Source organism: Pseudomonas sp. URIL14HWK12:I5, assembly GCF_900176445.1.
GTDB classification, from domain to species: domain Bacteria; phylum Pseudomonadota; class Gammaproteobacteria; order Pseudomonadales; family Pseudomonadaceae; genus Aquipseudomonas; species Aquipseudomonas monteilii.
In genome coordinates, this window is record NZ_FWXQ01000002.1 from 338,921 (window position 1) to 453,166 (window position 114,246).

Below are 114,246 nucleotides of genomic sequence, written 5' to 3' on the forward strand. Positions count from 1 at the left end.
GGGGCGCGAAGCGCTTACCTTCGAAAGTTTTTGATTTTTCTCAAAAAAAAGCTTTACAGGTGTGTATTCGATCACTAATATGCGCACCACACGACAGGCACATAGCTCAGTTGGTTAGAGCACCACCTTGACATGGTGGGGGTCGTTGGTTCGAGTCCAATTGTGCCTACCAAATCCGAAAAGGGCGATCAGAAATGATCGCCCTTTTTGCATGTGCGCGTGAAGCAGCGTGTAACGTTTGGTCGCGGTTCGGGACAGAGGTCGGCGTGCTAGAATCCGCCCCTTCGAATCTGGAGGTACACGCGTGCGCAAACTGGCTGTGGTAATGGCAGTGCTCGCCCTGGCGGGCTGTGAGAACGAGGTCGAAGGCGTGCACAAGCAGGTGGCCGAACACCTGCACAACCCCAAAACCGCCAAGTTCGGCAACGTACGGATCGACACCCAGGGCACCATCTGCGGCCAGGTCCGTGGCAAGGATGATGCCGGGCAGTACGAAGCCTACCGCAGCTACGTGGCGATCAAGCGCGATGGCCAGTACGACATCATCGTCGACGACACCGGCAACAACCTGCGCATCCGCGAGATGTGCGGTGGTGCCGACCTGCAGCGCCGTGCCGAGGCGCTGGCAGACCAACCGGCACCCGAGGGCTGGGATGTAGAGGTGGTTCAGGGCGCCAACATGGGCGCGCTGAGCGACATGACCGCACGGCTTATCGAAAAGGGCATCCCGTCTTCGGTGGAATACCGCGACGGCAAGCCAGTGGTGCTGATGGGGCCGTTCCCTACCCGCGAAGAAGCACAAGCGCGCAGGGATGAAGTGATGGCCAAGCTGGGCACCGATTCGGTGGTTATCCAGCACGGGGCCACACGCTAACCGCTCCTGTCAGCCCCGCAAGGCACAGTTAACCGTGCGCTAGACAATGTTCACACAAGTTTGGCTATGCTTGGAGTGACGATGCCGAACGGGGAGGGGCCTCATGTCTACACTGGAGCGGGCCATTGCCGTGGCCGCCAGGGCGCATGAAGGGCAATACGACAAGGGTGGGGCGGCTTATATCCTCCACCCGCTACGCGTGATGATGCGGGTGTCCACACCCGAACAACGGATTGTCGCAGTACTTCACGATGTGATCGAGGACACCCCGCTGACCCTGTCCGACCTGGCGCGCGAGGGTTTCGCGCTTAAAATCCTTGCAGCCTTGTTGGCGCTCAGTCGCCGCGAGGGTGAGGCTTATCAGGACTTCGTGGTGCGTCTGGGCGATGACCCGCTGGCGCGAACCGTCAAACTGGCCGATCTGGCCGATAACAGTGACATTTCGCGCATCCCTTGCCCTGGCCCCGCCGACCTGGCGCGGTTGGCCCGCTACCGGGAAGCCAGCGCCTATTTGCAGGCGTTGGCCTGAGGTTCAGCCGCAGGCCTTGAGGTTGACCGGCCCGACGAACTCATTACCCCGGCCCATCACGCAAGCCACCTGCTGGTTGCGTTGCCGCTCCCATGCCTGCGGCGGATAGGTCTTGTTCCAGGCCTCGAACAACTGGCGGTCCTGCCGGGACAAGCGCAGGTTGTACTGTTTGCTCATGTAGAAGTAGGTGCGGGCGATCATGCCGCGTATCGAGGGGCGTGGCATGACCTTCCTGGCTTTGAAGTCGACCTGGGTCAGGCAGCTGCCATACTGGCCGCGTTGCTCCGGCAGCCAGCCAAAACTGAAGTTGCTGCGGTCGCCATTGACCTCGCCGATGCTCGGTACAAGGTTGTGCAGGTCAGCCTCGGCACGTTTGTACACCTCGTCATGCTGCGAGCACTGCTTGCGCCCGCCGTCCTGCCAGCACTGGCGCTGATGGCCGATCTGCCAGGCGGGCACGATGTGCTCCCACTCGATACGTGACGCGCGCTGGGCGTTCTTGCGCGGGGCATAGCCGCAGGACGCCAGGTCGACCTTGTTGCCTTTGTATTTGCAGCCGCAATAAAACTCGGTCGATTGCGGCGCATACAGCTTCCAGGCGACCTTCTTGGCCTCCTGAAAGGTGCGTGGGGCATCGGCTTGGGCTAGTGAAGCGGTCAGTAACAGGCAGGCTGCGGCAAAAAACGAAACTCTCATGCGGGGTCAGTCTTCCTTCGGTACGGTCCAGAAAACCTGTACGCCGCCATCGTCGCGGTGAGCGAGGGTTACGTTGTCGTTTTCTGCGATCTCCTCCAGCAAGGTTTCCCAGTCTTCCGGGCTTTCCTGTTCCAGGCGGAAGATCAGCGCCGCTCGGCTGCGCTGGGCGGTAGGGCTGTTGATGATCTTTTGGATGCGTACACCCAGCTGTTCATAGCTGTTTGGGGTGGCGGAGGCGGTGCTGGACACAGGCATTTCCTTGTTTTGCTGTATGCACATACAGTATTTCACTGTAAGTAAATTCGCAACAGCTTGTCGGGGGGAAATCCTTTCTTGGCCAGTCATGGCTATGACGTCAGGTAAAGCGTTCGAAACGGTAAGGCGCTGGGTCTATCAGTGGAGTTGCCTGGGACACCAGGTCTGCTGCCAGCTGGCCGGCCGCAGGCGAGGTGCCGAAGCCATGCCCGGAAAAACCGGTGGCCAGGGTCAGGCCCGGAAGACTGGCCACCGGGCCGATCACCGGGTTGGAGTCGGGGGTGACGTCGATGGTCCCGGCCCAGGCGCTGGCGATACGTGCCTGTTCGAACACGGGCCAGGCCGCCTTGAGGTTGCGCATGGCTTCCTCGTTGAGTGCCGGGTTGGCGAGCGGGTCTTGCACCCGTACGCGCTCGAAGGGGCTGACATCGGTGGCTTTCCAGCGCCGGGCCAGGGCCAGATCCTTGAAGAAGTGCTTGCCAAAGCTGATGCGCAGGAAGTCCCGCTGGGCACGCAACTGGGGCAGGTAACGCTTGCCCAGCAGCAAGTGGTCCAGGGTCAGGAAGGCATCCAGCGCGCCGCGCTGGGTGATGATGTAGCCGCCGTCTTTGTGCTTGCGGAAAGAAAAGTCCGGTGCACCGACGGCGATGTCGGTGGGCCCGTCCATGGGCTCGGTGCGCAGCACGGAGCAGGTCAGCGGCAAGGTTGGCAGGTTGATGCCAAGGTTGCCGAGGAACTTGCGTGACCACAGACCGCCGGCCAGCAACACCTGATCGCAGCGAATCTCGCCCTGCTCGGTGACCACGCCGCTGACTCGGCCAGCAGCGGTGACCAGGGTGCGCACTGCGCAGTTCTCTACCACCACCGCGCCCTTGGCCATTGCCGCACGGGCAATGGCGCTGGCGGCCAGGGTGGGTTCGGCGCGTGCGTCCGACGGGGTAAAGATGCCGCCCGCCCAGTCTGCCCGGCCACCCGGCACCATCTGGGCTATTTCATGCGCGCTCAGCAAGCGCGAGTCCAGGCCCAGTGCTTCGACGCTTTTCAGCCAGCCTTCATGCATGCCCATCTGCGTGTCGTTGCGGCCGATGAACATGATACCGGCCTGGCGATAGCCGACGTCGCTGCCCACACGTGCCGGCATTTCGGCCCACAACTGGTCGGCCGCCAGCGCCAGGGGGATGTCGTGGGCGTGGCGGTTGGTCTTGCGTACCCAGCCCAGATTGCGGGACGACTGTTCGCCAGCGATGCGCCCCTTTTCCAGCACCACCACCGGGATGTTGCGTTCGGCAAGGGTCAATGCGGCGGTGAGGCCGATGATGCCGCCGCCGATGATGACCACGGTGGTGGCGTCGGGATGACGGGCGCTGGTTTGCACAGGGGCGATCGTGGGATACATGGCTTTACTCGATGCAGGTCAGACAGGGGAAGTGCTCAGGGGCAGTCAGAGCCTTTACTGGCCAAGGCGGATCATGGTCACGTGTGCTTGCCCTGCGCCGCGATAGGCCGTGACTTCCAGTTCGACCTTGTACACGGTCGAGCCGAGAGGCGGGCAGGTGACCGTGGTGGCCGGGTCGATACCTCGGAACTTCTCACCGATCACGTCCATTACCCGTGGCACATCGGCAGGGTCCTGGATGAACACGCGTGAGTTGATGACGTCGGCCAGGCTGGCGTCGACCGCCGCCAGGGCGGTTTCGATGTTGGCGAACACCTGGTGGGTCTGCTCGATCACATCCTCCGGGATGACCTGGGTCTGCGGGTTGCGCCCGGCGGTGTTGGAGACGTGAATCCAGTTGTCTACCGCCACCAAGCGGGAGTAGCTGGCCATGTCTTCGAACCTGGAGCCGGTTTTCAGTTTGGTGATCTGTGTCATGGGCTTTGCCTTGTTATCGGGTAGTGGGGGGATCAGCTGAGAACGGGGGTTTCCCAGAGGTTGAGCTTTACGCCAATGCCTTGTTCGAGCGCCTTGCGGTACACCACGGTGCCCCAGGCCACGTCCTCGACGGGCATGCCGCCCACCGACATCAGGATGATTTCGTCGTCGTGCAGGCGCCCTGGCGCATCGCCGCAGATGATCTTGCCGATGTCCTCCACTTGCTCGGCGGCCAGCTTGCCTTCGGCAATCATGTCCATGAAGCGCACGCCAACCAGCGGTACGTGGTTGTGTGCGGGCTTGGGCAACTCGGCGAACCAAGCTTCGTACAGGCCGGTGTTGTCCACCACCTTGCGCACGTCGTCCTGCTCCATGCCGGCGTCGATGCTGCACGGCGCCGGCATGGCCAGGAACGCGCCGGGCTTGACCCACTCGCGGCGTACCAGCGGGTACTGGCTGGGGTCACCGACTTCGCCCGAACTGCAGTAGCTGACTAGGTCAGAGCCGCGTACCACGTCTTCCAGGGTTTCAACCACCTGGATCGTCGTGATTTGCGGGAAAGTGGCCTTGACCCAGCCAACGAACGCATCCAGGTTCTTCTGGCCGCGCCCCTTGAGCTTGAGGGTGTCGATCAGCGGGCACACTGCCATGAACGCGGCGACCGTGGTCTTGCCCATCACGCCCGGGCCGGCCAGGCCGATGACCTTGGCGTCCTTGCGTGCCAGGTGGCGAGCGCCCACGCCCGGGATGGCACCGGTGCGGTAGGCCGACAGCAGGTTGGCCGACATGTGCGCCAGCGGAGCGCCGGTGTCGGCATCGTTGAGGGTGAACATCAGGATTGAGCGCGGCAGGCCCTTTTCGCGGTTGGCGATGTTCGAGCCGTACCACTTGGCACCTGCGGTCTGGAAGTTGCCGCCCAGGTACGCTGGCATCGCCATCATGCGGCGGTCGGCGGTGGGCTTGGGCATGGTGGGGAACGGCGAGTGCTCGGGGAAAGTGATCATTGCGCCGTGCGAGTCGCTGTTCGGGCCGGCCATGCGGTAGTCGCCCTGGTACAGCAGGCCGAACATTTCTTCCATGGTGTCGACGCAGGCGGGCATGTCAGTGACGCCGGCGCGGATCATGTCCTGTTCGGACAGGTAGATGAAATCAATTCTGGTATCGGGGGTCATGGCGGGTCTCGCGGGGCTGGCTGCCGTCGGATTTGTTGTTGGTGACGTGGCAGCCAGTTTCGCTAACGACTGGTAGGTCGTCTTGTGCCTGCCTGCCAGCCGAGTTGACCGTCAGTGCCAAGGCCTCAATGGCCAGCGAGCGAGAAGCTGGCGGGGGTGTCGCGCAAGCTGAGGGCCGTCAGCAGGCACACCACCAGGGTGCACAGGGCGAGCAGCGCGGCCCACGCGGTGGGGCCGTGGCCGAGTACCACGGCGGCCAGCGGGGCAGCGCTGGCGGACACCGACAACTGGATGGCGCCCAGCAGCGCTGCGGTGGAGCCCAAAGCCTTGTCTTGCGAGGCCATGACCAATGACATCAGCGTCGACTCGGCGATGCCTAAACCGAACAGCGCCACCACCATGCCGCCAGCCACACCCGGTAGCCCCAGACCGGTGAGCGCACCGAGCAGGCTGATGCAGGCGCCGCCAGCCATGCACAGCACGCCCAGGCGGGTGAGGTTGTTCAGGCCCAGAAGGCCGATCAGGCGGCTTGCGGCCATGGCGCCGAACAGGATCGACACTCCGGTAGCCCCGAACAGCAGGCCGAAGGCCTGGGCGCTCAGGCCGTAGTGTGCCTGGTACACCAGTGTGGCGCCGCCGATGTAGGCGAACAGGAAGAAGAACACGGCAGCCATGGCCAGGGTCGGGCGCAGGAAGCGGCGGTCGGCGAGGATGGCCAGATAGGTACGGCAGGCGTGGCCGAGGTGCAGGGGGGCACGTTTGTTGACGGGCAGGGTTTCCGGCAGGTTCAGCAAGCTGTTGACCAGCACTGCCAGGCCCATGCCGGCGAGTACCAGCATCACTGCCCGCCAGCCGAAGTGCGCATCGATCACGCCGCCCAAGGCAGGTGCCAGGATCGGTGCCACGCCTTCGATGGTCATCAGCAGGGCGAACAGCTTGGTCGCGGCAACGCCTTGGCTCACGTCACGGACCATGCTCATGATCACCACCAGGGTCAGTGCGCTGCCCAGGCCCTGGAAGAAGCGCAGTGCAATCAGGGTATCGAGGCTGGGGGCTGCGGCTGCGCCGAGCGAACAGAGGATGAACAGCAGCAGGCCGGCCAGCAGCGGCTTTCGCCGGCCATAGGCGTCGACGATGGGGCCGAAGATCAACTGGCCGGCGCCCATGGCCAGCAGGAAGAAGGTGAGCGTCAGCTGCACACGGGTGAAGCTTGCCTGATAGTGGCTGGCGATTTCCGGCAGGCTCGACAGGTACATGTCGACAGCGGAAGGGCCGAGGGCACCGACCAGGCCGAGGCCCAGCGCGAAGCTGAAGCGTATTGGGGGGGAAGGATCTGCTTGCATGGTTTTCTCTGGCTGATTTTTCGCCTACCGGTCGGTAGGTTGGCGAATGGTATTCGCCAGGGCAGGCAAGGTCAAACCCCTCCGTGGGCCAGGCACCCCGCTCCCACAGGGATCCTGCCGGTTTCAAAGGTGGCTTCAGAACGGCACGGCCACGGTCAACTGGCTGTACACATTGGTGCCATTTCCTCCCACCTGGTTGCCACCGTTACTCTCGTCCTTGCGCGGTTGGTACAGGCCCACCAGCGGGCTGATGATCAGGTGTTCGGTGACCGCCCATTCAATGTACAGGTCCAGTTCGCGGGCATCGAGGTTGAGGCTGTCGCGGGTGCGCACCGTGTCGAAGTCGAAGTACAGGGCGCCGACCGTGAGGTTTTCCAGCGGCGTCGCCTTCACGCCCACATGGTGGATGCCGGTGTTGCTGTTGAACGGGCCTGCATAATTGGCCGCGACTTCACCCTGAAACCAGGTGCCGTAACCGTTGGACAAGCCGCTGAACAGCGAGTCCCAGCCGGCCGAGTAGCGGGTATAGCGGTAGGTGATCGAGGGGGCCCAGGGCAGGTCGGCGAAGGTGTAGCCGGTCTGCAGGTACCAGGCTTGTTCTGGGCCGTCGGTCTTGTCCTGCCAGGCGTATTCGAAGGCGAAACTGGCATTGTCGATGCCGGCACTGCCTTCGCCGCGCACGCTGTACACGTCCATGCCTTCGCGGGCCTTCTGGAAGTCGCTGGCCCACTGGTCGGCGACGTCGATGCCGTGGATCCAGGTCAACCCCACGGTGCCCAGTGCATGGGTGTAGTCCAGTGTGCCGGCGGCCAGTTCGGTTTCGGCCTGGGCGCGGTTGTCGGATTTCAGCCACAGCAGGCTGCCGTGCAAACCTTCGCTGCCACCCAGGCGCAGCATCGCAGTGCGGTCGAAGGCGTGCCGGGCGGCCAGGTAGTAGGCGCCACCACGGTCCAGCGCACCCTCTGCCACGCCATTGCCCAGGTTCGGGCCGTCATCGTTGATCAGGAAGCCGCTGCCCAGGCGAATGGTCTGGCGGCCGGCGGAAATGTCCACGCCGTCCTTGCCCAGCACGGGGAACAGGTCGGCCGAGCGCCAGCCGAGGAAGGCGTCCTCGATCTTGGTGGTGCGTTCGGAACCGTCGGTGTTGCCGGCTGCATCGCCATCGCCCCAGGTGGCCGAGCTTACCCAGTTCAGGCTGCCATACAGTGTGCCGTTGCCAGCCAGGCCTTGGTCACCGCTGAGGCCATACTTGATGAAGCCCTCGCGCCAGGTTGATCCCCCCGGGGTGCCGTCGTAGTTCTTGCGGCTGTTGAACATGCCCCATACCGCCAGCATGTCGGCGTTCAGGTGGCTGTCGTCGTCTGCGTACAACTCAACAGCCTGCACGGCCTGGCTGGCCAGCAAGGTGACGAGTGCCAGGGTGGACAGCGTTTGCGGTTTGACCATTACACATCCCTCGATTGTTCTCGGCCCGCTTCACAGGGGGCCTTTGTTGTTCGGGGGCACCCTCGGCTTGGCGAGGGGCCATCGCGGTTGGCGGCGATGGCCTATTAGGGCGTGTGCGGTGGGGCGGGGTCTTGTTCGTGGCTGCCAAGGCGCTTGCACGCCTTGGCCAAGGGATGGGTCAGTAGCGGATCATCACCGATTTGAGTTCGGTGAAGTCATCGATGAACGCCGAGCCGAACTCGCGGCCGATGCCGGATGCCTTGATGCCGCCAAACGGTACCGCCGGGTCGAGCAGGGTGTGCATGTTCACCCACAGGGTACCGGCCTGGATTTCCGGGATCATGCGCATGGCTTTGCCCAGGTCGTTGGTCCACAGGCTGGCGCTGAGGCCGTAGGGCGAGGCGTTCATCAGGTGCAGCAGTTCGTCTTCGTCGTCATAGGGCAAGAAGGTGGCTACCGGGCCGAAGGTTTCCTGGTTGAGCAGGGTGTCGCTGGCCGACCTGGCGAGGATCACCGTGGGGGCGACGAAGCAGCCGGGGCCGTCGCCCAGCTTGCCGCCATGGATAATCTGGCTACCCTCGGCGCGTGCGATGGCGAACAGTTCGGCCAGCTTCTGCTGGTGCGGTTTGTTGGCCACCGGGCCGAACTGGGTGGCTTCGTCCAGCGGCGAGCCGATTGTCAATTGGCCCAGGCGCTGGGACAGGGCGTCCAGCAGCGGGTCGATGCGCGAGCGGTGCACGTAGAAGCGCTCACCCGCAGCGCAGATTTGCCCCGAATGCAGGAAGCCGGCTTCGATGATGCCGTTCACAGCCTTGTCGGTTGCTACATCGGGCAAGAAGGCCACCGCGTTCTTGCCGCCCAGCTCCAGCGTCGCGCGGGTCAGCTTGGCGCCCATGGCGGCCTGGCCGACGGCGATACCAGTGGGCACGGAGCCGGTGAACGAGACCTTGTCGGTGCCCGCGTGCTCGATCAGCGCCTTGCCCACCAGGCCGCCACCGGTCAGCACGTTCAGCGCCCCGGCCGGCAGGCCAGCTTCTGTGGCCAGTTCGGCAATACGCAGCAACGTCAGCGGGGTGAACTCGCTGGGTTTGAGGATGATGCTGCAGCCGGTGGTGAGCGCCGAGGCCAGCTTCCAGATGGCGATCATGGTGGCGAAGTTCCACGGCACGATGCCCACCACCACGCCGATCGGTTCACGCAGGGTAAAGGCGCTGTAGCGTTCACCCGCAAACGAGGGCAGCGACGGGGTAATGGTTTGCCCGGTGATCTTGGTGGCCCAGCCGGCGTAGTAGCGCAGGAAGTGTGCAGCCTGCTCTACTTCGAAGGCGCGGGAGATGCCGATGAGCTTGCCGGACTGCAAGGTTTCCAGCTGCGCCAGTTCTTCGCGGTTGGCTTCCAACAGGTCGGCCAGTTTGAACAGTACGGCGGCGCGGGCGGCGGGGCTGGTGCGCGACCACGTTGTGAAGCCTTGGCGCGACGAGCTGACGGCGTGGTCGACATCGGCCTGGTTGGCGTCGGCGATGTGGGCGATGGTCTGGCCGTTGGCCGGGTTGACCACGGCAACTTGCGCGGACGACTGGCTGGCGAGGTGCTGACCGTGAATGAACACGCCATGCTCGCGGGCCAGGAATGCCGTGACGGCAGGAAGGAGGGTAATGTCGCTCATGCAAACTCCGGGGGCAGGAAGCCAAAGCCTGCAGCTTAGTGAGTAGGCGAGGGCGGTTCTTGTGCCAGCGTGACAGCGGCATGTCTGTGGCTGCCAGGGGCTGGCAGGCAGCAACAAACCCGGCGGCAGCCATTGGCAAGACGCCATGCCACCCGCAGCGCAGAGTAATCACTCGTTCAACGCCACAAAAACAAGCCGGGGCACAACGATGTCACTCAATAACAAGCTCACCGAGCACCTCAACCGCGGTACGGTCGGTTTCCCCACCGCACTGGCCAGCACTGTCGGGCTGATCATGGCCAGCCCGGTGATCCTCACCGCGACCATGGGCTTTGGCATCGGCGGCAGCGCCTTTGCCGTGGCCATGGTCATTGCCGCGCTGATGATGCTGGCGCAGTCCACCACCTTCGCCGAGGCCGCGTCGATCTTGCCGACTACTGGCTCGGTGTACGACTACATCAACTGCGGCCTGGGCCGCTTCTTCGCCATCACCGGCACGCTGTCGGCCTACCTGATCGTGCATGTGTTTGCCGGCACCGCCGAAACCATCCTCTCGGGCGTGATGGCGCTGGTGAACTTCGAACACCTCAACACCCTGGCAGAATCTGCCGGCGGATCGTGGCTGCTGGGGGTGTGCTTCGTGCTGGCGTTCGCGGTGCTCAATGCCTTTGGCGTCAGCGCCTTCAGCCGTGCAGAAGTGATCCTCACCTTCGGTATGTGGACCACCTTGATGGCGTTCGGTGTGCTGGGCCTGATCGTAGCACCGGCAGTGGAGCTGGACGGCCCGTTCGGCGTATCGCTGGTGGGCACCGACCTGATGACCATCCTGTCGCTGATCGGCATGGCCATGTTCATGTTCGTTGGCTGCGAGTTCGTCACGCCTCTGGCGCCCGAGCTGCGTCGTTCGGCCTGGGTGCTGCCGCGTGCAATGGCACTGGGGCTGTTCGGCGTGGCCAGCTGTATGTTCATCTACGGTGCGGCGATGAAGCGCCAGGTGGAAAACGTGCTGCTCGATGCCGCCAGCGGCGTCCATCTGCTGGACACGCCCATGGCCATCCCGCGCTTTGCCGAGCAGGTGATGGGTGATATCGGCCCGGTGTGGCTGGGCATTGGTTTCCTGTTTGCTGGCGCTGCGACCATCAACACGCTGATGGCCGGTGTGCCGCGCATTCTCTATGGCATGGCGGTTGACGGCGCGCTGCCCAAGGTATTCACCTACCTGCACCCGCGCTTCAAGACGCCGCTGCTGTGCATCCTGGTGGTGGCGCTGATCCCTTGCCTGCACGCATGGTACCTGGGCGGCAACCCGGACAACATCCTGCACCTGGTGCTGGCCGCCGTGTGTGCGTGGAGCACTGCCTACCTGTTGGTGACGCTGTCGGTGGTGATCCTGCGCATCCGTCGCCCGGACCTGCCGCGTGCCTACCGCTCGCCGCTGTTCCCGCTGCCGCAAATCGTCTCCAGCACGGGCATTCTGATCGGCATGGCGTTCATCACACCGCCAGGCATGAACCCCGCCGATGTCTATGTGCCGTTCGCCATCATGCTGGGTGCGACTGCGGCCTACGCATTGTTCTGGACGCTGTGCGTGCAGAAGGTCAACCCGTTCAAGCCGGCGCGGGTGGAGGATGTGCTTGAGAAGGAGTTCGCCGCCGAGCCTGGCCATGCCGTGGAGCACGTGGTGCATGATCAAAAGTTTGCGTAAGCAGCTGTTGGCGCCTCGGGCGCCTTCCGGCTACTGCCCAGGGGCGACGTTGGTGTGTCTGGCGCGCAACCTGGGGCAGCAGGGCATCGCGTCGGCCGGGGTGTTTCAAGACCCGGCTCAAGGCTGGCGGGCCGAGGTGCATGAACGTGTCGAGGCGCACTTGCTGATGCACATCGTCACTTGCGAGTTCCAGTTGCAGGTTGCTGCCCAGCAAGGGGGCGACGTGAGCCTTGAAGTGCGCCATGCCGGTGCGTTGCGGCGCACGGGCCTCACCTGTGTATACCGCAAGGGCGACCAGGCGCGCTTCACCCGGCTACGTGATGGCCTGCAACAGCATGAAGCATTGCTGGCGGCACTGATGCCGCTGGACTTCAAGCGCCTGACCCTGGCCTGCCACGAGGCCCAGTGGTTGCTGACGCTGGAGCACATGGGGGGTAGCGAAGTGGTCAACCGCATGCCTGCGTTTCGCCGCTATATTTCGATCAGCCCGCAGCAACGGGCGCATCTGATGGCCAGCCTGGCCAATTTCAGCACCTTGCTCCCTGCTCTTTGACGCCGCTTGGCATACGCCTTGCTGTGTCTACCGACAAATGATGACAGTTGTGCGCACATAGATAACATGTTAACAATGTGCGCATAACAACAAATCCTGCGTCGAGGGCAGCCATGCATACTCAACAATCCAACCGTCAGGGGCTGGAACGCTGGACCACGGCCATGCAGCAGATCTGCGGCCGCTTCGAGACGGAGCTTGCGTCCAATCACTCGCTGTTCATTGGCGAGGTTTCCACCTTTTCCCGCGCCGGCTTGCCGCTGGCCAACCTGCGCACCAACGCCGGCAACATCCGCCGGCTGGGCGAAAACCCCACCCTCGACGATGACCAGCATTGCTTTCTGGTGAGCCAGCGTGCGGGCCATTCGACCGTGTCCCAAGGCGGCATGCAGGTCAGCCTGGCGCCGGGCGAGTTGCTGCTGATGGATTCGGTCGGGCGTTGCGAGATCACCCCCAGCGGTTTGATCGAGCACGTCTCGTTGGCGCTGTCACGCGAGCAGGTGCGCAAGTACGTGCAGGGCAGTGGCCCGATGTTCGGCAAGATTTCCTCGACCAACGCCTGCGGGCGCATGTTGCATGTGTTGATGGACCAGCTGTGCAAGGACGGCAATGTGAGCGGTGATGGCGCCCAGGGTGACGCGCTGCAGACCGCCTTTGTCGCCCTGCTGGAGCCAGGCTTCGAGCGCCATGGCGAAACGCCGGGTAATCTTGGGGCCTTGAGCGGTGCCAACTTGCGCGGCTACGTGCAGCAGGTAATCGACGAGTCGCTGTCACAGCCTGGGCTTACTCCATCCAGCCTGGCCGGGCGCCTGAACATTTCGGTTCGCCACCTGTACCGGCTGTTCGAGGAGGAGGGCGATAGCGTATGCCGCTACATTCAGCGGGCACGGCTGAAGCGCAGCGCCGATGACCTGGCCAACCCGTTCTTCAAGGGCGAGTCGATTACCTCGATCGCCTACAAGTGGGGATTTACCGACTCGGCGCATTTCAGCCGTTCGTTCAAGAAGCAGTTCGAGCGCTCGCCCAAGGACTACCGGGCTCAGGTCACCGCCAGGTAATGCTTGACGAACGCCTCGCTGTTAAAAGGTTCAGCGACGGCCGTTGAAGTAGCCCGACAGCTGGTGCACGGTCTTGCCGGCGGTGAGCAGCAGCGGGCGGAAATGGTCCTTGCCGAAGATGCGCGCATGCTTGACCGAGCTGACCAGGTCATAGCGTTTCGATCCTTCCTGCATGCCCTCGGCGAGGACTTTGCAAATGATGTGGCTGGGCGTGACGCCAAAGCCCGAATAGCCTTGCACATAGAAGGCATTGGGCCGGTTGCTGAGGGTGCCGATCTGTGGGAACAGGTTGGCACTGGTGGCCATCGGGCCACCCCAGGCCAGGTCGATGCGCACGTCTTTCAGGTAGGGGAAAATCTTCAGCATCAGGGCGCGGTTCCAGGCCTTCAGGTCCCGCGGGAAGTGCTCGATAAAGGGCGTGGCGGCGCCAAACAGCAGCCGGTTTTCGCGGGTGACCCGGTAGTAGTCGATCACCGTGCGAATATCGCTGTAGGCTCCGCGAATTGGGCTGATGCGCTCGATCAGCTCGTCCGCCAATGGCTCGGTCATCATCTGGAAGGCATAGGTGTTGATGGTGCGTGCGTGCAGTTCTGGCTCCAGCTTGTTGAGGAAGCTGTCGCAGGCCCACAGCAGCTTGCTGGCGCGTACCGAGCCGCGGCCAGTGCGCACCTTGATACGCTCGCCGTAGGTCACTTCCAGAGCGGGGCTGTGTTCGAAGATGCGCGCACCATGGCCGACCAGTGCCTGTGCCTCGCCCAGCAGCAGGTTGAGTGAATGTACGTGGCCACCGCCCATATGCAGCAGGGCGCTGCTGTAGGCATTGCTGCCGATGATCTGGCGCACTTCACTGCCGCCAAGAAACCGGATGTCGTCGTGTGTGTTGATCGCCTTGAATGCCTTTTCCCATTGGCGCAGGGTCTGTTCCTGGCGGCGGTTGAAACCCATGTACCCGTAGCCGTGGCAGAAGTCGGCGTCGATGGCGTAGCGGGCGATGCGCGCCTTGATGATGCCGGCGCCCAGTTCGCTGATCTCGAAAATGTCTCTCACACCCTGGTCGCCGACACTGCTGCGGATCTTCTCCAGGTCGTGGCCTATGCCTGCCATGATCTGTCCGCCGTTGCGCCCGGTACCACCATAACCCAGGTAGCGGGCTTCGAGCACGACGACATTGGTCACGCCTTTTTCTGCCAGCTCCAGTGCGGTATTGATGCCAGAGAAGCCGCCACCGATCACCACGACATCGGCCTCGATGTCGCTTTCCAGCGTGGGGAAGCTCAGGTTGTACTTCTTGGTCGCCGAGTAGTAGGTGGGGCTTTCGAGGGTGATCATGTCGCAGCCTGCTGAATTGAAAGGGTGATAAGGCCGTTTCGAGAGGCGCCCGGGCGTTGCTGCAACGAAATGGGTAGAAACCATTCTATTAATGTATTAATGATTCTGCACTGGCATACTCGCCGGTTTGCTATTCTCAGCCCCACGAGCCCGCATGACCACACCAAGACCCTCCCTGACCCTGACCTTGCTGCAGGCGCGCGAAGCCACCATGGCGTTCTTCCGCCCGGCGTTGAATGCCCATGACCTGACCGAGCAGCAATGGCGGGTAATCCGTATCCTGCGCCAGCAAGGTGAGCTGGAAAGCCATCAGCTGGCCGAACTGGCGTGTATCCTCAAACCCAGCATGAGCGGGGTGCTCAAGCGTCTGGAGCGCGACGGCATCGTGGGGCGGCGCAAGTCGCCGGAAGATCAGCGCCGGGTGTTCATCAGCCTGACGGACGTTGGCCAGCAGGCATTCTTGGCGATGAGCGAGGAAATGGCGCGCAACTACGACAAGATCATCGCCCAGTTCGGCGAGGACAAGCTGCAGCAGTTGATGCAGCTGCTGGATGAAATGAGAAAGATAAAACCCTGACGCACCCGGCGTCAGGGGTTGAGCGACAGCGAATCTTCCAGCACTTTCAGCAGCGCTGCCGCGCGCCGTTCATAGGCGCCGGGGCCTGCGTACATCAGTTCCACATACAGGCTGTCGATGATGCCTTGGTAGGCATCGGCATACAGTGCCAGCCGGCTTTCTGCCCAGCCGTGGCGAACTTGCAGGGCCTGGCAGAACCCCGCACGTATGCCGTCCAGGTAGTGCTCGAAGCCCGATGTGACAACCGGCTTGATGCTTGCCGGGGGCAGGAACGCCGTGCGCAGCACAAAGCGCAGTTCGGCCGAGTCGCGATAACGGTCTGCCAGGTGCAAGGCCAGCCAGTGACCGGGTGCCAGGCCGTCGCGGGTTTCCTGGGCAAAGGCGTGCTCGACAAAGGCCGTTTCCTGCACCAGCGCCCGCTGGAACACTTCCAAGAACAAGGCATCCTTGTTGGCGAAGTGGGCATACAGGGAGGCCTTGCGCATGCCGGCCAGCTGGGCGATTTCGTTCAGCGAAGAGGCGTCGTAGCCGTACTCGGCAAAATGGCCGACGGCGGCATCGCACACACGCACCGCAGAAGGGGAAAGGTCTTTCAACTGCATCGCTCCGTCAGGGGCGCGGTGGCCCGCGCGCGTCTCGAGGGGGATTGTGGTGATCGAAAATGCACGGGTCAATGCTTGTCGCAGGGCAATTTGACAGCGCCATGGAAAGTGCAATGTTCCCCTCGGAACGTGCATTCCGCCGCCCAATCACGGCTCACATACTGATCGCGTCTTCGAATCCAATAAGAAAGAGACCGTTCATGAAAAAGCCAAACCCGCTGCTGGAAGACCTGAAGTCCATCCTGCCGACCATTGCCGCCAACGCCATGCGCGCAGAACAGGACCGCAGTGTGCCGGCAGAGAACATTGCCTTGCTGAAAAGCATCGGCATGCACCGCGCTTTCTTGCCCAAACTTTACGGTGGTATGGAAATCACCCTGCCGGAATTCGCCCAGTGCATCGCGTTGCTGGCCGGTGCGTGTGCCAGCACCGCCTGGGCCATGAGCCTGCTGTGCACCCACAGCCACCAGATGGCGATGTTCTCGCCCAAGCTGCAGCAAGAAGTGTGGGGCGCCGACCCAGATGCCACCGCCAGCAGCAGTATCGCGCCGTTCGGCCGTACCGAAGAGGTCGAGGGTGGGGTTTTGTTCAGCGGCGAGATGGGCTGGAGCTCCGGTTGCGATCACGCCGAATGGGCGATCCTCGGTTTCCGCCGCAAGAATGCCGAAGGCAGCCAGGACTACTGCTTCGCCATCCTGCCACGCAGCGACTATGAAATCCGTGATGACTGGTATGCCGTTGGCATGCGCGGCAGTGGCAGCAAGACCCTGATCGTGCGCGATGCCTTCGTGCCCGAGCATCGCATCCAGAAGGCCAAGGACATGATGGAGGGCAAGTCGGCAGGCTTTGGCTTGTACCCCGACAGCAAGATTTTCTTCGCCCCGTACCGCCCGTATTTCGCCAGTGGCTTCTCCACCGTCAGCCTGGGTGTTGCCGAGCGCATGCTGGAGGTGTTCCGCGAGAAAACCCGTAACCGCGTGCGGGCCTACACCGGTGCAGCGGTGGGCGCCGCCACCCCGGCGCTGATGCGCCTGGCCGAATCCACCCACCAGGTGGCCGCCGCCCGCGCGCTGCTGGAAAAGAGCTGGGACGAGATTGCCGAGTACAGCGCCCGCCATGAATACCCCACGCGGGGCACGCTGGCGTTCTGGCGCACCAACCAGGGCTATGCGGTGAAGATGTGCATCCAGGCTGTCGACCGGCTGATGGAAGCGGCGGGCGGTGGCGCCTGGTTCGAGAGCAACGAACTGCAGCGGCTGTTCCGCGATTCGCACATGACCGGCGCCCATGCCTACACCGACTACGACGTGTGTTCGCAAATCCTCGGCCGTGAGCTGATGGGCCTGGAGCCCGACCCGGCCATGGTCTGAGCCGCCAGCTTTTTAACCATCCCCATAAGCACAACAACAATCAGGGCAGGCTGCCAAGCCTGCCCGGGAGCTTTGCATGTCCAACGAAACCTTCGATTCACGTGCCTTCCGCCGCGCCCTGGGCAACTTCGCCACGGGCGTGACCGTGGTGACCGCCGCTGGCCCCAGTGGCCGCAAGGCCGGCGTCACTGCCAACAGTTTCAACTCGGTGTCGCTGGACCCGGCGCTGATCCTGTGGAGCATCGACAAGCGCTCGACCAGCCATGAGGTGTTCGAAGAAGCCTCGCACTTTGCCGTGAACATTCTGGCGGCTGACCAGATCGACCTTTCCAACAACTTCGCCCGGCCGAAGGAAGACCGCTTTGCCGGTATCGACTACGAAACGGGCGCAGGTGGTGCGCCGCTGTTTGCCGACTGTGCGGCACGCTTCGAGTGCGAAAAGTACCAGCAGCTGGACGGTGGCGATCACTGGATTCTGGTAGGCAAGGTGGTGGCCTTCGACGATTTCGGCCGCTCGCCGTTGCTGTACCACCAGGGCGCCTATTCCATGGTACTGCCGCATACCCGCATGACCCAGCGCGCAGAGGGGCAGGCACCGAGCAGCCACTTCCAGGGCCGCTTGCAGCACAACCTTTACTACCTGATGACCCAGGCATTGCGGGCGTACCAGGCTGACTATCAGCCACGCCAACTGTGCACCGGGCTGCGGACCAGTGAGGCGCGCATGTTGATGGTGCTGGAGAACGATGCGGGGCTGAGCCTGAACGACCTGCAACGGGAAGTGGCGATGCCGGCGCGGGAGATCGAGGAGGCGGTGGCCAACCTCAAGCGCAAAGGGCTGATTGCCGATGACGACGGGCGGGTACGGTTGTCAGTGAAGGGGGTGGACGAGACCGAGGCCTTGTGGACCATTGCCCGGGAGCAGCAGGACAAGGTGTTCGGACAGTTCAGTGAAGACCAGCTGGATACCTTCAAGACCGTGCTCAAGGCCCTCATCAATATCTGAACATCGTTGGGGATGGCACCGGCTGCGCCGGTGCCATCCTCCAGAGGGTCTTAGTAGACACCACCCCCAGTACTACCAGCCAGTGGCGTACCTTTGAACTTCCCCGCCAACTCGCGCAGCCCGCGCATCAGCACCGTGGTATCCACCCCCACCGCCACAAACGCCGCGCCCAGCTCGATGTAACGCCGTGCCAGCTTCTCGTCGGCACTTAGAATGCCTCCAGCCTTGCCCGCCTTGCCAATACGCACGATGGCGTCTTCGATCGCTGCCTGCACCTCAGGGTGCCCAGGATTGCCCCGGTGCCCCATGGCCGCACTCAGGTCCGCAGGCCCGATAAACACGCCATCCACACCTTCCACCGCAACGATCTCGTCCAGGTTGGCCAGGCCTTCCTTGTTCTCGATCTGCACCAGCAGGCACATCTGCTCGTCTGCCTGGTCCAGGTAACCGGGGATGCTGTTCCAGCGCGAAGCCCGCGCCAGTGCGCTACCCACCCCGCGAACGCCCTTGGGTGGGTAATGCATGGCCTTCACCAGTTGCTGCGCCTGCTCAGCGCTTTCCACCATCGGCACCAGCAAGGTCTGCGCGCCTATATCCAGCACTTGTTTGATCAGCGCGGTATCACCGATCACCGGGCGGATCACCGCTTGGCTGGGGTAGGGCGCCACCGCCTGCAACTGCGCCAGCATGCCGCGCAGGTCGTTGGGCGCGTGCTCGCCGTCGATCAGCAGCCAGTCGAAACCGGCATTGGCGGCCAGCTCGGCACAGTAGGCATCGGCCAGACCCAGCCACAGGCCGATCTGCGGCTCGCCGCTGCGCAGGCGTTGCTTGAAGTGATTGATGGGCATGTCCATGGGCAGGTCCTCAAACGAAGCGGCAGGCGATGGAGCCAAGCATGTCGTAGTCGACGTGGAAGGTGTCGCCAGGGCGTGCAGCGACCGGGCGGGTGAACGAGCCGCCCAGGATGATCTGGCCAGGTTGCAGGGTGACGTCGTACGCGGCCAGTTTGTTGGCCAGCCAGGCCACGCCCTTGGCCGGGTGATTGAGCACGGCGGCGCTGACCCCGGACTCCTCGATTACGCCGTTACGGTAAAGCACGGCTGGCACCTTGCGCAGGTCGATCTCGGTAGGGCGCACGGCGCGGCCCCCCATGACCACACCCGCGTTGGCCGCGTTGTCGGAAATGGTGTCGAACACCTTACGCGTGGCCTGGGTTTGCGGGTCGACCTGCTGGATGCGCGCGTCGATGATTTCCAGTGCCGGGATTACCCACTCGGTGGCATCCAGCACGTCGAACACGGTGACGTTGGGGCCTTTGAGTGGCTTGCCGAGGATGAACGCCAACTCCACCTCGACGCGCGGCACGATGAAGCGCTCGAAGGGGATGTCGCTGCCTTCGTCGAACAGCATGTCATCGAGCAGGGCACCGTAGTCGGGCTCGGTGATGTTCGACGACACCTGCATGGCGCGGGAGGTCAGGCCGATCTTGTGGCCTACCAGCTTGCGGCCGGCGGCGATCTTTTTCGCCACCCAGGCGCGCTGGATGGCGTACGCGTCTTCGATGGTAATGGCCGGTTGATCCAGCGAGAACTGGCGCACTTGCTCGCGGCTGCGTTCGGCCCGGTCGAGGCGTTCGGCGGCGTGCTGGATAAAAGCGTTGTCTAGCATGGGGGAGGTCTCTTGATTCAAGGGTTGACGATGGCGGCCCGGGTGCGCAGCACCAGCAGGCCACCCAGGGCGATGAACATGGCCAGTACGTACAGGGCCAGGCTGGCGCTGTGGGTGGTGTCACGTACCCAGCCGATGAAGTAAGGCGTGAAGAACGAGGCAATGCTGCCCAGCGAGCTGATCAGGGCAATGCCGGCAGCCTGGGTGCGTGAATTGAGAAATGCCGGTGGCAGTTGCCAGAACATCGGCAGTGCGGCGCTGGCGCCCATGCCGGCCAGCACCAGGCCGGCCATCACCGGCAGCGCCTGCTCGGGGGCAATCGCAGCAATGGCGATACCCGTGGCTGCCATCAGCAGCGGTACACACAGGTGCCAGCGGCGTTCACGCAGGCGGTCGCTGGAGCGGCCGCAGGCCAGCATGAACACGCAGCCGGCCAGGTATGGCACGGCGCTGAGCAGGCCGACGTTGGCATCGCTGCCCACCCCGGCACTGTGAATCAGGCTGGGCATCCAGAACGCCAGGGTGTTGACCGCCAGCATCACCGCGCAATACACCGCCACCAGCAGCCACAGGGCCCGGCTGGCGAAAATGGCGCTGAACGAGGTGACCGGCTTGCGGTGTTCTTCCTCGCCAAACTGAGCGCGCAGCGTGGCTTTCTGCTGATCGTTCAGCCAGCGTACTTTTTCGAAATGCTCCGGTAGCACAGCCAGCACCACCAGGCCCAGCAGTACCACCGGCGCGCCTTCGAGCAGGAACATCCATTGCCAGCCACGCAGGCCGGCGGTGTCATGCATGAAGGCCAGGATAGCCCCGGACACCGGCCCGCCAACCACCCCGGCCAAAGGCACGGCAATGGCGAACAGCGCGGTTATCTGGGCACGGCGCCCGGCCGGGTACCAGCGGTTGAGGTACACCAGAATGCCTGGGAAGAACCCGGCCTCGGCCGCGCCCAATGCAAAGCGCAGCATGTAGAACGCTCTGCTGCTCTCGATCAGCAGCATGCTGGTGGACAACAGCCCCCATACCACCATCAGGCAGGCGATCCAGCGGCGCGGGCCGACGCGGTCCAGCATCAGGTTGCTGGGTACGCCGAACAGCGCATAGGCAATGAAGAACAGCCCGGCGCCCAGGCCGTAGACCGTGTCGGACAAGTGCAGGTCCTGGCTCATCTGCATCTTGGCGAAGCCGATGTTGATGCGGTCCAGGTGGGCGAACAGGTAACACACCAGCAGCAACGGCATCAGCCGCCAGGTGACTGCCCGATGGGTACTCTCGGCCCGTTCAACGTGTGCCTCGCGCGGCGAGGCGTGTTCGAGTGTGCTCATGTTTTTGTACTTGTTCTGTAATGAGTCAGGGAGGGCGTGGTTTTGAACCGGCGCGCTAGCGGTTGAACAGTGGGTGCAAGGTGCTGTGCTTGGCGTCGTAGACCTGGGCGGTGCTGTGGTCGATCTGCACGGTGATGCCGATCGGGCGCTGTTGCAGCAGTGGGTCCAGGCGGGCTTTCAACACCGCCAGCAGGTTGTCGCCTACTGCCTTGTGCACCTCGGTGCTGCGGCCGGTGGCCATGCGCAGGTTGGCGTACAGGAACCCGTAATCGCCCTTGCCGTCAGCCACCGCGCAATGGGTGGCGGGGTAGGCCAGCACGCGGGTGCCGCCGGTGGGGAACACCGCTTTGCCCTCGGCATCGCGCTGTTCCAGCATGGTGTCGGCCAGGGCACGGCACAGGCCGGGGATGTCGGCGTCGGTTTCCAGGTCGGGGGTGTAGAGCAGAACCAGGTGTGGCATGGGCGCTTCCTCGGTGAGGCGCGGCTGGCCATCCGTGGGCGGCCAGCCACAGACAGGTGAGTTACAAGCGGCTGGTCGACACCACCGCAGCCGGGTTGGCAGCCTGCGCCGCCGGGATGGACTTTCCATCCTGCGGGGTGACCGGGAAAATCGCGTTGATCTGCCCGGTGCCGGACGAGCCGAAGTAGGGCGTCACCACTTCGGCCTTGCCGTCGTAGTTGGACCAGCCCAGCGCACCCAGCAGCATGGCCGTATCGTGCATGAAACCTTCGCCGTGGCCCTTGGCGGCATACTCCGGCAGCATCCCGCAGAAGGCATCCCACTCGCCGTCCTGCCACATTTGCACCACGCGGTGGTCGAGGGTTTCCAGGAACGGGCTCCACACCTTGGTGGCGAAGTCCGGCGCCTGGCCGTTCTGCGCGAAGCGGTGCGACAGCGAACCGCTGGCCAGGAACGCCACGGTGCCGTCGTAATGGTCTTCTACTGCCTTGCGCATGGCCCAGCCCAGGCGGGCGCTGTCGGCCAGGTAGTGCGAGGTGCACAGTGCCGAAACCGAAACCACCTTGAAGTGCTGGTCCTGGTTCATGTAGCGCATCGGCACCAAGGTGCCGTATTCCGGGGCGAGGGTGGTGGCGTGGTGGGCCATGGTCTCGACATTGAAGCGGTTGCATTCCTCGGCCAGCAATTTGCCCAGCTCGGGGTTGCCGGGAAAGGCGTAGGGCATGTTGCTGATGAAGTGCGGCAGTTCGTTGCTGGTGTACACGCCCTCGAAGTGCGGGCCGCAAAGCACGTGGTAGTTGGCGTTGACCAGCCAGTGGGTGTCGAACACGACGATGGTGTCCACGCCTAGCTCGCGGCAGCGGCGGCTGATTTCGTAATGCCCGTCGATGGCTGCCTGGCGAAAGCCCTGGCGTGGGCCTGGCAGTTCGGACATGTACATGGAGGGGACATGTGTAATCTTGGCGGCGAGTGCCAGCTTGCCCATGGTTTGACTCCTTATTCTTGTGAGGCCGCCGGGCCGCAGGCTGGCCCGGTGGCAAGTGGGTCACACGCCCCAGCGCGGGATGTGGTGGCTACCCATGGAAATACACACGTTCTTTATCTCTGCAAAGACCTCGAAACTGTACTGCCCACCTTCGCGCCCGGTACCGGAGCCTTTCACGCCGCCGAACGGCTGGCGCAGGTCGCGCACGTTCTGGCTGTTGATGAACACCATGCCGGCTTCGATGCCGCGTGCCAGGCGGTGGGCCTTGCCGATGTCCTGGGTCCAGATGTACGAGGCCAGGCCGTACTCGGTGTCGTTGGCCAAGTGCAGCGCTTCGGCTTCGTCCTTGAACGGGATCAGGCACACCACCGGGCCAAAGATTTCTTCCTGGGCAATGCGCATCTTGTTGTTCACGTCGGCGAACACGGTGGGCTGGATGAACTGCCCTTTGGCCAGGTGCGCCGGCAGGTTGGCCGGGCGCTCCAGGCCACCGGCGACAAGGCGTGCACCTTCTTCGATGCCGATGCGAATGTAGCCGGTGACCTTGTCGTAATGCTGCTGGGTAATCATCGAGCCGACCTGGGTTTTCGGGTCGGTCGGGTCACCCACGATCAGGCGCTTGGCGCGGGCGGCGAACTCGGCAACGAACTGCGGGTACACGCTTTCCTGGATGAAGATACGGCTGCCGGCGGTGCAGCGTTCGCCGTTCAGCGAGAAGATGGTGAACAGTGCGGCGTCCAGTGCGCGTTCCAGGTCGGCGTCTTCGAAAATCAGCACCGGTGACTTGCCGCCCAGTTCCATCGAGTACTTTTTAAGGCCAGCGGTCTGCATGATCTTGCGACCGGTAGCGGTGCCGCCAGTGAAGGAAATGGCGCGCACATCCGGGTGGCGGACCAGCGCGTCGCCGGCGGTAGCGCCATAACCCTGGATCACGTTCAACACGCCGTTGGGGATGCCGGCTTCAACCGCCAGGCGGCCCAGTTCGTTGGCGGTCAGCGGCGACAGTTCGCTCATCTTCAATACCGCCGTGTTGCCCAGTGCCAGGCACGGCGCGGTCTTCCAGGTGGCGGTCATGAACGGCACGTTCCACGGGCTCACCAGGCCACACACACCCACTGGCTGGTACAGCGTGTAGTTGAGCATCTGGTCGTCGACCGGGTAGGTGTGGCCGTCCATGCGTGTGCACACTTCGGCAAAGAAGTCGAAGTTGTGCGAAGCACGCGGGATCAGCACATTCTTGGTCTGGTGGATCGGCAGGCCGGTGTCGAGGGTTTCCAGCTCGGCCAGTTTCGGCACGTTCTGGTCGATCAGCTCACCCAGCTTGCGCATCAGGCGCGCACGTTCCTTCGCCGGGGTGTTGGCCCACTTGGGGAAGGCTTCCTTGGCTGCAGCCACCGCTTGGGCCACTTCTTCGGCGCCGCCGCTGGCAACTTCGCCAATGGCATCGCCGGTGGCCGGGTTGTAGTTGACGAAGGTGTCTTTGCTCTCGACCTCACGGCCGTTGATCCAGTGCTTGATCATGCTGCTCATGCCTTGTTGTTCTTGAAGAAGTCAGCTTCGCTGACGATACGGTTGACCAGGCGACCGACGCCTTCCACTTCCACCACCACTTCGTCTCCCGGCACCACGTCGGCCAGGCCTTCCGGCGTGCCGGTGGCGATCATGTCGCCCGGTTGCAGGGTCATGAAGCTGGAGAAGTATTCGATGAGGTGCGGGATGTCGAAGATCATGTCTGCGGTGGTGCCTTCCTGCTTCAGCTCACCATTGATCCAGGTGCGCAGCTTCAGGTTGCTCACGTCCGGCACATCGGCGGCATCGACGATCCACGGGCCGACTGGGGTGGTGGCGTCGCGGTTCTTCACCCGCAGGTTGGGGCGGTAGTAGTTTTCCAGGTAGTCGCGGATGGCGTAGTCGTTGCACACGGTGTAACCGGCTACGTAGTCCAGGGCGTTATCACGCTTGACGTTTTTCGCCGCCTTGCCAATGACCGCGACCAGCTCGCACTCGTAGTGCATGTACTCGACATTGTCCGGGCGCCAGGTGACCTGGTTGTGGCCGGTGTAGGTGCCCGGCGACTTGATGAAGGCCAGGGGTTCGGTGGGCGGAGCGAAGGCCAGCTCCTTGGCGTGGTCGGCGTAGTTCAGGCCCAGGGCGAACATGCTGCCGGTGGCGGGCGGCAGCCAGGTGACCTGGTCTTGATGGACCAGGCGGCCGTCGGTCAGGCGCAGGTGATCGCCTTCGACAGTAACGTCATGAACCTGGCCGTCGAACTGGATACGGGCGTGTTTCACAGGTAATTCCTCACTCGGCGACGATGTAGTTGGTCAGCTTGCCCAGGCCGTCGATCTCGATATCGACGCGGTCGCCTGGCTGTACATCGACGCGGCCCTCGGGGGTACCGGTGATCAGGATGTCGCCGGCGTGCAGGGTCATGAACTCGCTGATTTCGGCAATCAGCTGGGCCACCGTGCGCACGCAGTTGGCGGTGTTGTTGTGCTGGCGCAGTTCACCATTCACAAACAGGCGCAGGCCCAGGGCATCGGGGTTGGCCACCTGGCTGGCCGGTACCAGTTTGGGGCCGAAGGGGCAGAAGCCGTCCCGGCACTTGGCCTTGACGGCCGGGCGGTAGTAGCTGTCTTCGGGCAGGCTGACTTCGTTGACGATGGTGTAGCCCGCCACATGTTTCAGGGCATCGGCCACGCTGAGGCGGCTGGCGTCCTTGCCAATCACCACGCCCAGCGCCGGGCCAGGTTGCAGGCGCTGCACGCCGGCCGGGAATACGACCTGGCCTTCGTGCTGGTTGCGGGTGTTCGGGGTTTTCACGAACAGCACCGGCTTGACCGGCAACTGCTTGTACGGTGCTTCGACGAACGCCGCGTGGTGCTGCTGCAGCAAACCCTGGTAGTTCAGCGCGACGCCGAACAGAGTGCCGCTGGCAACGTCATGCAGGGCATGGCTCATGCTCTTCTCCTGGCAGTGCAGGGCGGTGGCCGTCCTGCGGATTTTGTTAATGTGTTAATGTTATAGTTAATATGTTAACGATGGTCAAGGGGTGGCCAGTGGCGCCTGCCGACAAGGCGGTGCACCATGGGCCATCGTCAACAGGGTCAAGCGATTTGCGAGCAAGCAGCCATGAGCGACCGGCATCCGATACCGAATATCAACATCGGCCAGGTCTACGACCAGCGCTACAGCGATAGCGAGGTGCATTACGACCGGCTGGGCAACCTGGCGGGCTTTTTCGGGCGCAACATGCCGGTGCACCGGCATGACCGGTTTTTTCAGGTGCATTACGTGAAGTCGGGCACGGTGCGCGTGTATCTGGATGACCAGCAGTACATCGAATCGGGGCCGATGTTTTTTCTCACGCCGCCGACCGTGGCCCATGCTTTCGTCACCGAGGCGGACAGCGACGGGCATGTGCTGACCGTGCGCCAGCAACTGGTGTGGCAACTGATTGAAGCCGATGCCAGCCTGCTGCCGGCAGGCATGCAGGTGCAGCCGGCCTGTGTGGCGCTGGGTAATTTGCCGACCGAATACCAAGCCGAGGCGCAGCGCCTGCAAGGTTGGCTGGAAGCGTTGAGCGACGAATTTGCCACGCAACAGCCGGGGCGCGAGGCGGCAATGCAGTCGCTGACGCGGTTGATCATGATCAGCCTGTTGCGCTTGTGCCCCAACTCGCTGGAGTCGACCCCGGCCCGGCATGAAGACCTGAAGATCTTCCACCGTTTCAATGCACTGATCGAAGCGCATTACCTGGAGCACTGGCCGCTGGCCCGCTACGCGCAGCAAATTGGCGTGACCGAGGCGCGGCTGAACGACGTGTGCCGACGCATCGCCGACCTGCCGTCCAAGCGCCTGGTACTGGAGCGGCTGATGCAGGAAGCCAAGCGCCTGTTGTTGTTCTCTGGCAGCACGGCCAACGAAATCTGCTACCAGCTCGGCTTCAAAGACCCGGCCTATTTCAGCCGTTTCTTTAACCGCTATGCCAAGCTCACCCCCGGGGAGTACCGCCAGCGGCAGGCGGGCTTGCAGTGAAGGGGCCATGGCAGCGTACCCGGGATGTGTTGTTGTTTGCAGCGGATGGTCGCAGCACGCGCGCCAGGCTTGAATGGGTTTTCCGTGGAACAGATTGCACTTTCCATCGTGCATGCCCTTAAATTCGTGAACAGAGAAAAACCACAGGCTTGACCATGACCAAGACGCAACCTTCGCTCACGCTGAGCCTTCTGCAGGCCCGGGAAGCCGCAATGGCATTTTTCAGGCCGTTGTTGAACGAGCACGACCTGACCGAGCAACAATGGCGGGTGATCCGCATCCTCAAGCAGCATAGTGAGCTGGAGAATTACCAACTGGCAGAGCTGGCCTGCATCCTCAAACCGAGCATGACCGGGGTGCTGGGGCGGCTGGAGCGCGACGGGCTGGTGCGGCGGCAGAAGGCCGCGCAGGACCAGCGACGTGTTTTCGTGACGCTGACCGAGCGCGGGGAGGCGTGCTTTGCCTCGATGAAGGAGGGGATGGAAGCCAATTACCAGAAGATTCAGGCGCAGTTTGGCGAAGAGAAACTGCAGCAGCTGATGGGGTTGTTGAATGACCTGAAACGCATCGCGCCCTGAGCCCTCCCAAGGCAGCGTAATACCCCCCAGAGCCGGCGAACCGGCCCTGAGGGCGGAACGATCAATACTCCCAGAAGATCCGCTGCAGCTCTTTGCTGTCCTGGGTCTTGGTCATCGCCACCATCGCCAGAATCCGCGCTTTTTGCGGGTTCAGGTCATGGGCCACGACCCAGTCGTTCTTGTCATCCGGCTGTTCGGCGTTGCGCAGCACGAAACCACCCTGGTTGACGTGCGACGAGCGGATGATCTGCACGCCATTCTTGCGCAGCTCCTGCAGCGCCGGCACTACGCGCGACGATACCGAGCCGTTGCCGGTACCGGCATGGATCAGTGCCTTGGCACCGTTTTGCGCCAGCGCCTTGTAGGCCGTGTCGGTCACGTTGCCATAGCCATAGGCGATGTCTACCTGCGGCAGGCTGCTGATCTGCTTGATGTCGAACTCGGAATTGACCGTATGGCGCTTGGCCGGCAGGCGGAACCAGTACGACTTGCCTTCCACTACCATGCCCATCGGGCCCCAGGCGCTCTTGAAGGCTTCGGTCTTGATGTTGACTGACTTGCTCACGTCACGGCCGGACTGGATTTCGTCGTTCATGGTCACCAGCACGCCCTTGCCGCGCGATTGCTTGTCGCTGGCCACGGCCACGGCGTTGTACAGGTTGAGCATGCCGTCGGCAGACATGGCCGTGCCCGGGCGCATCGAGCCGACTACCACGATCGGCTTGTCGGTCTTTTCCACCAGGTTGAGGAAGTAGGCGGTTTCTTCGAGAGTGTCGGTGCCGTGGGTGATGACGATGCCGTCGACGTCTTTGCTTTCGGCCAGTTCGGCAACGCGCTTGCCCAGCTTCAGCAGGTCTTCGTTGGTGATGCTCTCGGATGCAATCTGCATCACTTGCTCGCCGCGTACGTTGGCCAGGTCGGCCAATTCAGGCACGCCGGCAATCAGCTTGTCGACGCCCAGCTTGGCGGCCTGGTAGGTGGCACTGTTGGCGGCACTGGCGCCAGCGCCGGCAATGGTGCCGCCGGTGGCGAGGATAACCACGTTGGCCAGCTTCTGCTGGGTTTCGGCTTCTTTGGCCGAGGCGGTGGCGGGCAGGATCAGCAGCAGGGCGAGGGCGCTGGGGGCGAAGGTTTTGAGTACAGCATTCATCGTTATTGTTCTCTCTCTTCCTAGTGAGATTTTTTGTATGTCGCACAGGACTCAAGGCATGTTTCATACCAGCTTGTGCGAATGAGTGATGGCGCGGCCTTGTGCCGCGAACGGTGACAGTATTCCATTCGAAATTCCGAACAGGCGTAGGAAAAGGTGTTCGGTTTTCCGGAAAAATTCTGGATAATCGGCACCAGGAGCATTCAGCCCACCGAACGCCAAACGGATTTGACAAACCCCGGTCTTGTTTCCATAGTTAGGCAGCGCAAACGTTTGCGATCCGATAAAAAACACAAGATTCGGAGTCATCGTCCATGAAACTGCCGTTCCCCGGTCGTCTGCTGGCCCTCGCTGTCGTTTCTACCTTGTCCCTCGCCCTGCCGTTTTCCGCCGCCCACGCCGAAGACAAGCCCAAGGTCGCCCTGGTGATGAAGTCACTGGCCAACGAATTCTTCCGCACCATGGAGGACGGCGCCAAGGACTACCAGAAAGCGCATGCCAACGAATTCGACCTGATCGCCAACGGCATCAAGAACGAGACCGACACCGGCGAGCAGATCCGCATCGTCGAGCAAATGGTCAATGCCGGCGCCAAGGCGCTGGTGATCGCCCCGGCGGATTCCAAGGCACTGGTCTCCGCAGTGAAAAAGGCCATGGACCAGGGCGTGGTGGTGATCAATATCGACAACCGCCTGGACCCCGAACTGCTCAAGAGCAAAGGCATCAGCGTGCCCTTCGTTGGCCCCGATAACCGCAAGGGCGCGCGCCTGGTCGGCGACTACCTGGCCAACGAGAAACTCAAGGCCGGTGACCAGGTCGGCATCATCGAAGGCGTGCCGACCACCACCAATGCCCAGCAGCGCACCGCCGGCTTCAAGGACGCCATGGACGCCGCACAGATGAAGATCGTCTCGGTGCAGAGCGGCAACTGGGAGATCGACAAGGGCAACGCCGTCGCTGCCTCCATGCTCAACGAATACCCCGACCTGAAAGCCCTGCTGGCCGGCAACGACAGCATGGCCCTGGGCGCGGTGTCGGCCGTGCGCGCTGCCGGCAAGACTGGCCAAGTGCAAGTGGTGGGCTACGACAACATCAACGCCATCAAACCCATGCTCAAGGATGGCCGCGTGCTCGCCACCCTCGATCAGGCGGCCAGCCAGCAGGCGGTGTACGGCATTCAGGCGGCGTTGAAAATGGTCAAGGGCGAGAAGCCGGACGTGGATGCCGACAACGTCATCCAGACCCCGGTCCAACTCATCACCAAGCCCTGATTGCTGGCAGGAGAAACGGCCATGCCTGCATCGGCCAACGAAGTGGTACTCGCCGCCAGCGGGTTGGGCAAGACCTACGCCCAGCCTGTGCTCGGCGAGGTCAGCCTGAACCTGCGGGCCGGCGAAGTGCTGGCCCTGACCGGTGAAAACGGTGCGGGCAAGAGCACCCTGTCCAAGCTCATCAGTGGCCTGGAAACCCCGACCACCGGGCACATGACCTACCGCGGCCAGGCCTACGCGCCCGGCAGCCGCAGCGAGGCCGAGCGCCTGGGTGTGCGTATGGTCATGCAGGAGCTGAACCTGCTGCCCACGCTGACCGTGGCGGAAAACCTGTTCCTCGATAACCTGCCCAGCCGCTTCGGCTGGATCAGCCAGAAGCGCCTGCGCCAGTTGGCCACGGCCGCCATGGCGCAAGTCGGGCTCGATGCCATCGACCCGGATACGCCGGTCGGTGAGCTGGGCATCGGCCACCAGCAGATGGTCGAGATCGCCCGCAACCTGATCGGCGACTGCCGTGTGCTGATTTTCGACGAACCCACCGCCATGCTCACCGCCCGCGAAGTGGAGCTGCTGTTCACCCAGATCGAGCGTCTGCGTGAACGTGGCGTGGCCATTGTCTACATCTCGCACCGCCTTGAAGAGCTGCAGCGGGTGGCTCAGCGTATCGTCGTGCTGCGCGACGGCAAGCTGGTGTGTGACGAGCCGATCCAGCGCTACAGCAGTGCCGAGCTGGTCAACCTGATGGTCGGCCGCGAGCTGGGCGAGCATATCGACCTGGGCCGCAGGCAGATTGGCGCGCCCTTGCTCAAGGTCGACAAGCTCAGCCGCGCCGACAAGGTACGCGACGTGTCGTTCGAAGTCAGGGCAGGGGAGATCTTCGGTATCTCCGGCCTGATAGGTGCTGGCCGCACCGAGCTGTTGCGCCTGATCTACGGTGCTGACCGCGCCGACAGCGGCAGCATCGCGCTAGGCCAGCCACCCCAGGCCGTTAACATCGACTCGCCCAAGGCGGCTGTGCGGGCGGGTATCGCGCTGATTACGGAAGACCGCAAAGGCGAAGGCCTGCTGCTGACACAGTCGATCAGCGCCAATATCGCCTTGGGCAACCTGGGCGCGGTATCGCGGGCCGGCATACTCGATGGCGAGGCAGAAAAGGCCCTGGCCGAGCGCCAGATCCAGGCCATGCGCATACGCAGTGCCGGCGCGCAGCAAGTGGTGGGCGAGCTGTCTGGCGGCAACCAGCAGAAGGTGGTGATCGGCCGCTGGCTGGAGCGCGACTGCCAGGTGCTGCTGTTCGACGAGCCCACCCGTGGCATCGACGTCGGCGCCAAGTTCGACATCTACGGCCTGCTGGCCGAACTGGCGCGCCAGGGCAAGGCCTTGGTGGTGGTGTCCAGCGACCTGCGCGAGCTGATGCTGATTTGCGACCGCATCGCCGTGCTGTCTGCCGGTCGCCTGATCGACACCTTCGACCGCGATCATTGGAGCCAGGACCAGCTGTTGGCCGCCGCCTTTGCCGGTTATCAGAAACGTGACGCACTGCTGCACGACGCAGCCCCCAGGATGGATGCATGAAAACCACCCCGCTAAACAGCCAGGGCGCCGCCCCCGTGCGCCGCAGTGGCACCTATTTTGGCCTGGGCACCTACCTGGGCCTGGCCGGCGCATTGCTGGCGATGATCGTGCTGTTCTCGTTCCTCAGCAGCCACTTCTGGTCGTATAACACCTTCAGCACCCTGGCCAACCAGATTCCCGACCTGATGGTACTGGCGGTGGGCATGACTTTCGTGCTGATCATCGGCGGCATCGACCTGTCGGTGGGCTCGGTGCTGGCGCTGGCGGCTTCCACGGTGAGCGTGGCGATTCTTGGCTGGGGCTGGGGCGTTTTGCCCTCGGCGCTGCTGGGCATGGCTGTGGCCGCGCTGGCCGGCAGCATCACCGGTGGCGTCACCGTAGCCTGGCGCATTCCGTCGTTCATCGTCTCGCTTGGCGTGCTGGAGATGGCCCGTGGCCTGGCCTACCAGTTCACCGACTCGCGCACCGCCTATATCGGCGATGCCTACGCCTGGTTCTCCAACCCGGTCGCCTTTGGCATTTCGCCAGCGTTCATCATTGCCTTGCTGGTCATCGTGCTAGCCCAGCTGGTGCTGACCCGTACCGTGTTCGGCCGCTACCTGATCGGCATCGGCACCAACGAAGAGGCCGTGCGCCTGGCCGGTATCGACCCGCGCCCGTACAAGGTGCTGGTATTTGCCCTGATGGGCCTGCTCGCCGGCCTGGCCGCCCTGTTCCAGATTTCTCGACTGGAGGCGGCCGACCCTAATGCCGGCTCCGGCCTGGAGCTGCAGGTGATCGCAGCCGTGGTCATCGGTGGCACTAGCCTGATGGGTGGGCGCGGCTCGGTCATCAGCACCTTCTTTGGCGTACTGATCATTTCGGTGCTGGCCGCCGGGCTGGCGCAGATCGGTGCCAGCGAACCGACCAAACGCATCATCACCGGGGCGGTGATCGTCATCGCCGTGGTGCTCGACACCTACCGTAGCCGGCGCGCAGGCCGGCGGAACTGACAACATGGCAACCATCAAAGACGTCGCGGCACTGGCGGGCATTTCCTACACCACCGTGTCCCATGTGCTGAACAAGACCCGACCCGTCAGTGAACACGTGCGGCTTAAGGTCGAAGCCGCCATCCTCGAACTGGACTACGTGCCCAGCGCCGTGGCGCGTTCGCTCAAGGCGCGCAGCACGGCCACCATCGGCCTGTTGGTGCCCAACAGCGTCAACCCGTACTTCGCCGAGCTGGCACGGGGTATCGAAGACGCCTGCGAGCGCAACGGCTACTGCGTGATCCTGTGTAACTCCGACGACAACCCGCAGAAGCAACGCAGCTACCTGCGCGTGCTGCTGGAAAAGCGCATCGACGGCCTGGTGGTGGCGTCGGTAGGTCAGGACAGTGACCTGCTGCAAAGCCTGGCCAGCGTGCGCACGCCAATGGTGATCGTCGACCGCGAGCTGGAAGGCGTCGATGCCGACCTGGTGCGCATCGACCACGAGCAGGGCGCCTATCTGGCTACCCGGCATTTGCTGGAACTGGGGCATCGAGATATCGCCTACATCGGCGGCCCCGCCGAAACCGGGGTTACCCAGCTGCGCCTGAGCGGCTTCCGTCGGGCCATGGCCGGGGCCGGGGCACAGGTGCAGGGCAATCGTGTGCTGCACTGCGACTTCACCAGCCCCGGCGGCCATGCGGCGGCGGCGCAGGTGCTGGAGGGCAAGCGGCCAACGGCGATTTTTGCCGGCAACGACATGATCGGTTTTGGTGTGCTGCGTGCGGCCGCCGAGCGCAATATCAATGTACCCGGTGAGCTGTCGGTGATCGGCTTCGACGATATCGAGCTCAGCCGCTACGTGTACCCGCCGCTGACCACCGTGGGCCAGTCCATCCGAGAGCTGGGCGAAAATGCCGCGTCGCTGTTGCTGGCACGCATCGCGGCACCGCGGCAAGGCGCGGCAGAGCAACGCATCGTCCCCCCGCGTATCGTGCTGCGCGAATCCACCGGGCCACGCCCGGACCTCTTCAACGATTACCGCTAACGCTAAGGATATGTCATGAGTGCCAAGGTCGTGGTGGTGGGTAGCCTGAATATGGACCTGGTGGCCCGCGCCCAGCGCTTGCCCCGGGCCGGCGAGACCCTTCCCGGCGAGAGCTTTTTCACCGTGCCGGGCGGCAAGGGCGCCAACCAGGCTGTGGCCGTGGCGCGGCTGGGCGGCAGCGTGGCCATGATCGGTAATGTAGGTGACGATGACTATGGCCGGCAGTTGCACCGCGCCTTGTATGTCGAGGGCATCGACTGCCAGGGTGTCAGTACCTGCCCTGGGGTATCCAGTGGTGTGGCGCTGATTACCGTGGATGCGGCCAGCCAGAACTGCATCGTCATCATCCCCGGCGGCAACGGCCTGCTGACGCCACAGTCGGTACAGCGCTTCGATGCACTGTTGCAAGCGGCCGAGGTGGTCATCTGCCAGCTTGAGGTGCCGGTGGAAACCGTGGCCTGGACCTTGGCCAGGGCGCGTGAGCTGGGCAAGCAGGTCATTCTTAACCCGGCGCCTGCCACCGGCCCCTTGCCGGCGGAGTGGTTCGCCCGCATCGATTACCTCACGCCCAACGAAAGCGAGGCTGAAACCCTGACTGGCATGCCGGTAACCGACCAGGACAGTGCCCGGCGCGCAGGCGAACGCTTGCGGCAGATGGGGGCAGGTAAAGTGATCATCACCCTGGGGGCTCAAGGGGCCTTGCTGGTGACTGAACAGGGCCACCAGCATTTCCCGGCGCCTGTGGTGCAGCCGCTGGATACCACTGCCGCCGGCGACACCTTCATCGGTGGTTTCGCCGCCGGTCTGGTTCGGGGTTTGGCGGAGGGCGAGGCCATCGCCTTTGGCCAGCGTGCGGCGGCATTGTCGGTTACCCGCGCCGGTGCACAGCCATCGATTCCCTATCTGGCGGAGCTTACGCCATGAAGAAAACCCCGTTGCTGAACGTTGCCCTGTCGCGGACCATTGCGGGCATGGGGCATGGCGACATTCTGGTGATCGGCGATGCCGGGCTGCCGGTACCGCCAGGTGTGGAACTGATCGACCTGGCCGTTACGCCAGGCCTGCCTGATTTCGCCAGTGTCTTGCGGGCGGTGCTGAGCGAGCTGCAGGTAGAGCGGCATGTACTGGCCGAAGAAATGCAGAAAGTGGTGCCACCGGCACTGGTCGAGATCGAGCGGTTGAAAGGCAAGCTGGGCAAACGGGAATGGCTGAGCCACGAAGATTTCAAAGTGCTGTCGCGCAGTGCCCGCGCCGTGGTGCGTACGGGTGAGTGCCAGCCCTACAGCAACATCGCCCTGATCTCTGGCGTTACGTTCTAGCTCGTTTTGTTGGCCAGCGCAGATCCCTGTGGGAGCGGGCATGCCCGCTCCCACAGGGGGATTGTGGTTTGCCTGAATAATTATGCTCTGGCAACAGGAGTGCCACCCCATGCTCAAACCGCTGCTACAAGGACTCGCCCTCATGGCCACCGCCACCACCCTCCAGGCCGCCCCGATCGACCTGATCATCGACACCGACCCCGGCGCCGACGACGTGGTCGCGCTGTTTCTGGCCATGGCCTCGCCCGACGAGCTCAACATCCGCGCCATCACCACCGTGGCCGGCAACGTGCGGCTGGACAAAACCTCGCGCAACGCGCGCCTGGCCCGTGAATGGGCCGGCCGTGAAGACATCCCCGTCTACGCCGGTGCCGCCCGCCCGCTGGTACGCACGCCCATCTACGCCGCCGACGTCCACGGTGAAGAAGGCCTGACCGGCGTCCGCGTACACGAACCGAATATGCCCTTGGCCCAAGGCAACGCCGTGCAATATCTGGTCGACACCCTCGGCGCCGCCAAACCGCACAGCATCACCGTGGCCATGCTGGGCCCACAGACCAACCTCGCCCTGGCACTGGTCCAACGCCCGGAAATCGCCAAAGGCATCAAGCAAGTGGTCGTCATGGGCGGCGCCCATTTCAACGGCGGCAACATCACCCCGGCAGCGGAATTCAACCTCTACGCCGACCCGCATGCGGCCCAAGTGGTGCTGGCCAGTGGTGTACAGCTCACCTACCTGCCGCTGGACGTCACCCACAAGCTGCTGACCAGCGACGCTCGCCTCAAGCAACTGGCCGCCGTGAACAATCAGGCCAGTAAACGGGTGGTGGATATCCTCAACGCCTACATCACCCACGACATGGACCTGTACGGCATGCCCGGTGGCCCGGTGCATGACGCCAGCGTCATCGCCTACTTGCTAAAACCCGAGTTGTTCAGCGGCCGGCGCATCCACATGAGCATCGACAGTCGCGAAGGCCCGACCTTCGGCCAGACCCTTGCCGACTGGTACGGCGTGCTTAAGCAGCCGGCCAATGTGATGTGGGTGGAGCAGGGCGATGCCCAGGGCCTGTTCGACCTGCTTAGCGCCCGTTTGGCGCGATTGGAATAGCCGCGTGCGGCGCGAAGCGCTCAAGCACCTGGTCGACGAAGCTGCGTGCCGCTTCGGCGCCGCGGTCGCGCACCAGTAGGTCGATAGCGATCAGCAGCAACTCTTCCGGCGTGCCAGGGCTGTACGCGCTTTGGCCTTCGGCCCATTTGACCTTGATATCGGCATCGATGCTGTGGCTGCTCATGAAAGGCTCTCGCTTGGGCCCGGGGCGGAGGGGCGAATACCGGATCCTGGTATTCGGGGAGGCATTGTGCCTTCACTTCCTAAAGTAAATCATGACTTTGCAGCGCAAACCAAGCGCCTCGTCGGCTGACTGGTAAAATTCGGTCACGATTGCCTTTCGCTCAGGGCGCCCGGTTCAGGCAGACTTGCGCGGTTTTGCAACGAATTCTTGGTGGAGCTGTCGGAACAGGCAGTTCCCAGATCGATTTAGGAGGCTTCATGTTCCGTACCCGTGCAATGTTGGCAACCCTGGCGGTGGCTGCTGTCTTGGCTGGTTGCAGCACTGGCGGTAGTTCTGATGGCGGCAAGGCGCCCGTGGTGGCGGCCGGTAACGATGGCCGCTGCGAAGCCAGCGGCGCCGACTTCGCCATTGGCAAGCAGGGCAGTGCCGAGCTGCTGGAGCAGGCACGCAAGGCCAGTGGCTCGCAGATGGCACGTATTCTCAAGCCGCACGACGTGGTTACCCTGGAGTACCGCTCCGAGCGCCTGAACCTGAATGTGGACGAGCAAGGCAAGGTCACCCGCGTTAACTGCGGTTGATGCAAGGGCTGTACAGGCGGGTGCGACACCCATAAAAAAACCCGCCACCAGGGCGGGTTTTTTTACAGCTATCCGAATTACTCCGGACGAACCTGCGCAGCCTGCATGCCCTTCTGGCCGCGCTCGGCGACGAAGGAAACAGTCTGGCCTTCTTTCAGGCTCTTGAAGCCGTCAGATTCGATGGCTTTGAAGTGAACGAACAGGTCGTCGCCGCCGCCTGCTGGGGTGATGAAGCCGTAGCCTTTCTCATCATTGAACCATTTGACGGTGCCTTGTTGGCGATTGGACATGGGTGAATCTCCAGAACATTTAGTTTTTTCAGTGGTGCAATGCGGCCGAGGCTACGGAGCACGGGATACATCATAGTCTAATTCTGCGCATCTAGCGCCTTTTACCTTCGCAGGATATTGATCCAGCTCAAAGAATGGCTGGCTTGCCCTGGCTTTAAGGTTTCAGCTCTTCGGCTTGCACGCCTGCTGAACGACCGTCTGGGCCTTCTGCATCAGCTTGGCATCCACGCCGTCATTGCTGTCGAGGTCGGCAATCTCCGCGTCGGTGAAATTCTTTTTGATGGCCTGGGCGCCGCAGTCGCAGTGTTTTTTCGCGGTCGCGGCGTCAACGCCCTGGCCGCTGGCCACTTGCGTGCACTGGGCCATGTAGCCAGCTTCCTTGCCTGGTGGGAAGTTGCCAGCGTTCGCCGCCATCGGCAGCAGCAGGGCCCCAGCGGCCGCCAGGGCCAGAAGAGACGGAACTCGCATAACCAGTTACTCCTTGGGTTAAGGTCTCATCAAGAGTAGGTTGCTTCCCAAGGTCTGATAGGAATTTTTCCGCGTTAGTTCAGCCGAAGTCCGTAATTTCCAAATATTTCTGCCTGGCGTGCAACCCGCGTGCTAGCATGCCCGGCTTGCAGCTGACAACGTTCAGCTTGCAGCTATCTTTTTTCTTTCCAGTCACTCTGGTTCGTCCCCCGCAAGCCGAAAGGCTTCTGCCACTGTGAGGCAGGCTTCCTTCAAGGAGGGCAGGTCGGATCTTGTACTGGCTCATCCCAACCCACGTGACCTTTGGTAGGGGTCACCACTAGGAGAGGAGGCGCCATGCCCGTTATTACTCTTCCCGATGGCAGTCAACGTTCGTTTGATCACGCCGTATCCGTAGCCGAAGTCGCCGCATCCATCGGCGCCGGCCTGGCCAAGGCCACCGTGGCCGGCAAGGTCGACGGCAAGCTGGTCGACGCCTGCGACCTGATCAGCCACGACGCCACCCTGCAGATCATCACCCCTAAAGATGCAGAGGGACTGGAGATCATTCGTCACTCGTGTGCCCACCTGGTTGGCCACGCCGTGAAGCAGCTGTACCCGACCGCCAAGATGGTGATCGGCCCGGTCATCGATGAAGGCTTCTACTACGACATCGCCTACGAGCGCCCCTTCACCCCAGAAGACATGGCCGCCATCGAAAAGCGCATGATGGAGCTGATCGACAAAGACTACGACGTGGTCAAGAAAGTGACCCCGCGTGCCGAAGTCATCGACGTGTTCACCGCCCGAGGCGAAGACTACAAGCTGCGCCTGGTCGAAGACATGCCGGACGAACAGGCCATGGGCCTGTACTACCACGAAGAATACGTCGACATGTGCCGCGGCCCGCACGTGCCGAACACCCGCTTCCTCAAGGCATTCAAACTGACCAAGCTGTCCGGCGCCTACTGGCGCGGCGATGCCAAGAACGAGCAGCTGCAACGCGTGTACGGCACCGCCTGGGCCGACAAGAAGCAACTGGCGGCGTACATCCAGCGCATCGAAGAAGCCGAAAAACGCGACCACCGCAAGATCGGCAAGCAGCTCGACCTGTTCCACCTGCAGGAAGAAGCCCCGGGCATGGTGTTCTGGCACGCCAACGGCTGGACCGTGTACCAGGTACTCGAGCAGTACATGCGTCAGGTTCAGCGCGTCAACGGCTACCAGGAAATCAAGACCCCGCAGGTTGTCGACCGCATCCTCTGGGAGCGTTCTGGGCACTGGTCCAACTACGCCGAAAACATGTTCACCACTTCGTCGGAAAGCCGTGACTACGCGGTAAAACCGATGAACTGCCCGTGCCACGTGCAGGTGTTCAACCAGGGCCTGAAGAGCTACCGCGACCTGCCACTGCGCCTGGCCGAGTTCGGTGCCTGCCACCGTAACGAGCCGTCCGGCGCCCTGCACGGCATCATGCGCGTGCGTGGCTTCGTGCAAGACGACGCGCACATCTTCTGCACCGAAGAACAGGTGAAGAAAGAAGCCGCCGACTTCATCAAGCTGACCCTGGACGTGTACAAGGATTTCGGCTTCACCGACATCGCCATGAAGCTGTCGACCCGCCCGGCCAAGCGTGTGGGCTCCGAAGAGCTGTGGGACCGTGCCGAAGGTGCGCTGGCCGACGCCCTGAACGAATCCGGCCTGGAGTGGGAATACCAGCCAGGCGAAGGCGCCTTCTACGGCCCGAAAATCGAGTTCACCCTGCGCGACTGCCTCGGCCGTAACTGGCAGTGCGGTACCCTGCAGTACGACCCGAACCTGCCAGAGCGCCTGGATGCCAGCTATATCGCCGAAGATAACAGCCGAGTTCGCCCGGTCATGCTGCACCGCGCCATCCTTGGTTCGTTCGAGCGCTTCATCGGCATGCTGATCGAGCACTATGCTGGTGTGTTCCCGGCCTGGCTGGCACCTACCCAGGCTGTGATCCTGAACATCACCGACAAACAGGCCGATTTCGCCCTTGAGGTGGAAAATACCCTGAACGGTAGCGGTTTCCGTGCCAAGTCGGACTTGAGAAATGAGAAGATCGGCTTTAAAATCCGCGAGCATACTTTGCTCAAGGTCCCGTACCTTTTGGTTATAGGGGATCGCGAAGTCGAAACGCAAACCGTCGCTGTGCGTACTCGCGAAGGCGCTGACCTGGGCTCCATGCCCGTCGCCCAGTTCGCTGAGCTCCTGACACAAGCGGTTTCCCGGCGTGGTCGCCAAGAATCGGAGTAATGACTATTAAGCGTGAAATGAGAAACGATAAGCGTGCTGTACCGAAGGCCCCGATCAACGAGAATATCTCGGCCCGCGAGGTTCGGTTAATTGGCGCAGACGGCGAGCAGGTTGGCATCGTCTCGATTGATGAAGCGCTCCGTATCGCTGAAGAAGCGAAGCTGGATCTGGTGGAAATCTCTGCAGACGCGGTACCGCCTGTCTGCAAGGTGATGGACTACGGCAAGCACCTCTTCGAGAAGAAGAAGCAGGCCAACGAAGCCAAGAAAAACCAGAAGCAGATCCAGATCAAAGAAATCAAGTTTCGTCCAGGGACGGAAGAAGGGGATTACCAGGTAAAACTACGCAACCTGGTACGTTTCCTTACCGATGGGGACAAGGCCAAGATCTCTCTGAGATTCCGCGGCCGTGAGATGGCCCACCAGGAGCTGGGCATGGAGCTGTTGAAGCGGGTCGAAGCTGACCTCGCCGAATACGGCGCCGTTGAGCAGCATCCGAAGATGGAAGGACGCCAGCTTATGATGGTCATCGCCCCCAAAAAGAAGAAGTAATCTCCCGGGCACGGCAGGCCTGATGATTATTGTGTAATTTTTATCGAATGCGGAGTTCCAACATGCCAAAAATGAAAACCAAGAGCGGTGCTGCGAAGCGCTTCCTGAAGACCGCTTCCGGCTTCAAGCACAAGCACGCTTTCAAGAGCCACATCCTGACCAAAATGTCGACCAAGCGTAAGCGTCAACTGCGCGGTGCCAGCCTGCTGCACCCGTCTGACGTGGCAAAAGTCGAGCGCATGCTGCGCGTACGTTAATTCTGGTTTAGATAGAGGAAGTTACTCATGGCTCGTGTTAAGCGTGGCGTCATCGCTCGTAAGCGTCACAAGAAAATTCTGAAACTGGCTAAAGGCTACTACGGTGCACGCTCGCGCGTATTCCGCGTTGCCAAGCAGGCTGTCATCAAGGCTGGTCAATATGCCTACCGTGACCGTCGTCAGAAGAAGCGTCAGTTCCGCGCACTGTGGATCGCTCGTATCAACGCCGGTGCCCGCACCAACGGTCTGTCCTACAGCCGTCTGATTGCTGGCCTGAAAAAGGCTTCGATCGAAATCGACCGTAAGGTTCTGGCCGATCTGGCAGTGAACGAAAAAGCGGCGTTTGCTGCGATTGTCGAGAAAGCTAAAGCCGTTCTGGCTTAAGTACCCGAGGCAATCACCCGGCGGCGCTAGCGCCGTCGGGCATTGAACGTCATCGATAGGGGAAGAGCCTTCAAAGCTCTTCCCCTATTTTCGTATCTGGAGTCTGTACATGGAAAACCTGGATGCGCTGGTCTCTCAAGCCCTGGAGGCCGTGGAGCGCGCTGAAGACATCAATGCCCTGGAACAGATCCGGGTAAATTATCTCGGCAAGAAGGGTGAACTGACCCAGGTGATGAAGACCCTGGGCAACCTGCCAGCCGAAGAGCGCCCGAAAGTCGGCGCGCTGATCAACGACGCCAAAGAGCGCGTCACCGTTGTGCTCAATGCCCGCAAGGCTGCCTTCGAAGAGGCCGAGCTCAGCGCTCGCCTGGCTGCCGAATGCATTGACGTCACCCTGCCAGGCCGTGGCCAGGCCACCGGTGGCCTGCACCCGATCACCCGTACACTCGAGCGCATCGAGCAGTTCTTCACCCACATCGGCTACGGCATTGCCGAAGGCCCAGAGGTGGAAGACGACTACCACAACTTCGAAGCGCTCAACATCCCCGGCCACCACCCGGCCCGGGCGATGCACGACACCTTCTACTTCAATGCCAACATGCTGCTGCGCACCCACACCTCGCCAGTGCAGGTGCGGACCATGGAGTCCACCCAGCCGCCGATCCGCATTGTGTGCCCGGGCCGCGTATACCGCTGCGACTCGGATATCACCCACTCGCCGATGTTCCACCAGGTCGAAGGCCTGCTGATCGATCGCGACATCAACTTCGCCGACCTCAAGGGCACCATCGAAGAATTCCTGCGCGTGTTCTTCGAAAAAGAACTGGCGGTACGTTTCCGCCCATCGTTCTTCCCCTTCACCGAGCCCTCCGCCGAAGTCGACATCCAGTGCGTGATGTGTTCCGGCAATGGCTGCCGCGTGTGCAAGCAAACCGGCTGGCTCGAAGTGATGGGCTGCGGCATGGTGCACCCGAACGTGCTGCGCATGTCTGGCATCGACCCGGAAGAGTTCCAGGGCTTCGCCTTCGGCATGGGCGCCGAGCGCCTGGCCATGCTGCGCTATGGCGTCAACGATTTGCGTCTGTTCTTCGACAACGACCTGCGCTTCCTCGCGCAATTCCGCTAGGTCAATGCCCGACGCAACTTTCAGGAGAACAGCATGAAATTCAGTGAACAGTGGCTGCGCGGTTGGGTAAACCCGCAAGTCTCCCGTGACGAACTGGTCGCCCGCCTGTCCATGGCCGGCCTCGAAGTCGACAGCGTTACCCCCGCTGCCGGCCAGTTCAGCGGCATCGTCGTGGGCGAAATCCTCGCCACCGAACAACACCCGGACGCCGACAAGCTGCGCGTGTGCCAGGTAAGCAACGGCCAGGAAACCTTCCAGGTCGTGTGCGGCGCCCCTAACGCCCGCCCAGGCATCAAGATCCCGTTCGCCATGATCGGCGCCGAACTGCCGGGCGACTTCAAGATCAAGAAGGCCAAGCTGCGCGGCGTCGAGTCCTTCGGCATGCTGTGCTCGGCTGCCGAGCTGCAGATCAGCGAAGAGAACGACGGCCTGCTCGAGCTGGCTGCCGACGCCCCGGTTGGCGAAGACATTCGCCAGTACCTGAGCCTGGACGACGCCAGCATCGAAATCGGCCTCACCCCCAACCGCGGTGACTGCCTGTCCATCGCCGGCCTGGCCCGCGACGTCAGCGCCCTGTACGACACCCCGGTCACCCGCCCGGTAGTGCCAGCCGTACCGGCTGCCCACGACGAAGTGCGCCCGGTCGAAGTCAGCGCCCCGGCTGCCTGCCCACGTTACCTGGGCCGCGTCATCCGCAACGTCGACCTGAGCAAGCCGACCCCACTGTGGATGGTCGAACGCCTGCGCCGCAGCGACGTGCGCAGCATCGACGCCGCCGTCGACATCACCAACTACGTGATGCTCGAACTCGGCCAGCCGATGCACGCCTTCGACCTGGCAGAAATCAACGGCGGCATCCGCGTACGCATGGCCGAAGAGGGCGAGAAGCTCGTCCTGCTCGACGGCCAGGAAGTGGCCCTGCGCGCCGACACCCTGGTGATCGCCGACCACACCCGCGCCCTGGCCATCGCCGGCGTCATGGGTGGCGAGCACAGCGGTGTGAACACTGAAAAAACCCGCGACCTGTTCCTCGAAAGCGCCTTCTTCGAGCCGATCTCCGTCGCCGGTAAAGCCCGTTCCTACGGCCTGCACACCGACGCCTCGCACCGCTACGAGCGCGGCGTGGACTCGCAGCTGGCCCGCGAAGCCATGGAGCGCGCCACTCAGCTGCTGCTGGACATCGTCGGCGGCGAAGCCGGCCCGGTCGTCGAAGCCGTCAGCGAACAGCACCTGCCAAGCGTGGCCCCGGTCACCCTGCGCGACGAACGCATCACCCAGATGCTCGGCATGCAAATGGACCCAGCGCAGGTCGAGCAACTGCTCAACGCCCTGGAACTGACCACGACCAAGAACGGGGAAGGGCAGTGGACCGTCACCGTGCCAAGCCACCGCTTCGACATCAGCCTGGAAGTGGACCTGATCGAAGAGCTGGCCCGCCTGTACGGTTACAACAACCTGCCGGTACGTTACCCGCAAGCCCGCTTGGCCCCACAAGGCAAGCCGGAAACCCGCGGTGACCTGCCGACCCTGCGCCGCCTGCTGGTTGCCCGCGGCTATCAGGAAGCCATCACCTACAGCTTCATCGACCCGAAACTGTTCGAACTGTTCAGCCCGGGCGTAGAGCCGCTGCTGCTGGCCAACCCCATCTCCAGCGACATGGCCGCCATGCGCGCATCCCTGTGGCCGGGCCTGGTCAAGGCGCTGCAGCACAACCTGAACCGCCAGCAAGACCGCGTGCGCCTGTTCGAAAGCGGCCTGCGCTTCGTCGGCCAGCTGGGTGACCTGCAACAGCAGCCAATGATTGCCGGCGTTATCACCGGCAGCCGCCTGCCAGAAGGCTGGGCCAACGGCCGCGATGGCGTCGACTTCTTCGACGTTAAAGCCGACGTGGAAGCCCTGCTGGGCTACTCCGGCGCCCTGAGCGACTTCACCTTCAGCGCCGGTAAACACCCCGCCCTGCACCCTGGCCAAACCGCCGCCATTGAGCGCGACGGCAAACTGGTCGGCTACCTCGGCGCCATCCACCCAGAGCTTGCCAAAGCCCTGGACCTGGACCGCCCGGTGTTCCTGTTCGAGCTGGTGCTGGGCGACGTGGTCGAAGGCCGCCTGCCGAAATTCAGCGAACTGTCCAAGTTCCCGGAAACCCGTCGTGACCTGGCGTTGATTGCAGGACGTGATGTAGCTTCCAGCGCGGTGCTTGAATTAATTCGTGACAATGCAGGCGAATGGCTCACAGACCTCAGGCTGTTTGATGTCTACCAAGGTAAAGGCATTGATCCTGATAGAAAAAGCCTTGCCGTCGGCTTGACCTGGCAGCATCCATCGCGCACTCTTAACGACGATGAGGTGAACACTACCCTGCAAAACATCCTCACCTCGCTCGAACAAAGGTTGAACACCACGTTAAGGAAATAACGGCATGGGTGCTCTGACGAAAGCTGAGATGGCCGAAAGGCTGTACGAGGAGCTGGGGCTTAACAAGCGTGAGGCCAAGGAGCTGGTCGAGCTGTTTTTCGAAGAAATTCGGCACGCACTTGAAGAGAACGAGCAGGTGAAGCTGTCCGGTTTCGGCAACTTCGACCTCCGCGACAAACGCCAGCGGCCGGGCCGCAACCCCAAGACTGGGGAAGAAATCCCGATCACTGCACGGCGCGTCGTCACCTTTCGTCCAGGGCAGAAGTTGAAGGCCCGGGTTGAGGCCTATGCTGGAACCAAGCCATAACGACGAACTGCCCCCCATACCGGGCAAAAGGTACTTCACCATTGGTGAGGTGAGTGAGCTTTGTGCGGTAAAACCGCACGTGCTGCGGTATTGGGAGCAGGAGTTCGACCAGCTTAACCCTGTGAAGCGGCGGGGGAACCGGCGGTACTACCAGCGGCAGGATGTGCTGATGATCCGCCAGATTCGTGCGCTGCTTTATGACCAGGGGTTCACCATTGGCGGGGCGCGGTTGCGGCTCTCAAGTGATGAGGCTAAGGATGAATCGAGCCAGTACAAGCAGCTGATTCGGCAGATGATTGTTGAATTGGAGGATGTGTTGGTGGTTTTGAAGAAGTGAGCTGGGCGTTTTCTGATGAATGGAAATTTTTTTGAGAAAAAGCTTTCATTTATCAGAGAGTTAGGTTAGATTCTTCATCGTTCTCAGAGGTTATGAGAATGTAGTCGGGGCGTAGCGCAGCCCGGTAGCGCACTTGCATGGGGTGCAAGGGGTCGAGTGTTCGAATCACTCCGTCCCGACCAAAAATCCCTAAAAAATCCAGTCACCTAGCGGTGACTGGATTTTTTTATGGGCGGCAGTTTTCTGTGCGTGCTGTACGGTTCCAGTATGAGATGGAGTAGGACGTGCCGTCGATTGGGTTGGTCGCGTTGATCGCACCGCACTATGCAAAGTTCGGTGGCGTCATACCTTTATCAAATGGAAATGATCCTGCGCATTCACTTACCAAAACTGGTTTGGGCTGAGCGATTCGGCGATGGAGGCGGTATTGTACGAGGTCAGCTCGAAGCATCAGTTTGCTCGGCTAACGCTCAGTTCCCCGATCTCCGATGGCGCGGCGATCATGAATTGGCTGCACGTTTGTATCTCGACAATGCTATGTCTCACGTGAGCCTGATTAACGATTGGCAATAGAGTTGAATCGAAACTCAAGCGCCAGGCGACTCGGGCGCTCTGCCTCATTCTCCGGTAAGTACAGCGCTTGCCCTTCGATTGATTCATACTCGCTATCCCTCAGCATCTCGGATATCTCGATTCGCAAATCATCTGGGTTGACCCACAACAAACCTAAGTCGAATAGAGTATGCACATCGGCTCTGAGCAACAGGCCATTGGATACGACATTCGTTGCATCGCCTAGGTAGGGGTGGATATGAGCGGCCTCCAGCACCTGCTGTAACGAGCAGGCGGTGATGGCACATCGTCCTTGGTAGGCCTTTAGCAATTGCTTTCTGAATTGAGGCTGACCCCGTCTACCGACGATGGACGATACTGTGCGTGTGCGTGCATCACTGAGGTCTTCGGGGTTGAACTCGCCTTGGGTGCTGAGCTGCTGCTCGATCTTGGCTGACAGCGCTTCATCTGCCTTAGCCTGATTGCGATTCAATACAAAGGAGGTAGGAGCGCTGCCAGAATGTTGCTGGTAGGTGAAGATACCTTCGTACTTAAAGCCGGCGTGTGGATATTCGTACTTTGCTTTCCGATAGAAGAGAAGTAGCTCCAGCCCGAGCTGGCGGTGGTCCGAAATGAGTGCATCGGTTCGCCCCATGGGTTGGCCTTGCATGTGGAGGGTATCGCCTTCCAACGCATCTTCGTACTGAGTTCTATCGGATGTTTTATGCTCGGTGATGAACAGCCAAACGGAGTTTAATCCCTTAGGCCGAAATATGCCGGTGTTGAGCGTGGCATCTGTTATCTCGAAAAGCGCCCTAAGGTCGTCTCGTGTGTAAACGGAGCCTGGCTCCAGCCGCTCCGATGCCAAAAGCCCGTGCGGTTTTGTGTTTGGCGTTGAAGTGGTAGGGGTGGGCACGAGCAGCTTCCTTGCGTCAGGAGTATGCGAAGGGCGGATGACCGCTTTCGCCTCTTTCAGAGATGCCCAACACCTTACTTTCTTCAGAAAAAATGTGAAAGAGCGTAGGAAAATTCCGTGTTGCGCGTAGACCATAAGCCAGAATGGACGAGATTAGGGGAAGAGGTGGGAATAATATGAAATGAGGTATGCGCAGCCCCTGCAAGCCAGCGCTCCGGCTGACGGGAGGAAAACAGCTGGAGGTAATATCGTGTTTGTTCGCCCCATAGCCGCAAATGAGTGGCGGCTTTATCGGAGTCTGCGTTTGCGGGCCCTGCGTGAGTCACCGGATGCGTTCGCAAGTACCTACGAGCGTGAGGCAATTAGAAGCTACGATGATTGGGAGGCCCGTATCGCTGCTGCGGCAACATCTCCCGGCGCACAGGCGTTTTTTGCTTTTCAACACGGCGAGCCTTGTGGTTTGGTGTGGTGCAAATCGTCAGAAGCTGAGCCAGATGTCGTTGAGGTTTTTCAGATGGGGGTAGACCCTGTCTCGCGTGGTATTGGAGCCGGCCGGGCTCTGCTGGCAAGTGCTATTGATTGGGCTGAAAGTCGCGGGCGAGGAATACCCACGCCCGGAATTCTTCGTGCAGATGATCGCCTACAACAAGGACCGCCAGCGCCCGTCGACAGATTCCAAACGTGGCGAAGCGCCAATCCCGGTGCTCTACGACAGCCGTCAGGCCTACATCACCTTTTAAGACGGCTCGCGCCTGAATGCACGGCCCGAGGTGTACGTGGGCCCCAACGATATCAACGACTTTCCGTCTGTGACTGAGCGTGCTGCCAGGCCATCGCCGTACGACATCAACAGCGATGAAGTGCACCGGCTCATTCCCAAGCTCACCAACAACAAACGCTAGGGCTCGGCTTATGTAATCTTCCAGACGGACAAGCTGAACGCCGACTCCAAGTGGACCATTCACCTGGGCAGCCTGCAGGTGCAGGGGCGCAAGATGGAGATCCCGCCGCTGCAGCTTTTTATCACCCGGTGAAGAAATGGATCGGCATCGAGCCTCTGATGCGGCCTTGATCGCAAGGCTTGAAAGGTAGCGGGTACCTTATTGGTTTAGCTGCGCAACCCCGGTCCAGCCATCCCGCATGCCAGCAACCCGTTCAAGATTGGGTATACCAGACGCACCATGCGGTTCGCCTTGTCTGCAAACTGCTGAGGTAGTGTCAATTTGATGCCTCACGATGATAGTGGAACGTACCCACGATGACTAACGAAGCTTTTGCCCCTTTCCAGCATTTGGCTGCTGACTTACTGAAGCATTTACCCGCTGACCACCCAGACGGCTCCCACGACCTGTCCCACATCTATCGCGTGTGGGTCAACGCGCAACGGATACAGCATGTAGAAGGCGGCGACCTGGAAGTGCTGCTTGCAGCGGTTCTGCTGCATGACTGTGTCGCAGTAGAAAAGAACTCGCCCTTGCGCGGGCAGGCGTCAACGCTGTCGGCACAGAAGGCGACGTCAATCCTGGCTGATATGGGATGGCCCACGCAGCGAATCGAGCAGGTAGCGCATGCAATCAAAACCCACAGCTACTCGGCAGGCATCGAACCACTCACCCTTGAGGCCAGAATTCTCCAGGACAGTGATCGCCTGGACGCCATCGGTGCAGTGGGTATCGCTCGGTGCTTTTACGTATCCGGGGGCATGGGCTCGGCGCTGTACGATTTCGAGAACCCCGCTGCACTGGGTCGGGAATATCAGGACACGACTTATGCGATCGAGCACTTCCATACCAAGCTGCTCAAGCTTGCTTCAGGCTTTAAAACCTGTGAAGGCGCTCGCCTTGCGGCTGAGCGGCATGCGCGGGTTGAGGCGTATCTTGCGGACTTCATGGAGGAGGTCGGAACTGGGGGATATGGCTAGACGTGCGTGAGTTCCTGTGGATTTTGATGTGCCTCTGGAACGTGCTTGCTCCACGGCCTTGTAGACGGCGTCATGGTTTTCCAGAAAGGCCATTTCCTTCAGTTTTATCTTGAGCGACGAGATTTTCTTCACTGAGCTCACAAAATCTTGAGATCTGACGATTACGCCGACTTTTTCTTCAGTTTCCAGAGGGCTTTCGGGGATTGATCAGTGGCCTGCATGCGCCTGCCTTGAGTCGTGTGGGGCTGCTGACATCTAGCGCCGCCCTCACGGCGCTTCGCGGGGCAAACTCGCTCCCACATTTGTTGTAACGTGCCGAACATGACAGGCCTCGAAACTGACCCGCGCCGGAAGTCTTCGTGCAGAAGATTGCCTGCTACAAGGACCGCCAGCGCCCATCGATCCATCCCACGCGTGGGGAGCCGCCGATCCCGTGGGCTACAGGTTGAATTTCAACTCGTAGGGTCTTGCCCCAACACCTTGCTCAACGCCACGCGTGCATCTTCAAGCTGTACCAGCGATGCATGCCGCGCCCCGAGCGCGTCGCCGTTCTGGATAGCCGTAAGAATCGCCTTGTGCCGGGGCAGGGCGAGCTGATCAAAGTTCGGCCGCTGGTTGGAATAGCGCACCGATTCGCGCAGGGCCATCGACAGCATGTTGCACAGGTAGGCCAGCAAGTCGTTGTGGGTGGCGTCGGCGATGCGGGCGTGGAAGTCCAGGTCGGGTTGCAGGCGCTCTTCATGGGTTCGCGCGGCTTCCATGCGCTGGTAGGCCTCGCCGATCGACTCGACATCCTCGGCAGTGGCGTTGGTGGCGGCCAGTGCGGCGGCGGCGGGTTCGATGACCCAGCGTACGCTGGACAAGGTGTTGAAGAAGTCTTTCTGCGGGGTGGCCTGCATCAGCCAGTGCAGCACGTCGGGGTCGAGCATGTGCCAGTCATGGCGGGGCCGCACCAGGGTGCCGACACGCGGGCGGGCTTCGACCAGGCCCTTGGCGGTAAGGGCGCGCATCGCTTCGCGAAACACCGGCCGGCTGATGGCGTAGCTTTCGCACAGGCTGGCTTCGGAGGGCAGCTTTTGCCCAGGTGCGAGTTGGCCGGATACGATTTGCAGGCCGAGGTCCTGGACCAGGGTGGCATGCATGCTTTTGCGCGTGGTGGGCTGGCGGTAGTTCATGGGGGGCGCGGGTGGTCCTTCGGGCGGGGTGGGCATCATAGCATTAGTGGGTGAGGGGCGGCCCTGTGTTCGGGGGGGCGCTGTTTTGAGATGTTTGGGCGGCAGGTGGTTCGACGTGGCATGTGCAGCGCCGATGAGATCGAGCGCCGCCCGCGCGGCGCATCGCGAGCTGCGCTCGCTCCTACGTTTGTTTCGGGCCAGTAACGCCTGTGACAGGCGCGCGCGACCGCCTTGTTTGTACGACGTGATATCGAGCCATGCGCCAAGGCGTACGCGCGCAAATCCCACAGGAATAATTGGCCCGAAACAAACGTAGGAGCGAGCGCAGCTCGCGATGCGCCGCGCGGGCGGCGCTCGATCTCACAGGCGCAAAGTATCCACAGCCAAACCCTTTGAAGCCCCCACCACCCTCAGCCTCAGTGCGAATGCTTGGGCACTGCCGCGCCACGGCAACCGACCAGGAAGTCGAAGTCGCACCCTTCATCCGCCTGCATCACGTGGTCCAGGTACAACTTCGCATAACCGCCGCTGATCAACTGCGGCGGGGCTTGCAGGTCGGCCAGGCGGCCGGCCAGTTCCTCGGCGCAAATGTCCAGGTGCAGCCGGCCTTCCTTGCAATCCAGCTCGATCCAGTCACCTTCGCGTACCACTGCCAATGGCCCGCCCGCCGCCGCCTCGGGCGCCACGTGCAGCACCACGGTGCCGTAGGCCGTGCCGCTCATGCGGGCGTCGGAAATACGCACCATGTCGGTCACGCCTTGGGCCAGCAGCTTGGCGGGCAAGCCCATGTTGCCGACCTCGGCCATGCCCGGGTAGCCCTTGGGCCCACAGTACTTCATCACCAGCACCGAGTTGGCGTCCACCTCCAGCTCAGGGTCGTTGATGCGTGCCTTGTAGTCCTCGAAGTTTTCAAACACTACGGCGCGGCCACGGTGCTGCATCAGTGCCGGTGTTGCCGCCGATGGCTTGAGTACCGCGCCCTTGGGCGCCAGGTTGCCGCGCAGGATGCAGATGCCGCCTTCGGCCACCAGCGGTTTGTCGATCGGGCGGATGACTTCTTCGTCATACAGCGGCGCGGCCTGGCAGTTGTCCCACAGGCTCTTGCCATTGGCGGTCAGCGCGGTTGGGTTGGGCAGCAGGCCGTGTTCGCCCAGGCGACGGATGACCGCCGGCAGGCCGCCAGCGTAGTAGAACTCTTCCATCAGGAAGCGGCCCGAGGGCTGCAGGTCGACCAAGGTCGGGGTGCCACGGCCGACGCGGGTCCAGTCTTCCAGTTGCAGGTCTACGCCAATGCGGCCGGCAATCGCCTTCAGGTGGATCACGGCGTTGGTCGAACCACCAATGGCGGCGTTGACGCGGATGGCGTTCTCAAAAGCTTCGCGGGTGAGGATCTTCGAGAGGCGCAGGTCTTCGCGGACCATGTCGACAATGCGCATGCCCGACAGGTGGGCGAGTACATAGCGCCGTGAATCCACCGCCGGGATGGCGGCGTTGTGCGGCAGCGAAGTGCCCAGCGCCTCGGCCATGCAGGCCATGGTCGACGCGGTGCCCATGGTGTTGCAGGTGCCCGCCGAGCGCGACATGCCGGCCTCGGCCGAGAGGAACTCGTTGAGGTCGATCTGGCCGGCTTTATAGGCCTCGTGCATCTGCCAGACGATGGTGCCGGCGCCAATGTCCTTGCCTTTGTGCTTGCCGTTGAGCATCGGCCCACCGGTGACCACGATCGCTGGCACGTCGCAGCTCGCAGCGCCCATCAGCAGCGCCGGGGTGGTCTTGTCGCAGCCGGTCAGCAGCACCACGGCGTCTACCGGGTTGCCGCGAATCGCTTCTTCCACATCCATGCTCGCCAGGTTGCGGGTGAGCATGGCAGTGGGGCGCAGGTTGGACTCGCCGCTGGAGAACACCGGGAACTCCACCGGGAAGCCGCCAGCCTCCAGCACGCCCTTTTTTACGTGCTCGGCAATCTTGCGGAAGTGGGCGTTGCACGGGGTCAGCTCCGACCAGGTGTTGCAGATGCCAATGATCGGCTTGCCCTGGAATTCGTGGTCCGGGATGCCCTGGTTCTTCATCCAGCTGCGGTACATGAAGCCGTTCTTGTCGGCGGTACCAAACCATTGGGCAGAGCGCAGGGGGTGTTGTTTATCAGACATGGCGGGACACCTAATTAGTATTACTATTTGTCGTTATATGGCTGACTCTACCGGCTAAAAAGGCATCTGTGAAGGCTTGTTGTTCTAAATAGTAATACTATATGATCGTTTCGCCAGGTTAGAGGTCTGCCATAAAGCCCCGGCCAGGTGCTGTGCCCATTACAAGAACAATTGGAGACATCGCCATGATTCAGGAGCAGCGGCTCGTCCGCCTGATCACACTGAAACTCATCCCTTTTCTGGTTCTGCTTTACCTGGTGGCCTATGTCGATCGCTCGGCGGTGGGCTTTGCCAAGCTGCACATGGGCGCCGACATCGGCCTGGGTGACGCTGCCTATGGCCTTGGCGCCGGGCTGTTCTTCATCGGTTATTTTCTGTTCGAGGTGCCCAGCAATCTGTTGCTTGACCGCTTTGGCGCACGTCGGTGGTTCGCCCGCATCCTGGTAACCTGGGGCGCGATCACCGTTGGCATGGCGTTTGTCACCGGGCCTAACGGCTTCTACGTGATGCGCTTCTTGCTGGGGGCGGCCGAGGCGGGCTTCTTCCCTGGCGTGCTGTACTACATCACCCAGTGGTACCCGGTGCGCCACCGCGGCAAGATCCTGGGCTTCTTCATCCTCTCGCAGCCACTGGCCATGCTGGTCACCGGGCCGTTGTCCGGCGCGCTGTTGGGGCTTGAGGGCATCTACGGCCTGCATGGCTGGCAGTGGCTGTTCATCAGCATCGGCACGCCGGCGGTGTTGTTGGCATGGCCCACACTGCGCCTGCTACCGGACGGGCCTGCCAAGGTGCGCTGGCTCAGCGACGAGCAACGCAACTGGCTGCAGGAGCAGTTGGCCAACGACCTGCGCGAGTTCGGCCAGACCCGTCATGGCAACCCGCTGCATGCCCTGAAAGATGGCCGGGTGCTGTTGCTGGCGCTGTTCTACTTGCCAATGACCCTGAGCATTTATGGCCTGGGCCTGTGGCTGCCCACGTTGATCCACCAGTTTGGCGGCAGTGACCTGGTCACCGGTTTTGTCTCGGCGGTGCCTTACCTGTTCGGCATCATCGGCCTGTTGATCGTGCCACGCAGCTCCGACCGCCTGAACGATCGCTACGGCCACCTTGGCCTGCTGTACGCACTGGGTGCCATCGGCCTGTTCTTCAGCGCCTGGCTGACCATGCCTGTGCTGCAGTTGGCCGCGCTGTGCCTGGTGGCGTTCGCGCTGTTCTCCTGCACGGCCATCTTCTGGACGCTGCCGGGGCGGTTCTTCTCCGGTGCCAGCGCGGCGGCGGGCATCGCCTTGATCAACTCGATCGGCAACCTCGGCGGCTACCTTGGCCCGTTCGGCATCGGCGCGCTCAAGGAATACACCGGGCAGCTGTCGTCGGGCCTGTATTTCCTGGCGCTGGTGATGCTGTGCGGGGTGTTGCTCACGGGCGTGGTCTACAACCGCCTGGAGCGCCGCCAGCGCCTGGCTTCCACGCGGGCGGGCTAGGCCTCCCGCTAATCCTTGCAACCGATAAGCGAGCACAAGCATGCGACTGATTCAATTCGAAACCGCTGGCGGCCAGCGCCGTGTGGGCGTGGTGGAAGGCGAGTACGCCCTTGAAGTATTGGGCGCCAACAGCACACGTGAACTGGCGTTGCAGGCCATTGCCGCCGGCCGTGACCTGGCCAGCGAAGTACAGGCCGCAGGCCTGGGCGAGCGCCACGACTACTTGGCCCTGTTGGCCGAAGGCCGTGTGTTGCCACCGCTGGACCATCCGGACCCGGCTCACTGCCTGGTGACCGGTACCGGGCTTACCCATCTGGGCAGCGCGGCCACGCGCGACAAGATGCACCAGCAGCAAGCCGAAGGTGCCGTGACCGACAGTATGCGCATGTTCCAGTGGGGCCTGGAGGGCGGGCGACCGCCAGCGGGTGAAGAGGGGGCGCAGCCGGAGTGGTTCTACAAAGGCGATGGCGGCATCGTCGTGCGCCCCGGCGCCGACCTGCCGCTGCCGGCCTTTGCCGAAGATGCGGGCGAGGAGCCAGAGCTGGTCGGGCTGTACCTGATCGGTGCCGACGGCACGCCTTACCGCCTCGGCTACGCCCTGGGCAACGAGTTCTCCGACCATGTCATGGAACGGCGCAATTACCTGTACCTGGCGCACTCCAAGCTGCGCGCCTGCAGCTTCGGCCCAGAGCTGCGCCTGGGTGCTTTACCGGCCCATCTGGAAGGCACCAGCCGCATCTTGCGAGATGGCCAGGAACTGTGGAGCAAGCCGTTTCTTTCGGGCGAGCAGAACATGTGCCACAGCTTCGAGAACCTTGAGTTCCATCATTTCAAGTACGCCCAGTTCCTGCGTGCTGGCGATATCCATGTGCACTATTTCGGCACCGCCACGCTGTCGTTTGCCGACGGCATCCAGGCCCGCCCGGGCGATACCTTCGAGGTCAGCCTTGACGCCTTTGGCCAGCCGCTGCGCAACGGCATTGCAGCAGCGTCCGGGCAGGTTCGCCCGGGCCTGGTGAAAAGCCTTTGAACGAGTCGCCGGTCAGTCAATGAAGCTGGGATCGCTGACCGACTGCCATGCGCCCTTGCGCCCTCTTTCTTTTGTTACAGGAGTCAACCATGTCTGGAAGCAACTTCATTGGCGGCCAGCGCAGTGCTGCCGGCAGTGTGCGCCTGCACAGCCTCGATGCGCGCACCGGCGAAGCATTGCCTATAGCCTTTGCCCAGGCCACCCCTGAGGAAGTGGCTGCCGCGGCACAGGCCGCCGAAGCGGCATTTGCCGAGTACAACGCCTTGGTGCCAGAGCGCCGCGCGCAGTTTCTTGATGCCATTGCCGAGCAGCTGGATGCGCTGGACGATACCTTCGTCGCCACCGTGTGCCGCGAGACCGCGTTGCCGGCTGGGCGCATTCAGGGCGAGCGTGGCCGTACCAGCAACCAGATGCGCCTGTTCGCCAAGGTGCTGCGCCGTGGCGACTACCTGGGGGCGCGCATTGATCGCGCGCAGCCACAGCGCCAACCGCTGCCACGCCCTGACCTGCGCCAGTACCGTACCGGTGTTGGTCCGGTGGCCGTGTTCGGCGCCAGCAACTTCCCACTGGCTTTCTCCACCGCCGGCGGTGACACCGCAGCAGCGCTGGCTGCCGGCTGCCCGGTCGTGGTCAAGGCGCACAGCGGCCATATGGCCACTGCCGAGCGGGTAGCCGAGGCCGTCGAGCGTGCAGCGGTAGCCACCGGCATGCCAGCTGGTGTGTTCAACATGATCTACGGTGCCGGTGTCGGCGAAGCGCTGGTACGCCACCCGGCGATCCAGGCCGTGGGTTTTACCGGTTCGCTCAAGGGCGGCCGTGCCCTGTGCGACCTGGCGGCGGCGCGCCCGCAACCGATCCCGGTGTTCGCTGAAATGAGCAGCATCAACCCGGTGCTGGTGTTGCCCGCGGCGTTGCAGGCCCGTGGCGAGCAGGTGGCCAAGGAACTGGTCGCCTCGGTGGTGCTGGGTTGCGGGCAGTTCTGCACCAACCCCGGGCTGGTCATCGGCATCGCTGGCGAAGCGTTCAGCGCCTTCGTTGCGGTACTGGGCGCGCAACTGGCAGACCAGCCCGCGCAGACCATGCTCAATGCCGGTACCTTGCGCAGTTATGCCAGCGGTGTGCAGCGCCTGCACCAGCACCCGGGCGTACGCCACCTGGCCGGCGCCGAACAGGCCGGCGACCAGGCCCACGCCCAGCTGTTCCAGGCCGATGTGAGCCTGCTGCTCAACGGCGATGCGTTGCTTCAGGAGGAGGTATTCGGGCCTGCCACGGTGGTGGTCGAAGTGGCCGACGAAGCCGAACTGCGTCGCGCTCTGCAAGCCCTGCACGGGCAACTGACCGCCACCCTCATTGCCGAGCCGGAAGACTTCCAGCGCTTTGCTGCGCTGGTGCCGGTTCTGCAGCGCAAGGCGGGGCGCCTGTTGGTCAACGGCTACCCGACCGGTGTCGAAGTATGCGATGCCATGGTACATGGCGGGCCTTACCCAGCCACTTCCGATGCCCGTGGTACCTCGGTCGGCACCCTGGCCATCGACCGGTTCCTGCGCCCGGTGTGCTACCAGGACTACCCGGACGCGCTGCTGCCCGATGCCCTGAAAAACGCTAACCCGCTAGGCCTGCAGCGGTTGGTAGACGGTCAACACAGCCGTGAGGCGCTTGCCTGACGCAGGCGCTATCGCGGTATACCTGCCGGGCCCAGCCCGGCGGGGGGCGACCGATGAATCACCCTTTGACAGCGATGAAACCTTCACGCCGGAGCAGCTCGAGGTTGCTCGGTTTTACCTGGAGTTGCGACACCTCCTGAATCAGGAACCAGCGACACTCCACTGTCTCGTGTGATGGCTGGGGAACCCGGGACGAGGGTACAGCCATCCGGTACACCCAGTGCTCTGCTGCTTGAAGCACGTGATGGCCCAGAAACTGGGCATCGCTAAGCGGCAAGCAGGTTTCTTCCTGCAGCTTACGGCGTGCGGCTTCAAGCTGGGTTTCCCAAGGGTCGATGTTGCCGCCGGGCAGCGACCATTCCAGTGCCTCTTTGCGTACAAGCAAGACCTTGCCGGCCTGGTCGCATGTTCACCTTCACAGCAAAAGGAAATTGGGGATGAAGGCGAATACTCCACTGTTCACCGGCCTGGCATTTCGCTGAACGGCCCGCGTCCTTGGCGCGGGCCTTTTGCGTGTGCCCCAAGGCTCAGCCGTCGGACTGCTCTTCCGGCGGTACCTGGCCGTCTGGCCAATCAGGGGCCTCCTGCTCCGGTTCAGGCTTGGGTATCGGTTCGCCAGGGTTGTGTGGCACCTCGTCAACGTACGGGTCGGGATGTTTGGGGTCGATCATGATCTGGCTCCTCGCAAATGGGCTGCAAAGCATTAGGCCGTGTGACCGGGCAGGCTGTTCAATTCGGTTTCTGTCGTCCGTGAGACTATGATGTGGAGCAAGCCACAGAGGTGAGTCATGGATAAAGATGGGATCGACCCGCTGGGCCCACTGCCAGCAGCAGGTGTGCGGTCTGCGAACGAGGTTGTTACGGAACATTCGTCCGAACAACTGCGTCTGGTGCTGGACGCCGCTGCGGTCGTGGGTACGTGGGTCTGGGATATTCCGAACGACCGGGTAACGGCAGACGAACGTTTCTCCCGGTCCTTCGGCATTCCTGCTCAAAAGTGTGAAGCGGGCATTCCAATCGCCGAAGCCTTCAACTCGATCTACCCGGGTGATCGTGAGCGCGTTTCCCGGGATATCCATGAAGCGATTTCTCGAGGTGGTACGTTCCGTTGTGAATATCGCGTCCGTAACGAAGCCGGGCTGTATCACTGGATCGAGGCCAACGGGCATGCCGAGCTGGATGCCGAAGGGCAGGCCATACGCTTCCCTGGCGTGCTCATGGACATCGAGTCGCGAAGGGCAGCTGAGGCTGAGCGAGACCGCGTATCGGCGTTGTTGCGTACCTTTACTGCCGCAGTGCCTGGGGTTGTGTATGCAAAAGACCTGGAAGGCAGGATGCTCATTGCCAACCATGGGGCAACGCAACTGATCGGCAAACCGCCAGAATTCTACCTGGGCAAGACGGACCTCGAATTCCTCGAAGACAAGGCGCAGGCGCGCCAGGTGATGCAGACCGACCAGCAGATCATGCGTGGCGGCAAGGCTGTGCAGGTCGAGGAGCGGGTCGACATGCCGGACGGTTCTGCAACGACATGGCTCTCCGTCAAGGCCCCCTTGCTCGATGAGGCGGGAAACGTCATAGGGCTCATCGGTTCTTCCATAGACGTTACCGCAAGAAAACAGGCCGAGGCCGCGCTTTTGAACCTCAACCGCACGCTGGAAGAGCGCATCAGCGAAGCCGTGGCCCAGCGTGAGGCCGCGCAAGAGGCGCTGCGCCAATCGCAAAAAATGGAAGCGATAGGCCAGCTCACGGGCGGTATCGCACACGACTTCAATAATCTGCTGGCAGGCATCACCGGCAGCCTGGACCTGGCCAGGCTGCGGGGCAAGCAAGGGCGGCTGGCGGACGTCGAGCGCTACATTGAGGTCGCGCACCGGGCGGCGCACAAGGCGGCGGCCCTGACCCATCGGTTGCTGGCATTTTCACGCCGCCAGCCTTTGCAGGCCACCCGTACGGAGGTCAATGGCCTGATAGGCGGCCTGGAGGACCTTGTGCGGCGCACCGTCGGACCAATGATTCATCTGAAAGTCGATTTGAAAGCGCAGCTTTCCACCTGCCTGGTAGACCCGGTTCAGGTCGAGAACTCGCTGCTGAACCTCTGCATCAATGCACGGGATGCCATTGGCAATCGTGCAGGCAATATCATCATCACCACTGCAAACGAGGCCCTTGAGGCAGGCCCGGGCCTGGATGCCGAGCTGCAGCCGGGTTCGTACCTGGCCATCAGTGTGGCGGACAATGGCATGGGAATGTCGGCCGAAACACTGTCGAAAGCGTGCGAGCCGTTCTTCACTACCAAAGCGATGGGCGAAGGCACAGGGCTGGGGTTGTCGATGGTATATGGCTTTGCCAAGCAGTCGGGCGGGCAAGTCAGGATTGCTTCCGAAGAAGGGGCAGGAACCCGGGTGCAGCTTTTTCTGCCAATCGATCAAGGGCAGCCTGAAAACACCGGCCCGGCAGAGACCCACCCCGATTTTTCACCCCAATGGTCTGACCGCAATGTGCTGATTGTGGATGACGAGCCCTCTGTGCGTTTGTTTGTCAGTGAAGTGCTCAGTGGTTTGGGGTGCACGGTTATCGAGGCCGCTGATAGCCAGGCCGGGCTGCAACTGCTGGCTTCTGACACTCGCATCGATTTGCTGGTGACTGATATCGGCCTGCCGGGAGGGCTCGACGGCCGGGAGATGGCGAAATTCGGGCGACAAACGCGTGTAGCGTTACCGGTCATTTTCATGACCGGTTACGCCAGCCCTTCAGTGTTTGAGGATGAGGTATTGCGCAACGCATCGGCCGTGTTGATCAAGCCATTCGCGATGGAGGATTTGATCGCCAACGTTCACGCGATGTTTGGCGCTCGGATCAATCTGGGCAGGCCTTCGGTAACGGATGACCGAGGTAGCGAGATGGTTTGATCGGGCCACTAGGCACCCAGTGCCCGTTTCAACACGTCATAGATTCTGGCGTCCCCCGACTGCGCAACGTTGAACCGCAGAAAATCCCCCGCAGTCATGGACTGGCTAAAGGCATTCCCGGGCGCCAGCACCACCCCTTCATTCAGGCAAGCCTTGGCCAGCGTTGCTGCATCCTTGCCTTGCGGCAGCTGGCACCAGGCGTACAGGCCAGCCTGGGGTATGATCCAGGGCTTGATACCAAGCGCCTGAAGCCTGGCTACCGTTTTGTCCATTTGCTCGGCCAACCGAACGCGCACGCTCTCCATGTGCTTTCGGTACCCGCTATCGGTAATCGCGTGGTGGATGATGTCGGCCGCCAGGCGCCCACCGCCGAAGGTGGTCGCAATCTTGAGGTCGACCAGGCCCTCGATCCATTCACCGCGCGCAGCAATGTAGCCGCAGCGGATTGAAGCGGAAATGGTTTTGGAAAAGCTGCCGATCTGGATGACACGTGAGAAGCCATCGAACGCAGACAGGCGTGGCGCGGGTGTATGTTCGAAGTCGCCGAAAATGTCGTCCTCGACAATCACCAGGTTGGAGGTGTCGGCCAGCTTCAGCAGCCTGTGTGCCGTGACCGGCGACAGGGTGGCCCCGGTCGGGTTGTGGATGCCGGAATTTGTGATGTACAACCGGGGCGCATGCGCGAGCAGGGCAGCGCCGAATGCATCGATGTCCGGGCCGGTCGGTGTGTAGGGCACGCCTACAACCTCCACCCGATGTGCCTTCAGCAATGCGTGAAAGTTGAAATAGCAGGGGTCGTCCACCAGCACCGTGTCGCCTGGTTCCAGCAGAAAACGGCAAATCAGGTCGATGGCGTGGGTGCCGGACTCGGTGAGCATGATCTGTTCAGGCGGGGCTTCGACCCCGATGCCTGCCAGCCGCCGCGACAGGAACTGCCGGAGCGGTGGATAGCCAAGCGGTGAAGCGTACTCCGTCAGTTTTGACGCGTCAGAGCGGGCAACCATGCGAAGCGCTTTACGCACACCCGCTTCGTACATCCAGGAAGGCGGTAGCCACCCGCAACCGGGTTTCAACGCATCGAGGGAGGTTTCAAGCGACTGGCGCGAGATCCACAGCGGGTCGACGACACGATCCAGTTTGGGGCCAAGTTCGGTCAGCGCCAATGGCGCCACTGGGCCCGCGACGTAAAAGCCGGAGCCGGGGCGAGCGCTGAGTACACCCTCGGCCATTAACCGTTCATAGGCCTCAAGCACGGTAGAAACCGACACCTGCATGGTCTGGGCCATGGCGCGGACGGATGGAATTCTTGCGCCGGGGGTGTAGGTGCGAGAGGCGATCCTGGACTGGATCTCGGCCATGACCGTTCGAATTCGCGTGCCGCTGCGTTTCATCGCGCCCTCAACTGTGCTGGATTAATATGCATAACAGTTCGGTTTAACTGTATTGGATTGTACATGGCCTGGGTGAGCCCGTCAGTGATGTACTGACGCCTGGCTCATCGAGGAATGAACGATGGAAAGATCAACAAGCGGGTGGATCAATGGCTTCATAGGCGTCGCCATTTTTGCGGGCTCGTTGCCGGCAACCCGCGTGGCCGTGGCGGACTTTGAACCGACGTTTCTGACCTGTGCCAGGGCCACCATTGCCGCCTTGTTGGGTGCGCTGTTCTTGATCGTGCTGCGCCAGCCTCGGCCGAAGCGGGGTGATTTGGCGTCATTGGCGGTAACAGCGCTGGGCGTTGTCATCGGGTTCCCGTTGCTGACGGCACTGGCGCTCCAGCATGTCACCTCTGCCCATTCCATTGTTTTTGTCGGGCTGCTGCCGCTGTGTACTGCTGGGTTTGCCGTTTTGCGGGGCGGTGAGCGGCCTCGGCCGTTGTTCTGGCTGTTCTCGTTCATGGGGGCCGGGCTGGTCGCGGGCTATGCGTTGATGAATGGCGGCGAAGGGTCGTTGGTGGGCGACCTGCTGATGACGGCAGCGGTGGTGGTGTGTGGCTTGGGGTATGCAGAAGGGGCGCGGCTGTCGCGCACATTGGGCGGGTGGCAGGTGATCAGTTGGGCATTGCTGGTGGCGTTGCCGTTCATGCTGCTGCTGACGGTCGTTAATTTTCCGGCACCTGATGCCTTTGCCAAGGTAAGTGCGCCGGCGTGGTTCAGCTTTGGCTACGTTTCGCTGTTCAGCATGCTGATTGGCTTTGTGTTCTGGTACCGGGGGCTTGTCCAGGGGGGCATTGCGGCTGTGGGGCAGCTGCAACTGTTTCAGCCGTTCATGGGGCTTGGGCTGGCGGCGTTGCTGCTGCACGAGCAGGTCAGCTGGTTGATGCTGGTGGTGACGCTGGGGGCTGTGATCTGCGTGGCCGGGGCCAGGAAGTACGCCCAATAAGTGATTACGCCTGGGTCGTTGCAAGCAGGGCGAGCATACCGCCACACAGCCCGGACCGTGCTCGTCTCAACAAGGCGGCGCTACATAAACAACCCGATCACGCCCGTTCTGTTTGGCGGTATAGAGCCCCTTATCGGCGCGCTCCAGTGCGTCATCCAGCGTTTCACCTTTGGCAAACAGGGTGCACCCTATGCTCAGGCTTACCTTCAATTGACCACTGGGCATCTGCATCGCCCCTGCACCCACCTGTTCCCGAATGCGCTCAGCAATCCGCTGGAGCTCTTCGCTGTCCTTGACCTGCAAAATCGCGACGAACTCCTCACCCCCATGTCGCACGAGCAGGTCTTCGGGGCGCAGTGCAGCGCGCAGGCGGCGGGCAGTTTCGCACAGCACCTTGTCACCACCGCCATGGCCGTGCTTGTCGTTGATGGCTTTGAAATGATCGAGGTCGGCATAAACCGCCCCCAACTGTAAGCCGTTCACCTCGGCCAAGCGCCGTTCATGTGCTTCAAACGCGGACAACGCGCCGCGGTTCCAGAGTTGTGTCAAAGGGTCGAGCAGGGCTTTGCGCTGCTCGCGATCCATTTCAAGGCGCAGGTCGCGGTTCACCTGTGCCAGGGTGCGCAGCTGCAGATATCCCTCGGCAAGCGTGACCAGGTCCCTGAAGTTCGCTTGTTGTGCCTCGCTGAGCACGCGTGGCTGGGGGTCGAACATGCACAGCGTACCGATGGCTTTGCCGTTGCCGGCGCGCAACGGGTGGCCGGCGTAAAAGCGGATATAGGGCGCGTTGAGCACGAGCGGATTGTCGACGAATCGCGTATCGCACGTGGCATCGGGGACCATCAACGTATCGTCACCGAGAATGGCGTAGCCGCAGAACGAAACACTGCGCGTCGTCTCACTTGCCTCAAGCCCTATCCGGGCCTTGAACCACTGCCGGTCCTGGTCGATGAGGCTGATAAGCACGGTGTCCACATGGGCCAGGTCCTGGGTGAGCCGTACCAAGGTATCGAGGTAATGCTCGGCGGGTGTATCGACCAGGTTCATGTCATCGAGCGTGCGCTGGCGAAGCACTTCGTCAGCGGGTAGGGGGCAAGCTGGCATCGTTGGTCCTCCATTCCTTGGTTAGCGGCCACTGCACCTGGCGGTTGCACGTTCTGTGCATCGGCGAACCAAGCACAGCATAGGTTAGGGCATCGAGCCATAGGCCACAGGGTAAAGCGGCATTTCTTGCCGAATGTGTGATTTCTTCCGCTCGACCTTCGTCAAGAAGGCTACCTCTTAGCCGTCGTCTGGGGACTGATACAGGGCTTTCCATGCAAACGCTGTTGAATGAGATTCTTGAAGAAGTACGTCCCTTGATCGGCAAGGGCAAAGTGGCGGACTACATTCCTGCGCTGGCCGATGTGCCGGCGAACCAGTTGGGCATCGCAGTCTACGGCAATGATGGCAGCTATCACTGCGCGGGCGACGCCCTGGTGCCATTTTCGGTGCAGAGTATTTCCAAGGTGTTCAGCCTGGTTCAGGCGATCGGGCACTCGGGTGAAGCCATTTGGGAGCGGCTTGGCCATGAGCCCTCGGGGCAGCCGTTCAACTCGCTGGTGCAGCTGGAGTTCGAGCGCGGTCGCCCACGCAACCCCTTTATCAATGCGGGTGCGTTGGTGATCTGTGATATCAACCAGTCGCGCTTTGCAGCACCCACGTTGTCGATGCGCGATTTCGTACGACGGCTCTCGGGCAACCCCCACATCTCGATCGATGCCCGTGTTGCAGATTCTGAATATCAATTCCGCGCGCGCAACGCGGCCATGGCTTACCTGATGCAGTCCTTTGGCAACTTCCATAACGAGGTGGAAGCTGTGCTGCGCAGTTACTTCAGTTACTGCGCGCTGCAAATGAACTGCCTGGATCTGGCCCGGGCGTTCTGCTTTTTGGCCAACGATGGATTCTGCAAGCACAGCGGTGAGCAGATTCTGACCCGACGCCAGACGCAACAGGTGAACTCGATCATGGCCACCAGCGGACTGTATGACGAAGCAGGGAATTTCGCCTATCGGGTGGGGTTGCCTGGCAAGAGTGGCGTGGGGGGCGGGATTGTGGCGATCGTGCCGGGGCAATTCACGGTGTGCGTGTGGTCACCGGAGTTGAATGCGGCGGGCAACTCCCTCGCCGGGATGGCGGCGCTGGAGTTGCTGAGTTCGCGGATTGGCTGGTCGGTGTTTTGATCAGTGGGCGGATGCGCAGGGCAACCCCGTAGCCATGCGTGACGAGGCCCGGTTGTGCGGAGTTCGATGTGGGCGAGCAGTGCCGGTTAGCGCTGTTCACCGTCTATAGTTTGGGCAACGCTCATTTGCGAAGGATGCTCCCATGGCCAAAACATCACACCTGACAGCCCTGCTGACTGCGTTGGCAGTGGCATTTGCCGCTGGCCCGACCTTTGCCGACCCAGGTAACGGCAAAGGGCAGGGGCACGGCAAGGCACAGCATGCTCAAGGCCAGGGCAATGCAGGTAGCCACAAGCAGGGGAAGGGCGGTAACGATTGGCATGGTGGCCCGTCCATCGACCGCGGCGATGTGCTGGCTATTCTTGGCGGTCACCGCAGTTACTGGAGCCCAGGGCCTGCATTGCCGCCCGGCATTCAGAAGAACCTGGCGCGTGGCAAGCCGCTGCCGCCCGGCATCGCCAAGAAGCTGGATGGTCGCTTGCTGGGACAGTTGCCTCACTACGATGGCTATGAGTGGATGCAGGCGGGTGCGGACCTGATACTTGTCGCTGCGGCAACCGGGATTATTTACGAAGTGTTGAACGGGGCGTTCGACTGAGCAGTGCTGAGCCACCCCGCGCAGGCTAGTCAGCGCCGCCGCAATACCGTGGCCAGCCCAACGGTCAGCGCCACGGCGCAGAGCATGGCCAGGCTGATGGCGACGGTAACGCCCCACGTGTCGAGCAATGCTGCCAGCACCAGGTAAAACGCAATTACGCCCACCGCCCCAATCGCATTGCCCCGCACCATGGCCGCCATGCCGGCCCGGCCATTCTGCACATGGGCGAACACCACCAGCGGCCAGGCAATCACTGGAATCGGCGCCAGCATCCCGCTGGTTGCCGGGCCCAGCCAGCTGGCCAGGCGGGTGGTGATCATCAGCAGGGACGTGGCAGCTACCATTCGCAGTGGGATCTCCCAGTACCGGTGCCGGGGGCGGGCCAGGGTATCGGGTTTGGGCTCGTGACCGCTGGCGCGTATCAGCACGCCGATCAGCACCAGCGCCACGGCAATCGACAGGTACAGGTTGCCCCAGTGAGTAAACGCATAGGCAGCCAGCCCGTAAAACAGCAAAGCCAGCGGCACTGCCTGGGCGAGGCCGAGACTGCGTGTGGCCAACAGGTAAAACATATAGGTGGCTTGCACCGCCGCCAGGCCGCCCAGCGCGCCGGGCAATGCGCCCAAGGCGAAGGCTGTGCCCTGTTCCAGGCACAGGAAGGTCATCACCAGCGCGGAGGTGATCGGGAGGCCGGACAGCAGCCCACCCAGCAGGCCGCCCCAGCGCCGCGAGGCAAGGGAAATGGCCCACATCAGCAGGGGCGTGACAATCAGCTTCAGGTAGAACAGGGTCATTGCGGGGGTGTCCAGGCTCGGTAAAGGTGCGCCCGCCGTCAGCATTGGGTGGGGCGCGGATGAATCAGGTGCGGCTGGCCTCCAGGGCCTGGGCGAGGTCGGCGATGATGTCGTCACTGTGCTCGATGCCGATCGACAAACGTACCATGTCCCGTGGCACGCCGGCCCTTTCCAGCTCTTCATCGTTGAGCTGGCGGTGGGTGGTGGAGGCGGGGTGGCAGGCCAGCGACTTGGCGTCGCCGATGTTCACCAGGCGCACCACCAGTTGCAGCGCATCGATGAAGCGTGCACCGGCCGCCTGGCCTCCCTTGATGCCAAACGACAAGATCGAGGCGGGCTTGCCACCGGTGTAACGCTGGGCCAGTTCATGCTCGGGGTGGTCCGGCAGCCCGGCATACTTCACCCAGGCCACCTGTTCGTGAGCCTGCAGGTAATGGGCGACCTTCAGCGCGTTTTCGGTGTGGCGTTCCATGCGCAGGGCCAACGTTTCCAGGCCTTGCAGGATCAGGAAGGCGTTGAACGGCGACAGCGCGGCGCCGGTGTTGCGCAACGGCACCACGCGGCAGCGACCTATGAAGGCGGCGGGGCCGAAGGCTTCGGTATAGGTGACGCCGTGGTAGGAAGGGTCGGGTGTGTTGAGCAGGGCGAAACGCTCCTTGTTGTCCGCCCAGGGGAACTTGCCGGAGTCGATGACGATGCCGCCGATGCTGGTGCCGTGGCCGCCGATGTACTTGGTCAGCGAATGCACGACAATGTCCGCACCATGTTCGAATGGGCGGCACAGCACTGGGGTGGCCACGGTGTTGTCGACGATCAGTGGCACACCATGGCGGTGGGCGGCTTCGGCCAGTGCAGCGATATCGACGATATTGCCGGCGGGGTTGCCGATGGACTCGCAGAACACCGCCTTGGTGCGTGGGTCAATCAACGCTTCGAGGGCCGCGATGTCGTCATGGGCGGCGAAGCGGGTATGGATGCCCATGCGTGGCAGGGTATGGGCCAGCAGGTTGTAGGTACCACCGTACAGCTTGGCCACCGAGACAATATTGTCGCCGGCCTCGGCGACCGTCTGGATGGCGTAGGTGATGGCTGCCATGCCCGAGGCCACCGCCAGCGCGCCAACCCCGCCTTCGAGGGCGGCCATGCGCTGCTCCAGCACGTCGTTGGTGGGGTTCATGATGCGCGAGTAGATGTTGCCGGCCACCTTCAGGTCGAACAGGTCGGCACCGTGCTGGGTGTCGTCGAAGGCGAAGGAGGTGGTCTGGTAAATGGGTACGGCCACCGCCCGGGTGGTCGGGTCGGGGCTGAAGCCCGCATGGACGGCGAGGGTTTCCAGCTTCATGCAATCGTTCCTTGAGCGTGGGTGGAAGCGTTCGAGCATGCGGTGGTGCGAGGGCGTGGGTCAAGGGCGTCGTGCCGGCGCTCACTGGGCCTGGGCAGATTGTAAAGATAGGCAAAGATTCCCCGGGCCATCATGCCGCCGCTCTAGAATCCGCCCGCTGCCGCACCGGCCCACGGTGGGCGGCAGATCTAGCCTTGTGGAGCGTTCCAATGAAGTCGAAACACCTTTTCCGCGGAACGCACTGCCTCGGCCGGGCTGCAACAGTGCACCCGGCGCGAGTGCACTCACCACACGATCCGCTCGCCGTCCCACCCCCAAAAGCTTCCACTCTCTGCCGGCCCAAGCCGCCCCACCTGCTCGATCACGCACTGTGCGGCAAATGCCGGCTCAAACAGCCTCCCTTCCGGCACGTTCCCCTGAAACGGTCGCGACAGTTCGGTATCGGTGGTTCCCGGATGCAGTGCCAACAGGGTAGCCGCAGGGTTGACGCGTTTCAGCTCGATGCTTGCCGTGTGCAGTAGCTGATTCAGCGCCGCCTTGCTCGCACGATAGCTGTACCAGCCACCCAGTCGGTTGTCGCCGATCGAGCCAACCCTGGCCGACAGCGCTGCAAAGGTTGCGGGCTGTTTGCGCAGCAATGGCAGCAGGTGCTTGAGCAACAGGATGGGGGCGAACGCATTGGTGGCGAAGCTGGCCTGCAAACTGGCGAGGCCCAATTGGCCCAGCGACTTCTCGGCTTTGGCCCCCTCCTGGTGGAGGAGGCCGAGTGTGCTGATCACCAGATGAAGGTGCGTGCAGGCAATGCCCACCTCGCTTGCAAGCGCGGTAAGTGCCAGCTCGTCGCGCGCATCGTAGTCCAGGAGTACCACGCGTTCGCCATGTGCCTGGGCAAGTGCAAGCAGCCCGTCAGCGGCGCTGGCGTGCCGCGCCACGGCCCAGACCCGGCTTACATCGTCGCGGGCCAGCAATGCCGTGCACAGCGCCAGGCCTATGCCTCGGCTTGCACCGCAGACCAACACACTGGCTTTGCCGGTCAGTCCGGGGATCAAAGCCATTGAGCGCGCTTCGTGAGACACTTTTGATCACCCTTGCAGGTTCGTTTCACAGTCCTGCTACTGGAGTTCTGCCTTTCCGGGTCCGAGGTTGTGACGGCTGCGTAGCGCAGCACAGCTAGTCTACGTTGCCGGCAAAATAGTGGCTACTGGCGCATCTTGCGCTGAGTGTTCAGCTTGCACAGTTTCAGCAGGTGCCGTGATTGTGTGAGAAAGCTTCGGCGTCGCGTGCCTGTTGGCCACCCCGAATGGCACATGCACCATTGGCAGATTCCCGGCAGGCGATTGCAAGTGAGTGCGCTGGTCGTCAAAGAACACATGTGGCTTGAGGATCGACAGCACCCTGGGCTTTTCCATCCCGCCTAGAAAGAAGCATTCATCCGGCGACACGCCCCAATCCTTCAAGGTCGTCACCACACGCTCATGCGAGGGGGCGTTGCGTGCCGTGACGATGGCGATGCGCAGAATCCGCTTGTAGTTCGGGTCTTCTGCCAGCTTGCGATCCTCCAGCATGCGAATCAGTGAAAGTTTGCGGTACAAGTCTGCCAAGGGCCCTGGCGAGTGCGGGGTGCCTTTGTGTACGCGCTCATGTTCCTGAAAGTCGTTCAGGTTGTCGTTGCGCTTGTACACGCTCTCTGCCTCGTCATCGGCAATCACGCCATCGAAGTCGAAGGCCACCCGTAGCTCGGTGTCTATTTCATCGTCGTAGATGCGTGTGGGCAGCACCCGCCCAGCCGGGTAGTTGGCGTCGATGGCCTTTTGCACATCTTCCTCGTTGGCACTGAGGAACAGCGAGGCATTGAACGCCGGGATGTATTCATAGGGCGAGCGGCCCGACATGAACGCCGCGCGGGTAATGTCCAGCTGGTAGTGGCTTATCGAGCGAAACACCCGCAGGCCGGTTGCCGGCGAGTTGCGTGAGAGCAGCACCACTTCCACTGGCAATTGGTCGGGGAAGGCCTGGTTGATGCTCAGGAAGCGGCGAATGAACGGGAACGCCACTCCCCGGGGAAACGGTTCGTCCAGGTTGTCTTCCTGGTGCTGACGGTAGGCCTCGACCCCTTGGGTCTTGTAGATGTCGTCTGAGACAGTGAGGTCGAACAGCGCACTTGAGGCAACGCCGATGACCAGTTTCTGTTCAATGGGGTAAGGCATGAAGCTGCTCCTGCAAGTGGCCTGGGGCAAGTGTACGCGTACGCTGTGTGTAAAGCCCTCAGGCCTACGGCGTCAGCCCGAGCAGCACTTGAATCTGGTACTGCAACTGGCTCACATGTTCGCGCTCTGCGCGCAGGGCCGCGTGCAACGTACTGTTCTCCTGTTTGTGAAGGCGGGCGGTTTGCTCCAGTTCACGGTCGCTCTGCAGCAAGTTCCACATCTCGCCTTGGCGGACGGATTGCAGGCATACAAGCAGCAGGGTGATGCCGCAGACACACAACAGGGAGATTTCCAGCGCTTCCATTTAATGTTTCCTTGGGACGTGGCAACAAGCCGGTAAGCGAGACGATATGTCTATTATGAATACATGTCGATATTGGTGACTTGTACAGGTAAAGGAATGGTGCAGGTTCCGCGGGGCTTGTTGGGTGCGGCAGCCTGCAGAATCAAGGCAATCTGATATCACGTTATGGATGCAGCACCATTCTGCCAAGGCTTTGCCTGCAATCGGCCTGTTGTTGGCAGAAGAAGGGCAGTTTTGCCCAAATATGGCTGGTTAGTTGACATATACAGGAGGCTTTACGTGGCTTCGAGCAAGCCGGTCAGGTTTCTTAGATGCTGACCAACCACTCAAATGCGCGACGCATCAGTGGATCCGGTGATGCCATTTTGATAGCTTGCCGCCCATTACCGCTGTATCCGGACAGGAATTGATGAACCAGCCACACGAACACAGCACTTTGACCCCGCTCGCGAAGCCGACGGTGGACAAGGTGATCGAAAGCACCGCTCAGGCAGACACTTCACCTCAGCAGGCCGCTGAGCAAGGCACGTTGCAGGCCAGTATCGATGCACTGAACCAGAAGCTTGTGGCCAGTACCCTGGCCCGGGTGCAGAAGGAAGGGGTTATCCGCAAGCGCCTTGAACAGCACCAGCAGCAACTGGCAGAAGGCAACCTGGCCAGGGAGGGCCTGTCGAACACGGTGACCACGGCGCTGAAGAAGCTCGCACAGGCGACAAACACCCAGGCAGACCGCGTGGACAGCGTGGAGGCGCGGTTGGCCAGCCTGGCCGAACGCCAGTGTGAGTGCGAGAGCCAGCGAGCGAACGGTTGGCCAGCGTACCTGGAGCGTCATGCGGTGTCGTTGGTGGCCTTGGCTGTGGCGGTGTTCACGCTGGGGCTGCACGTGCTTGGTTAATGCCCGCTACAGGGGCCTGCGCACGCTGCACGACAGCTGCTCTACCAGAAAGTCCACAAACACCCGCACCCGCGCCGGCATCGCAGAGCCGCCAACGAACACCGCATGAATCGGCTCGCGATCGTCAGGGTTGTACGCCTCCAGCAGCGGTACCAGCTGCCCGCTGGCCAGGTCATCGACCACGGTGAAGGTACCGATGCGCGCTATGCCAGCCCCCAGCCTGGCCAGTTGCGCCAGGGCTTCACCGCTGCTGCATTCGATATTGCCGGTCACCTTCAGTGAAAACACTTCGCCATTGCGGCGAAACGGCCAGTCGGGCGCGGCGCGGCGAAAGTTGAAGCGCAGGCAGTTGTGCCGGGCCAGGTCCTCAGGCACCAATGGGGTACCGCAGCGTTGCAGGTACTCGGGCGAGGCGACCACTACCTGGCCGGTTTCGCCAATGGCACGCGCACTCAACGAGCTGTCTGGCAGGTGACCGAAGCGCAGCGCCACGTCGGTCTGGCCGCCGAGAATGTCGGCAACCTCGTCGCTGAGGGTCAGGTCGACCAGCACTTGAGGATAACGCGCGCTGAACGCTGCCAGCAGCGGCACCACGGTCAGGCGGCCATGGCCAAGCGCCGCGCTGACCCGCAAACGTCCGCGTGGCACGCCTTGGTCGGTGATGGCGTCCTCTAGCTCCAGCATGTCGGCCAGCACCCGCCGCGCACCGCGCAGGTAGGCCTCACCCTCGGGGGTGAGGGTGATCGCCCGGGTGGTGCGCAGCAGCAGGCGCGTGCCCAGGCGCTGTTCGGTGCGGGCGAGGATGCGGCTGACAGCAGAAGGTGTCAGGCCCAGTGCCCGGGCGGCGGCGGACAGGCTGCCTTCTTGCGCCACCCTGGCAAAAATCTCCATCTCTCCGGATCTTCCACTGAAGTCCATTTGTGTCTCGCAGGCAAAGGTGATTCGCAAAAACGCAGTCTAGTGCGGTTTTTAAACACTTTGTAGCATTTGCGGCATAGATAAGGAGCTTGCCATGCGTATCAATCCACCTCTGGTCGCACTCGCCATCGGTGCCTTCGGCATCGGTGTCACCGAGTTCGCCCCCATGGGCATGTTGCCCAGTATCGCCACCGACCTTGGCGTTTCCATTCCTGCTGCAGGGCTGTTGGTCAGCGCCTATGCCATCGGTGTGCTGATTGGCGCGCCGCTGATGACCCTGGCCACGGTGAAGATCCCGCGACGTTACCTGTTGATCGGGCTGATGGCCATTTTCACCTTGGGCAACCTGATGTCCGCGCTGGCCAGTGACTACGCCAGCCTGCTGGTGGCCCGGGTGGTCACTTCGTTGAACCACGGCGCATTTTTCGGCATCGGCTCGATCGTTGCGGCCAGTGTGGTGCCGCCCGAAAAGCGCGCTGGTGCCGTGGCGGCGATGTTCATGGGCTTGACCCTGGCCACCATCGGAGGGGTGCCGCTGGCGACCTGGTTTGGTGAAATGCTGGGCTGGCGCACAGCGTTCTGGGGTATTGCCGGGCTTGGCCTGGTGGCGATGACCACGCTCTGGTATGCGCTGCCCAATGTTGCATTGCCCAAGGGTGATGGGGCCATGGCAGAAATCCGCGTGTTGGGCCGCGGCCCGGTATTGGCGGCCTTGCTGCTGACCGTGGTGGGTTCCAGTGCAATGTTTACTGTGTTCACCTACATCGCGCCAATCCTGCAGAACGAGGCGGCGGCGTCTACCACCTTCGTGACAGTCATGCTGGTGCTGTTCGGGGTGGGCCTGACCTTGGGGAATATGTGGGGTGGCAAGGCGGCGGACCGCTCTATCGATCGCACGCTGATACTGTCGTTGGCGGTGTTGATTGCGGTGCTGCTGGTGTTTCCGCTGGTTCTGGCCTGGCCACTGCCAACGGCCTTGGCGGTGCTGGTCTGGGGGGGCGCCAGCTTTGCCCTGGTGCCGCCGTTGCAGATGCGGGTGATGGAAGCGGCCAAGGATGCGCCCAACCTGGCGTCGGCGGTGAACATCGGCGCGTTCAACCTGGGCAATGCGATTGGCGCGGCGCTCGGTGGCGCGGTGATCAATGCAGGGTTGGGTTACTCGGCGATTGCCCTGGCAGGGGCGGCGATGGCGGCTTTGGGGCTGGTGATGGTGCTGCTGTTTGCCTGGCGTGGTCGGGGGGTGGCGGGCCAGGTTGCGGTGTAAGAAGCGGGTATCGCCGGGGCTGCACGTAGCCCCGGCGTCTTCCTTTTTGCTGTTAGGGCGTGCCGTTGCGACCATGCAGGTGATAGGCCGGGCGCTCGCTCAGGCGTTCGTAGTAATCACGTACGGCCGGCAAGTGCGGGTGCTCGAACGGTGTTTCGAACCAGCGGTTGACCGACAGGCCGACAGGGATGTCGGCCAGGGTGAACTGGCTGCCGGCCACATAGGCACCGGTGCTGGCCAGCTGGCGGTCGAGGATGTGCATGTAACGTGACCACTCGGCGCAGCCGGCGGCAAGCGCCTGTGGGTCCTGGTGGGCGGGCGAATGCCTGACCAGCGACATGAATGCATAGCTCCAGGAGCGGTTCAGGTCCGAGGCCTGCCAGTCGATCCACTGGTCGATCCTGGCCCGTGCCTGCGCCTCGCTGGGGTAGAACGCGGTGGCACCGTAGCGGTTGGCCAGGTAGCGAATGATGCTGTTGGACTCCCATAGCGTAAAGTCGCCATCCTGGATCACCGGGATCATGGCGTTGGGGTTAAGTGCTAGGAACTCGGCACGGTCGGTAGGCTGGAAGCCCGAGCCCCAGTCTTCACGCTCGAACGCGACCTCGAACTCGGCACAGGCCCACAGGACTTTCCGCACGTTGATGGAAGAGGCTCTGCCCAGTATCCGTAGCATGGTGTTCGTCCTTGTAGAGGGGGAGTTGATCGTCCGCCACTGCCCAGGGCTGGTCAAGGGGCAGATCAGCGACTGAGCGCCCCTTTAGCCGGTTCTTGTAGTCCATTTCCGAAAGTAACCCTTTCCACCCCATTGGTCATTGTGGTCGCGCCGGTAGCCCCCTAGTCTCGGCACGCTCGTAACCCCGAGGAATGGACATGGACAACGACACGCCCCAAAACAGCAGCAAGCTCAATGTCGTGTGCGCGGCAAGCCGGTTTGGCAATGCCGAACTGGTGCAAATGAAACCTCAGCTGCCATTGCGCACCGCACTGATGGAAGCTTCCAGCATCATGGGTTGCATCACCGAAATCACCCGCAAGGCCATCGACAGGCCAGGTGATCGCAAAGCGATGATGCAAGCCACGTTCTATCTGGCAGGCATGGCCAAGGCACTGATCGATGGCCAGTTGCTGCAGATGCGTCAGGCGCGCGAAGGCGAAGGTGACGCCTAGCCAGGCTTGCCTGGGGGCCACGAACTTGGCAACCTTGAGCGGTTTGAAACGCGTATCACCACAGAAGGAAGCATGCATTGAGCTGGGACAAGGTGGGGAAGCTTCTCGTCGCCGTGCTGATTGGCCTGATGGTCCTGTTGGCCGCCTACGCGCTGCTCAGGGGCAACCCGCGCCTGGAGGCGTCACTGACCTATGCTTACCTCACTTACCCCAGCCAGTTCAGCGAGCGTATCAGCAAGGCCAGCGAACAGCTCAAGTACGAGCAGTTGCAGGGGCGTATCAACAGCATCGACCAAGGCGGGCTGAGCCATGATCAGGTCGAGCGGCTGATCGAAATGGCCCAGGCACCTTATGCCCAGCTGTTCGCCAAACCGTTCGAGGCCGGGCTGGTCGATCACCGTACGGGGTTGCTCATCGAGTTGCTCAACAGTGGAGACGCTCAGGTACGTCAGGTGCGCATTCGCTTGCCAGCCAAAGGGCTGGTGCAAGTGCGCGATGCTGCCGGTAACGACACGCTGCTGGAAAACGCCACCGCGCAGGTAGATATCCCGGCCATCGAACCTGGTGGCACCTGCAAGGTATGGGTGTATTTCGACGCCGACTTTTCGCAGATCCGCCAAGGCGGGGTCAGCATCAGCCACGCCGACGGTGTAGCCAATGTACAGGTGTACCACGAGGTCATCGGTTTCCCTGCCACGGTGGCCCGCTACAGCCGTGAGCTGATGGTGTTGCTGGGGGTGTTGGGGCTCAGTGTGTTGGGCCTTGGGTATGCCTGCCTCTCGCGACGTCGCGCGGTTTGACTGCGCCGGTCAACATTCGCCATCGTGCAGCGCCAGGCTCTGGCGCAACTGTTCCAGCATGGCCACGCGCAGCACATGGGGCGCATGCACCCGGATCGAACCGGCCTGGGACAGCAGCCAGGTCATCAGCGCGCGGTTGTCGTCGACGCTCGCCTGCAGCGTGGCACCGCCATTTTCTTGTGGCGTCAGTTGCATATCCGTAGACAGTGGCTGCGCTTCCAGGCGCCGGGCCAGTACGTCATCGACCCAGGCGTGCAGTTCAATGCGCGGCGGCGAGACAAGTACGTCGGGCTGCAAATGTTGTGCTTCGTTCAGGTCCAGGCCCGGTTGCCAGTACCAGCCGTAAGGTATGCCTTTGCTGTTGCATTGCAGTGGGAACAGCGCAGCGAGCTCGACCAGGTCGCGCTCAACAGTGCGTTTGCTGGTGGTATGCCCCACGGTCTTCAGGGCGGCCTGCAACTGGGTGGAGCTCATTCCCGGGTGGCGGCCGGGCAGTAACTTGAGGAGCTGCCACTGGCGGGCGATGGTATGGCGGGTGGGGTGGCTGGGCAAAGGGCTCGTCCTTGAAGCAGGCGCCAAACCTGTCGAGTGATGGCGTATGGCTATTGCCTCAGCATACCCTTTTGCTGAATGGGATCCAAGTTTTCGGTCGAGGCATTCAGTGTCTCTGGATGACCTATAAGCTAGAATTTCTCCCTTCGGCATTAACGGAGTGGAGCAAGCTTGGCCACACTGTGCGTGAGCAGATCAAGAAAAAACTCGGCGAGCGTTTACAATCGCCCAAGGTACAGGCCGATGCGCTGCGTGACTTGCCGAACCACTACACAATCAAGCTCAGGGCCTCCGGGTATCGCCTGGTGTATCGGGTTGAGGACGAGCGAATCGTTGTCGTAGTGGTTTCGGTTGGTAAGCGCGAGCGCAGTGGGGTCTACCCTGCGGCTCAAAGCGTTAGATGATGGCACGCTGGTGCATTCACAATATGCTCAGCGCCCGCCATACACACTACACCCCACCCCGTCGCACATGCTTCACCAGCACCTTCTCCAGCAGCTCCCACATCGCAGGCTCCGTGCTGAACGCCACATTGAACCGCATCCACCCGGTCGCCTTGGCATCCACCATGAACAACTGCCCAGGCCCAAGCATGATGCCTTTCTCCAGCGCATCATCCAGCAGCGCCGCGCTGTCCGGAATGGCCGGGTGGCGGGTCCAGATGTACATGCCTTCATCCGATTCGATGAACAGTTCAAAGCCCAATCGATGCAAATGCCGGCCAACTTCCTGATGCGCCTCGGCCAGGCGTTGGCGCAGGCGCTTGAGGTGTTTGCGCCAGCGGCCGTCGATGATCGCGGCGTACACCACGCGCTCCATCACCTGTGAGGTGGTCAGGCCCGAACGCATCTTCAGGTGCAACAGTTTCTGCATCAGCTCGGGGTTGGCCAGCATGTAGCCGACCCGCACGTTGGGCGAAATGCTCTTGGAGTAGCTGCCCACGTACACCACCTGCTGCAGGTGGTCGAGGCTGGCCAGGCAGGGCTGCGGTTCGGCGACCATGTCGGCGTACAGGTTGTTTTCCACCAGGCGGAAGCCGTGCTGGCTGGCCAGTTGCAGCAAACGGTGCAACTGCGGCAGCGGGGTGCGGGAGCAGGTCGGGCTGTGCAGGTGCGGCTGGGTGAAGAACGCGGTCGGGCGGTGGTGGGTGAGCAACTGCTCCAGTTGGTTCAGGTCGTAACCGGCCGGGGTGCGTGGCACGCCGATCAGTGTTGCGCCCTGGGTGCGCAGAATGCTCATCAGGTTGGGGTAGCCAGGGTCGTCCACCAGCACCACATCGCCTGGGCGCACCAGCGTGCGGGCGGCCAGGTCCAGGGCCTGGCTGGCGCCGTGAGTGAGCATCAGTTGCGCAGGGTTGGCGACGATCGACAGCTCTTGCTGCAGGTTCTGCGCGGTCAGTGCACGCAGCTCCATCAGGCCCATGGGGTCGCCGTAGCCTGACAATTCCAGCGGGCTGCCGGCCACCTGGCGCAGGCCGCGACGCAGGCCGTCTTCGTACATCCAGTCGTTGGGCAGCCACCCGCACCCCGGTTTGTACGGCAACTGGCGGATTTCGAAGATCTGCTGCAGGTACCACTCGGAGTTGAACGTTGGTCGACTGGTATCAGCCTCGGCGTTGTGCGTGTCCAGCAGTTCGCCCGCCGCGCGGTTGACGAAGAACCCCGCATTGCCACGGCTTACCAGCAGCCCTTGGGCGACCAGGCGGTCGTAGGCCTCGACCACGGTGAAGGTGCTCACCGAATAGCTCGCGGCAAAGGCGCGGATCGACGGCACCTTGGCGCCTGGCTTGAGGGTCTGGTTATCGATCAGCTCGCGCAGCCCGTCAATGATCTGGTTGACCAGCGGGGTTGAGGAGTCTGGATGTAATTCGAACATTCGGGGCCTTCAGGGTGCGTATCGCCTGGCGTTTGCAGGGTGTACTGCATGGGCGACCTGTACAGTGCAGTGCGAGTTTCATGCCACTGTGCATGGCTCTCTGCGTCGGACATTTTTACATTAGGTGTCGGATATCGCCACATAAAGCATGTTCAGTTCGCCCCAGGCAGCCGCCCTGGGGCGCGTCAGCAGGCCGCCATGGAAGGCCTGCGTGTGTTCGTTCACACCTTCCTGCCCGCATTAGCACTGATGTACAGGTGAAACCGCCAGCCATCGGGGTTTCACGGTTTTCCTTGGATAAAAAGAAGCACGGGGTACACAACTGATGGACGCAACATCCACAACCACCACCGCGAAAAGCGGGCACGAGAGCAAGCTCAGTGCCTCGCTGAAGTCGCGCCACCTGACGATGATGTCCATCGCCGGGGTTATTGGCGGCGCCTTGTTCGTCGGTTCCGGCAGCGTGATCCACAGCGCCGGCCCAGCCGCTGTCCTGGCCTACCTGGCGGGCGGCATCCTGGTGGTACTGATCATGCGCATGCTGGGTGAAATGGCGACTTCCTCGCCAGACACCGGCTCGTTTTCCACCTACGCCGACCGCGCCATCGGCCGCTGGGCCGGTTTCACCATCGGCTGGCTGTACTGGTGGTACTGGGTCATCCTCATGGCCTGGGAAGCCTATGTGGCGGGCAAGATCCTGCATGGCTTCTTCCCCGACGTCAGCGTCAACGTGTTCGTGCTGGCCACGACCCTGTTGCTGATCACCGTCAACTTCTTCAACGTCAAACACTACGGTGAGTTCGAGTTCTGGTTCGCCTTGATCAAGGTGATCGCGATCGTCTGTTTCCTGATCGTGTGTACCGCTGCCGTGCTGAACGTCTGGCAGTTCGGTGAAGTGCGTGGCATCAGCCACCTTACCGCCGAAGGCTTCATGCCCAATGGCATCACCACCGTGATCGGTGCCTTGCTCGGGGTGATGTTTGCCTTCCTGGGTGCTGAAATCGTTACCATCGCTGCTTCCGAAGCCAAAGACCCGGCCGCACAGATCGTCAAGGCCACCAACTCGGTAGTCTGGCGTGTGTGCCTGTTCTACGTGGGTTCGATCTTCCTGATCGTCTGCCTGGTACCGTGGAACGACCCGCACCTGGGCGTTTCCGGCTATGGCGCCTACCGCCGTACCCTGGAGCTGCTGGGCGTGCCGTATGCCGAGCTGCTGATGAACTTCGTGGTGCTGACCTCGGTGAGCAGCTGCCTGATCTCCGGCCACTACACCGCTTCGCGCATGCTGTTCTCCCTGGCCCAGCGTGGCGATGCGCCGTCGTTCTTCAAGATTACCCGCGCCGGCACCGGTGTACCGGTATACGCGATCATGGGTTCGTGCGCCGTGGCCGTGGTGTGTGCGCTGATCAACTTCAGCGAGACCCTGCGCCCGAAAGACGTACTGGAAACCCTGATGAACACCACCGGCATGATCGCCCTGTTGGTGTACCTGGTCATCGCCTTCTCGCAGCTGCGCATGCGCCGCAAGCTGATTGCCGAAGGCAAGGAAGTGCGCCTGAAGATGTGGCTGTTCCCGTGGCTGACCTACCTGGTGATCGCGTTCATCGTGGCAGCCTTGGTGACCATGGCCTTCATGCCTGACTACCAGATCCTGGTGATCTCCACCGGTATCGCTGCGGCGATCGTAGTGGCGATGGGTGTGGTGCACCAGATCCGGTCTGGCAGCAAGCAGCACTAAGCGTCACTCGCTTTTCGAAACGGCCGGCTCCCCTGGGGACCCGGCCGTTTCGCGTTGCTGGGCCTGGGCTTTTTCTGCGGGCATGTGGAAGCGCTGGTTCATCCAGGGCGAGCCGAGCAGGGCGGCGGCGGCAATCAGGGCCAGGATGGCGAGGGCGATGTAGGTTTTCATGGGTGTGCGCATAAATGGACTGACTTCAAGCATAGGTGGTCAGTTCCGACCTCATCGCCGGCAAGCCAGCTCCCACAGATACTGCACCAACATCAGGCTCTGCGCCGTACCTGTGGAAGCTGGCTTGCCGGCGATAGGGCTCCTACAGTCGGCAGATGGCATATGCTAGACACATCGCCCGCCCAAGGAGCCCGACATGGCTTGGTCCGCCACCCAGTATTCCCTGTTCGAAGATGAACGTACCCGCGCTGTGCGCGACCTGCTTGCTGCCATCCCGACTCCGCCGCGTCCGGTGCGCCACGCTACCGACCTGGGCTGCGGCCCGGGCAACTCCACCGAAGTGCTGCTGCAACGTTACCCCGATGCCCAGGTAACCGCCCTGGACAGCGACCCGGACATGATCGACAAGGCCCGTGAGCGCAAACGGTTGTGCATCCCCCGGGTACGCACGGCCGTCGCGGACATTGCCGGCTGGTCCGCCCCGGAACCGCAAGACCTGATCCTGGCCAATGCCTCGCTGCAGTGGGTACCCGACCACGCTTCGCTGTACCCGCACCTGGTGCGCCAGCTGAGCGAAGGCGCCAGCCTGGCCGTGCAGACCCCGGACAACCTTGACGAACCGGCCCACCGGCAATTGCGCGAGATTGCCAGCCAAGGCCCCTGGGCGGCGAAGTTCGCCGATTTCCAGCTGCCACCACGGCACAGCGCAGCGTTCTACTACGACCTGCTCAGCCCACTGTGCGCGAGGGTGGATGTGTGGCGCACCACCTATCACCACCCGCTGCCGGGTGGCGCCGAAGCGGTGGTGGAGTGGTTCAAGGGTTCGGCCCTGCGGCCTTATCTGGCCAGGCTTGATGAACAGGAGCAGGCCGACTTCCTGCAGATGTACCTGCAGGCCATGCAGCGAGACTACCCACCGGCCACCGATGGCAAGGTACTGTTGCCGTTCCCGCGGTTGTTCGTGATCGCTACCCGCTAGGGTGGCGCCAGCGCCAGGCCACGTAACTGTAGACGCCGAGGTTGAGCAGCAGCACAACGCAACCCAGCAGCAGCTGGATGTGCGGCGTCAGCCCGGCGGGGTAGATCAGTGGCCAGATATAGTGCTCGACGAAACCGCCTTGGTAGCCGGCGTCACCGGCCGCGCTACGCATGCGGTTTTCCCAGGTGGTGAGCGGGCAGCCCAGGTGCAGGCATTCCACCGCAAGGCCCCAGGCCAGGGCTGGCAAATGGACGAGCAGGGCGGGGCGCCACGTGAGCACCAGCAGGCCGCCGAACAGCACCAGCAGGATGAAGGCCAGGTGCAGCAGGACCAGGGTGTCGGCGGCAAGGCGGTAAAGCATGGGTGATGAATTCGTGGTAAGAGATTAGAGGTTATCCCAGCATAGTTGGGTTGCCCGTGCTGGCCTCTTCGCGGGCTTACATCCCTTCCTCGACCATCTGCAAAAAGGTCGCCACGACCCGTCGCGTGCGCTGCTCGCTCAGGCAAACCAACGTCTCGGTCAAATGCCGCTGGCAGTCCACAATCGGCAGCGCACACACCCGCGCATCGGCGCCAAACTCCGCCGCCGACACTACCCCCACGCCAATCCCCACCACCACCGCTTCCCGCGCCGCCTCGCGGCCTTCCACCTGGATCGCCGGGCGAATCCGCAGCCCGGCCCGCTGCATTTCTTCTTCCAGGGTCTGGCGCGTCACCGAGCCAGGCTCGCGCAGCACCAGCGGTGTGTCGTCCAGGTCGGCCAGGCTGATCGAACCACGGCTGGCCCACGGGTGGTGGTGGGAAACGAACGCCACCATCGGGTCGCGGCGCAGGGGCAGGCAATGCAGCCGCTCATCGTCCACATCCCGGCCCAGCAGCGCCAGGTCGGCCTGGTAGCTGAACAGCCGGGCCAGTGACTCATCGGTGTTGCCGGTCTCGATTTTCACCTGGATGCCCGGGTAGCGCTGGCAGAAGCGAGCGATCTGCGGCAGCACGTGCACCGGCGCATCCACCGCCAGCACCAGGCTGCCGGTGTGCAGGGCACGCGAATCCTGCAGCAGGTCATGGGCTTCGGCTTCGCAGGCGAACAGGCGCTGGCTGATGCCCAGCAAGCGCTCACCGAGGTCGGTCAACTGCACCGAACGCTTGTTGCGGTGGAACAGCAAAACGCCGAAGCGTTCCTCCAGCTTGCGCACCTGGTCCGACACCGCAGGCTGGGTAAGAAACAGCTTTTCTGCCGCGCGGGTAAAGCTGCCGTGCACGGCCACCGCATGGAAGGCCTTCAGTTGTGCGTGGGAAACCGACATGACCACCTCAGTAACAAGCTGAGCTTATGTGTGAAATACGATAAATCGATTTTATTTATCTTAGCGCAACTGTTTCCATGCATGTCAGCCCGACGCTGGCACCACGAATGCCGCCAGGGCCATGGTGCCCACACGGTGCCATCTGACCCGATGACAGCCTCGTCATCGCTGTGCGTAACACAAGAACAAGACAGGCGTTTCTTCACATTCTGCCGGCACACTTGAGCAAGAGGTCAGACGTACATGAATCAATCACTAGCCGCGTTCAAACGCTGGCGCATCCAGATTTTCGCCATCACCTGGCTGGCCTACGCCGCCTTCTACTTCACCCGTAAAGCCTTCTCGATGGCCAAGCTGGGCATCGCCGAAGACCCCAACTTCATGCTCGACAAGGCCGCCATGGCCAACCTCGACGCCATCTACCTCGCCGCTTACGCCGTGGGCCAGTTCACCTGGGGCATGCTCGCCGACCGCTTTGGCCCGCGTGTGGTGGTGCTGGGCGGGTTGCTGATTTCCGCCGTGGCGGCGGTGGTGATGGGCAGCTACGCCACCTTCCCGATCTTTGCCACCTGCATGCTGGTGCAGGGCCTGGCGCAGTCCACCGGTTGGGCCGGGTTGTGCAAGAACATCGGCAGCTTCTTCCCGGCTTCGCAGCGCGGGCGGGTACTGGGGTTGTGGAGTTCCTGCTATGCCTTCGGCGGCCTGGTGGCTTCGCCGTTCGCGGGTTGGTGGGCCTACACACTGGTCGGCACCTGGCACGCGGCGTTCTTCTCCAGTGCCGCCGTGGTGGCGCTGGTGGCCGTGCTGTTCTTCATCCTGCAGCGCAACAAACCTGAAGATGTCGGCCTGCCGGCGGTAGAGCCCGAGCCGCAGAGCATGGCCCCGGCCGGCAACCTGTGCAGTGTGTGGGCGCCGCTGAAAGAGATCCTGCGCAACCGCACCGTTCTGACGCTAGGCCTGGCGTACTTCCTGCTCAAACCTGCGCGCTACGCCATCCTGCTGTGGGGGCCGGTAATCGTTTTCGAGCAGATGCCTTCGGTGGGCAAGGTGGGTGCGGCAATCATCCCGACCGCCTTTGAACTGGCCGGGCTGCTGGGCCCGATTATCATTGGCCTGGCCTCCGACAAACTGTTCGGCGCCCGCCGCATGCCGGCTTGCGTGATCAGCCTGGTGTTGCTGACGGTGACCCTGGCGGCCTTCATGGCGGCCATGCACACCGGCAGCGTGATGCTGGTGGTGGCGTTGCTGTTCGTCATGGGCCTGACCCTGTACGGGCCAGATTCGATGATCAGCGGCGCGGCGGCCATCGACTTCGGTACTGCCAAGGCCGGTGCGACAGCCGCGGGCTTCGTCAACGGCTGTGGCTCGGTGGGGGCGGTGCTGGGTGGGCTCCTGCCGGGGTACTTCGATGGTGTCACGGTGTTCATCGTGTTCGCCGGCTGCGCGCTGTTCTCGGCGTTGGTGCTGCTGCCGCACTGGAACAGCCGCCCGGCCAGCACCCCGCAAAGCGCTGACGTGGCACCGAATACCAGCATGGCAATCAAGCCACTGCGTACCTAAAGGAAAGCAAGCGAATGAGACCCTTCTGGCTGCAACAGGCCCTGGATTCGGCGCAGGAGGCGGTGTGCCCACCGCTGCAGGGCGATACCCGTTGCGATGTGTGCATCGTCGGCGGCGGCTACACCGGCCTGTGGACAGCACTGATGCTCAAGGAGGCGGTGCCGGCGCTGGATGTCGTGCTGATCGAAGCCGATATCTGCGGCGCCGGCGCCAGTGGCCGCAACGGCGGTTGCGCATTGTCCTGGTCGGCCAAGTACTTCACCCTCGAACGCCTGTTCGGGGTGGCCGAGGCGGTACGCCTGGTGCGCGAGTCGGAGCGCAGCATCGGTGATATCGGTACGTTCTGCGCGGCCAATGGCATCGACTGCGACTACCGCCTGGATGGCACGTTGTACACCGCCACCAACGCCGCTCAGGTCGGCGCCACCGATGCAGTGATCGCGGCGCTGGAGCAGAAGGGCATCAACTCGTTTCGCCGCCTGCCGCTGGACCTAGTCCAGCGTCTGGCGGGTTCGGCAAGGCACCTGGAGGGCTGGTTCTCGCCAGCTGCCGCCACGGTGCAGCCGGGCAAGCTGGTGCGTGGCCTGCGCCGGGTGGCGTTACAGCGCGGCGTGCGCATTCATGAAGGCACGGCCATGAGTGGCCTGGAGCACGGCGCCCCGGTGCAGGTGCGCACGGCCCATGGCACGGTGCGCGCCGACCGCGTGGTGTTGGGCCTCAATGCCTGGATGGCGCGGGCTTTCCCGCAGTTCGAGCGCAGCGTGGCGATCGTTTCCAGTGACATGGTAATCACCGAGCCGTGCCCCGAGCTGCTGCGCGAGATCGGCCTGGACAGCGGCATCAGCGTGCTCGACTCGCGCATTTTCGTGCACTACTACCACAACACCTCCGATGGACGGCTGATGCTTGGCAAAGGCGGCAATACCTTTGCCTATGGTGGGCGCATGCTGCCGGTGTTCGACCAGCCGTCGCCATACCGGCCGCTGCTGCGCGAAAGCCTGGGCGGGTTTTTCCCGGCCTTGGCCGAAGTGCCGCTGGCGGCCAGCTGGAACGGGCCGTCGGACCGCTCGGTGACCGGCTTGCCGTTTTTTGGCCGGCTGGACGGGCAGGGCAACGTTTTCTATGGCTTTGGCTATTCGGGCAGTGGTGTGGGGCCTTGCCATATGGGCGGGCAGATTCTGTCGTCGCTGGCGCTGGGGCTCGACAACCCTTGGACCCGTTCGCCGCTGGTCAAGGGGCCGCTGGGGCTGTTCCCGCCCGAGCCTGTGCGCTACCTGGGTTCGCTGATGGTGCGCAATGCCATCCGCCGCAAGGAGCGCGCCGAAGACCTCGGCATGCGGCCGCGACGGCTGGATGTGCGCCTGGCGCGGTTTGCCGCGGCAGCAGGAAAGGCCGATAAAGGCTGATGAGATTTCTTGTCGATCCCATGCGTGAGGGCGTATAAAATGCACCCACTTTTGGCCGGTCGCTTCCTGAACCGGCCGCTGAAACAAGAGAGTCGACATGGGCGCACAGTGGAAAGCCAAACATAGAGAAACAGCGGCCAATGCCAAAGGCAAGGTCATGGGCAAGCTGTCCAAGGAAATCCAGATCGCGGCCAAGTCGGGCGCCGATCCTGATATGAACCCGCGCCTGCGCCTGGCCATCGTGCAAGCCAAAAAGGCCTCGATGACCCGCGAGACGCTGGAGCGTGCGATTCGCAAGGGCGCGGGCCTGGATGGTGATGCCGTGCAGTACCACGCCGTCAGCTACGAAGGCTTTGCCCCGCACCAGGTGCCACTGATCGTCGAGTGCCTGACCGACAACGTCAACCGTACCGTCGCGCAAATCCGCGTACTGTTCCGTAAAGGCCAGCTGGGTGCCAGCGGTTCGGTGGCTTGGGACTTTAACCACGTCGGCCTGATCGAGGCCACTCCGGAAGGCGATGCCGACCCGGAAATGGCAGCCATCGAAGCCGGCGCCCAGGATTTCGAGGAAGGTGAAGAAGAGGGCTCGACCCTGTTCATTACCGACACCACCGACCTGGACGCGGTACAGAAGGCCCTGCCGGAGCATGGCTTCACCGTGACCTCGGCGAAGATTGGCTACACCCCGAAAAACCCGGTGAGTGCGGCCAGCCTGAGCGCTGACGCATTGGCTGAGGTGGAAGCGTTCCTCGAGGCGATCGACGAGAACGATGACGTACAGAACGTGTACGTTGGTCTGACTGACTGATCTGCTTTTCAGGGGCCGCTTTGCGGCCCATCGCGACACAAGGCCGCTCCTACAGGGACCGCGCAGGCCATGGGCAGGTGCGGTCCCTGTAGGAGCGGCCTTGTGTCGCAAACGAGGTCGAAGCCCTCGCCTGCGGTCTGGAGCCGAACCCGATGAACCCCACCTTCGCCTCCCTCAGCCTCGCCCACCTGCGCACCCTCGACCACCTGCTACAGCTGAAAAACCTCAGCCACGCCGCCGAGCGCCTGGGCGTCAGCCAGTCGGCCCTGAGCCGCCAGCTGGCCCACCTGCGCGAAGCTTTCGACGATCCGCTGCTGGTACGCCAGGGCCGTGGCTACGTATTGAGCGAACACGCCGAAGCCCTTGTCGAACCCCTGCGCCAGGTTCTCGAAGAACTACAGGCTCTGCGTCAGCCCGCGGTGTTCGACCCGGCACGCTGCGAGCGGCGTTTCTGCCTGGCTGCTTCGGACTACGTGGCCGAGCACATGCTGCCGCTGCTGGTGGCCGCGCTGGAGCGTGAAGCACCGGGCGTATCGCTGGAGTACCGTACCTGGCAGGCCGGCCAGTACGCCTTGCTGGCCAGCGGCGAGATTGACCTGGCCACCACCCTGTTCGACGAGTCGCCGCCCAACCTGCACGGGCGTCTGCTGGGCGAGGACCGCGCCGTGTGCCTGATGCGTCACGACCACCCCCTAGCTGCCCATGCCGCACTCAGCCAGGCCGATTACCTGGCGCACAAGCATGTGCGTATTTCCGGCGGCGGCGACAAGGACAGCTTCATCGACCGCCACCTGCGCGCCCAAGGCTTGCAGCGGCGGGTCAGCCTGGAAGTGCCGTTTTTCTCCGCCACTGTGCAGGTGATCGCCAACAGCCAGGCCGTGGCAACCGTGCCCGAGCACATTGCCCGGCAACTGTGCCGCTTGCATGATCTGGCCTGGCGGCCGCTAGGTTTTATCGACCACAGCCAGCGCTACTGGGTGGTGTGGCACCAGCGCCTGCAGGCCTCGGCCGAGCACCGCTGGTTGCGCAACCGGGTGTTCGAGCTGTGGCGACAGTCGCAGTTTGGCGTGCAGGGTGGGCATGCGGGTTTGCCATAGCTGGTATGCGCAAGGCGGGGTTATTCGCGTCGGCACAGGTGCCTAGACTGGGGGCAGTGGAAAAACCACAGGAGCCCCCACGTGACCCCCGAACAATTTCGTCAGTACGGCCATCAATTGATCGACCTGATCGCCGACTACCGCCAAACCGTCGGCGAGCGCCCGGTCATGGCCCAGGTTGAACCCGGCTACCTCAAGGCTGCCTTACCCGCAACGGCGCCCCGGCAAGGCGAACCCTTCGAGGCCATCCTCGATGACGTCAACCAGCTGGTCATGCCCGGCCTGTCCCATTGGCAGCACCCGGACTTCTACGGCTACTTCCCCTCCAATGGCACCCTGTCTTCCGTGTTGGGCGATTTCCTCAGCACCGGTTTGGGCGTGCTGGGTCTGTCTTGGCAATCCAGCCCGGCACTGAGCGAGCTGGAAGAAACCACCCTCGACTGGCTGCGTCAGCTGCTGGGCCTGTCTGGCCATTGGAGCGGGGTGATCCAGGACACCGCGTCGACCAGCACCCTGGTGGCGCTGATCAGTGCCCGTGAACGCGCGACCGACTACGCCTTGGTACGCGGCGGCCTGCAGGCCGAAGCCAGGCCTTTGATCGTGTATGTCAGTGCCCATGCCCACAGCTCGGTAGACAAGGCCGCGCTGCTGGCAGGTTTTGGCCGCGACAATATCCGCCTCATCCCCACAGACGAACATTACGCCTTGCGTGCAGAGGCCTTGCGGGCGGCGATCGAGCAGGACCTGGCTGCAGGCAACCAACCTTGCGCGGTCGTGGCCACCACTGGCACCACGGCCACCACCGCCCTTGACCCGCTGCGCCCGATCGGTGAAATCGCCCAGGCCCATGGCTTGTGGCTGCATGTGGACTCGGCCATGGCCGGTTCCGCGATGATCCTGCCTGAGTGCCGCTGGATGTGGGATGGCATCGAGCTGGCCGATTCGGTGGTGGTCAATGCGCACAAGTGGCTGGGTGTGGCCTTCGATTGCTCGATCTATTACGTGCGCGATCCGCAGCACCTGATTCGGGTGATGAGCACCAACCCCAGCTACCTGCAATCGGCGGTGGATGGCGAGGTGAAGAACCTGCGTGACTGGGGCATCCCGCTGGGCCGACGGTTCCGCGCGTTGAAGCTGTGGTTCATGCTGCGCAGCGAGGGCGTTGACGCATTGCAGGCGCGGTTGCGGCGCGATCTGGACAATGCCAGATGGTTGGCGGGGCAGGTTGGGGCGGCGGCTGAGTGGGAGGTGTTGGCGCCGGTGCAGTTGCAGACCCTGTGCATTCGCCATCGGCCGGCAGGGCTGGAAGGGGAGGCGCTGGATGCGCATACCAAGGGGTGGGCCGACCGACTGAATGCTTCTGGCGATGCCTATGTGACGCCAGCGACACTGGATGGGCGGTGGATGGTGCGGGTTTCGATTGGTGCGCTGCCGACTGAGCGAGGGGATGTCGAGCGACTGTGGGCGCGCTTGCAGGAAGTGGTTGAAGGTTGAAAGTGCCGGGGCCGCAACGCGGCCCCGACAATCTGTCAGTGGCTCACTGCCTGAAAGCTACCTTTACGGCTAGCCTCGTAAGCATCCTTTTCCATCGGCTTGGCATCCGGGTTACCCAGGTCTTCCATCGCCAGGCGATGGGTTTCCGGGGCAATGTAGGCCGCCAGGGCGCACACGCAGGTAATGAAGAACGCCAGGCTACCCACCACCAGCGGGATGTTGTCCGAGCCAGGCGGTGCGACCAAGGCGAACAGCGCTGGCAGCATGGCGGTCAGCATGGTGCCGATGTTCTGGGCGATGGCCATGGCCGATACGCGGTAGCGGGTGTGGAACAGCTCTGGGTAGAAGCTTGGGAACACCGCGTTGTAACCCTGGTAGACCATGCCCCACATGATGATCGATGCGGCGAACGCCATGGGCACGTTCTGGATGCTGATTGCATACAGGTAGACGAACGCCAGCAGGCCAGAGCCCAGGCAACCGGCGATCATGGTCGGGCGACGGCCGATCTTGTCCGACAGGTTACCCACGAACGGAATCACCAGCACCGCGACGATGTTGCCGACCACCGGAATCCACAGGTACACGCTCTTGTCGAAGCCGATGCCATAGGCTGGCTGCACCGCGTAGGCCGCACCGAAGATGGTGGCCACCACCGGGATCACGTTCATCAGGGCCATGAACATCACCAGCACCATGTGCTTCCAGCTGTGGCGGAAGGCCTCGCTGATGGGCGACTTGGCAACCTTGTCCTGCTTCTCTTCCTTCACGAACGCCGGGGTTTCGTGCACTTCCTTACGGATGATGAAACCGGCAATCAGCACGATGGCGCTCATCAGGAACGGAATGCGCCAGCCCCATTCGGTGAAGGCTTCGCTAGGCATGAAGTAGGCCAGTGGCAGGAACACCGCCGCGGCCAGCACCTGGCCAGCCTGCACGCCTTGCAGGGTAAAGCTGGCGTAATAGCCTCTTCGGCCGAATGGCGCGTGCTCCATGATCATGGAACTGGCACCGGAAATTTCCCCGGCCACGGCAAAGCCCTGGATCAGGCGCAGCACCACCAGCAAGGCCGGGGCGAGGTAACCGATGTCGTGGTAGGTGGGCAGCAGGCCGACGGCCATGGTCGACAAGCCCATCAGGAACATGCACAGCAGCAGGACGTTCTTGCGCCCGCGAGTGTCACCCCAGTGGCCCAGTACGAAGGCACCGACCGGGCGCGCCAGGTAGCCCACGCCGTACGTGGCCAACGAGGCAATGATGGCCATTTTCGGGTCGGTATTGGGGAAGAAGATCTGCGGGAAAATCAGCGCAGCGGCCTGGGCGTAGATGAAGAAGTCGTAGTACTCGAGTGCCGAGCCTATCCATCCACTGGCGGTCGCTTTTTTGGCTTGCGAGCTGGAGTGAGCCATCGTTGTCTCCGTTGTTATTGTTGTTTGCGCAGGTTCCGCCATCGGTTCACCAAGGCAGGAGGCAGTGGTCGGTGTGCCTGCGTCTGGGTCTCATGTTGACCGCAGGGCCAGCGGTCTAGCAATTCGCTAAATTGGGTTTTGTGCGATAATCGAACGCAAAACTAACCATTCCGTACAAAGAGATTGAAGCGGCGACTTTACCTGCGAATAATCGATCGTGCCATAAACTGTGACAGTGGTTTTTACCTGACTGGCACCGTCATTTTCTAACAACAAGGAACTCCCGCCATGCAGCGTTCGATCGCTACCGTGTCCTTGAGCGGCACCCTGCCGGAAAAGCTCGAAGCCATCGCCGCCGCCGGTTTTGACGGCGTCGAGATCTTCGAAAACGACCTGCTCTATTACGCCGGCAGCCCGCGCCAGGTGCGCCAGATGTGCGCTGATCTTGGCATTGCCATTACCCTGTTCCAGCCGTTTCGCGACTTTGAAGGCTGCCGCCGCGACCGGCTGCAGAAAAACCTCGACCGCGCCGAACGCAAGTTCGACCTGATGCAGGAGCTGGGCACCGACCTGGTGCTGGTGTGCAGTAACGTCCAGGCCGATGCCCTGGGCGAAGAGCAGTTGCTGGTCGATGACCTGCGCCTGCTGGCCGAGCACGCCGGCAAGCGCGGCCTGCGCATTGGTTACGAAGCGCTGGCCTGGGGCCGCCACGTCAACACCTACCAGCAGGTGTGGAACCTGGTGCGCCAGGCCGACCACCCGGCCCTCGGGGTGATCCTCGACAGTTTCCATACCTTGTCCCTGAAGGGTGACCCCAGCGCGATCCGCGACATCCCCGGTGACAAGATTTTCTTCGTGCAGATGGCCGACGCGCCGATTCTGGCCATGGATGTGCTGGAGTGGAGCCGCCACTTCCGGTGCTTCCCGGGGCAGGGTGAAATGGACATGGCCGGCTTTCTGGCGCCGATCCTCGCCACCGGTTACCGTGGCCCGCTATCGCTGGAAATCTTCAATGACGGGTTCCGCGCTGCGCCGCCACGGCAAAATGCCGCTGATGGCCTGCGCTCGCTGTTGTACCTCGAAGAGCAGACCCGCCTGCGCCTGGAACAGGAAAACACGCCGATCGAACCTGGCGTGCTGTTCACCCCGCCAGCGGCGAGCACCTATGACGGTGTGGAGTTCCTCGAATTCGCGGTTGACGAAGCTGTTGGCGCGCGTCTGGCCAGCTGGCTGAAGCGCCTGGGTTTTGCCGAAGCCGGCAAACACCGCAGCAAAGAAGTGCAGTTGCTGCGCCAGGGCGATATCAACATTGTGTTGAACGCCGAACCGTATTCCTTCGGCCACAACTTCTTTGAAGCCCACGGCCCGTCGCTGTGCGCCACCGCGCTGCGGGTCAAGGACCAGCAAGCAGCCCTGAAGCGCGCGACTGCCTACCGTGGCCAGCCGTTCCGGGGCTTGGTCGGCCCTAACGAATGTGAAGTACCGGCGGTGCGTGCCCCGGATGGTAGCCTGCTGTACCTGGTAGAACAGGGCACTGCCGGCCAGACCCTGTACGATACCGATTTCAGCCTGGACAAGAGCGCCACCGCCACCGGTGGCCTGCGCCGCATCGATCACATGGCCCTGGCCTTGCCGGCCGAGTCGCTGGACAGCTGGGTGCTGTTCTACAAGAGCCTGTTCGATTTCGCCGCGGATGACGAAGTGGTGCTGCCCGACCCATACGGCCTGGTCAAGAGCCGCGCGCTGCGTAGCCAGTGCGGCACGTTGCGCTTGCCGCTGAACATTTCGGAAAACCGCAACACCGCCATCGCTCATGCGCTGTCCAGCTACCGCGGTTCGGGCGTGCATCACATCGCCTTCGATTGTGACGATATCTTCCGCGAAGTGGCGCGCGCCAAGCTGGCTGGTGTGCCGTTGCTGGAAATCCCGCTGAACTACTACGACGACCTGGCAGCACGCTTCGATTTCGACGACGAGTTCCTCAGCGAGCTGGCGTATTACAACGTGCTGTACGACCGCGATGCCCAGGGCGGCGAGCTGTTCCACGTGTACACCGAACCGTTCGAGGAGCGATTCTTCTTCGAGATCATCCAGCGCAAGGGTGGCTATGCCGGTTACGGCGCGGCCAACGTCGCGGTGCGTCTGGCCGCCATGGCCAAAGCCCGCAGCGGGGCGGCGCGCAAGCCTGTGCTCTGAAGCTTGAGCCGTGTGGGGGCTTGAGCGCCTCAAGGGCGCTCAGCCACCATCAACAATGACTGCGGCATCGCACTCTGCGGGTGCTGCGGCTCCTGCAGGTTGACCAGCCGCAACCCCGCCATGTCCAGTGCATTCAGCCAGCTGGCCAGGGTACGAAAATACCAGGGCATTGGCTGCCAATCCCCGGCAAACCCGGCAAATGACTCCTCCCGCCAGCCATCCTGATAGTCCCCACCCGCCATGCTCCAAGGGTGCAGCGTCTGGATCACCAGCGCACCGCCAGGCACCAGTAGGTCGTGCATCGCCGCCAGTAGCGGAATGATGTCCTGGTGCAACAACGCAAAATTGGCACAGATCAGGTCATAACCTTTGCCTACGTAGACGTGGCCCTCGGCCAACTGCGCATAGCTGGCCAGGTGCACCTCGGCCGAGCCCGCAGCCTGCGCGGCATCCACCAATGTCCTGTCACCGTCGACACCCACGGCTTCGATCCCGCGATCACCCAGTGCGCGCAGCAGCCAGCCCTCACCGCAGCCCAAGTCCAGCACCCGTTCGGGCTGGCGGCCAAGAATGGCCAGCAGGATCGCCTGGTCGGTGACCTGGCGGCGGCTTTCGATGGCGCCGCTGCGCACGGCGCCGATCCAGGCTTGCGCGTTGTGCTGCCAACTGTCGAGCAACGCGTTTTCAGGGTTGAGCATGATGATGGTCCTTTCTTGATCAGCCGGCTGCGGTCCTCTGTCGCTTGACCTGGTACCTGTTTCCATCCGCGTGCCTCAGCAACAGGCATGGCGGTTGCGGGAGTCGTAATGGGGCTGCCCGTTCATCACCCTTGCAAGCGACGGGCGGGTGATGGCCAGGTCGTCCGGGTGCATGCAGTCGGTGAATAGCCTGACGTCAATAAACCGGCCACCGCTACCGTGTGTGCTCCGATCAATTGCTTACCATCAGTTCCGGCCCCAGGTAATTGTTGATCTGTTCGATGTCGTCATCACCCAGGCTACCCACCGACGAGGCCAGCCGCAGCCGTGACATCAGGTAGTTCAGCTTCGCCTCGAACAGGTCGTGACGGGCGTCGTACAGCAACTCTTCGGCATTGAGTACATCCGAGTTGGTGCTGGTACCGCCTTCCTTGAAGCCCTTGCGGGTGGAGGACAGCGAGCGCTCGTTGGAAGCCACGGCCTTTTCCAGCGCCTGAATGCGCAAGGCACCACTCTGCACACCGCGGTACTCGCGGGTGGTGTCGGAAATCACCTCCTGGCGTGTGGCGTCCAGCTCGTCCAGGGCCTTCGAGCTGTTGGCGCTGGCCTGGCGAGTAAGGGCGCTGGTGCTGCCACCGCTGTACAGCGGAATGTTCAGCTCCAGCCCGATCGAGCTGTAGTGGTTACGCTGGTTGATCTCGGAAATCGACTGGCTGCTGCCGGCGGTGTAGCCGGCCACGAAATCCAGTGTTGGCCAGTGCCCGGCGCGGGCACGTTTCACTTCTTCTTCGGCCAGCTCGTAGCTGTGCCGGCGTGCATGAATCAACGGGCTGTCTGCCTGGGCCTTGACCAGCCAGTCCTGCAGGTTGCCTGGCATCAGCGGCGGTGTACTGAAGCCTGGCTGCAAGGTGGTCAGAGACTGTGGGGTTTCACCAATGTACTCCTCCAGCTTGCGCCGGGTATTGACCAGGTTGTCCTGGGCGTCGATCAGGTCGGCCTCGGCCAGGTCGCGGCGAGCGACCGACTCGTCGACATCGGTAATGGTACCAGCGCCCAGTTCCTTGCGGCGCTTCGCCGAAGCCAGTTGCTCTTCGAAAGCGTTCAGCTTGGCTTTGGCCAGGGTGATGGTTTCGCTGGCCAGCAGCACGTCGAAGTAGGCGTCGGCCAGACGTACCGCGGCGTCCTGGCTCTTGGCATCGAACACCGCCACGCTGTAGTCGGCCCGTTGCTGGCCCTGGCGGTACTCGGCCATCTTCTGTTTGTTGAACAGCGGTTGGCGCAGGCGCACGTTGGCACCTTTGGAGTCATAGTCCAGGTCGTTGTCCTGGCCATTCTGGCGCTGGCTGCCATCGACCCTGTTGAAATAGGCCGAAGCGTTGATCTGTGGCAGCAAGCCAGCTTCGCCGATAGCGCGGTTTTCGCTGCCGGCCTGTTTCTCATGCACGGCGGCCTGGTAGATCGGGCCCTGGTATTGCAACAGGTCCCACGCTTGCTTCAGGTCCATGGCACTGGCCTGCACGGCAACCCCCAGCAGGCACAACATCAGGCACGGGCGTTTCATGTCATTGCTCCTTGAACGCGGCGTCGACGCGTTCGAGCATGGGTTTGAGCAAGTAGCTGAGCAGGTTGCGCTCGCCGGTCTTGATGGTGACGGTGGCGGGCATGCCGGGGCGGATATGGTTGCTGCCCAGCAGGCCCATGCCGGCGGGCGTCACTTCCACCTGGGCCAGGTAGAACGGCTGCTTGCTTTCTTCGTCGAGCAGGCGGTCGGCGGAAATGGTCTTCACCCGCCCCGGAATGTTCGGCGTCTGTGCGTGGTTGAAGGCCGGGAAGGCGATGTCCACGTCCAGGCCCGGCACCATCTTGTCGATAGCCTGCACCGGGATCATTGCGTCTACCTGCAGGGGCTGGTCGAGTGGCACCACCTCCATGATCTTGGCACCGGGCTGGATGATGCCGCCGACCGTGGCAATGCTCAGGCCCTGGACCATGCCATCGATCGGCGAGCGGATCACCGTGTGGGTCACTTCGTAGTCCAGTGCGCGCAAGCGGTCGGCCAGGGTGGTGTTTTCCTTGGCGGTGTCGGTCAGTTGCGATTCCACTTCTTTCAGGTAGTCGTGCTGGCGCTGCAGGATGCGCAGCTTGATCTCGGTGGCCTGGCTGCGTGCCCGGGCTATGTTGTTGAGGTTTTCTGCCTGGCCGGCGGACAGGTCGGCATTGCTGCGCTCCAGCTCCAGCAGGCGGTTGCGCGGTACGTAACCTTCGGCGGCCAGCACCCGTGTGCCTTGCAGTTCCTGGTTGAGGAAGCCGATCTGTGAGGCGCGGGCACCGTACACCTGCTGCAGGCCCTTGAGCTGCACCGCCGAAGCGGTGAGGTTTTCCTCAAGGATGCTCAGTTCCCCCGCCAGGCCGGCGCGGCGGGTGTCGAGCAGGCGCTGTTGCAAGTCCATGGCGGCCAGCAAGCGAGGGTCATTGGCGTAATGCTGGAGCAGGGCAGGGTCGAAGGTGACCGTGTCGCGGCCGTCGCGTTCGGCTTCCAGGCGGTTTTCCACGGTTTTGCTGACGATGTACTGCGCGCTGAGCGCGCCTTGCTCAGCGACTGCGCGCAGGGCGTCGAGCCGCACCACTTCCTGGCCTTTTTTTACCAGATCGCCTTCGCGCACCAGGATCGCCTCGACCGTGCCGCCGGTCAGGTGCTGTACCGCCTTGCGGTTGCTGGTGACCTTGACCGTGCCGGTGGCTACCACGCCTGCGTCCAGTGGCGCCAGGCAAGACCACAGCAAGAAACCGCCAAAACCGGCAATCACCATCCATACGCCCCAGCGTACTGGCCGGGCCGCATCCAGGTCGATCAGGTTCTTGGCTTCGGCGGGGATCAACTCAGCGTGTTGAGTCATCTGCATGATCGGCTACTCCCTTACTTTGACCGAAGCCAGCGGTGCCGCACCGGCCGCTGGAATCACGGCAGCCTTGCGCAGCGCCGCGAATACTTCGTCGCGGCTGCCGAGCATGTGCACAGCGCCGTCGCGCAACATGAGTATCTTGTCGACTGCACACAGCACATTGGGCCGATGGGAAATCAGGATCACCGTGGCGCCGCGCGCCTTCAACTCGGCCAGCGCATCCACCAGGGCCTTCTCGCCGACGTCATCGAGGTTGGCGTTGGGTTCGTCCAGCACGACCAGGTTGGGCTCGCCATACAGGGCGCGGGCCAGGGCGATACGCTGCTTCTGGCCGCCGGACAGTGGGGTGCCGTCGGCGGCCAGGCGCGTGTCGTAGCCCTGCGGGAAGTGCAGGATCATGTCGTGTACGCCGCTGCTGCGGGCAGCACGGATCACCGCATCGCTGTCCACCTCGGCAAAGCGCGCGATGTTTTCGGCGATGGTGCCCTCGAACAGCTCCACGTCTTGCGGCAGGTAGCCCAGCCAAGGGCCGAGTTCGGCCTTGTTCCAGGTGAAGATGTCGGCACCATCCAGGCGCACCTTGCCGGCCTGGGCCGGCCACACACCCACCAGCAGGCGGGCGAGAGTAGACTTGCCCGAAGCCGAAGGGCCGATGATGCCTAAGCTTTCACCCGGCACCAGGCTGAAGCTGACCCCGCGCACGATGCTGGTGGTGGTGCCGGGGGCACCGGCGATCACGTTTTCCACGGCCAGCATGCCCATCGGCCGCTGCAGCGACATGCTCGGTGGCCGCTGCGGATAGTCTTGCAGCAGGTCGTTGAGCCGGCCCCAGGCCAAGCGGCAACCGAGCAACTGCTTCCAGGAGGCAATCACCTGTTCCACCGGGCCCAGGGCGCGGCCGGTCAGGATCGAACACGCGATCATCATGCCGGGGGTGATCTTGCCTTCTATTGCCAGCAACGCACCGGTACCGAGGATCAGCGACTGCAAGGTGATGCGCACGAAACGCCCGGTGCTGCTGATCAGCGCCGCGCGGTCGGAGGCCAGGGTCTGCATCTGCAGGATGCGCAAGTGCCCTTGGTACCAGCGCTTGCCGATTGACGGCAGCATGCCCATGGCCTCGATCACTTCGGCGTTGCGCAGGTTGTTGTTGGCGTAGCTGGCCGACGTCATGGCGGCCTGATTGGCTTCGGCCAGTGGCTTTTGCGTAGCCTTCTCGGTGAGGTAGGCCAGGCCCACCAGGATCAGCGAGCCAATCATCGTGACCAGCCCGAGCCAAGGGTGGATCAGGTAGCAGACCACCAGGTAGATCGGCGTCCATGGTGCATCGAAAAAGGCGAACAAACCGTTGCCGGTCAGAAACTGCCGCACTTGCGCCAGGTCCTGCAGGGCCTGGGCCGGGTTGCCGCCGGCGCGGCTCAGGTTGCGTTCGAACGCGGCGCTGAAGATGCGCCGGTTGAGGTCCATGTCCAGGCAGTTGCCCACCCGGATCAGCACGCGGGTACGGGTCATCTCCAATGCCGACATCAACAGGAACAACCCGACCACCAGCAGCGTGAGCATGCCCAGTGTGGTGACGTTGCGGCTGACCAGCGCGCGGTCATACACCTGCAGCATATAAATAGCTGGCGTCAACATCATGACGTTTATCACGCCGCTAAAGGCGGCCAGGGCATAGAAGCTGCGGCGCAAGCGAAAGAGCACGTCGGCCAGCTCGGAGCGGGTGCGTGGTGGCTTAGGCATCGGGGGCCTCCCTTCGTTACAAGTCGGGAAGCCCTTGCGGCGCCCCGTACAACGGTAGTTGTGGCTTCTTGGTCGGCTCGCAGGCGGGTCGCTCTTATGGCGAATAGTCCAAAACGCTGCGTTGCTCCCACATGCACGAGCGTAGGTTGCAACGAAACATTCGGTAATATCATTTTGCTCTATTAATACTTTGAACTTTTTATAAGTGCCAGAAAAACAGCTATTTGCATCGCATTATCATCATCGAACGATTTTTTTGACGGGATATTGACAAGCTTTTGCCCTGCGACTTTAGTCTGAAGTATTCGGGCCCTGTGCAAGCTGGGGTCGATGCACGTGCGTTACACCTGTATCGCACGGTTAACAGGCCCTCCCGGAGCGGTGGGGCCGGCTTTCGAGTAATGAGGCTGAGGCGCCAACACAACAGCATTGAGCCGCCGAGCCCTTAAAAAAGAACCAGATACTGCGCACGTCAACACTGACTGGGCGCGGGAAGGACCCTGTTGCCCTGTGATTTCTCTTGAATGATCGAGGGCAATTGAAATGGCCAATTTCAGCAAGTCAGACCTGGAATTCATCCTCAAACAGATCTTCATCGCCGAAGCCCACGCAGATGGCGCCAGCCTGATCGACCTGCTGCCCAACAGTCAGGTGCCGTTCGGCCTGCGCACCGTGGATGGCAGCTTCAACAACCTGGTCGCCGGGCAAAGCGAGTTCGGCGCTTCTGACAACGCGTTCCTGCGCTTGCTCGATGCCTCCTACCGCGCCAACTATGTGGGCACCGGCAATGTCGTCGATTCACAACCGCGCACCATCAGCAACCTGATCGTCGACCAGACGGCGAACAACCCGGCTGCGGTCGAGGCCAATGGCGGTGCTGCTCCGGTGATGAGCCCGGGGATCGATGGGGTGTTCGGCACCGCTGATGACAAGCCTGTGTTCTTCATCCCCAACGTCTCGCCCGACGTGGGCCTGACGGCTGGCTTCAACGCCTGGATGACCTTCTTCGGCCAGTTCTTTGACCACGGTCTTGACCTGGTGAGCAAGAGCAGCACCGATATCGTGTTCATTCCGCTGCGCCCCGACGATCCGCTGTTCGTGGCTGGCAGCCCGACCAACTTCATGGTGCTTTCACGTGCCGTACGTACCGCCGGTGCCGATGGTGTAGTGGGCACGGCCGACGATAGCCAGCCCAACACCACCTCGCCGTTCGTCGACCAGAGCCAGACCTACAGCTCGCACCCCTCGCATCAGGTGTTTCTGCGCGAATATGCGTTGAATGCCGCAGGCGACCCGGTGGCCACCGGGCGGTTGATCACCAACCGCGACCTGGGCGCGGACGGCAAGTTCGGCACAGCTGACGATGGCAACAGCGAGAATGGCGGCATGGCCACCTGGGCGGTGGTCAAGGCTCAGGCCCGTGACATGCTGGGTATCAACCTGACCGACGCCGACGTGCACAGCGTGCCGCTGCTGGCCACCGATGCCTATGGCAACTTCCTGCGTGGGCCCAACGGCATGCCGCAAGTGGTGATGCGGGTGAACAATGGCGCCGATGGTATTGCCGGCACGGCCGACGACGTCACCCAACTGGTCGAAGGCGACCGCAACGCGCCGATCAGCCTGGCCAACGCCGTGAGCACCGGGCATGGCTTCCTTGACGACATTGCCCACAACGCCGCGCCCGTGGTGGTGGGCGGTGTGTTGCAGGCCGATGCCGACACCGCAGTAGGCAACGCCCAGCCAGTTGGCCCAGGCGGCAACAACCTGACCTACGACAACGAACTGCTCGACGCCCACTACATCGCCGGTGACGGCCGGGTGAACGAAAACATCGGCCTTACTGCCGTGCACCATGTGTTCCACTCCGAGCACAACCGCCTGGTGCAGCAGACCAAGGACACCTTGCTGGCCGCCGGTGACCTGGCGTTCCTCAACGAGTGGCTGATCGACGATGTCACCGCCATCCCCACCACGCCAGCCGGCATCGCCGCACTGGTATGGGACGGCGAGCGGTTGTTCCAGGCCGCCAAGTTCGGCACCGAAATGCAGTACCAGCACCTGGTGTTCGAAGAGTTCGCGCGCACCATTCAGCCGCAGATCGACGAGTTCCTCGCCCCCAACGGCTACGACACGTCGATCAACCCGGCCATCCTCGCCGAGTTCGCCCATGTGGTGTACCGCTTCGGCCACTCGATGCTGACCGAAACCGTCGACCGCTTCGACCCCGACTTCAACCCGGTGTCGGGCGACCCCGCCAACCCGGATCAGCAACTGGGCCTGATTGCCGCCTTCCTCAACCCGCTGGCCTTCGCCGGCAGCGGTGCCACCGCCGACGAGGCAGCCGGTGCGATCATTCGCGGCGTGACCCGCCAGCTGGGCAACGAAATCGACGAGTTCGTCACCGAGGCGCTGCGCAACAACCTGCTTGGCCTGCCGCTGGACCTGCCCGCGCTGAACATCGCCCGTGGCCGTGACACCGGTATCCCCAGCCTGAACGAGGCGCGCCGCGAGTTCTATGCCGCAACCGGTGACAGCCAGCTCAAGGCCTACATCAGCTGGGTCGATTTTGCCGACCACCTCAAGCACCCGGCGTCGCTGATCAACTTCATCGCCGCCTACGGCACCCACGCCACCATCACCGGGGCCACCACCGAAGCGGCCAAGCGCGCCGCCGCAGTGGCGCTGGTGCTTGGCGGCGACGGCGCGCCTGCCGATCGCCTGGACTTCCTCAACAGCACCGGCGCCTATGCCAACGTGACGCTGGCCGGCAAAGACGGTATCGCCGGCACGGCCGACGACATTGCCGGCGTGACGGTGACAGGTGTCGATGCCATCGACTTCTGGGTCGGCGGCCTGGCCGAGAAAAAAATGCCCTTCGGCGGCATGCTGGGTTCCAGCTTCAACTTTGTCTTCGAAACCCAGCTGGAAGCGTTGCAGAACGGCGACCGCTTCTACTACCTGTCGCGCACGGCGGGCATGAACTTCGGCACGGAACTGGAGAACAACTCCTTTGCCAAGCTGATCATGGCCAACTCCGACGTCACCCACCTGTCCAACACCGTGTTCCTCACGCCCACCTTCACCCTGGAAGTGAACCAGGCCAACCAGTTCACCGGGCTGGGGGCCGACGGCAAGGCCGACCCAACGGGCGGCATCGAAATCAACGGCGTGGAAATCGTACCGCTGGTGATTCGCGACAACCCTGACACTGTTGGGCCCGACAGCAACTTCCTGCACTACACCGGTGAAGACCATGTGGTGCTCGGCGGCACTGCCGGCAACGACATCATCATTTCCGGCGAAGGTGACGATACCGTTTACGGCGATGCCGGCGACGACGTGCTTGAAGGTGGTGCTGGCAACGATGCCGTGCTGGGCGGTGCAGGTGACGACATCATCACCGACTCGTTCGGCGACAACCGCCTGGAGGGCAACGCCGGTAACGACGTGATCGTCGCTGGCAGCATGCTGGTGGCCGGCAACCTGATTCTGGGCGGCGACGGTCAGGACTTCATCATCACCACCGAGGATATTTCCACCACCTTCGGCGGCCAGGGCGACGACTTCATCCTCGGTGCCAAGACCAACCTGCCACCCACCGGCAACGAGGGCGACGACTGGATCGAGAAGGGCACCCAGGACGGTGCGCCCGGCGACAACTTTGCGCCGCTGCTGGGTGATGAGGTGGTCGGCAACGACATCTTCGTCGGGGGCGGTGGTTTTGATGAAATGATCGGTGAAGGCGGCGACGACATCTTTGTCGGCAGCGATGCCCAGGACAAGATGGACGGCATGTCCGGCTTCGACTGGATCACCAACAAGAACGACAAGGTCGGCGTTACCGTTGACCTGAGCCTGGCCGCGCTGGCCCAGCCCCATGGCAATGCACCAAACCAGAACGCCGGGGTATTCAACCCGGTCGGCGCCTCGCCGGCCAGCATCCTCGACCGCTTCGCCGAGGTGGAAGGGGTGTCCGGCTCGAACTACGCCGATGTGCTCAAGGGCGATGACGTCGATGCCGTGACCATCCTCAACCATGGCGGTGCCACCGGCAGCGCACTGACCAACGTGGCATTGATCCGCGGCCTGCAGCAGTTCCTGGCCGATGCCGGGTTGCCGACCACCGGCTTTGCCACCGGCAACATCATGCTCGGCGGCAATGGTAGCGACCTGATCGAAGGCCGTGGCGGCGATGACCTGATCGATGGCGATAAATGGCTGAACGTGCGCATTGCGGTGTATGCCCCAGGCGACGTCAACCACACCGGGCCAGAGATCGCCAGCTTCGACAGCATGGTCGACATGATCCCGTTCATGCTCGACCGCACTTACAACCCAGGTCAGCTCAAAGCCGTGCGGGAAATCCTGCCGGGTACCTCGACCGGCGGCGCGGCCTTTGACACTGCCATATACGCGGGGGTGCAGAGCGAATATGTGGTGACCCAGAACACCAAAGGCACGGCTGACGTTGCCGATGACGTGTGGACGGTGACCGATACCGTGGCCGGCCGCGATGGCGTGGATACCCTCCTGCACATCGAACGCCTGCAGTTCGCCGACAGCCAGCGCGTGCTGGTGGAAGGGGTGAACGCGCAACCCACCGGCAGCCCGACCGTGCTCGATGGCAACGGCGGTGCGATCACTGTGGGTGACATGCTGACAGTGAGCGTGGCGGGCGTGCTCGACGCCGACAACGTCAGCGCGGGCAACCTGACCGGCACACTTGCCGACCGTTCGGTTTCGTACTACTGGCAGTTCGAGGCCGACCCGGGCAGTGGTGTGTTCCAGGACATCATCCTGCTGCCGGCCGGCGACCTGGCGTTCCAGAGCGCCGACGGTACGTCGTTCAAGGTATCGCCAGACCTGGCCGGGCTAAGCCTGCGGGTCAAGGCGATCTACCAGGACGCCCATGGCACTACCGAAGTGCTCTTCTCGCAGCCCACGGCCGTGGTACAGCCGGGCGCACCGGTGGTGCCGACGCCGGCCACCCCGGTCGTGGATGCCACCGCTGGGGGGGAAGGGCTGCACATGGTGCGCTCCGACCTGAACTTCATCCTGGCCCAGATCAAGATCGCCGAAGCCGATGCCGCCGGGCAGGACATCCTTTCGTTGATCCCCAACATCCGCGCGCCCTTGGGGCTACGTGCGGTAGATGGCTCGAACAACAACCTGATGAACCTCAACGGCACCAACAACACCCAGTTCGGTGCCGCCGACAACGTCTTCCCACGCGTGACCGACCCGGTATTCAACCCGGCAGAGGGTGCCCCGGCCGGGTTCTTCGGGCCTGGCTCGCCAGCCATTCCGGGGACGTCGTACCAGCAAACCAGCGGCCCGGTGTTCGACTCGCAGCCGCGTACCATCAGTAACCTGGTGGTCGACCAGACCTCCAACAACCCGGCGGCTTATGCCACCGCGTATGACCCGGGCGCGGACGGCGTGCTCAACTTCGGCACGCCAGGCAACGACGACGTGCTCAAGGACGGCGTGCGCATCGTTGCCAGCCCCGGCATGGATGGCCAGTTCGGCACCACCGACGACCACGATGTGTACCTGTTCGAAAACACTGCAGCCGATGCCGGGTTGTCCGCGCCGTTCAACGCGTGGATGACCTTCTTCGGACAGTTCTTCGACCATGGTCTGGACCTGGTCACCAAGGGCGGCTCGGGTACCATCTACATCCCGCTGCAGCCGGATGACCCGCTGTACGTGGAGGGTGGTTTCACCAACTTCATGGTGGTAACCCGTGCCACCAACCTGCCAGGGCCGGATGGCATCCTCGGCAACGCCGATGACATTCACGAGCACACCAACACCACCACGCCGTTCGTGGACCAGAACCAGACCTACAGCTCGCACCCCTCGCACCAAGTGTTCCTGCGCGCCTACATCATGACCGATGATGGCCCTGTCGCTACAGGCCGCCTGATCACCAACCGTGACCTGGGCGCCGATGGCAAGTTCGGCACCGGCGACGACACCGAAATCGGTGGCATGGCCACCTGGAAGGTGGTCAAGGCCCAGGCCCGCGACCTGCTCGGCATCAACCTGACCGACGCCGACGTCGACAACGTGCCTTTGCTCGCCACCGACGCCTACGGCAACTTCATCAAGGGGCCGAACGGCTACCCGATGGTGGTGATGAAGGGCCTGGACGGCATTGCCGGCACGGCCGATGACCAGCAGGTCGAAGGCAACCCGCTGGCGCCGCTCGACCTGACCAATGCCGTGCGCACGGGGCACCAGTTCCTCGCCGACATTGCACACAATGCCGTGCCGGTGTTCAGCGGTGGTGTGCTGGCGCCGGATGCCGACGACGTGGCCGGCAACGCTGTGCCCGTCAACCCGCAGACCGGGGCCAACCTGGCCTACGACAACGAACTGCTGGATGCGCACTACATTGCCGGCGACGGCCGGGTCAACGAGAACATCGGCCTGACCGCCGTGCATGCCGTCTTCCACGCCGAGCACAACCGGCTGGTGGCGCAGACCATGGACACCGTGCTCGACTCGGGCGACCTGGCGTTCCTCAATGAGTGGCTGCTCAACCCGGTCACCGCTTTGCCGGTCACCCCGGCCGAGATCGATGCCCTGGTATGGAACGGCGAACGCCTGTTCCAAGCGGCCAAGTTCGGTACCGAGATGCAGTATCAGCACCTGGTGTTCGAAGAGTTCGCCCGTACCGTGCAACCACGGGTCGACCTGTTCTTCGCCCCGACCCAGGTGTATGACGTGGACCTCGATGCGTCGATCGTGGCCGAGTTCGCCCACACCGTGTACCGCTTTGGCCACTCGATGCTGACCGAGACTGTCGACCGCTTTGACGTCGACTTCAACGTCATCCAGGACCCGGCCAGTGCCAACCCCGAACAGCAACTGGGCTTGATCGCGGCGTTCCTCAACCCGCTGGCGTATGCCGCCAGTGGCGTCACCCCCGAGGATGCCACCAGCGCCATCGTGCGCGGGGTTACTCGCCAGGCCGGTAACGAAATCGACGAGTTCGTCACCGAGGCGCTGCGCAACAACCTGCTTGGCCTGCCGCTCGACCTGCCGGCGATCAACATCGCCCGTGGCCGTGATGTCGGCATCCCTTCGCTGAACGCTGTGCGCCGCGACATCTTCGGGCAAACCGGCGACACCCAGCTCAAACCGTACACCAGCTGGGTCGACCTGGTGCAGCACCTGAAGCACCCCGAGTCGCTGATCAACTTCATCGCGGCTTACGGCACCCACAGCAGCATCACCGGTGCCACCACCCTGCTCGAAAAACGCGCTGCGGCCATGGCCCTGGTGTTCGGCGGCGATGGTGCGCCGGCCGATCGCCTGGACTTCCTCAACAGCAGTGGTGCCTGGGCCAATGTGACCCTGCCGGGCAAGGATGGCGTGCTGGGTACGGCCGATGACCTGAAGGCTGTGACCGTGACCGGTGTCGATGCCATCGACCTGTGGATCGGCGGCCTGGCCGAGGCGAAAACCCCGTTCGGCGGCATGCTCGGCAGTACCTTCAACTTCGTGTTCGAAAACCAGATGGAGAAACTGCAGGACGGTGACCGCTTCTACTACCTGGAGCGCACCTCTGGCCTGTCGATGAACGCCGAGCTGGAGAGCAACTCGTTCGCCAAGCTGATCATGGCCAACACCTCGGCCACCCACCTGCCGGGCCTGGTGTTCTCCGACCCGGGCTTCTACCTGGAACTGGACCAGAGCAAGCAATACAACGACGGCTTGGGCAATGCCGACCCGCTGGGCGAGAACGGCGAGCAGGTGGTGTTCCGCGACAGCCCGCTGACGGTTGGCCCGGACACCAACTACATCCGCTATGCCGGTGCCGAGCACATCGTGCTGGGCGGCACCAACGGTGACGACATCCTGGTGTCCAGCGAGGGTGACGACACGGTCTGGGGCGATGGCGGCAACGACCGCATCGAGGGTGGCGACGGCAACGACCAGCTGCGCGGTGGCGCCGGCGACGACATCATCAGCGACATGGGCGGTGACGACAACATCCAGGGCGGCGACGGCAACGATGTGCTGCACGGCGGTAATGGCGTCAACCTGATCATCGGCGGTTTCGGCAACGACTTCATCGTCACCGGTGAGGACGCTTCCGAAGCCATTGGCGGCCAGGGCAACGACTTTATCCTGGGCAGCAAGGCCAACGAACAGGATATGGGTAACGAAGGCGACGACTGGATCGAGAAGGGCACCTCGGACGGTGCGCCTGGCGACAACTTCGACCCACTCGGCAACGACCCGATCATCGGCCACGACGTGTTCATCGGCGGCAACGAGAACGACAAGTTCAACGGTGAAGGCGGCGACGACATCATGGTCGGCAGCCTGGGCTTCGGCGACCGCTATATCGGCGGCTCCGGCTACGACTGGGCGACCTTCAAGGACCTGGCCCAGGGCGTGACCGTCGACTACAGCGACCGCTTCTTCGATGTGCCGCCGGTACCGGGCTCGGGCGCGTCGGCGCTGGTGCGCTTCGACATCATGGAAGGCCTTTCCGGCTCGTCCCATGGCGACTTCCTGCGCGGTGACAACGAAGACGCCGCCAGCCTGCCGACCAATGGCGCCACGGGCAGCGTGCTGACCAACATCAACCTGATCAACGGCCTGTCCAGCCTGCTGGCTGCCGGGGCGACGTTCTACGATGGCGGCAACATCATCCTCGGCGGCAGCGGCAGCGACCTGATCGAAGGCCGTGGTGGCGACGACATCCTCGACGGTGACAAGTGGCTGAACGTGCGCATCAGCGTGCGCGCCAACAGCGACGGCACCGGCCCGGAAATCGCCAGTTTCGACAGCATGGAGCCGATGGTGCCGCTGATGCTCAATGGCACCTACAACCCGGGCCAGCTGGTGATCATCCGGGAAATCCTCAATGGCACCGACAGCTATGACACGGCGGTGTTCTCGGGGGTGGCCACCGACTACAGCGTGGTGGTCGATGGCAACGCGGTGATCGTCACCGACCTGGTGGCCGGGCGTGATGGTGTCGACCGCCTGACCGGTATCGAGCGGCTGCAGTTCTCTGACCGCTCGCAGGCGTCGGGTGTGGGCACTGCCGTGAACGCCGGCCCTACGGGGCACCTGGCGATTCTCGATGCGGCCACCGGTTTGCGTGACGATACCCCCGTCAGTGGTCAGCTGCTGCGTGTAACACCGCTGGCCGTGCGCGATGCGGACAACGTCAGTGCGGCCAACCCTACCGGTGCAGTCAACGGCCCGGTAGCGTACTACTGGCAAGTCGAAACGCTGCCGGGTTCGGGGGTTTACGAAGACATCACCTTCGTTGCCGCAGGGGAGGTCTCGCGGGCCATTGGCACCACTTACCGCGTAACGGACGACGTGGCCGGCCTGAGCATCCGCGTTCGCGCGGTGTATCAGGACGCCAAGGGCACGCTGGAAATCGTCGACTCGTCGGCGAACAGCGCGCCGAGTGCTGGCCCGACCGTGACCGGGTTGCTGGTGCAGAACCAGACACTGACGGCCAACACGGCAACCATCGTCGATGCCGACGGCCTGAGCAACCCGCAGTTCACCTTCCAGTGGCAGTCCAACCGGGGTCTGGGCTGGGTCAACATTGTTGGCGCCATCAGCAGCACCTTTGTCCTGACCCAGGCGCAAGTGGGGCAGAACATGCGGGTGGTGGTCAGCTACGTGGATGACTTTGGTGTGCAGGAAAGCATCGCCTCCGACATCCTCGACCCTGTGGCCAACGTCAATGATGCCCCGACCGGTGCGCTGCTGATCAGCGACACCACGCCAGACATCGGGCAGACGCTGACGGCACTCACCGGCAGTATTGCCGACATTGACGGGCTGGGGGCGTTCAGCTTCCAGTGGCAGCAAGGTACCGGTGGCGTCTTCACCGACATCGTTGGCGCCACTGCGGCCACCTTCACGCCAGGCCTCAACCAGGGAGGCCAGCAATTGCAGGTGATCGTGCGCTACACCGATGCTTTCGGCACCGTGGAGACACTCACCTCGGCGGCGACTGCTGCAGTACCAGGGTTGACGCTGGTCGGCACCAACGGTGCCGATATCCTGATTGGGAGTGCAGGCAATGACGTGATCTCGGGCCTGGACGGCGCCGACCAGCTGTTTGGCGGGCTTGGCAACGACGTTCTTGACGGCGGGCTTGGTAACGACATCCTCAACGGCGGGCTTGGCGCGGATGCCATGACCGGCGGTGCTGGCAACGACACCTTCGTGGTCGACAACGTCGGCGACACGGTAAGCGAAGCGCTTAACGGCGGTGTAGATCTGGTGCAGACCATCCTGGCCAGCTACAACCTGGGTGCCAATGTCGAAAACCTGACCTATACCGGGGTGGGCAACTTCATCGGTGGCGGTAACACGCTGGCCAACGTCATTATCGGCGGCGCTGGCAATGACCTGCTCAATGGCGGTGCAGGTGCTGACCGCTTGCTGGGTGGTCTCGGCAACGACACCTACGTGGTGGATAACGCTGGGGATGTGGTGATTGAGGCGGCGGGGGCGGGTACGGATAGCGTGCGTACAACGTTGGCCAGTTATGGTATGAGCAGCAACATCGAGAACCTCGTCTATACCGGCACGGGCAACTTCATCGGTGGTGGTAACACGCTTGACAACATCATCACCGGTGGCGCGGGTGACGACTTGCTCAATGGCGGTGCGGGTGCTGACCGCTTGGTGGGTGGCCTCGGCAACGACATCTACGTGGTGGATAACGCCACAGATGTGGTGATCGAGGGCGCGGGTGCCGGTACGGATTCCGTGCGTACCACTCTGGCCAGTTATGGCATGAGCATCAACATCGAGAATCTGGTTTACACCGGCACGGGCAACTTCATCGGTGGTGGTAACACGCTGGACAACATCATCACCAGCGGCGCTGGCGACGACTTGCTCAATGGCGGTGCGGGTGCTGACCGCCTGGTGGGTGGCCTTGGCAACGACATCTACGTGGTGGATAACGCCGCAGATGTGGTGATCGAGGCGACTGGTGCAGGTACGGATACCGTGCGTACTACGCTGGCGAGCTACGGCATGAGCAGCAACATCGAGAACCTCGTCTATACCGGGGCAGGCAACTTCATCGGTGGCGGTAATACGCTGGATAACATCATCACCGGTGGCGTTGGCAACGACCTGCTCAATGGCGGTGCAGGCGCGGACCGTTTGGTGGGGGGGCTCGGCAACGATACTTACGTAGTGGATAACGTCGGAGATGTGGTGATCGAAGCCAGCGGGGCTGGTACGGATACCGTGCGTACCACGCTGGCAATCTATGGTATGGGCAGCAACATCGAGAACCTGGTCTACACCGGGGCTGGTAACTTCATCGGTAGCGGTAACACCATGGACAACCTCATCATTGCAGGCGGTGGCAACGACGTGATCAACGGTAGCGCGGGTAACGATCAGCTGCGGGGTGGCAGTGGCAACGACACCTTGAACGGCGGTGACGACAACGACAGCCTCGATGGTGGCCTTGGCAACGACATTCTGAACGGTGGCACAGGCAGCGACACGCTGTTCGGTGATGCTGGCAACGATATCCTGTCCGGTGGCAGTGGCAACGACTTCCTCAACGGTGATGTTGGCGACGACACGGTCAACGGCGGTGCCGGCGATGACACGATGATGGCCACTGATGGCAATGATGTCTTCCAGTTCGCCGCCGGTTTCGGCAATGACCTGATCATCAACTTCGACAGCAACGCGACCGGTGGCCAGGACCTGCTGGATATCACGGCCTTCAACATCACTGCGGCGACCTTTGCCGCCAGCGTCACCATCGCCGATGTTGGCGACGATACGCTGGTCAGCATTGGCGCCACCGACTCCATCCGCCTGGTAGGGGTGGCGGATGCAACCACAGTAACGGCAGCGGACTTCACCTTGGCGGGTTGAGGAGCCCAGGGGTAAGGTGTTGTCTTCAAATACCGGGGCTGCTATGCAGCCCCGGTTTATTTGCCGGCCAAACTGGCATGCACGCTCAACTCTTCATCGATGAACACTGCAATCATCGCCCGATAAACCCGCTCCACCACCTCTGGCGAAGCCCCCGTTTCTTCGGCAACCCCCCTCACCTTGGCAATTACCTGCTCGACCCGCGCCGGTGCGCGCACGTCATCGGTGGTCTTTTTGAAAGCGGCCGCCTGGGCCACCAACTGGCCGCGTTGGGCGAGCAGGGCGACCAGGTTCTGATCGATGTGGTCGATGCGCGCGCGAACGTCTTCAATCGATGTGCAGCGTACGTCCATGTGTGAAGCTCCTTGGGGGGGGATGCTGGACAGTACCACAGGTGCTGAGCCTTAGAAGTCGTCGCGCACGTTCAACGTAGCGTTCCTGGGGGCCCCGTAATGCCCGTAGTTGCCCGCCAGGCCAGCACAGTACTTCTGCCCGGTTGCGGGCTGGCACCGGGCTCAACGTGCGCAGGAAGCATGATCACCCGGTCACCAAGGTACAGCGCCTCTTCACTATCGTGGGACACCATGATCACCGCAGGGCGGCGGTTTCAGATCAGAAATCGTAACTCACGCTGGTGTAGTAGAACGCTCCCTGCGCCCCCTCCGGGCTGGTGATGGAGTATTTAGGCACGCCATACAACTGCGCGCCCTTGAGCTTGTCCGGGTGGCTGTCGAACAGGTTGATCGCGCCCGCCGACAAGGTCAGGCCCAGGTCGAAGCGGTACGACACATCCAGGTCGGTTACCCACTGCGGGCTGAAGGTCTGGTCCAGCGTGGGGTTTGCGGCGTTGCGGTTTTTCCACTCGCCATAACGGCGCTGGGCCACGGTGATGCTCCAGTTGTCATACAGCCAGTTGGCGCTGAGCGTGAGCTTGTCCTTGGGCGTGCCGTCCTCGATCAGCCCTTGGGTATTGCGGCCGATGATCTGGTTGCCGGGGATGTTGCCCACATCATCAAGCCCGGTGATTCGGGTGTTGTTGCGCGCATAGCCGCCGTTGAAGTCCACGCGCCCCCAGCGGCCCACGTCCAGCTGATAATGGCCAGCCAACTCGAAACCGTCGGTGCGGGTGTCGGCGATGTTGGTATAGAACGCCGCACTCTGGATGTTGGCATAGGGGGTGCCGGCGAAGATCGGGCCCACCACCGAGGCCGGCAACTGATCGGACAGGGTGATGCGGTTGTCGATGTCGATGCGGTAAGCGTCGAAGGTGACCGAGGCATTGGGCAACGGCCGCCAGACCAGGCCCACGGAGAAGTTGGTCGACTCTTCCGGCTTCAGCGCCTTGCCGCCCAGCAAAGCGGCTTCCGGGCTGTCGGCGCGCAGGGTGCGCTGCTGCACCTCCACCCAGTTGCCACTGCCTGGGGGCTGTTCCACCACCTGTACGCTGAACGACGACAACCCGCTCTGCACCAGCGAGGGCGCACGATAGCCGGTGCTGGCGCTGGCGCGCGCGGCAATCTGCGGGGTGAAGTCGTAGCGCAACGACAGCTTGCCGTTGGTGGTGTCGCCAAAGTCCGAATAGTGCTCGCTGCGCACGGCGACGCCGGCCTGGAATTTCTCGGTCAGCTGGGCTTCGACATCGAAGTAGGCACCGATCACGCGGCGGTCCAGCGACACGGCATCGACCTGGGTGATACCCGAGTAGTAACCGGGTATGCGCCTGCCGGTGATGGGGTCGATCGTGTTGAACAGCGGCCCGTTTGACCAGCCGGCGGCGTCACCTTCGCTGAGGTCGTAGTTTTCCTGGCGCCAGGCCAGCCCGGCGGAAACGGTCAGCGGCTTGAACAGCCAGCCGTTGGCGAAGTCGCGGGTCCAGTCCAGGGTCAGGTTGGTCTGGTCGGCTTCGCGGCGGCCGGTGTAGATGGTCGATGGGCTGGCGCTGCCCCAGCTGGGGTTGATCGCGTCGTGGTCGGTGGAATCGACCCGGTTGTCGCCGTAGTTCAACGCCAGGTCGAAGTTGCCCAGGGTTTCGTTTTCAAAGCGCAGCCCACCGGTGACGGCAAAGTCTTCCAGGCCATAGCGGGTGACCGGCAGGCGGCCGTCCGGGTAGCGCGCCAGGGCTACGCTGCCGTAGTTGTTGCGCAACGTGGTGGGCGGGTCGAAGAAGTTCTCGGCATCCGTATTCTTGTGCGCGTAGGTGGCAAAACCGTAGGCGCTCAGCCCCTCGCTCAGACCCATCTCGGCGTTGGCGGTGAAGTTGTACTGGTCCGAGACATTGCCCGAACCCCAGCGCCAGTTGCGGTAGCGGTTGTTCTGCTCGCGCGCGGTGTCGATGCTGGTGGAACCGGGGTAGAAGATGCGGTTGTCGTCGCGGGTGTCGCTCGCCGGGTCCTGGCTGCCGGCGTCGAAGGCCAGTGTCAGGAAGCCGTCGTTGGGCAAGGCAAAGCCCTTCCAGCCGCTGAGCTTGCGTTGCAGGCCGTCGCCTTTCTTGTAGCCGCCGAAGCGGTAGCCGGCGTTACCCCCTTCGTCACGCTCCTTGAGCACGATGTTGATCACCCCGGCGATGGCGTCCGAGCCGTACTGGGCGGCCGCGCCGTCGCGCAGGATTTCCACCCGTTCGATGGCCGACAGCGGGATCAGGCTGAGGTCCACGGCTGCCGCGCCACGGGCGTTGACCAGGCCTTGGCGGGTGACGTTGGCACTGGTGTGGCGGCGCTTGCCGTTGACCAGCACCAGCACCTGGTCCGAGGCCAGGCCGCGCAGCGAGGCGCCCTGGGCAATCGAGCCAGCAAAGGCGCCCTGGGGCGACTGCGGGAAGCTGAACGAGGGCGAAAGCGCGGTGAGTGCCGCGGACAGGTCGCTGGCGCCGGTTTCCTGGAGTTTTTCACCGCTCAGCACATCGACCGGCGCGGCGCTTTGCAGGGCGGTGACGTCGCTGCGGTGGGTACCGACCACGACCACGGTGTCGAGGCGGTCGTTGGGTTCGGCGGCGAAGGCGGGCACGGCGAGGCCGGCGATGGCCAGGGCAATGGCGCTGGCCAAGGGGGTGTGGTGGGGCATGGGTGTTCCTGCTGAATGATGTATTGGCAGTACTGGCCTCATCGCCGGCGAGCCGGCGATGAGGCCCGAAAGGGCAACCTAGAACCGGCTGGTAACGCTCAGCCCGACGGTGCGTGGGTCGCCATAGGTGATCACGTACTGCCCGGCGGTGCCGTTGGGCCGGCCGTGTACCTGGTAGCGGCGGTCGGTGAGGTTGTTGACGAAACCGGTCACGCTCAGCTTGTCGTCGTGGCTGAACCAGCTCAGGCGGGCGTTGGCCAAGGTGTAGTGGGGCTGGCTGAGGGTTTCGTCGGCGCTACTCTGGCGGTCGGCCAGGAAGTACTCCTTGTCACGGAAGCTCACGTCGCCACCGGCCACCAGCTTGCCCCCCACTTCCAGCGGGATGGTGTAGTCGGCACCCAGCGACACCACGTTGCGCGGCGAACGCACGAAGCTGTTGCCGCTGTAGTCGCCGGTCACCGCGCCGGTGTTGGGGTTGGTGTTCTTGAAGTCGGTGTACTCGGTGTCGAGGAACGACACCGCCGCGCGCAGGTGCAGGCGCTCGGTCGGCTGGCCTTCGATTTCCAGTTCTGCGCCTTTGACCTTGCCCTTGGCGCCGTTGGTCAGTGCGGTGGTGAGCACGCCGTTGTTCACCGTCAGCAGGTTCACCTGGATGTCGGAGTAGTCGTAGTAGAAGAGGTTGGCGTTGACGGTCAGGCGGCGATCGAACCACTCCGACTTCAGCCCCAGCTCGTAGGCATCCAGCTCTTCCGGGTCGACCGTGGTCAGCTGTGCCAGGCTGGTCGAAAGCCCGGTGTTGAAACCGCCCGAGCGGAAACCGTGGGCGTAGCGGAAGAACACCCGCAGGTTGTCATTGATGCGGTACTCGGGCGTCAGGTCGTAGGTCCAGGCCTCCCAGGTCTTGTCTTCCTGGCGGTTACCGTTGGTGCCCACACCGCCCAGCGGGATCAGCGGACCGCTGGCGGTGGCGCGGGTCAGTTGCACCAGGTCCAGGTCGATGTCTTTCTTCTCCTGGGTCCAGCGCAGGCCGCCGGTGACGCTGAAATCATCGGTAAAGTCGTAGGTCAGGTTGCCAAACAGCGCATAGCTGTCGGTGCGGTGGTCGTAACCCAGGTCACGGAACGCGGTGGTGCCCACCTGGTTCGAGCCGGTGCCGTTGGGCGTCGGCCCGGGGGTGACGATGCGTTGCGCCGAGCTGTCCAGGTCTTCATGGAAGTAGTGTGCACCCACCAGCCAGTGCAGCGGGCGGTCTTCCGGCGAGGCCAGGCGCAGCTCTTGCGACCACTGGCGGTAGCTGTTGTCGGTGATGGCCGCGCCGTTGACCTCGTAGGGGGTGTAGTCGGCATCGCTGGTGGAGCGGTTGCGGATGTAGTCGTAGGCGCTGATCGAGGTCAGGGTGTAATCGCCGAGGTACCAGTTGAAGGTCAGCGAGGCGCCGTCGTGGTCCAGGCGATAGTCTTCGTTGACGTTCAGCGAGATATCGCGGCCGTGCGGGCGTTCGTAGCCGACGTTGTAGTAGCGGCCAACCGGCAGCGAGCCGTTGCTGCCATCGCCTTTGAACTGGCGGCTGTGCAGTTTGAGCAGGGCGTCCAGGTCCGGGTTGAGCTGGGCCAGGAACTGCAGACGGATAGCTTTCTTGTTCACATCACCGTAGGTGTTGCCGTCGAAGTCGTTGTTCTGGAAACCGTCACGCTCTTCGGAATACAGCGCTACTCGCCCGGCCAGTCTTTCATCGACCAGCGCACCGCCGATGGCACCGGTGACAATACGCTCGTTCTTGCTGCCGAAGCCGACAGTGCCATAGCCGTCGGTGTCGAAGGTGGGCTTCTTCGAGATCACGTTCACTGCGCCGGCCGTGGTGTTCTTGCCATACAGGGTGCCTTGCGGCCCGCGCAGGATTTCGATGCGTTCCAGGTCGAACAGCGGCCCGCCACCGGCGATGGGCGCGTTGAGGTAGACATCGTCCGCGTAGATGCCCACCGGGAAGACGGTTGCCGCGCCGGTATCGCCGGTGCCCAGACCGCGGATATACCAACGCGGGCGACCGTCGCCATCGGGGTTCTTGGCCGAGGCGTTGGGCACGAAGGTGGTAATGTCGCCCATCGAGCGCACGCCATCGGCGGTGATGCTGGTGCCCTTGATGGCCGACACGGCAACCGGTACTTCCTGCAAGGTCTGCTCTCGGTGCTGAGCGGTGACCGTTACGGTTTCAAGGGCGGGTTCGTTCTTGTTGTCTTCGTCGGCGGCGATGGCCTGGCTGCCGGTACCGGCCAACAGCAGCGCAAGGCTGATCTGGCGGGCCAGTGGATTGAGCGGATGCATGGTGGATCTCCCCGTATGTAAAGCGTTGTTGGGGAGGGCTAGAGCAGGGACTGTGCCATTTTTTTAACTTATTGATATATATGGTTTTTATTGGATTGTTCCGGCGGTGTTGCAGGTTGCGCAGCAGTCGAGTGCTGGGCGGGTGCTGCTGGGGCAGCAGTGGTGGCGTGCAACCTGTTGCGAGCATTTTTGTGCTCTGCTCGCTGCCTGCTGGCACTCAGTTCGGGACGATTGTGCAACCGTTGTTCAGTGCGCGAGCACGCAGGACCTCGAAGTGGTCGCGCAGGCACAGGTGCAGTTGCGACACCGCAGGCGTGAGTTGTTTGCGGTGTGGGCAAACCAGGGTTACAGGCACGGATTCACCCAGGTATTCGGGCAGGATGATCTGCAGTTCGCCGGCTGCAATATTGGCGCTTACGTCCAGCCACGATTTGTAGACGATGCCTTCACCTTGCAGGGCCAGACGGCGGATTACGTCGGCATCGTCGCTGACCAGCGGCCCGCTGACCTGCACGGTGCGGTTGCCCACCCGCCACTTGTCGTAGACCCGGTTGTGCTGCATGTACAGCAGGCAGGCATGCTCTTGCAGGGCTTCGGGCGTGACCGGGTGGCCGTGGCGGGCCAGGTACTCGGGCGATGCCACCAGCACCCGGCGATTCCAGCTGGCCAAGGGCAGGGCGATGTAGTTGGCATCCTGGTTGAGGCCATAGCGGATGGCCACATCCACCGGGTCACGGTTCAGGTCGGCAATCTGGTCGGACAGAAAGAAGCGCAGGTGCAGGGCCGGGTGCTCCCGGCGAAAGGCGCTCAGCCAGGGCAACAGCATGTTGCGGCCCAGGTCGGAAGGCGCCGACACCTGCAGGGTGCCACGCAGGGTGCCAGGGTTGCCATGCAGGTCTTCGCGCCCCTGGCGAAGGCTATCCAGCACGTTCAGGGCGGTCGGCAAGTAGCGCTCGCCTTCGGCGGTAAGGCGCAGGCTACGGGTGGTACGGGCAAACAAGCGCACATCGAGGTCGCGTTCGAGGCGTTTGATCGCAGCAGCCACTTGCCCCGGCAGCAGACCGGCTTCATGGGCGGCGGCCGTGAAGCTGCCCAGTACGCTGCTGCGCACGAACAGTTCGAGGTCGGTGATGCGCAGCATCTTCACTCCAGGTGTGAAAGTGTTGCTGCATTGTGCCGGTTTTTCTTTGCGGCAGGAAAGATAAGATGCCCGGCAAATCCCCTGTACATTCCGGAGTTGTTGCATGGATACCGTCTCGCTGGCCAAGCGCCGCTACACCACCAAAGCCTACGATGCCTCGCGCCGCATTCCCCAGTCCACTGTCGATGCCCTGCTCGAGCAACTGCGCCACAGCCCGTCCTCGGTCAATTCCCAACCCTGGCACTTCATCGTCGCCGACACGGCCGAAGGCAAGGCCCGCCTGGCCAAGAGCACCACGGAGCGCTTTGCTTACAACACGCCTAAACTGCTCGATGCTTCGCACGTGATTGTGTTCTGCACCCGTACCGAAATGCCCGAAGCGCACCTCAATGCCGTGCTCGAGCAGGAAGCTGCCGATGGCCGTTTCCGCGATGAGCAGGCGCGAGCCGCGCAGAACCAGAGCCGCCG

98 protein-coding genes, 2 tRNA genes and 5 pseudogenes (1 of these 105 running past the window's edge) are annotated in these 114,246 nt (G+C 62.6%); 53 read left to right on the forward strand and 52 right to left on the reverse strand.

The window, feature by feature from the left end; translation table 11 throughout:
* The first annotated feature begins 95 nt into the window (after positions 1–95).
* From B9A31_RS06090 to B9A31_RS06100, 3 genes are all read left to right on the forward strand, one after another.
* A tRNA-Val gene (locus B9A31_RS06090) sits at positions 96–172 on the forward strand.
* Between the two features lie 132 nt (positions 173–304).
* Entirely contained in the window at positions 305–874 is a 570-nt protein-coding gene (locus tag B9A31_RS06095) for an SPOR domain-containing protein (RefSeq protein ID WP_016711406.1), read from the forward strand.
* 103 nt (positions 875–977) lie between these two features.
* A complete protein-coding gene (locus tag B9A31_RS06100) occupies positions 978–1,403 on the forward strand; it encodes a GTP diphosphokinase (RefSeq protein ID WP_019096842.1) in 426 nt (141 codons plus the stop codon).
* 3 nt (positions 1,404–1,406) lie between these two features.
* Here the strand turns inward: B9A31_RS06100 and B9A31_RS06105 are convergent, their stop codons facing one another.
* The 8 genes from B9A31_RS06105 to B9A31_RS06140 all read right to left on the reverse strand — a co-directional run bounded on the left by B9A31_RS06105 (position 1,407) and on the right by B9A31_RS06140 (position 9,854).
* Positions 1,407–2,099 carry an endonuclease gene (locus B9A31_RS06105; RefSeq protein WP_019096841.1) on the reverse strand — a complete coding sequence of 231 codons (693 nt, stop codon included), beginning with the start codon at positions 2,097–2,099 and terminating at the stop codon, positions 1,407–1,409.
* Positions 2,100–2,105: 6 nt separating this feature from the next.
* Entirely contained in the window at positions 2,106–2,348 is a 243-nt protein-coding gene (locus B9A31_RS06110; protein WP_019096840.1) for a DUF1654 domain-containing protein, read from the reverse strand.
* A 106-nt stretch (positions 2,349–2,454) separates the two neighbouring features.
* Complete coding sequence (locus tag B9A31_RS06115; protein WP_084296739.1) at positions 2,455–3,750, reverse strand: NAD(P)/FAD-dependent oxidoreductase; 1,296 nt, start codon at positions 3,748–3,750, stop codon at positions 2,455–2,457.
* Positions 3,751–3,804: 54 nt separating this feature from the next.
* A complete protein-coding gene (locus tag B9A31_RS06120) occupies positions 3,805–4,227 on the reverse strand; it encodes a RidA family protein (protein WP_025752810.1) in 423 nt (140 codons plus the stop codon).
* A gap of 32 nt (positions 4,228–4,259) precedes the next feature.
* A complete protein-coding gene (locus B9A31_RS06125; RefSeq protein ID WP_025752809.1) occupies positions 4,260–5,399 on the reverse strand; it encodes a tyramine oxidase subunit B in 1,140 nt (379 codons plus the stop codon).
* A 125-nt stretch (positions 5,400–5,524) separates the two neighbouring features.
* Positions 5,525–6,742, reverse strand: coding sequence for a multidrug effflux MFS transporter (locus B9A31_RS06130; RefSeq protein WP_019096837.1), 1,218 nt, complete (start codon positions 6,740–6,742; stop codon positions 5,525–5,527).
* Positions 6,743–6,877: 135 nt separating this feature from the next.
* Positions 6,878–8,188 (reverse strand): alginate export family protein, encoded by a 1,311-nt coding sequence (locus B9A31_RS06135; protein WP_025752807.1) that lies wholly within the window; start codon positions 8,186–8,188, stop codon positions 6,878–6,880.
* 178 nt (positions 8,189–8,366) lie between these two features.
* Positions 8,367–9,854, reverse strand: a complete 1,488-nt coding sequence (locus tag B9A31_RS06140) for an aldehyde dehydrogenase family protein (RefSeq protein ID WP_025752805.1) — start codon at positions 9,852–9,854, stop codon at positions 8,367–8,369.
* A 208-nt stretch (positions 9,855–10,062) separates the two neighbouring features.
* On the opposite strand from B9A31_RS06140, the gene B9A31_RS06145 reads away from it, so the two are divergent.
* The 3 genes from B9A31_RS06145 to feaR all read left to right on the forward strand — a co-directional run bounded on the left by B9A31_RS06145 (position 10,063) and on the right by feaR (position 13,170).
* Positions 10,063–11,559 carry an APC family permease gene (locus B9A31_RS06145; RefSeq protein ID WP_019096834.1) on the forward strand — a complete coding sequence of 499 codons (1,497 nt, stop codon included), beginning with the start codon at positions 10,063–10,065 and terminating at the stop codon, positions 11,557–11,559.
* On the forward strand, positions 11,540–12,112 hold the full coding sequence (locus B9A31_RS06150) for a DUF3156 family protein (RefSeq protein WP_019096833.1): 573 nt from the start codon (positions 11,540–11,542) through the stop codon (positions 12,110–12,112). The genes B9A31_RS06145 and B9A31_RS06150 overlap by 20 nt, the downstream gene beginning before the upstream one ends.
* 113 nt (positions 12,113–12,225) lie before the next feature.
* Positions 12,226–13,170 carry a transcriptional regulator FeaR gene (gene feaR / locus B9A31_RS06155; RefSeq protein WP_025752803.1) on the forward strand — a complete coding sequence of 315 codons (945 nt, stop codon included), beginning with the start codon at positions 12,226–12,228 and terminating at the stop codon, positions 13,168–13,170.
* A gap of 30 nt (positions 13,171–13,200) precedes the next feature.
* Here feaR and B9A31_RS06160 read toward each other — a convergent pair whose 3' ends face one another.
* Complete coding sequence (locus B9A31_RS06160) at positions 13,201–14,499, reverse strand: NAD(P)/FAD-dependent oxidoreductase (protein WP_084296740.1); 1,299 nt, start codon at positions 14,497–14,499, stop codon at positions 13,201–13,203.
* Between the two features lie 154 nt (positions 14,500–14,653).
* Between B9A31_RS06160 and hpaR (B9A31_RS06165) the strand changes: the two genes are divergently transcribed.
* Positions 14,654–15,076, forward strand: coding sequence for a homoprotocatechuate degradation operon regulator HpaR (gene hpaR, locus B9A31_RS06165; protein WP_019096830.1), 423 nt, complete (start codon positions 14,654–14,656; stop codon positions 15,074–15,076).
* A gap of 11 nt (positions 15,077–15,087) precedes the next feature.
* Here the strand turns inward: hpaR (B9A31_RS06165) and B9A31_RS06170 are convergent, their stop codons facing one another.
* Entirely contained in the window at positions 15,088–15,678 is a 591-nt protein-coding gene (locus tag B9A31_RS06170) for a TetR/AcrR family transcriptional regulator (protein WP_019096829.1), read from the reverse strand.
* A 200-nt stretch (positions 15,679–15,878) separates the two neighbouring features.
* On the opposite strand from B9A31_RS06170, the gene B9A31_RS06175 reads away from it, so the two are divergent.
* Positions 15,879–17,048: a p-hydroxyphenylacetate 3-hydroxylase oxygenase component gene (locus B9A31_RS06175; protein ID WP_019096828.1), complete on the forward strand. Its 1,170-nt coding sequence runs from the start codon at positions 15,879–15,881 to the stop codon at positions 17,046–17,048.
* A 76-nt stretch (positions 17,049–17,124) separates the two neighbouring features.
* Positions 17,125–18,054 carry a p-hydroxyphenylacetate 3-hydroxylase reductase component gene (locus B9A31_RS06180; protein WP_019096827.1) on the forward strand — a complete coding sequence of 310 codons (930 nt, stop codon included), beginning with the start codon at positions 17,125–17,127 and terminating at the stop codon, positions 18,052–18,054.
* A 50-nt stretch (positions 18,055–18,104) separates the two neighbouring features.
* Here B9A31_RS06180 and hpaI read toward each other — a convergent pair whose 3' ends face one another.
* The 8 genes from hpaI to B9A31_RS06220 form a co-directional block, all read right to left on the reverse strand.
* The gene (hpaI, locus tag B9A31_RS06185; RefSeq protein WP_019096826.1) at positions 18,105–18,908 is read right to left on the reverse strand and encodes a 4-hydroxy-2-oxoheptanedioate aldolase; all 804 of its coding nucleotides are present in this window, start codon (positions 18,906–18,908) and stop codon (positions 18,105–18,107) included.
* A 10-nt stretch (positions 18,909–18,918) separates the two neighbouring features.
* Positions 18,919–19,722, reverse strand: a complete 804-nt coding sequence (gene hpaH, locus B9A31_RS06190; protein ID WP_019096825.1) for a 2-oxo-hept-4-ene-1,7-dioate hydratase — start codon at positions 19,720–19,722, stop codon at positions 18,919–18,921.
* A 17-nt stretch (positions 19,723–19,739) separates the two neighbouring features.
* Positions 19,740–21,047: an MFS transporter gene (locus tag B9A31_RS06195; protein ID WP_084296741.1), complete on the reverse strand. Its 1,308-nt coding sequence runs from the start codon at positions 21,045–21,047 to the stop codon at positions 19,740–19,742.
* A 55-nt stretch (positions 21,048–21,102) separates the two neighbouring features.
* The gene (locus B9A31_RS06200) at positions 21,103–21,507 is read right to left on the reverse strand and encodes a 5-carboxymethyl-2-hydroxymuconate Delta-isomerase (RefSeq protein ID WP_019096823.1); all 405 of its coding nucleotides are present in this window, start codon (positions 21,505–21,507) and stop codon (positions 21,103–21,105) included.
* 61 nt (positions 21,508–21,568) lie between these two features.
* Entirely contained in the window at positions 21,569–22,492 is a 924-nt protein-coding gene (hpaD, locus tag B9A31_RS06205) for a 3,4-dihydroxyphenylacetate 2,3-dioxygenase (protein WP_019096822.1), read from the reverse strand.
* Positions 22,493–22,552: 60 nt separating this feature from the next.
* Positions 22,553–24,013, reverse strand: coding sequence for a 5-carboxymethyl-2-hydroxymuconate semialdehyde dehydrogenase (hpaE, locus tag B9A31_RS06210; RefSeq protein WP_025752796.1), 1,461 nt, complete (start codon positions 24,011–24,013; stop codon positions 22,553–22,555).
* A gap of 5 nt (positions 24,014–24,018) precedes the next feature.
* The gene (locus B9A31_RS06215; protein WP_019096820.1) at positions 24,019–24,783 is read right to left on the reverse strand and encodes a fumarylacetoacetate hydrolase family protein; all 765 of its coding nucleotides are present in this window, start codon (positions 24,781–24,783) and stop codon (positions 24,019–24,021) included.
* A gap of 10 nt (positions 24,784–24,793) precedes the next feature.
* A complete protein-coding gene (locus tag B9A31_RS06220; RefSeq protein ID WP_025752793.1) occupies positions 24,794–25,453 on the reverse strand; it encodes a fumarylacetoacetate hydrolase family protein in 660 nt (219 codons plus the stop codon).
* A 171-nt stretch (positions 25,454–25,624) separates the two neighbouring features.
* Between B9A31_RS06220 and hpaA the strand changes: the two genes are divergently transcribed.
* The gene (gene hpaA / locus B9A31_RS06225) at positions 25,625–26,530 is read left to right on the forward strand and encodes a 4-hydroxyphenylacetate catabolism regulatory protein HpaA (protein WP_025752791.1); all 906 of its coding nucleotides are present in this window, start codon (positions 25,625–25,627) and stop codon (positions 26,528–26,530) included.
* A 155-nt stretch (positions 26,531–26,685) separates the two neighbouring features.
* Positions 26,686–27,108 carry a homoprotocatechuate degradation operon regulator HpaR gene (gene hpaR, locus B9A31_RS06230; RefSeq protein WP_027615010.1) on the forward strand — a complete coding sequence of 141 codons (423 nt, stop codon included), beginning with the start codon at positions 26,686–26,688 and terminating at the stop codon, positions 27,106–27,108.
* 61 nt (positions 27,109–27,169) lie between these two features.
* Here the strand turns inward: hpaR (B9A31_RS06230) and B9A31_RS06235 are convergent, their stop codons facing one another.
* A complete protein-coding gene (locus tag B9A31_RS06235) occupies positions 27,170–28,258 on the reverse strand; it encodes an asparaginase (RefSeq protein WP_019096817.1) in 1,089 nt (362 codons plus the stop codon).
* 314 nt (positions 28,259–28,572) lie between these two features.
* Here B9A31_RS06235 and B9A31_RS06240 point away from each other — a divergent pair, with 314 nt between their 5' ends.
* The 7 genes from B9A31_RS06240 to B9A31_RS06270 all read left to right on the forward strand — a co-directional run bounded on the left by B9A31_RS06240 (position 28,573) and on the right by B9A31_RS06270 (position 35,553).
* Positions 28,573–29,529: a sugar ABC transporter substrate-binding protein gene (locus B9A31_RS06240; protein ID WP_019096816.1), complete on the forward strand. Its 957-nt coding sequence runs from the start codon at positions 28,573–28,575 to the stop codon at positions 29,527–29,529.
* A gap of 21 nt (positions 29,530–29,550) precedes the next feature.
* Complete coding sequence (locus tag B9A31_RS06245) at positions 29,551–31,104, forward strand: sugar ABC transporter ATP-binding protein (protein WP_019096815.1); 1,554 nt, start codon at positions 29,551–29,553, stop codon at positions 31,102–31,104.
* Positions 31,101–32,096, forward strand: coding sequence for an ABC transporter permease (locus B9A31_RS06250; RefSeq protein ID WP_025752781.1), 996 nt, complete (start codon positions 31,101–31,103; stop codon positions 32,094–32,096). Before B9A31_RS06245 ends, B9A31_RS06250 begins: the two co-directional genes overlap by 4 nt.
* A gap of 4 nt (positions 32,097–32,100) precedes the next feature.
* Entirely contained in the window at positions 32,101–33,123 is a 1,023-nt protein-coding gene (locus B9A31_RS06255) for a LacI family DNA-binding transcriptional regulator (RefSeq protein ID WP_019096814.1), read from the forward strand.
* 15 nt (positions 33,124–33,138) lie between these two features.
* Complete coding sequence (gene rbsK / locus B9A31_RS06260) at positions 33,139–34,047, forward strand: ribokinase (RefSeq protein ID WP_019096813.1); 909 nt, start codon at positions 33,139–33,141, stop codon at positions 34,045–34,047.
* A complete protein-coding gene (gene rbsD, locus B9A31_RS06265) occupies positions 34,044–34,442 on the forward strand; it encodes a D-ribose pyranase (RefSeq protein ID WP_016711344.1) in 399 nt (132 codons plus the stop codon). Before rbsK ends, rbsD begins: the two co-directional genes overlap by 4 nt.
* A gap of 109 nt (positions 34,443–34,551) precedes the next feature.
* Positions 34,552–35,553: a nucleoside hydrolase gene (locus B9A31_RS06270; RefSeq protein ID WP_019096812.1), complete on the forward strand. Its 1,002-nt coding sequence runs from the start codon at positions 34,552–34,554 to the stop codon at positions 35,551–35,553.
* Here B9A31_RS06270 and B9A31_RS06275 read toward each other — a convergent pair.
* A complete protein-coding gene (locus B9A31_RS06275; RefSeq protein WP_016711342.1) occupies positions 35,525–35,737 on the reverse strand; it encodes a hypothetical protein in 213 nt (70 codons plus the stop codon). The genes B9A31_RS06270 and B9A31_RS06275 overlap by 29 nt on opposite strands.
* Positions 35,738–35,994: 257 nt before the next feature.
* On the opposite strand from B9A31_RS06275, the gene B9A31_RS06280 reads away from it, so the two are divergent.
* Positions 35,995–36,315, forward strand: coding sequence for an I78 family peptidase inhibitor (locus B9A31_RS06280; RefSeq protein WP_027615007.1), 321 nt, complete (start codon positions 35,995–35,997; stop codon positions 36,313–36,315).
* A 77-nt stretch (positions 36,316–36,392) separates the two neighbouring features.
* Here B9A31_RS06280 and B9A31_RS06285 read toward each other — a convergent pair whose 3' ends face one another.
* The gene (locus tag B9A31_RS06285) at positions 36,393–36,605 is read right to left on the reverse strand and encodes a cold-shock protein (protein ID WP_003250656.1); all 213 of its coding nucleotides are present in this window, start codon (positions 36,603–36,605) and stop codon (positions 36,393–36,395) included.
* A gap of 162 nt (positions 36,606–36,767) precedes the next feature.
* Positions 36,768–37,073 (reverse strand): hypothetical protein, encoded by a 306-nt coding sequence (locus B9A31_RS06290; protein WP_016711340.1) that lies wholly within the window; start codon positions 37,071–37,073, stop codon positions 36,768–36,770.
* Between the two features lie 336 nt (positions 37,074–37,409).
* Between B9A31_RS06290 and thrS the strand changes: the two genes are divergently transcribed.
* The 9 genes from thrS (at position 37,410) to B9A31_RS06335 (ending at position 44,891) form a co-directional block, all read left to right on the forward strand.
* Positions 37,410–39,332: a threonine--tRNA ligase gene (gene thrS / locus B9A31_RS06295; protein WP_027615006.1), complete on the forward strand. Its 1,923-nt coding sequence runs from the start codon at positions 37,410–37,412 to the stop codon at positions 39,330–39,332.
* The gene (gene infC, locus B9A31_RS06300; protein ID WP_016711338.1) at positions 39,332–39,883 is read left to right on the forward strand and encodes a translation initiation factor IF-3; all 552 of its coding nucleotides are present in this window, start codon (positions 39,332–39,334) and stop codon (positions 39,881–39,883) included. The genes thrS and infC overlap by 1 nt, the downstream gene beginning before the upstream one ends.
* Positions 39,884–39,945: 62 nt before the next feature.
* Complete coding sequence (gene rpmI, locus B9A31_RS06305; protein WP_003250667.1) at positions 39,946–40,140, forward strand: 50S ribosomal protein L35; 195 nt, start codon at positions 39,946–39,948, stop codon at positions 40,138–40,140.
* Between the two features lie 27 nt (positions 40,141–40,167).
* Positions 40,168–40,524: a 50S ribosomal protein L20 gene (gene rplT / locus B9A31_RS06310; protein ID WP_003250671.1), complete on the forward strand. Its 357-nt coding sequence runs from the start codon at positions 40,168–40,170 to the stop codon at positions 40,522–40,524.
* A 109-nt stretch (positions 40,525–40,633) separates the two neighbouring features.
* The gene (gene pheS / locus B9A31_RS06315; RefSeq protein WP_003250674.1) at positions 40,634–41,650 is read left to right on the forward strand and encodes a phenylalanine--tRNA ligase subunit alpha; all 1,017 of its coding nucleotides are present in this window, start codon (positions 40,634–40,636) and stop codon (positions 41,648–41,650) included.
* 33 nt (positions 41,651–41,683) lie between these two features.
* On the forward strand, positions 41,684–44,065 hold the full coding sequence (gene pheT, locus B9A31_RS06320) for a phenylalanine--tRNA ligase subunit beta (RefSeq protein ID WP_084296742.1): 2,382 nt from the start codon (positions 41,684–41,686) through the stop codon (positions 44,063–44,065).
* Positions 44,066–44,069: 4 nt separating this feature from the next.
* Positions 44,070–44,372 carry an integration host factor subunit alpha gene (gene ihfA / locus B9A31_RS06325; protein ID WP_003250679.1) on the forward strand — a complete coding sequence of 101 codons (303 nt, stop codon included), beginning with the start codon at positions 44,070–44,072 and terminating at the stop codon, positions 44,370–44,372.
* Positions 44,353–44,709: a MerR family transcriptional regulator gene (locus B9A31_RS06330; RefSeq protein WP_003250681.1), complete on the forward strand. Its 357-nt coding sequence runs from the start codon at positions 44,353–44,355 to the stop codon at positions 44,707–44,709. Before ihfA ends, B9A31_RS06330 begins: the two co-directional genes overlap by 20 nt.
* A gap of 105 nt (positions 44,710–44,814) precedes the next feature.
* Positions 44,815–44,891 (forward strand) — tRNA-Pro (locus B9A31_RS06335).
* A gap of 374 nt (positions 44,892–45,265) precedes the next feature.
* Here the strand turns inward: B9A31_RS06335 and B9A31_RS26930 are convergent.
* Positions 45,266–46,177: an HNH endonuclease gene (locus B9A31_RS26930; protein ID WP_025752750.1), complete on the reverse strand. Its 912-nt coding sequence runs from the start codon at positions 46,175–46,177 to the stop codon at positions 45,266–45,268.
* A 181-nt stretch (positions 46,178–46,358) separates the two neighbouring features.
* Between B9A31_RS26930 and B9A31_RS06345 the strand changes: the two are divergent.
* The 3 genes and pseudogenes from B9A31_RS06345 to B9A31_RS06350 form a co-directional block, all read left to right on the forward strand.
* Positions 46,359–46,715 (forward strand): annotated as a pseudogene (locus B9A31_RS06345) (hypothetical protein); the annotation flags it as partial.
* Between the two features lie 58 nt (positions 46,716–46,773).
* Positions 46,774–47,249: pseudogene (locus B9A31_RS27680) on the forward strand (hypothetical protein); the annotation flags it as partial.
* Positions 47,250–47,435: 186 nt separating this feature from the next.
* Entirely contained in the window at positions 47,436–48,098 is a 663-nt protein-coding gene (locus B9A31_RS06350) for an HD domain-containing protein (RefSeq protein ID WP_025752749.1), read from the forward strand.
* Between the two features lie 452 nt (positions 48,099–48,550).
* Here B9A31_RS06350 and B9A31_RS06355 read toward each other — a convergent pair whose 3' ends face one another.
* The gene (locus B9A31_RS06355) at positions 48,551–49,273 is read right to left on the reverse strand and encodes a FadR/GntR family transcriptional regulator (protein WP_016711234.1); all 723 of its coding nucleotides are present in this window, start codon (positions 49,271–49,273) and stop codon (positions 48,551–48,553) included.
* A gap of 416 nt (positions 49,274–49,689) precedes the next feature.
* Positions 49,690–51,423: an IlvD/Edd family dehydratase gene (locus B9A31_RS06360; protein WP_027615004.1), complete on the reverse strand. Its 1,734-nt coding sequence runs from the start codon at positions 51,421–51,423 to the stop codon at positions 49,690–49,692.
* Positions 51,424–51,608: 185 nt separating this feature from the next.
* Here B9A31_RS06360 and B9A31_RS06365 point away from each other — a divergent pair, with 185 nt between their 5' ends.
* The 3 genes from B9A31_RS06365 to B9A31_RS06375 all read left to right on the forward strand — a co-directional run bounded on the left by B9A31_RS06365 (position 51,609) and on the right by B9A31_RS06375 (position 55,598).
* Positions 51,609–52,904 (forward strand): MFS transporter, encoded by a 1,296-nt coding sequence (locus B9A31_RS06365; protein WP_084296743.1) that lies wholly within the window; start codon positions 51,609–51,611, stop codon positions 52,902–52,904.
* A gap of 40 nt (positions 52,905–52,944) precedes the next feature.
* A complete protein-coding gene (gene araD1 / locus B9A31_RS06370; protein WP_016711231.1) occupies positions 52,945–53,934 on the forward strand; it encodes an AraD1 family protein in 990 nt (329 codons plus the stop codon).
* An 89-nt stretch (positions 53,935–54,023) separates the two neighbouring features.
* The gene (locus B9A31_RS06375) at positions 54,024–55,598 is read left to right on the forward strand and encodes an aldehyde dehydrogenase (NADP(+)) (RefSeq protein WP_025752747.1); all 1,575 of its coding nucleotides are present in this window, start codon (positions 54,024–54,026) and stop codon (positions 55,596–55,598) included.
* A 58-nt stretch (positions 55,599–55,656) separates the two neighbouring features.
* Here the strand turns inward: B9A31_RS06375 and B9A31_RS06380 are convergent.
* A pseudogene (locus B9A31_RS06380) lies at positions 55,657–56,004 on the reverse strand (NUDIX domain-containing protein); the annotation flags it as partial.
* 121 nt (positions 56,005–56,125) lie between these two features.
* A complete protein-coding gene (locus B9A31_RS27185; RefSeq protein WP_019097838.1) occupies positions 56,126–56,269 on the reverse strand; it encodes a hypothetical protein in 144 nt (47 codons plus the stop codon).
* 117 nt (positions 56,270–56,386) lie between these two features.
* On the opposite strand from B9A31_RS27185, the gene B9A31_RS06385 reads away from it, so the two are divergent.
* On the forward strand, positions 56,387–58,510 hold the full coding sequence (locus B9A31_RS06385; protein WP_019097837.1) for a hybrid sensor histidine kinase/response regulator: 2,124 nt from the start codon (positions 56,387–56,389) through the stop codon (positions 58,508–58,510).
* 8 nt (positions 58,511–58,518) lie between these two features.
* Here the strand turns inward: B9A31_RS06385 and B9A31_RS06390 are convergent, their stop codons facing one another.
* Positions 58,519–59,901 (reverse strand): aminotransferase-like domain-containing protein, encoded by a 1,383-nt coding sequence (locus B9A31_RS06390; protein ID WP_084296744.1) that lies wholly within the window; start codon positions 59,899–59,901, stop codon positions 58,519–58,521.
* A 121-nt stretch (positions 59,902–60,022) separates the two neighbouring features.
* Between B9A31_RS06390 and B9A31_RS06395 the strand changes: the two genes are divergently transcribed.
* Positions 60,023–60,892: a DMT family transporter gene (locus B9A31_RS06395; RefSeq protein WP_016711226.1), complete on the forward strand. Its 870-nt coding sequence runs from the start codon at positions 60,023–60,025 to the stop codon at positions 60,890–60,892.
* A 66-nt stretch (positions 60,893–60,958) separates the two neighbouring features.
* Here B9A31_RS06395 and B9A31_RS06400 read toward each other — a convergent pair whose 3' ends face one another.
* Positions 60,959–61,996: a sensor domain-containing diguanylate cyclase gene (locus tag B9A31_RS06400; RefSeq protein WP_084296745.1), complete on the reverse strand. Its 1,038-nt coding sequence runs from the start codon at positions 61,994–61,996 to the stop codon at positions 60,959–60,961.
* A 212-nt stretch (positions 61,997–62,208) separates the two neighbouring features.
* Here B9A31_RS06400 and glsB point away from each other — a divergent pair, with 212 nt between their 5' ends.
* Entirely contained in the window at positions 62,209–63,117 is a 909-nt protein-coding gene (gene glsB / locus B9A31_RS06405) for a glutaminase B (RefSeq protein WP_016711224.1), read from the forward strand.
* A gap of 142 nt (positions 63,118–63,259) precedes the next feature.
* Positions 63,260–63,715 (forward strand): anti-virulence regulator CigR family protein, encoded by a 456-nt coding sequence (locus B9A31_RS06410; RefSeq protein ID WP_019097834.1) that lies wholly within the window; start codon positions 63,260–63,262, stop codon positions 63,713–63,715.
* A 29-nt stretch (positions 63,716–63,744) separates the two neighbouring features.
* Here the strand turns inward: B9A31_RS06410 and B9A31_RS06415 are convergent, their stop codons facing one another.
* From B9A31_RS06415 to B9A31_RS06435, 5 genes are all read right to left on the reverse strand, one after another.
* On the reverse strand, positions 63,745–64,509 hold the full coding sequence (locus B9A31_RS06415; RefSeq protein WP_025752740.1) for a hypothetical protein: 765 nt from the start codon (positions 64,507–64,509) through the stop codon (positions 63,745–63,747).
* A 64-nt stretch (positions 64,510–64,573) separates the two neighbouring features.
* Positions 64,574–65,851 (reverse strand): bifunctional O-acetylhomoserine aminocarboxypropyltransferase/cysteine synthase, encoded by a 1,278-nt coding sequence (locus B9A31_RS06420; protein ID WP_019097832.1) that lies wholly within the window; start codon positions 65,849–65,851, stop codon positions 64,574–64,576.
* A gap of 284 nt (positions 65,852–66,135) precedes the next feature.
* Positions 66,136–66,906: an SDR family NAD(P)-dependent oxidoreductase gene (locus B9A31_RS06425; protein ID WP_025752738.1), complete on the reverse strand. Its 771-nt coding sequence runs from the start codon at positions 66,904–66,906 to the stop codon at positions 66,136–66,138.
* A gap of 120 nt (positions 66,907–67,026) precedes the next feature.
* Positions 67,027–68,058, reverse strand: coding sequence for a 5'-nucleotidase (locus B9A31_RS06430; RefSeq protein WP_019097830.1), 1,032 nt, complete (start codon positions 68,056–68,058; stop codon positions 67,027–67,029).
* Positions 68,059–68,122: 64 nt separating this feature from the next.
* A complete protein-coding gene (locus B9A31_RS06435) occupies positions 68,123–68,362 on the reverse strand; it encodes a hypothetical protein (RefSeq protein WP_027614998.1) in 240 nt (79 codons plus the stop codon).
* 409 nt (positions 68,363–68,771) lie between these two features.
* Here B9A31_RS06435 and B9A31_RS06440 point away from each other — a divergent pair, with 409 nt between their 5' ends.
* On the forward strand, positions 68,772–69,257 hold the full coding sequence (locus B9A31_RS06440) for a hypothetical protein (RefSeq protein ID WP_019097828.1): 486 nt from the start codon (positions 68,772–68,774) through the stop codon (positions 69,255–69,257).
* 6 nt (positions 69,258–69,263) lie between these two features.
* Here the strand turns inward: B9A31_RS06440 and B9A31_RS06445 are convergent, their stop codons facing one another.
* Positions 69,264–70,175, reverse strand: coding sequence for a LysR family transcriptional regulator (locus B9A31_RS06445; RefSeq protein ID WP_016711216.1), 912 nt, complete (start codon positions 70,173–70,175; stop codon positions 69,264–69,266).
* Positions 70,176–70,269: 94 nt separating this feature from the next.
* Between B9A31_RS06445 and B9A31_RS06450 the strand changes: the two genes are divergently transcribed.
* Positions 70,270–71,439: an MFS transporter gene (locus B9A31_RS06450; protein WP_084296746.1), complete on the forward strand. Its 1,170-nt coding sequence runs from the start codon at positions 70,270–70,272 to the stop codon at positions 71,437–71,439.
* Positions 71,440–71,491: 52 nt separating this feature from the next.
* Here the strand turns inward: B9A31_RS06450 and B9A31_RS06455 are convergent, their stop codons facing one another.
* Positions 71,492–72,115: a glutathione S-transferase family protein gene (locus B9A31_RS06455; protein WP_019097826.1), complete on the reverse strand. Its 624-nt coding sequence runs from the start codon at positions 72,113–72,115 to the stop codon at positions 71,492–71,494.
* A 197-nt stretch (positions 72,116–72,312) separates the two neighbouring features.
* Here B9A31_RS06455 and B9A31_RS06460 point away from each other — a divergent pair, with 197 nt between their 5' ends.
* Together B9A31_RS06460 and B9A31_RS06465 are read left to right on the forward strand one after the other, a co-directional pair.
* A complete protein-coding gene (locus B9A31_RS06460; protein WP_019097825.1) occupies positions 72,313–72,609 on the forward strand; it encodes a DUF3077 domain-containing protein in 297 nt (98 codons plus the stop codon).
* Positions 72,610–72,686: 77 nt separating this feature from the next.
* Positions 72,687–73,409 (forward strand): hypothetical protein, encoded by a 723-nt coding sequence (locus B9A31_RS06465; protein WP_016711212.1) that lies wholly within the window; start codon positions 72,687–72,689, stop codon positions 73,407–73,409.
* Between the two features lie 9 nt (positions 73,410–73,418).
* Here B9A31_RS06465 and B9A31_RS06470 read toward each other — a convergent pair whose 3' ends face one another.
* A complete protein-coding gene (locus B9A31_RS06470; protein ID WP_019097824.1) occupies positions 73,419–73,961 on the reverse strand; it encodes a WYL domain-containing transcriptional regulator in 543 nt (180 codons plus the stop codon).
* 119 nt (positions 73,962–74,080) lie between these two features.
* On the opposite strand from B9A31_RS06470, the gene B9A31_RS06475 reads away from it, so the two are divergent.
* The gene (locus tag B9A31_RS06475) at positions 74,081–74,365 is read left to right on the forward strand and encodes a type II toxin-antitoxin system RelE family toxin (RefSeq protein ID WP_026020392.1); all 285 of its coding nucleotides are present in this window, start codon (positions 74,081–74,083) and stop codon (positions 74,363–74,365) included.
* A 46-nt stretch (positions 74,366–74,411) separates the two neighbouring features.
* On the opposite strand, the gene B9A31_RS06480 is transcribed toward B9A31_RS06475, so the two are convergent.
* On the reverse strand, positions 74,412–75,836 hold the full coding sequence (locus B9A31_RS06480) for an aminotransferase-like domain-containing protein (RefSeq protein ID WP_019097822.1): 1,425 nt from the start codon (positions 75,834–75,836) through the stop codon (positions 74,412–74,414).
* A 325-nt stretch (positions 75,837–76,161) separates the two neighbouring features.
* Between B9A31_RS06480 and B9A31_RS06485 the strand changes: the two genes are divergently transcribed.
* Positions 76,162–77,574, forward strand: coding sequence for an amino acid permease (locus B9A31_RS06485; RefSeq protein ID WP_019097820.1), 1,413 nt, complete (start codon positions 76,162–76,164; stop codon positions 77,572–77,574).
* Between the two features lie 3 nt (positions 77,575–77,577).
* On the opposite strand, the gene B9A31_RS06490 is transcribed toward B9A31_RS06485, so the two are convergent.
* A complete protein-coding gene (locus B9A31_RS06490) occupies positions 77,578–77,757 on the reverse strand; it encodes a hypothetical protein (protein WP_025752729.1) in 180 nt (59 codons plus the stop codon).
* Between the two features lie 184 nt (positions 77,758–77,941).
* On the opposite strand from B9A31_RS06490, the gene tam reads away from it, so the two are divergent.
* Positions 77,942–78,724, forward strand: a complete 783-nt coding sequence (gene tam, locus B9A31_RS06495) for a trans-aconitate 2-methyltransferase (protein ID WP_019097818.1) — start codon at positions 77,942–77,944, stop codon at positions 78,722–78,724.
* Here the strand turns inward: tam and B9A31_RS06500 are convergent.
* On the reverse strand, positions 78,714–79,085 hold the full coding sequence (locus B9A31_RS06500; protein WP_019097817.1) for a DUF2784 domain-containing protein: 372 nt from the start codon (positions 79,083–79,085) through the stop codon (positions 78,714–78,716). The two genes, tam and B9A31_RS06500, sit on opposite strands and share 11 nt — an antisense overlap.
* Before the next feature lie 76 nt (positions 79,086–79,161).
* Positions 79,162–80,031 carry a LysR substrate-binding domain-containing protein gene (locus B9A31_RS06505; RefSeq protein WP_025752728.1) on the reverse strand — a complete coding sequence of 290 codons (870 nt, stop codon included), beginning with the start codon at positions 80,029–80,031 and terminating at the stop codon, positions 79,162–79,164.
* A gap of 243 nt (positions 80,032–80,274) precedes the next feature.
* Here B9A31_RS06505 and B9A31_RS06510 point away from each other — a divergent pair, with 243 nt between their 5' ends.
* The 5 genes from B9A31_RS06510 (at position 80,275) to B9A31_RS06530 (ending at position 86,396) form a co-directional block, all read left to right on the forward strand.
* On the forward strand, positions 80,275–81,591 hold the full coding sequence (locus tag B9A31_RS06510; protein WP_084296747.1) for an MFS transporter: 1,317 nt from the start codon (positions 80,275–80,277) through the stop codon (positions 81,589–81,591).
* Between the two features lie 14 nt (positions 81,592–81,605).
* On the forward strand, positions 81,606–82,997 hold the full coding sequence (locus tag B9A31_RS06515; protein WP_019097815.1) for an FAD-dependent oxidoreductase: 1,392 nt from the start codon (positions 81,606–81,608) through the stop codon (positions 82,995–82,997).
* A 97-nt stretch (positions 82,998–83,094) separates the two neighbouring features.
* Positions 83,095–83,805: a YebC/PmpR family DNA-binding transcriptional regulator gene (locus B9A31_RS06520; RefSeq protein WP_019097814.1), complete on the forward strand. Its 711-nt coding sequence runs from the start codon at positions 83,095–83,097 to the stop codon at positions 83,803–83,805.
* A 152-nt stretch (positions 83,806–83,957) separates the two neighbouring features.
* Positions 83,958–84,902: a LysR family transcriptional regulator gene (locus B9A31_RS06525; protein WP_025752725.1), complete on the forward strand. Its 945-nt coding sequence runs from the start codon at positions 83,958–83,960 to the stop codon at positions 84,900–84,902.
* Positions 84,903–84,983: 81 nt separating this feature from the next.
* Positions 84,984–86,396 carry a DOPA decarboxylase gene (locus B9A31_RS06530; protein WP_027614994.1) on the forward strand — a complete coding sequence of 471 codons (1,413 nt, stop codon included), beginning with the start codon at positions 84,984–84,986 and terminating at the stop codon, positions 86,394–86,396.
* A 35-nt stretch (positions 86,397–86,431) separates the two neighbouring features.
* Here B9A31_RS06530 and B9A31_RS06535 read toward each other — a convergent pair whose 3' ends face one another.
* Positions 86,432–87,805, reverse strand: a complete 1,374-nt coding sequence (locus B9A31_RS06535) for an MFS transporter (protein ID WP_016711199.1) — start codon at positions 87,803–87,805, stop codon at positions 86,432–86,434.
* Positions 87,806–88,093: 288 nt separating this feature from the next.
* Between B9A31_RS06535 and quiC the strand changes: the two genes are divergently transcribed.
* Positions 88,094–90,001 carry a 3-dehydroshikimate dehydratase QuiC gene (gene quiC / locus B9A31_RS06540; protein ID WP_019097811.1) on the forward strand — a complete coding sequence of 636 codons (1,908 nt, stop codon included), beginning with the start codon at positions 88,094–88,096 and terminating at the stop codon, positions 89,999–90,001.
* Between the two features lie 29 nt (positions 90,002–90,030).
* Here the strand turns inward: quiC and B9A31_RS06545 are convergent, their stop codons facing one another.
* From B9A31_RS06545 to B9A31_RS06560, 5 genes and pseudogenes are all read right to left on the reverse strand, one after another.
* Positions 90,031–90,699 carry a class I SAM-dependent methyltransferase gene (locus B9A31_RS06545; RefSeq protein ID WP_025752720.1) on the reverse strand — a complete coding sequence of 223 codons (669 nt, stop codon included), beginning with the start codon at positions 90,697–90,699 and terminating at the stop codon, positions 90,031–90,033.
* An 87-nt stretch (positions 90,700–90,786) separates the two neighbouring features.
* Positions 90,787–90,882, reverse strand: a pseudogene (locus B9A31_RS27400) (diguanylate cyclase); the annotation flags it as partial.
* 49 nt (positions 90,883–90,931) lie between these two features.
* Positions 90,932–92,260, reverse strand: a complete 1,329-nt coding sequence (locus B9A31_RS06550) for a TolC family outer membrane protein (RefSeq protein ID WP_084296748.1) — start codon at positions 92,258–92,260, stop codon at positions 90,932–90,934.
* A gap of 1 nt (position 92,261) precedes the next feature.
* Positions 92,262–93,602, reverse strand: a complete 1,341-nt coding sequence (locus tag B9A31_RS06555; RefSeq protein WP_016711195.1) for an HlyD family type I secretion periplasmic adaptor subunit — start codon at positions 93,600–93,602, stop codon at positions 92,262–92,264.
* Between the two features lie 6 nt (positions 93,603–93,608).
* Positions 93,609–95,345 carry a type I secretion system permease/ATPase gene (locus B9A31_RS06560; RefSeq protein WP_019097807.1) on the reverse strand — a complete coding sequence of 579 codons (1,737 nt, stop codon included), beginning with the start codon at positions 95,343–95,345 and terminating at the stop codon, positions 93,609–93,611.
* A gap of 543 nt (positions 95,346–95,888) precedes the next feature.
* Between B9A31_RS06560 and B9A31_RS06565 the strand changes: the two genes are divergently transcribed.
* Entirely contained in the window at positions 95,889–107,255 is an 11,367-nt protein-coding gene (locus B9A31_RS06565; RefSeq protein ID WP_084296749.1) for a peroxidase family protein, read from the forward strand.
* Between the two features lie 56 nt (positions 107,256–107,311).
* Here B9A31_RS06565 and B9A31_RS06570 read toward each other — a convergent pair whose 3' ends face one another.
* From B9A31_RS06570 to B9A31_RS06585, 5 genes and pseudogenes are all read right to left on the reverse strand, one after another.
* Positions 107,312–107,608 (reverse strand): chorismate mutase, encoded by a 297-nt coding sequence (locus B9A31_RS06570; RefSeq protein WP_019099503.1) that lies wholly within the window; start codon positions 107,606–107,608, stop codon positions 107,312–107,314.
* Positions 107,609–107,775: 167 nt separating this feature from the next.
* A pseudogene (locus B9A31_RS27685) lies at positions 107,776–107,859 on the reverse strand (ABC transporter ATP-binding protein); the annotation flags it as partial.
* Positions 107,860–107,867: 8 nt separating this feature from the next.
* Complete coding sequence (locus tag B9A31_RS06575; protein WP_084296750.1) at positions 107,868–110,315, reverse strand: TonB-dependent receptor plug domain-containing protein; 2,448 nt, start codon at positions 110,313–110,315, stop codon at positions 107,868–107,870.
* 78 nt (positions 110,316–110,393) lie between these two features.
* Complete coding sequence (locus B9A31_RS06580; RefSeq protein ID WP_025752710.1) at positions 110,394–112,637, reverse strand: TonB-dependent receptor; 2,244 nt, start codon at positions 112,635–112,637, stop codon at positions 110,394–110,396.
* 217 nt (positions 112,638–112,854) lie between these two features.
* Positions 112,855–113,778, reverse strand: coding sequence for a LysR family transcriptional regulator (locus B9A31_RS06585; protein WP_019099500.1), 924 nt, complete (start codon positions 113,776–113,778; stop codon positions 112,855–112,857).
* A gap of 103 nt (positions 113,779–113,881) precedes the next feature.
* Between B9A31_RS06585 and B9A31_RS06590 the strand changes: the two genes are divergently transcribed.
* Positions 113,882–114,246: the 5' portion of an oxygen-insensitive NAD(P)H nitroreductase gene (locus tag B9A31_RS06590; RefSeq protein ID WP_019099499.1), read on the forward strand. 289 nt of this gene lie beyond the right edge of the window; 365 of the gene's 654 nt are visible here — the first part of the coding sequence; the start codon lies at positions 113,882–113,884; the stop codon falls past the right edge of the window.

Coding starts and splice junctions, on each gene's coding strand:
- B9A31_RS06100 (WP_019096842.1), top strand. CDS start 978: ATGTCTACACTGGAGCGGGCCATTGCCGTGGCCGCCAGGGCGCATGAA.
- B9A31_RS06105 (WP_019096841.1), bottom strand. CDS start 2,099: ATGAGAGTTTCGTTTTTTGCCGCAGCCTGCCTGTTACTGACCGCTTCA.
- B9A31_RS06115 (WP_084296739.1), bottom strand. CDS start 3,750: ATGTATCCCACGATCGCCCCTGTGCAAACCAGCGCCCGTCATCCCGAC.
- B9A31_RS06120 (WP_025752810.1), bottom strand. CDS start 4,227: ATGACACAGATCACCAAACTGAAAACCGGCTCCAGGTTCGAAGACATG.
- B9A31_RS06125 (WP_025752809.1), bottom strand. CDS start 5,399: ATGACCCCCGATACCAGAATTGATTTCATCTACCTGTCCGAACAGGAC.
- B9A31_RS06130 (WP_019096837.1), bottom strand. CDS start 6,742: ATGCAAGCAGATCCTTCCCCCCCAATACGCTTCAGCTTCGCGCTGGGC.
- B9A31_RS06135 (WP_025752807.1), bottom strand. CDS start 8,188: ATGGTCAAACCGCAAACGCTGTCCACCCTGGCACTCGTCACCTTGCTG.
- B9A31_RS06140 (WP_025752805.1), bottom strand. CDS start 9,854: ATGAGCGACATTACCCTCCTTCCTGCCGTCACGGCATTCCTGGCCCGC.
- B9A31_RS06145 (WP_019096834.1), top strand. CDS start 10,063: ATGTCACTCAATAACAAGCTCACCGAGCACCTCAACCGCGGTACGGTC.
- B9A31_RS06150 (WP_019096833.1), top strand. CDS start 11,540: ATGATCAAAAGTTTGCGTAAGCAGCTGTTGGCGCCTCGGGCGCCTTCC.
- feaR (WP_025752803.1), top strand. CDS start 12,226: ATGCATACTCAACAATCCAACCGTCAGGGGCTGGAACGCTGGACCACG.
- B9A31_RS06160 (WP_084296740.1), bottom strand. CDS start 14,499: ATGATCACCCTCGAAAGCCCCACCTACTACTCGGCGACCAAGAAGTAC.
- hpaR (WP_019096830.1), top strand. CDS start 14,654: ATGACCACACCAAGACCCTCCCTGACCCTGACCTTGCTGCAGGCGCGC.
- B9A31_RS06170 (WP_019096829.1), bottom strand. CDS start 15,678: ATGCAGTTGAAAGACCTTTCCCCTTCTGCGGTGCGTGTGTGCGATGCC.
- B9A31_RS06175 (WP_019096828.1), top strand. CDS start 15,879: ATGAAAAAGCCAAACCCGCTGCTGGAAGACCTGAAGTCCATCCTGCCG.
- B9A31_RS06180 (WP_019096827.1), top strand. CDS start 17,125: ATGTCCAACGAAACCTTCGATTCACGTGCCTTCCGCCGCGCCCTGGGC.
- hpaI (WP_019096826.1), bottom strand. CDS start 18,908: ATGGACATGCCCATCAATCACTTCAAGCAACGCCTGCGCAGCGGCGAG.
- hpaH (WP_019096825.1), bottom strand. CDS start 19,722: ATGCTAGACAACGCTTTTATCCAGCACGCCGCCGAACGCCTCGACCGG.
- B9A31_RS06195 (WP_084296741.1), bottom strand. CDS start 21,047: ATGAGCACACTCGAACACGCCTCGCCGCGCGAGGCACACGTTGAACGG.
- B9A31_RS06200 (WP_019096823.1), bottom strand. CDS start 21,507: ATGCCACACCTGGTTCTGCTCTACACCCCCGACCTGGAAACCGACGCC.
- hpaD (WP_019096822.1), bottom strand. CDS start 22,492: ATGGGCAAGCTGGCACTCGCCGCCAAGATTACACATGTCCCCTCCATG.
- hpaE (WP_025752796.1), bottom strand. CDS start 24,013: ATGATCAAGCACTGGATCAACGGCCGTGAGGTCGAGAGCAAAGACACC.
- B9A31_RS06220 (WP_025752793.1), bottom strand. CDS start 25,453: ATGAGCCATGCCCTGCATGACGTTGCCAGCGGCACTCTGTTCGGCGTC.
- hpaA (WP_025752791.1), top strand. CDS start 25,625: ATGAGCGACCGGCATCCGATACCGAATATCAACATCGGCCAGGTCTAC.
- hpaR (WP_027615010.1), top strand. CDS start 26,686: ATGACCAAGACGCAACCTTCGCTCACGCTGAGCCTTCTGCAGGCCCGG.
- B9A31_RS06235 (WP_019096817.1), bottom strand. CDS start 28,258: ATGAATGCTGTACTCAAAACCTTCGCCCCCAGCGCCCTCGCCCTGCTG.
- B9A31_RS06240 (WP_019096816.1), top strand. CDS start 28,573: ATGAAACTGCCGTTCCCCGGTCGTCTGCTGGCCCTCGCTGTCGTTTCT.
- B9A31_RS06245 (WP_019096815.1), top strand. CDS start 29,551: ATGCCTGCATCGGCCAACGAAGTGGTACTCGCCGCCAGCGGGTTGGGC.
- B9A31_RS06250 (WP_025752781.1), top strand. CDS start 31,101: ATGAAAACCACCCCGCTAAACAGCCAGGGCGCCGCCCCCGTGCGCCGC.
- B9A31_RS06255 (WP_019096814.1), top strand. CDS start 32,101: ATGGCAACCATCAAAGACGTCGCGGCACTGGCGGGCATTTCCTACACC.
- rbsK (WP_019096813.1), top strand. CDS start 33,139: ATGAGTGCCAAGGTCGTGGTGGTGGGTAGCCTGAATATGGACCTGGTG.
- rbsD (WP_016711344.1), top strand. CDS start 34,044: ATGAAGAAAACCCCGTTGCTGAACGTTGCCCTGTCGCGGACCATTGCG.
- B9A31_RS06270 (WP_019096812.1), top strand. CDS start 34,552: ATGCTCAAACCGCTGCTACAAGGACTCGCCCTCATGGCCACCGCCACC.
- B9A31_RS06275 (WP_016711342.1), bottom strand. CDS start 35,737: ATGAGCAGCCACAGCATCGATGCCGATATCAAGGTCAAATGGGCCGAA.
- B9A31_RS06280 (WP_027615007.1), top strand. CDS start 35,995: ATGTTCCGTACCCGTGCAATGTTGGCAACCCTGGCGGTGGCTGCTGTC.
- B9A31_RS06285 (WP_003250656.1), bottom strand. CDS start 36,605: ATGTCCAATCGCCAACAAGGCACCGTCAAATGGTTCAATGATGAGAAA.
- B9A31_RS06290 (WP_016711340.1), bottom strand. CDS start 37,073: ATGCGAGTTCCGTCTCTTCTGGCCCTGGCGGCCGCTGGGGCCCTGCTG.
- thrS (WP_027615006.1), top strand. CDS start 37,410: ATGCCCGTTATTACTCTTCCCGATGGCAGTCAACGTTCGTTTGATCAC.
- infC (WP_016711338.1), top strand. CDS start 39,332: ATGACTATTAAGCGTGAAATGAGAAACGATAAGCGTGCTGTACCGAAG.
- rpmI (WP_003250667.1), top strand. CDS start 39,946: ATGCCAAAAATGAAAACCAAGAGCGGTGCTGCGAAGCGCTTCCTGAAG.
- rplT (WP_003250671.1), top strand. CDS start 40,168: ATGGCTCGTGTTAAGCGTGGCGTCATCGCTCGTAAGCGTCACAAGAAA.
- pheS (WP_003250674.1), top strand. CDS start 40,634: ATGGAAAACCTGGATGCGCTGGTCTCTCAAGCCCTGGAGGCCGTGGAG.
- pheT (WP_084296742.1), top strand. CDS start 41,684: ATGAAATTCAGTGAACAGTGGCTGCGCGGTTGGGTAAACCCGCAAGTC.
- ihfA (WP_003250679.1), top strand. CDS start 44,070: ATGGGTGCTCTGACGAAAGCTGAGATGGCCGAAAGGCTGTACGAGGAG.
- B9A31_RS06330 (WP_003250681.1), top strand. CDS start 44,353: ATGCTGGAACCAAGCCATAACGACGAACTGCCCCCCATACCGGGCAAA.
- B9A31_RS06350 (WP_025752749.1), top strand. CDS start 47,436: ATGACTAACGAAGCTTTTGCCCCTTTCCAGCATTTGGCTGCTGACTTA.
- B9A31_RS06355 (WP_016711234.1), bottom strand. CDS start 49,273: ATGAACTACCGCCAGCCCACCACGCGCAAAAGCATGCATGCCACCCTG.
- B9A31_RS06360 (WP_027615004.1), bottom strand. CDS start 51,423: ATGTCTGATAAACAACACCCCCTGCGCTCTGCCCAATGGTTTGGTACC.
- B9A31_RS06365 (WP_084296743.1), top strand. CDS start 51,609: ATGATTCAGGAGCAGCGGCTCGTCCGCCTGATCACACTGAAACTCATC.
- araD1 (WP_016711231.1), top strand. CDS start 52,945: ATGCGACTGATTCAATTCGAAACCGCTGGCGGCCAGCGCCGTGTGGGC.
- B9A31_RS06375 (WP_025752747.1), top strand. CDS start 54,024: ATGTCTGGAAGCAACTTCATTGGCGGCCAGCGCAGTGCTGCCGGCAGT.
- B9A31_RS27185 (WP_019097838.1), bottom strand. CDS start 56,269: ATGATCGACCCCAAACATCCCGACCCGTACGTTGACGAGGTGCCACAC.
- B9A31_RS06385 (WP_019097837.1), top strand. CDS start 56,387: ATGGATAAAGATGGGATCGACCCGCTGGGCCCACTGCCAGCAGCAGGT.
- B9A31_RS06390 (WP_084296744.1), bottom strand. CDS start 59,901: ATGAAACGCAGCGGCACGCGAATTCGAACGGTCATGGCCGAGATCCAG.
- B9A31_RS06395 (WP_016711226.1), top strand. CDS start 60,023: ATGGAAAGATCAACAAGCGGGTGGATCAATGGCTTCATAGGCGTCGCC.
- B9A31_RS06400 (WP_084296745.1), bottom strand. CDS start 61,996: ATGCCAGCTTGCCCCCTACCCGCTGACGAAGTGCTTCGCCAGCGCACG.
- glsB (WP_016711224.1), top strand. CDS start 62,209: ATGCAAACGCTGTTGAATGAGATTCTTGAAGAAGTACGTCCCTTGATC.
- B9A31_RS06410 (WP_019097834.1), top strand. CDS start 63,260: ATGGCCAAAACATCACACCTGACAGCCCTGCTGACTGCGTTGGCAGTG.
- B9A31_RS06415 (WP_025752740.1), bottom strand. CDS start 64,509: ATGACCCTGTTCTACCTGAAGCTGATTGTCACGCCCCTGCTGATGTGG.
- B9A31_RS06420 (WP_019097832.1), bottom strand. CDS start 65,851: ATGAAGCTGGAAACCCTCGCCGTCCATGCGGGCTTCAGCCCCGACCCG.
- B9A31_RS06425 (WP_025752738.1), bottom strand. CDS start 66,906: ATGGCTTTGATCCCCGGACTGACCGGCAAAGCCAGTGTGTTGGTCTGC.
- B9A31_RS06430 (WP_019097830.1), bottom strand. CDS start 68,058: ATGCCTTACCCCATTGAACAGAAACTGGTCATCGGCGTTGCCTCAAGT.
- B9A31_RS06435 (WP_027614998.1), bottom strand. CDS start 68,362: ATGGAAGCGCTGGAAATCTCCCTGTTGTGTGTCTGCGGCATCACCCTG.
- B9A31_RS06440 (WP_019097828.1), top strand. CDS start 68,772: ATGAACCAGCCACACGAACACAGCACTTTGACCCCGCTCGCGAAGCCG.
- B9A31_RS06445 (WP_016711216.1), bottom strand. CDS start 70,175: ATGGACTTCAGTGGAAGATCCGGAGAGATGGAGATTTTTGCCAGGGTG.
- B9A31_RS06450 (WP_084296746.1), top strand. CDS start 70,270: ATGCGTATCAATCCACCTCTGGTCGCACTCGCCATCGGTGCCTTCGGC.
- B9A31_RS06455 (WP_019097826.1), bottom strand. CDS start 72,115: ATGCTACGGATACTGGGCAGAGCCTCTTCCATCAACGTGCGGAAAGTC.
- B9A31_RS06460 (WP_019097825.1), top strand. CDS start 72,313: ATGGACAACGACACGCCCCAAAACAGCAGCAAGCTCAATGTCGTGTGC.
- B9A31_RS06475 (WP_026020392.1), top strand. CDS start 74,081: ATGACCTATAAGCTAGAATTTCTCCCTTCGGCATTAACGGAGTGGAGC.
- B9A31_RS06480 (WP_019097822.1), bottom strand. CDS start 75,836: ATGTTCGAATTACATCCAGACTCCTCAACCCCGCTGGTCAACCAGATC.
- B9A31_RS06485 (WP_019097820.1), top strand. CDS start 76,162: ATGGACGCAACATCCACAACCACCACCGCGAAAAGCGGGCACGAGAGC.
- B9A31_RS06490 (WP_025752729.1), bottom strand. CDS start 77,757: ATGCGCACACCCATGAAAACCTACATCGCCCTCGCCATCCTGGCCCTG.
- tam (WP_019097818.1), top strand. CDS start 77,942: ATGGCTTGGTCCGCCACCCAGTATTCCCTGTTCGAAGATGAACGTACC.
- B9A31_RS06500 (WP_019097817.1), bottom strand. CDS start 79,085: ATGCTTTACCGCCTTGCCGCCGACACCCTGGTCCTGCTGCACCTGGCC.
- B9A31_RS06505 (WP_025752728.1), bottom strand. CDS start 80,031: ATGTCGGTTTCCCACGCACAACTGAAGGCCTTCCATGCGGTGGCCGTG.
- B9A31_RS06510 (WP_084296747.1), top strand. CDS start 80,275: ATGAATCAATCACTAGCCGCGTTCAAACGCTGGCGCATCCAGATTTTC.
- B9A31_RS06515 (WP_019097815.1), top strand. CDS start 81,606: ATGAGACCCTTCTGGCTGCAACAGGCCCTGGATTCGGCGCAGGAGGCG.
- B9A31_RS06520 (WP_019097814.1), top strand. CDS start 83,095: ATGGGCGCACAGTGGAAAGCCAAACATAGAGAAACAGCGGCCAATGCC.
- B9A31_RS06525 (WP_025752725.1), top strand. CDS start 83,958: ATGAACCCCACCTTCGCCTCCCTCAGCCTCGCCCACCTGCGCACCCTC.
- B9A31_RS06535 (WP_016711199.1), bottom strand. CDS start 87,805: ATGGCTCACTCCAGCTCGCAAGCCAAAAAAGCGACCGCCAGTGGATGG.
- quiC (WP_019097811.1), top strand. CDS start 88,094: ATGCAGCGTTCGATCGCTACCGTGTCCTTGAGCGGCACCCTGCCGGAA.
- B9A31_RS06545 (WP_025752720.1), bottom strand. CDS start 90,699: ATGCTCAACCCTGAAAACGCGTTGCTCGACAGTTGGCAGCACAACGCG.
- B9A31_RS06550 (WP_084296748.1), bottom strand. CDS start 92,260: ATGAAACGCCCGTGCCTGATGTTGTGCCTGCTGGGGGTTGCCGTGCAG.
- B9A31_RS06555 (WP_016711195.1), bottom strand. CDS start 93,602: ATGCAGATGACTCAACACGCTGAGTTGATCCCCGCCGAAGCCAAGAAC.
- B9A31_RS06560 (WP_019097807.1), bottom strand. CDS start 95,345: ATGCCTAAGCCACCACGCACCCGCTCCGAGCTGGCCGACGTGCTCTTT.
- B9A31_RS06565 (WP_084296749.1), top strand. CDS start 95,889: ATGGCCAATTTCAGCAAGTCAGACCTGGAATTCATCCTCAAACAGATC.
- B9A31_RS06570 (WP_019099503.1), bottom strand. CDS start 107,608: ATGGACGTACGCTGCACATCGATTGAAGACGTTCGCGCGCGCATCGAC.
- B9A31_RS06575 (WP_084296750.1), bottom strand. CDS start 110,315: ATGCCCCACCACACCCCCTTGGCCAGCGCCATTGCCCTGGCCATCGCC.
- B9A31_RS06580 (WP_025752710.1), bottom strand. CDS start 112,637: ATGCATCCGCTCAATCCACTGGCCCGCCAGATCAGCCTTGCGCTGCTG.
- B9A31_RS06585 (WP_019099500.1), bottom strand. CDS start 113,778: ATGCTGCGCATCACCGACCTCGAACTGTTCGTGCGCAGCAGCGTACTG.